98 protein-coding genes and 1 pseudogene (2 of these 99 cut by a window edge) are annotated in these 115,343 nt (G+C 42.9%); 47 read left to right on the forward strand and 52 right to left on the reverse strand.

Translation table 11 applies throughout. The annotated features are described in order from the left end of the window. The 8 genes from JMX82_RS04620 to JMX82_RS04655 all read left to right on the forward strand — a co-directional run. Positions 1 to 218 carry the end of a TonB-dependent receptor domain-containing protein gene (locus tag JMX82_RS04620; RefSeq protein WP_201539658.1) on the forward strand. It extends 1,687 nt beyond the left edge of the window, so only the last 218 of its 1,905 coding nucleotides appear in the window; the start codon falls outside the window, past its left edge; its stop codon occupies positions 216 to 218. A gap of 329 nt (positions 219 to 547) precedes the next feature. Further along, entirely contained in the window at positions 548 to 1,972 is a 1,425-nt protein-coding gene (gene ahcY, locus JMX82_RS04625; protein WP_201539659.1) for an adenosylhomocysteinase, read from the forward strand. A 13-nt stretch (positions 1,973 to 1,985) separates the two neighbouring features. Continuing rightward, a complete protein-coding gene (locus tag JMX82_RS04630) occupies positions 1,986 to 2,831 on the forward strand; it encodes a methylenetetrahydrofolate reductase (protein ID WP_201539660.1) in 846 nt (281 codons plus the stop codon). A gap of 178 nt (positions 2,832 to 3,009) precedes the next feature. Next, the gene (locus tag JMX82_RS04635) at positions 3,010 to 3,900 is read left to right on the forward strand and encodes a 16S rRNA (uracil(1498)-N(3))-methyltransferase (RefSeq protein WP_201539661.1); all 891 of its coding nucleotides are present in this window, start codon (positions 3,010 to 3,012) and stop codon (positions 3,898 to 3,900) included. Between the two features lie 54 nt (positions 3,901 to 3,954). After that, positions 3,955 to 5,667 carry a putative bifunctional diguanylate cyclase/phosphodiesterase gene (locus JMX82_RS04640; RefSeq protein ID WP_201539662.1) on the forward strand — a complete coding sequence of 571 codons (1,713 nt, stop codon included), beginning with the start codon at positions 3,955 to 3,957 and terminating at the stop codon, positions 5,665 to 5,667. Positions 5,668 to 6,060: 393 nt separating this feature from the next. Next, a complete protein-coding gene (locus JMX82_RS04645; RefSeq protein WP_201539663.1) occupies positions 6,061 to 7,854 on the forward strand; it encodes an acyl-CoA dehydrogenase C-terminal domain-containing protein in 1,794 nt (597 codons plus the stop codon). 320 nt (positions 7,855 to 8,174) lie between these two features. After that, complete coding sequence (locus JMX82_RS04650) at positions 8,175 to 9,959, forward strand: acyl-CoA dehydrogenase C-terminal domain-containing protein (RefSeq protein WP_201539664.1); 1,785 nt, start codon at positions 8,175 to 8,177, stop codon at positions 9,957 to 9,959. Positions 9,960 to 10,363: 404 nt separating this feature from the next. Beyond that, positions 10,364 to 12,844 carry a site-specific recombinase gene (locus tag JMX82_RS04655; protein WP_201539665.1) on the forward strand — a complete coding sequence of 827 codons (2,481 nt, stop codon included), beginning with the start codon at positions 10,364 to 10,366 and terminating at the stop codon, positions 12,842 to 12,844. A gap of 103 nt (positions 12,845 to 12,947) precedes the next feature. Here the strand turns inward: JMX82_RS04655 and JMX82_RS04660 are convergent, their stop codons facing one another. Both JMX82_RS04660 and rsmA read right to left on the reverse strand, forming a co-directional pair. Next, on the reverse strand, positions 12,948 to 13,790 hold the full coding sequence (locus tag JMX82_RS04660) for a symmetrical bis(5'-nucleosyl)-tetraphosphatase (RefSeq protein ID WP_201539666.1): 843 nt from the start codon (positions 13,788 to 13,790) through the stop codon (positions 12,948 to 12,950). Between the two features lie 96 nt (positions 13,791 to 13,886). Beyond that, a complete protein-coding gene (gene rsmA / locus JMX82_RS04665; RefSeq protein WP_201539667.1) occupies positions 13,887 to 14,750 on the reverse strand; it encodes a 16S rRNA (adenine(1518)-N(6)/adenine(1519)-N(6))-dimethyltransferase RsmA in 864 nt (287 codons plus the stop codon). 409 nt (positions 14,751 to 15,159) lie between these two features. Between rsmA and JMX82_RS04670 the strand changes: the two genes are divergently transcribed. Beyond that, positions 15,160 to 16,215 carry a DUF4238 domain-containing protein gene (locus JMX82_RS04670; protein WP_227676353.1) on the forward strand — a complete coding sequence of 352 codons (1,056 nt, stop codon included), beginning with the start codon at positions 15,160 to 15,162 and terminating at the stop codon, positions 16,213 to 16,215. Positions 16,216 to 16,410: 195 nt separating this feature from the next. Here the strand turns inward: JMX82_RS04670 and pdxA are convergent, their stop codons facing one another. After that, entirely contained in the window at positions 16,411 to 17,502 is a 1,092-nt protein-coding gene (gene pdxA, locus JMX82_RS04675; RefSeq protein ID WP_201539746.1) for a 4-hydroxythreonine-4-phosphate dehydrogenase PdxA, read from the reverse strand. Between the two features lie 347 nt (positions 17,503 to 17,849). Between pdxA and dnaB the strand changes: the two genes are divergently transcribed. The 3 genes from dnaB (at position 17,850) to argF (ending at position 21,803) form a co-directional block, all read left to right on the forward strand. Next, the gene (gene dnaB, locus JMX82_RS04680; protein ID WP_087815967.1) at positions 17,850 to 19,253 is read left to right on the forward strand and encodes a replicative DNA helicase; all 1,404 of its coding nucleotides are present in this window, start codon (positions 17,850 to 17,852) and stop codon (positions 19,251 to 19,253) included. Positions 19,254 to 19,589: 336 nt separating this feature from the next. Then, on the forward strand, positions 19,590 to 20,696 hold the full coding sequence (gene alr / locus JMX82_RS04685) for an alanine racemase (protein WP_201539669.1): 1,107 nt from the start codon (positions 19,590 to 19,592) through the stop codon (positions 20,694 to 20,696). Positions 20,697 to 20,885: 189 nt separating this feature from the next. After that, positions 20,886 to 21,803, forward strand: coding sequence for an ornithine carbamoyltransferase (argF, locus tag JMX82_RS04690; protein ID WP_055124903.1), 918 nt, complete (start codon positions 20,886 to 20,888; stop codon positions 21,801 to 21,803). Between the two features lie 132 nt (positions 21,804 to 21,935). Here the strand turns inward: argF and rpiA are convergent, their stop codons facing one another. From rpiA to JMX82_RS04715, 5 genes are all read right to left on the reverse strand, one after another. Next, entirely contained in the window at positions 21,936 to 22,595 is a 660-nt protein-coding gene (rpiA, locus tag JMX82_RS04695) for a ribose-5-phosphate isomerase RpiA (RefSeq protein WP_198329851.1), read from the reverse strand. A 139-nt stretch (positions 22,596 to 22,734) separates the two neighbouring features. Beyond that, a complete protein-coding gene (locus JMX82_RS04700; RefSeq protein ID WP_201539670.1) occupies positions 22,735 to 24,045 on the reverse strand; it encodes an arsenic transporter in 1,311 nt (436 codons plus the stop codon). Positions 24,046 to 24,126: 81 nt separating this feature from the next. Next, entirely contained in the window at positions 24,127 to 24,873 is a 747-nt protein-coding gene (gene arsH / locus JMX82_RS04705; RefSeq protein WP_201539671.1) for an arsenical resistance protein ArsH, read from the reverse strand. Further along, on the reverse strand, positions 24,863 to 25,267 hold the full coding sequence (gene arsC, locus JMX82_RS04710; protein WP_201539672.1) for an arsenate reductase (glutaredoxin): 405 nt from the start codon (positions 25,265 to 25,267) through the stop codon (positions 24,863 to 24,865). The genes arsH and arsC overlap by 11 nt, the downstream gene beginning before the upstream one ends. 125 nt (positions 25,268 to 25,392) lie before the next feature. Further along, the gene (locus tag JMX82_RS04715) at positions 25,393 to 25,767 is read right to left on the reverse strand and encodes an ArsR/SmtB family transcription factor (RefSeq protein WP_201539673.1); all 375 of its coding nucleotides are present in this window, start codon (positions 25,765 to 25,767) and stop codon (positions 25,393 to 25,395) included. Between the two features lie 194 nt (positions 25,768 to 25,961). Between JMX82_RS04715 and ilvA the strand changes: the two genes are divergently transcribed. The 9 genes from ilvA (at position 25,962) to JMX82_RS04760 (ending at position 33,547) form a co-directional block, all read left to right on the forward strand. Beyond that, a complete protein-coding gene (ilvA, locus tag JMX82_RS04720; protein ID WP_201539674.1) occupies positions 25,962 to 27,515 on the forward strand; it encodes a threonine ammonia-lyase, biosynthetic in 1,554 nt (517 codons plus the stop codon). Between the two features lie 125 nt (positions 27,516 to 27,640). Further along, entirely contained in the window at positions 27,641 to 28,024 is a 384-nt protein-coding gene (locus tag JMX82_RS04725) for an excalibur calcium-binding domain-containing protein (protein WP_227676324.1), read from the forward strand. Positions 28,025 to 28,053: 29 nt separating this feature from the next. Next, entirely contained in the window at positions 28,054 to 28,740 is a 687-nt protein-coding gene (locus tag JMX82_RS04730; protein WP_201539675.1) for an FMN-binding negative transcriptional regulator, read from the forward strand. A gap of 125 nt (positions 28,741 to 28,865) precedes the next feature. After that, entirely contained in the window at positions 28,866 to 29,306 is a 441-nt protein-coding gene (locus tag JMX82_RS04735) for an RNA-binding S4 domain-containing protein (RefSeq protein WP_201501170.1), read from the forward strand. Between the two features lie 206 nt (positions 29,307 to 29,512). Further along, complete coding sequence (locus tag JMX82_RS04740) at positions 29,513 to 30,010, forward strand: low molecular weight protein-tyrosine-phosphatase (protein ID WP_201539676.1); 498 nt, start codon at positions 29,513 to 29,515, stop codon at positions 30,008 to 30,010. 134 nt (positions 30,011 to 30,144) lie between these two features. Next, on the forward strand, positions 30,145 to 31,251 hold the full coding sequence (gene murB / locus JMX82_RS04745; protein ID WP_201539748.1) for a UDP-N-acetylmuramate dehydrogenase: 1,107 nt from the start codon (positions 30,145 to 30,147) through the stop codon (positions 31,249 to 31,251). Beyond that, positions 31,241 to 32,014, forward strand: a complete 774-nt coding sequence (locus JMX82_RS04750; protein ID WP_201539677.1) for a YdcF family protein — start codon at positions 31,241 to 31,243, stop codon at positions 32,012 to 32,014. Before murB ends, JMX82_RS04750 begins: the two co-directional genes overlap by 11 nt. Before the next feature lie 125 nt (positions 32,015 to 32,139). Beyond that, positions 32,140 to 32,436, forward strand: coding sequence for a cbb3-type cytochrome oxidase assembly protein CcoS (gene ccoS / locus JMX82_RS04755; RefSeq protein ID WP_201539678.1), 297 nt, complete (start codon positions 32,140 to 32,142; stop codon positions 32,434 to 32,436). A 208-nt stretch (positions 32,437 to 32,644) separates the two neighbouring features. Continuing rightward, positions 32,645 to 33,547 (forward strand): sulfite exporter TauE/SafE family protein, encoded by a 903-nt coding sequence (locus JMX82_RS04760; RefSeq protein ID WP_201539679.1) that lies wholly within the window; start codon positions 32,645 to 32,647, stop codon positions 33,545 to 33,547. A 149-nt stretch (positions 33,548 to 33,696) separates the two neighbouring features. Here JMX82_RS04760 and JMX82_RS04765 read toward each other — a convergent pair whose 3' ends face one another. Then, entirely contained in the window at positions 33,697 to 34,851 is a 1,155-nt protein-coding gene (locus tag JMX82_RS04765) for a DEAD/DEAH box helicase (protein WP_201539680.1), read from the reverse strand. 307 nt (positions 34,852 to 35,158) lie between these two features. Next, positions 35,159 to 35,374 carry a cold-shock protein gene (locus JMX82_RS04770; RefSeq protein WP_011513806.1) on the reverse strand — a complete coding sequence of 72 codons (216 nt, stop codon included), beginning with the start codon at positions 35,372 to 35,374 and terminating at the stop codon, positions 35,159 to 35,161. A 477-nt stretch (positions 35,375 to 35,851) separates the two neighbouring features. Between JMX82_RS04770 and aroQ the strand changes: the two genes are divergently transcribed. Continuing rightward, entirely contained in the window at positions 35,852 to 36,388 is a 537-nt protein-coding gene (gene aroQ, locus JMX82_RS04775) for a type II 3-dehydroquinate dehydratase (protein ID WP_201539681.1), read from the forward strand. A 134-nt stretch (positions 36,389 to 36,522) separates the two neighbouring features. Further along, entirely contained in the window at positions 36,523 to 37,824 is a 1,302-nt protein-coding gene (locus JMX82_RS04780) for an ABC1 kinase family protein (protein ID WP_055124918.1), read from the forward strand. A 48-nt stretch (positions 37,825 to 37,872) separates the two neighbouring features. Here JMX82_RS04780 and JMX82_RS04785 read toward each other — a convergent pair whose 3' ends face one another. Further along, positions 37,873 to 38,703, reverse strand: a complete 831-nt coding sequence (locus JMX82_RS04785) for an ion transporter (RefSeq protein ID WP_045446426.1) — start codon at positions 38,701 to 38,703, stop codon at positions 37,873 to 37,875. Between the two features lie 402 nt (positions 38,704 to 39,105). Between JMX82_RS04785 and JMX82_RS04790 the strand changes: the two genes are divergently transcribed. Further along, positions 39,106 to 39,855 carry a YebC/PmpR family DNA-binding transcriptional regulator gene (locus JMX82_RS04790; RefSeq protein WP_060491175.1) on the forward strand — a complete coding sequence of 250 codons (750 nt, stop codon included), beginning with the start codon at positions 39,106 to 39,108 and terminating at the stop codon, positions 39,853 to 39,855. Between the two features lie 101 nt (positions 39,856 to 39,956). Here JMX82_RS04790 and JMX82_RS04795 read toward each other — a convergent pair whose 3' ends face one another. Continuing rightward, positions 39,957 to 40,529, reverse strand: coding sequence for a methylated-DNA--[protein]-cysteine S-methyltransferase (locus tag JMX82_RS04795; protein WP_201539682.1), 573 nt, complete (start codon positions 40,527 to 40,529; stop codon positions 39,957 to 39,959). 65 nt (positions 40,530 to 40,594) lie between these two features. After that, positions 40,595 to 41,506 (reverse strand): signal recognition particle-docking protein FtsY, encoded by a 912-nt coding sequence (gene ftsY / locus JMX82_RS04800; protein ID WP_265089308.1) that lies wholly within the window; start codon positions 41,504 to 41,506, stop codon positions 40,595 to 40,597. 866 nt (positions 41,507 to 42,372) lie between these two features. Here ftsY and JMX82_RS04805 point away from each other — a divergent pair. The 3 genes from JMX82_RS04805 (at position 42,373) to JMX82_RS04815 (ending at position 45,750) form a co-directional block, all read left to right on the forward strand. Next, positions 42,373 to 42,537 carry a hypothetical protein gene (locus tag JMX82_RS04805; protein WP_157908393.1) on the forward strand — a complete coding sequence of 55 codons (165 nt, stop codon included), beginning with the start codon at positions 42,373 to 42,375 and terminating at the stop codon, positions 42,535 to 42,537. 84 nt (positions 42,538 to 42,621) lie between these two features. Then, a complete protein-coding gene (locus JMX82_RS04810) occupies positions 42,622 to 44,133 on the forward strand; it encodes a M16 family metallopeptidase (RefSeq protein ID WP_201539684.1) in 1,512 nt (503 codons plus the stop codon). 69 nt (positions 44,134 to 44,202) lie between these two features. Further along, positions 44,203 to 45,750, forward strand: a complete 1,548-nt coding sequence (locus JMX82_RS04815; protein WP_201539685.1) for a M16 family metallopeptidase — start codon at positions 44,203 to 44,205, stop codon at positions 45,748 to 45,750. Between the two features lie 137 nt (positions 45,751 to 45,887). Here JMX82_RS04815 and JMX82_RS04820 read toward each other — a convergent pair whose 3' ends face one another. Together JMX82_RS04820 and JMX82_RS04825 are read right to left on the reverse strand one after the other, a co-directional pair. Continuing rightward, positions 45,888 to 46,463 carry a hypothetical protein gene (locus JMX82_RS04820; protein ID WP_201539686.1) on the reverse strand — a complete coding sequence of 192 codons (576 nt, stop codon included), beginning with the start codon at positions 46,461 to 46,463 and terminating at the stop codon, positions 45,888 to 45,890. Positions 46,464 to 46,646: 183 nt separating this feature from the next. Next, entirely contained in the window at positions 46,647 to 47,591 is a 945-nt protein-coding gene (locus tag JMX82_RS04825; RefSeq protein ID WP_201539687.1) for a D-Ala-D-Ala carboxypeptidase family metallohydrolase, read from the reverse strand. Between the two features lie 263 nt (positions 47,592 to 47,854). On the opposite strand from JMX82_RS04825, the gene rodA reads away from it, so the two are divergent. After that, positions 47,855 to 48,997: a rod shape-determining protein RodA gene (gene rodA / locus JMX82_RS04830; protein WP_055124925.1), complete on the forward strand. Its 1,143-nt coding sequence runs from the start codon at positions 47,855 to 47,857 to the stop codon at positions 48,995 to 48,997. A gap of 1,192 nt (positions 48,998 to 50,189) precedes the next feature. Beyond that, positions 50,190 to 50,531 (forward strand): annotated as a pseudogene (locus JMX82_RS14450) (septal ring lytic transglycosylase RlpA family protein); the annotation flags it as partial. 183 nt (positions 50,532 to 50,714) lie between these two features. Here JMX82_RS14450 and radA read toward each other — a convergent pair. From radA to JMX82_RS04890, 11 genes are all read right to left on the reverse strand, one after another. Continuing rightward, positions 50,715 to 52,154: a DNA repair protein RadA gene (gene radA / locus JMX82_RS04840; RefSeq protein WP_201539688.1), complete on the reverse strand. Its 1,440-nt coding sequence runs from the start codon at positions 52,152 to 52,154 to the stop codon at positions 50,715 to 50,717. 358 nt (positions 52,155 to 52,512) lie between these two features. Beyond that, complete coding sequence (lptB, locus tag JMX82_RS04845; RefSeq protein ID WP_045452843.1) at positions 52,513 to 53,292, reverse strand: LPS export ABC transporter ATP-binding protein; 780 nt, start codon at positions 53,290 to 53,292, stop codon at positions 52,513 to 52,515. A 79-nt stretch (positions 53,293 to 53,371) separates the two neighbouring features. After that, entirely contained in the window at positions 53,372 to 53,950 is a 579-nt protein-coding gene (lptA, locus tag JMX82_RS04850; protein ID WP_045452840.1) for a lipopolysaccharide transport periplasmic protein LptA, read from the reverse strand. Positions 53,951 to 54,040: 90 nt separating this feature from the next. Next, positions 54,041 to 54,625, reverse strand: a complete 585-nt coding sequence (gene lptC / locus JMX82_RS04855; RefSeq protein WP_201539689.1) for an LPS export ABC transporter periplasmic protein LptC — start codon at positions 54,623 to 54,625, stop codon at positions 54,041 to 54,043. Further along, the gene (locus JMX82_RS04860) at positions 54,622 to 55,188 is read right to left on the reverse strand and encodes a KdsC family phosphatase (RefSeq protein WP_201539749.1); all 567 of its coding nucleotides are present in this window, start codon (positions 55,186 to 55,188) and stop codon (positions 54,622 to 54,624) included. Before JMX82_RS04860 ends, lptC begins: the two co-directional genes overlap by 4 nt. Positions 55,189 to 55,287: 99 nt before the next feature. Further along, positions 55,288 to 56,280: a KpsF/GutQ family sugar-phosphate isomerase gene (locus tag JMX82_RS04865; RefSeq protein WP_055124929.1), complete on the reverse strand. Its 993-nt coding sequence runs from the start codon at positions 56,278 to 56,280 to the stop codon at positions 55,288 to 55,290. A gap of 229 nt (positions 56,281 to 56,509) precedes the next feature. Further along, the gene (hfq, locus tag JMX82_RS04870; protein WP_193008159.1) at positions 56,510 to 57,043 is read right to left on the reverse strand and encodes an RNA chaperone Hfq; all 534 of its coding nucleotides are present in this window, start codon (positions 57,041 to 57,043) and stop codon (positions 56,510 to 56,512) included. Positions 57,044 to 57,608: 565 nt separating this feature from the next. Beyond that, positions 57,609 to 58,757: a tRNA (adenosine(37)-N6)-dimethylallyltransferase MiaA gene (miaA, locus tag JMX82_RS04875; RefSeq protein ID WP_201539690.1), complete on the reverse strand. Its 1,149-nt coding sequence runs from the start codon at positions 58,755 to 58,757 to the stop codon at positions 57,609 to 57,611. An 88-nt stretch (positions 58,758 to 58,845) separates the two neighbouring features. Then, positions 58,846 to 60,690: a DNA mismatch repair endonuclease MutL gene (mutL, locus tag JMX82_RS04880; RefSeq protein ID WP_227676337.1), complete on the reverse strand. Its 1,845-nt coding sequence runs from the start codon at positions 60,688 to 60,690 to the stop codon at positions 58,846 to 58,848. 90 nt (positions 60,691 to 60,780) lie between these two features. After that, entirely contained in the window at positions 60,781 to 61,305 is a 525-nt protein-coding gene (gene tsaE, locus JMX82_RS04885; RefSeq protein ID WP_201539691.1) for a tRNA (adenosine(37)-N6)-threonylcarbamoyltransferase complex ATPase subunit type 1 TsaE, read from the reverse strand. Next, positions 61,298 to 61,921, reverse strand: coding sequence for a 6-pyruvoyl trahydropterin synthase family protein (locus JMX82_RS04890; RefSeq protein WP_055124932.1), 624 nt, complete (start codon positions 61,919 to 61,921; stop codon positions 61,298 to 61,300). Before JMX82_RS04890 ends, tsaE begins: the two co-directional genes overlap by 8 nt. 397 nt (positions 61,922 to 62,318) lie before the next feature. On the opposite strand from JMX82_RS04890, the gene JMX82_RS14345 reads away from it, so the two are divergent. Next, positions 62,319 to 62,441, forward strand: a complete 123-nt coding sequence (locus tag JMX82_RS14345) for a hypothetical protein (RefSeq protein WP_020443648.1) — start codon at positions 62,319 to 62,321, stop codon at positions 62,439 to 62,441. Positions 62,442 to 62,529: 88 nt separating this feature from the next. Here JMX82_RS14345 and JMX82_RS04895 read toward each other — a convergent pair whose 3' ends face one another. The 4 genes from JMX82_RS04895 to JMX82_RS04910 all read right to left on the reverse strand — a co-directional run bounded on the left by JMX82_RS04895 (position 62,530) and on the right by JMX82_RS04910 (position 64,607). Beyond that, entirely contained in the window at positions 62,530 to 62,862 is a 333-nt protein-coding gene (locus tag JMX82_RS04895) for a YnfA family protein (protein WP_201539692.1), read from the reverse strand. A 12-nt stretch (positions 62,863 to 62,874) separates the two neighbouring features. Further along, on the reverse strand, positions 62,875 to 63,681 hold the full coding sequence (locus JMX82_RS04900) for a PhzF family phenazine biosynthesis protein (protein WP_201539693.1): 807 nt from the start codon (positions 63,679 to 63,681) through the stop codon (positions 62,875 to 62,877). A gap of 73 nt (positions 63,682 to 63,754) precedes the next feature. Beyond that, a complete protein-coding gene (locus JMX82_RS04905; RefSeq protein ID WP_201539694.1) occupies positions 63,755 to 64,084 on the reverse strand; it encodes a DHCW motif cupin fold protein in 330 nt (109 codons plus the stop codon). A gap of 61 nt (positions 64,085 to 64,145) precedes the next feature. Then, positions 64,146 to 64,607 (reverse strand): methyltransferase family protein, encoded by a 462-nt coding sequence (locus JMX82_RS04910; protein ID WP_201539695.1) that lies wholly within the window; start codon positions 64,605 to 64,607, stop codon positions 64,146 to 64,148. 325 nt (positions 64,608 to 64,932) lie between these two features. On the opposite strand from JMX82_RS04910, the gene htpX reads away from it, so the two are divergent. Beyond that, entirely contained in the window at positions 64,933 to 65,847 is a 915-nt protein-coding gene (gene htpX, locus JMX82_RS04915) for a protease HtpX (RefSeq protein ID WP_201539696.1), read from the forward strand. Between the two features lie 106 nt (positions 65,848 to 65,953). Here the strand turns inward: htpX and JMX82_RS04920 are convergent, their stop codons facing one another. Next, on the reverse strand, positions 65,954 to 67,228 hold the full coding sequence (locus tag JMX82_RS04920; RefSeq protein WP_201539697.1) for a saccharopine dehydrogenase family protein: 1,275 nt from the start codon (positions 67,226 to 67,228) through the stop codon (positions 65,954 to 65,956). A 285-nt stretch (positions 67,229 to 67,513) separates the two neighbouring features. Further along, positions 67,514 to 68,752 (reverse strand): carboxynorspermidine decarboxylase, encoded by a 1,239-nt coding sequence (locus JMX82_RS04925; RefSeq protein WP_201539698.1) that lies wholly within the window; start codon positions 68,750 to 68,752, stop codon positions 67,514 to 67,516. Positions 68,753 to 68,842: 90 nt separating this feature from the next. Between JMX82_RS04925 and JMX82_RS04930 the strand changes: the two genes are divergently transcribed. Continuing rightward, positions 68,843 to 69,508, forward strand: a complete 666-nt coding sequence (locus tag JMX82_RS04930) for a DUF924 family protein (RefSeq protein WP_201539699.1) — start codon at positions 68,843 to 68,845, stop codon at positions 69,506 to 69,508. 234 nt (positions 69,509 to 69,742) lie between these two features. Here JMX82_RS04930 and JMX82_RS04935 read toward each other — a convergent pair whose 3' ends face one another. The 3 genes from JMX82_RS04935 to lpxB form a co-directional block, all read right to left on the reverse strand. After that, on the reverse strand, positions 69,743 to 70,960 hold the full coding sequence (locus JMX82_RS04935) for a CAP domain-containing protein (protein WP_201539700.1): 1,218 nt from the start codon (positions 70,958 to 70,960) through the stop codon (positions 69,743 to 69,745). 579 nt (positions 70,961 to 71,539) lie between these two features. After that, positions 71,540 to 72,394, reverse strand: a complete 855-nt coding sequence (locus JMX82_RS04940; RefSeq protein ID WP_201539701.1) for a ribonuclease HII — start codon at positions 72,392 to 72,394, stop codon at positions 71,540 to 71,542. A 73-nt stretch (positions 72,395 to 72,467) separates the two neighbouring features. Further along, the gene (lpxB, locus tag JMX82_RS04945) at positions 72,468 to 73,775 is read right to left on the reverse strand and encodes a lipid-A-disaccharide synthase (protein WP_227676339.1); all 1,308 of its coding nucleotides are present in this window, start codon (positions 73,773 to 73,775) and stop codon (positions 72,468 to 72,470) included. Positions 73,776 to 74,202: 427 nt separating this feature from the next. On the opposite strand from lpxB, the gene JMX82_RS04950 reads away from it, so the two are divergent. Beyond that, complete coding sequence (locus JMX82_RS04950; protein WP_060491198.1) at positions 74,203 to 75,285, forward strand: 3-deoxy-7-phosphoheptulonate synthase; 1,083 nt, start codon at positions 74,203 to 74,205, stop codon at positions 75,283 to 75,285. A 159-nt stretch (positions 75,286 to 75,444) separates the two neighbouring features. Here the strand turns inward: JMX82_RS04950 and pepN are convergent, their stop codons facing one another. Continuing rightward, positions 75,445 to 78,045, reverse strand: a complete 2,601-nt coding sequence (gene pepN / locus JMX82_RS04955) for an aminopeptidase N (protein WP_201539752.1) — start codon at positions 78,043 to 78,045, stop codon at positions 75,445 to 75,447. A 370-nt stretch (positions 78,046 to 78,415) separates the two neighbouring features. Between pepN and JMX82_RS04960 the strand changes: the two genes are divergently transcribed. From JMX82_RS04960 to JMX82_RS04970, 3 genes are all read left to right on the forward strand, one after another. Further along, complete coding sequence (locus JMX82_RS04960; protein ID WP_201539702.1) at positions 78,416 to 79,012, forward strand: DUF6231 family protein; 597 nt, start codon at positions 78,416 to 78,418, stop codon at positions 79,010 to 79,012. A gap of 156 nt (positions 79,013 to 79,168) precedes the next feature. Further along, entirely contained in the window at positions 79,169 to 79,687 is a 519-nt protein-coding gene (gene pal, locus JMX82_RS04965) for a peptidoglycan-associated lipoprotein Pal (protein WP_201539703.1), read from the forward strand. A 121-nt stretch (positions 79,688 to 79,808) separates the two neighbouring features. Further along, positions 79,809 to 80,609 (forward strand): 4'-phosphopantetheinyl transferase family protein, encoded by an 801-nt coding sequence (locus tag JMX82_RS04970; protein ID WP_201539704.1) that lies wholly within the window; start codon positions 79,809 to 79,811, stop codon positions 80,607 to 80,609. Between the two features lie 119 nt (positions 80,610 to 80,728). Here the strand turns inward: JMX82_RS04970 and JMX82_RS04975 are convergent, their stop codons facing one another. Next, entirely contained in the window at positions 80,729 to 81,613 is an 885-nt protein-coding gene (locus JMX82_RS04975; protein ID WP_201539705.1) for a hypothetical protein, read from the reverse strand. A 627-nt stretch (positions 81,614 to 82,240) separates the two neighbouring features. Between JMX82_RS04975 and JMX82_RS04980 the strand changes: the two genes are divergently transcribed. Beyond that, entirely contained in the window at positions 82,241 to 82,999 is a 759-nt protein-coding gene (locus JMX82_RS04980; protein WP_045446365.1) for an IclR family transcriptional regulator, read from the forward strand. Between the two features lie 75 nt (positions 83,000 to 83,074). Here JMX82_RS04980 and mmsB read toward each other — a convergent pair whose 3' ends face one another. The 8 genes from mmsB to JMX82_RS05020 form a co-directional block, all read right to left on the reverse strand. Beyond that, on the reverse strand, positions 83,075 to 84,019 hold the full coding sequence (mmsB, locus tag JMX82_RS04985; protein ID WP_201539706.1) for a 3-hydroxyisobutyrate dehydrogenase: 945 nt from the start codon (positions 84,017 to 84,019) through the stop codon (positions 83,075 to 83,077). A gap of 123 nt (positions 84,020 to 84,142) precedes the next feature. Further along, positions 84,143 to 85,372 (reverse strand): enoyl-CoA hydratase/isomerase family protein, encoded by a 1,230-nt coding sequence (locus tag JMX82_RS04990; RefSeq protein WP_201539707.1) that lies wholly within the window; start codon positions 85,370 to 85,372, stop codon positions 84,143 to 84,145. 60 nt (positions 85,373 to 85,432) lie between these two features. Further along, positions 85,433 to 86,215 carry an enoyl-CoA hydratase gene (locus JMX82_RS04995; protein ID WP_201539708.1) on the reverse strand — a complete coding sequence of 261 codons (783 nt, stop codon included), beginning with the start codon at positions 86,213 to 86,215 and terminating at the stop codon, positions 85,433 to 85,435. A gap of 42 nt (positions 86,216 to 86,257) precedes the next feature. Then, complete coding sequence (locus JMX82_RS05000) at positions 86,258 to 87,418, reverse strand: acyl-CoA dehydrogenase family protein (protein WP_201539709.1); 1,161 nt, start codon at positions 87,416 to 87,418, stop codon at positions 86,258 to 86,260. A gap of 63 nt (positions 87,419 to 87,481) precedes the next feature. Further along, on the reverse strand, positions 87,482 to 88,966 hold the full coding sequence (locus JMX82_RS05005; protein ID WP_201539710.1) for a CoA-acylating methylmalonate-semialdehyde dehydrogenase: 1,485 nt from the start codon (positions 88,964 to 88,966) through the stop codon (positions 87,482 to 87,484). Positions 88,967 to 89,326: 360 nt separating this feature from the next. Next, positions 89,327 to 91,381 (reverse strand): propionate--CoA ligase, encoded by a 2,055-nt coding sequence (locus JMX82_RS05010; RefSeq protein WP_201539711.1) that lies wholly within the window; start codon positions 91,379 to 91,381, stop codon positions 89,327 to 89,329. Positions 91,382 to 91,599: 218 nt separating this feature from the next. Then, complete coding sequence (locus JMX82_RS05015; RefSeq protein WP_201539712.1) at positions 91,600 to 93,270, reverse strand: fatty acid--CoA ligase; 1,671 nt, start codon at positions 93,268 to 93,270, stop codon at positions 91,600 to 91,602. Between the two features lie 297 nt (positions 93,271 to 93,567). After that, the gene (locus tag JMX82_RS05020) at positions 93,568 to 94,767 is read right to left on the reverse strand and encodes an MFS transporter (protein ID WP_201539713.1); all 1,200 of its coding nucleotides are present in this window, start codon (positions 94,765 to 94,767) and stop codon (positions 93,568 to 93,570) included. A 416-nt stretch (positions 94,768 to 95,183) separates the two neighbouring features. Here JMX82_RS05020 and JMX82_RS05025 point away from each other — a divergent pair, with 416 nt between their 5' ends. Next, the gene (locus JMX82_RS05025; protein WP_201539714.1) at positions 95,184 to 96,173 is read left to right on the forward strand and encodes a dienelactone hydrolase family protein; all 990 of its coding nucleotides are present in this window, start codon (positions 95,184 to 95,186) and stop codon (positions 96,171 to 96,173) included. Positions 96,174 to 96,324: 151 nt separating this feature from the next. Here JMX82_RS05025 and JMX82_RS05030 read toward each other — a convergent pair whose 3' ends face one another. Continuing rightward, a complete protein-coding gene (locus JMX82_RS05030) occupies positions 96,325 to 97,116 on the reverse strand; it encodes an ankyrin repeat domain-containing protein (protein WP_227676347.1) in 792 nt (263 codons plus the stop codon). Positions 97,117 to 97,417: 301 nt separating this feature from the next. Here JMX82_RS05030 and JMX82_RS05035 point away from each other — a divergent pair, with 301 nt between their 5' ends. Then, positions 97,418 to 98,164: a hypothetical protein gene (locus tag JMX82_RS05035; RefSeq protein ID WP_201539715.1), complete on the forward strand. Its 747-nt coding sequence runs from the start codon at positions 97,418 to 97,420 to the stop codon at positions 98,162 to 98,164. Between the two features lie 94 nt (positions 98,165 to 98,258). Here the strand turns inward: JMX82_RS05035 and JMX82_RS05040 are convergent, their stop codons facing one another. The 3 genes from JMX82_RS05040 to JMX82_RS05050 form a co-directional block, all read right to left on the reverse strand. After that, positions 98,259 to 98,777: an Rrf2 family transcriptional regulator gene (locus tag JMX82_RS05040; RefSeq protein ID WP_201539716.1), complete on the reverse strand. Its 519-nt coding sequence runs from the start codon at positions 98,775 to 98,777 to the stop codon at positions 98,259 to 98,261. Positions 98,778 to 99,061: 284 nt separating this feature from the next. After that, positions 99,062 to 100,303, reverse strand: coding sequence for an NnrS family protein (locus JMX82_RS05045; protein WP_201539717.1), 1,242 nt, complete (start codon positions 100,301 to 100,303; stop codon positions 99,062 to 99,064). A gap of 198 nt (positions 100,304 to 100,501) precedes the next feature. Then, positions 100,502 to 101,905: a DASH family cryptochrome gene (locus JMX82_RS05050; protein WP_201539718.1), complete on the reverse strand. Its 1,404-nt coding sequence runs from the start codon at positions 101,903 to 101,905 to the stop codon at positions 100,502 to 100,504. A gap of 200 nt (positions 101,906 to 102,105) precedes the next feature. Between JMX82_RS05050 and JMX82_RS05055 the strand changes: the two genes are divergently transcribed. Next, positions 102,106 to 102,336, forward strand: a complete 231-nt coding sequence (locus JMX82_RS05055; protein ID WP_045454282.1) for a hypothetical protein — start codon at positions 102,106 to 102,108, stop codon at positions 102,334 to 102,336. A 94-nt stretch (positions 102,337 to 102,430) separates the two neighbouring features. Here the strand turns inward: JMX82_RS05055 and JMX82_RS05060 are convergent, their stop codons facing one another. Next, a complete protein-coding gene (locus tag JMX82_RS05060) occupies positions 102,431 to 103,921 on the reverse strand; it encodes an aldehyde dehydrogenase family protein (protein WP_201539719.1) in 1,491 nt (496 codons plus the stop codon). 406 nt (positions 103,922 to 104,327) lie between these two features. On the opposite strand from JMX82_RS05060, the gene JMX82_RS05065 reads away from it, so the two are divergent. The 7 genes from JMX82_RS05065 (at position 104,328) to JMX82_RS05095 (ending at position 112,676) form a co-directional block, all read left to right on the forward strand. Further along, entirely contained in the window at positions 104,328 to 104,930 is a 603-nt protein-coding gene (locus JMX82_RS05065) for a TetR/AcrR family transcriptional regulator (protein ID WP_055124963.1), read from the forward strand. Between the two features lie 208 nt (positions 104,931 to 105,138). Next, positions 105,139 to 106,359 carry an iron-containing alcohol dehydrogenase gene (locus JMX82_RS05070; RefSeq protein WP_198330427.1) on the forward strand — a complete coding sequence of 407 codons (1,221 nt, stop codon included), beginning with the start codon at positions 105,139 to 105,141 and terminating at the stop codon, positions 106,357 to 106,359. Positions 106,360 to 106,499: 140 nt separating this feature from the next. Continuing rightward, positions 106,500 to 107,549 carry an NADP-dependent oxidoreductase gene (locus JMX82_RS05075; RefSeq protein WP_060491217.1) on the forward strand — a complete coding sequence of 350 codons (1,050 nt, stop codon included), beginning with the start codon at positions 106,500 to 106,502 and terminating at the stop codon, positions 107,547 to 107,549. Between the two features lie 219 nt (positions 107,550 to 107,768). Beyond that, positions 107,769 to 108,446 carry a type 1 glutamine amidotransferase domain-containing protein gene (locus JMX82_RS05080; RefSeq protein ID WP_201539720.1) on the forward strand — a complete coding sequence of 226 codons (678 nt, stop codon included), beginning with the start codon at positions 107,769 to 107,771 and terminating at the stop codon, positions 108,444 to 108,446. 47 nt (positions 108,447 to 108,493) lie between these two features. Continuing rightward, entirely contained in the window at positions 108,494 to 109,123 is a 630-nt protein-coding gene (locus tag JMX82_RS05085) for a glutathione S-transferase family protein (protein ID WP_201539721.1), read from the forward strand. Between the two features lie 533 nt (positions 109,124 to 109,656). Further along, the gene (locus JMX82_RS05090) at positions 109,657 to 111,273 is read left to right on the forward strand and encodes an MFS transporter (protein WP_201539722.1); all 1,617 of its coding nucleotides are present in this window, start codon (positions 109,657 to 109,659) and stop codon (positions 111,271 to 111,273) included. Between the two features lie 107 nt (positions 111,274 to 111,380). After that, on the forward strand, positions 111,381 to 112,676 hold the full coding sequence (locus JMX82_RS05095) for an HlyD family secretion protein (protein ID WP_201539723.1): 1,296 nt from the start codon (positions 111,381 to 111,383) through the stop codon (positions 112,674 to 112,676). A 672-nt stretch (positions 112,677 to 113,348) separates the two neighbouring features. On the opposite strand, the gene pdxH is transcribed toward JMX82_RS05095, so the two are convergent. Together pdxH and glmM are read right to left on the reverse strand one after the other, a co-directional pair. Continuing rightward, positions 113,349 to 113,993 carry a pyridoxamine 5'-phosphate oxidase gene (gene pdxH, locus JMX82_RS05100; RefSeq protein ID WP_201539754.1) on the reverse strand — a complete coding sequence of 215 codons (645 nt, stop codon included), beginning with the start codon at positions 113,991 to 113,993 and terminating at the stop codon, positions 113,349 to 113,351. 43 nt (positions 113,994 to 114,036) lie between these two features. Continuing rightward, positions 114,037 to 115,343, reverse strand: partial view of a phosphoglucosamine mutase gene (gene glmM, locus JMX82_RS05105; protein ID WP_201539724.1) — the 3' portion only. The gene runs 64 nt beyond the window's last position; only the last 1,307 of its 1,371 coding nucleotides appear in the window; its start codon lies off the right edge, out of view; the stop codon is at positions 114,037 to 114,039.

The raw sequence follows: 115,343 nt of genomic DNA on the forward strand, positions 1-115,343 counted from the left end.
AATACGTAGGCGATTATTATGGTGGTGTTGCCAATACTGAGTCAGAATTTGTTGTTAATTATGGCTTATTCAATATCAGTGGTAATTATAAATTGACTAACAATCTATCTATGACAGCGCGATTAAACAATATCACTAACGAGAAATACACCACTATACCGGGCTATAATACGGACGGCACTAACTTTTTCACATCTCTAACCTATAACTGGTTCTAATTTCATTTAGCACTAATTAAAACTTAAATTATAAATAATTAAGGCTATCAATCGATAGCCTTTTTTTATGCTAGTAAATACCATAAGTGATTACTATTTATATCAGCCAATAGGTGACAAATTAACCGCCATCTATTACAATAATCACCCTCCGAGAGGTGTTGCGCCATAATATCTGTATTGCATTTAAGCTTTAAAGCCATGCTAATCAGTCCTTATGTTAGGCTCGGTAACTGTTAACACCCATACTTTGGTCATTAGCAGCGCAAATAACGGCACCTGCGTTTTTATTCTTTTTATCATACCTTAACCACTGATAGGAGCATATTATGGACGCAGTGTCTAACACCCCATCTGCCCATACGATCGATCCCTCTTTCACCGACTATAAAGTCGCCGACATCAGCCTTGCTGATTACGGCCGCCGTGAAATCACCCTTGCCGAAGCTGAAATGCCTGCCCTAATGGGTTTGCGTCGTCGCTACGAAGCCGATCAGCCGCTTAAAGGCGCGAAAATCGCTGGTTGTATCCACATGACCATCCAGACTGCCGTTCTTATCGAGACTCTAGTCGCGTTAGGTGCTGAAGTACGTTGGACCTCATGTAACATCTTCTCAACTCAAGACCATGCTGCTGCGGCGATTGCTGCTGCTGGCATCTCTGTTTATGCTTGGAAAGGCGAAACAGAAGAAGAGTACGAATGGTGCTTACGTCAGCAAATCCACGTTGGCGGCGAAGCATCAGATCAGCTTTGGGATGCCAACTTAATCTTGGATGACGGCGGTGATTTAACTGCATTGATTCATAATGATTATGCCGAGCTTCTTGACAGCATCCATGGTATCTCTGAAGAAACCACCACAGGCGTGCATCGTTTAGTTGAGATGCTCAATAAAGGTACGCTAAAAGTACCAGCTATCAACGTCAATGACGCGGTTACCAAGTCTAAAAATGACAATAAATACGGTTGCCGTCATAGCTTAAATGACGCCATCAAACGTGCAACTGATATGTTCCTTGCTGGTCGTCGTGCCTTAGTTATCGGTTATGGTGATGTTGGTAAAGGCTCTACGCAAAGCTTACGTCAAGAAGGTATGATTGTCCGTGTCTCAGAAGTTGACCCTATCTGTGCGATGCAGGCATGTATGGACGGCTTTGAAGTATTGTCACCGTACATCAATGGCGATAACACTGGCGGCGCTGAGAATATCAACACCCGTCTGCTTGAAGACACCGACATGATTGTCACGACTACTGGTAACTACCATGTTTGTGATCGTCATATGCTAGCCGCATTGAAACCTGGTGCAGTTGTTTGTAACATCGGTCACTTTGATACTGAGATCGACACCCAATTCATGCGTGATAACTGGCGCTGGGTTGAAATTAAGCCACAAGTCCATCAAATCTTCCGCTCGGACGACGAAAATGATTATTTGATTTTGCTTGCTGAAGGTCGCTTGGTTAACCTAGGTAACGCGACTGGTCACCCATCGCGCGTGATGGACGGCTCATTTGCTAACCAAGTATTGGCTCAAATGTACTTGTTTGACGAGAAATTCGCAGAATTGCCAGCTGATAAACGTACTGACAACCTATACGTCAAAGTACTGCCTAAGAAGCTCGATGAAGAAGTCGCTGCGGCGATGGTTGCTGGTTTTAACGGTACTCTAACGAAGCTAACTGAAAAACAAGCAGAGTATTTGGGTGTGCCTGTCGAAGGTCCATTTAAGCCTGACGCTTACAAATACTAAAAGGAGCCAGACTGTGACTAAGCCTGCTTTCTCCTTTGAGTTTTTCCCTGCCAAAACCGAGCTAGGTCATGAAAAACTACTCAGTACTTATGATGAGTTGAATAAGCTATCACCTGCGTATTTTTCAGTGACCTACGGTGCTGGTGGTTCAACCCGAAATCGCACTTTAGATATCGTCCAAGCACTATGCGCACGCGGTGAGACTGACATTGCGCCGCATATATCTTGTATCGGTGATGATAAGGCGGAAATCGCTGAATTGCTCGATTTGTATAAAGGTTTGGGCATCAAGCGCTTAGTTGCCCTGCGTGGTGATTTACCATCAGGTCAAGTCGGTATGGGCGAGCTGCCGTTTGCGTTAGACTTGGTTAAGTTTATCCGTGAATATTCAGGCGATCACTTTCATATCGAGGTCGCAGCCTATCCTGAGATGCATCCACAAGCGCGTAGCTTTGCGTTTGATGTTGACAACTTGGTCAATAAATACCAAGCGGGTGCTAATGCATCGATTACCCAGTTTTTCTATAACGCTGATAGTTACTTATATTTGCGAGATACCTTAGAGAAGCGTGGTATCGATACGGTTGCTCAGCCTTTAATCGCTGGTATCATGCCAATTACTAACTCAAGTAATTTGGTACGCTTTGCCGATAGCTGTGGCGCTGATATTCCGCGTTATGTACGTAAGCAGTTGTCTGACTTTGGCGATGACCGAAAAGCCATTCGTGAATTTGGTTTTGATGTGGTCTATCGTTTATGCGAGCGCCTAATTGCTGAGGGCGTACCTGCCATGCATTTTTATAGCATGAATAAGGTCGAGCCAAACAAGCGCTTGGTTGAAGCACTCGGCTTAGCTTAATTGCTCATCGTATTTATTAAATGTATTTTTTAAAGACTGGCGTTCCTAGGAGCGCCAGTCTTTTTGGTATAAGAATTGCACTAATGCAAATTCTACTAAAGATAATCCCTTTACCCTCTCAAACGATATTCTGCTAAGATATTTGAAAATATTATTCAAACAATAGGACTAAGCAACTGTGCGACGTTTCTTTTATGCCACCAGCGATGATAACAATCCATCAGAGACAAATTACCCTAAACTTAGCACTTTGCCTATCGGTGCTAGTACCGAATTAACAGAGAGTATCGTCCATCATTGGTGCCGTGTATTGCGTGCCAATATTGGCGATCAAGGCATATTATTCGATGGCTTTGGCGGCGAGTATCAGGTGCAGCTACAAGCCATCAGCAAAAAACACGCCACTGTGACATTATTAGCACATGTAAATACTGACCGAAGTGCGGCTGTCTTCACTAAGATCGGTCTAGTGATGAGCCGCGGTGAACGCATGGACTATGCTATTCAAAAATCCACCGAGCTTGGTGTCACTGCCATTCAATTGCTAAGTAGCCATCATGGCGAGGTCAATCTAAAGCCTGCCCAAGTAGAAAAAAAACTGGCACATTGGCAGCAAGTTGCCATTGCCGCGTGTGAACAATGCGGTCTTAATCGTCCACCGCTTATTATTGCGCCTGTGTCCATAAATGACTGGTTACAAAAGTCAGTGACTCACTCTGCCGATGCGCAAATGGACGTTTGCCCTCCTACTACCAGCACTATTGTCACAACCCTTAGCCAAGACCCTTATTATCAAATATTACAACAACCAGCAGATTTGCGTCTGCAACTGAGCGTACCAGCTGCAGGACAACCAGCAATGCCTAGGTCGCTACCAACAGTCTTAACGCAACAATCTCCTTATATTGAGCTGCTAATAGGCCCTGAAGGTGGTCTGAGCGTTGATGAATGCCAGCAAGCAGCCAAAGCTGGTTTTGAACCTTGGCAAATTGGCTCAAGAATCTTACGCACCGAGACCGCACCCGTGGTGGCGTTGGCGACTCTGCATGCTTTGAGCTATTATGGGTAAATATCCTATGCGTAATCCTAATTGCTGTTCCGTTTCGACGTGTTGAGTCCAACTATGACTGCTTTCGCCCCTATTTCCATCGCAGACAAGCAGCAACTGCTGGCCGAGTTATGCGAGCAGCTTGATGATGCCATATTCATCTTGGATGCCAATTTACGCTATCTATCGGTCAATGCCAGTTATGAGATTATCATTGGCTACAGTGAGTCATTTTTGCTTGGCAGACCACTTGGTGTTTATGCGGCAGAGTTTTTATCAGATGAAGAAAGAGCCGTTTTAGCAGATATTACTAACCATCTAGACTGCAATGGTTTTTATGAAAACGACTTTTCGATGCCGAACCGTTATGGACAAATACTTGACTGTCACATGACTTATCGCAAAATCTGTGTCAATCATAAGACTTACTATATCGGTATGGTGCGTGATATGTCCTCGATCGTCAAAGATCAACAGCAAGTGGCGCATTTGCTCAATTATGATCAATTGACTGGGTTACCAAACCGTAAGGTTTTCTTGAGTCAGACCAGCGACCTATTGTTGGACAGCTATCAAGAAGTCGTGATTGTGCGCTTTAATATTGACCGTTATCGCAATCTAGCAAGTTTGCTTGGCCCTGACGGCATCAACGCTTTGGTAAAAAACTTTGTCACACGCCTGAAGAACCTCAAGCTCGATAATTTACAGTGTTTTTCCCATTTTGGCGGCGATGATTTTGCGTTATTATTCGAATTTAATGACGCTAATATAGTACGTCATCAGCTAGACAGCTTAATGCAAATGTGTGAACGCCCCTTCTCCTTAGATGAAAACACTGCGACAGACGCCAAGATTTATTGTCATATTTCCGTCGGGGTCAGTTACTTTCCCACTAACGACGATGAAGTGACAGGATTATTGACCAAGGCTGAAAAAGCGCTGCATTATGTCAAGCAGCAAGGCGGTGATGACATTTGCTGGTATGATACAGCCATTGACGAAGCCACTGCGGGTAGCTTGCAGTTAGAGGCGGAACTTAGAGCCGCTACCACTGAAAATCAGTTTGTTCCTTATTATCAACCAAAGTTTGAGCTGGCTACGGGCATCATTATTGGTTTTGAAGCGCTGGTACGTTGGCAACACCCGACTCGCGGACTGCTAAAGCCGATACATTTTATCAATGCCATTATCACTCATAAACTGTCGTTTGAGCTGTTCTCGCACATGGCGGTTCAAATTGCTAAGCAGTTATCGACTTGGCAACAGCAAGGATTTTGTCAACATATCTGTATCAATGCAGATGCCGCCGAATTTAGCCACCCTGAGTTTTCTGAGATGGTCAGCAGTTTACTGGTGCAACACCGTATTTCTGCGCATCAGCTACATATTGAAGTCACCGAGTCATCCTTAATTCAGCGTCATGCAAATGTCAAAAAACAGCTTACTTTGCTCAAAGAGCTGGGAATTTGTCTGGCGTTGGATGACTTTGGCACCGGTTATGCCTCTTTGAGTTACTTACAAGAATATCCATTTGATTTTATTAAAATTGATAAAAGTTTTATATCCAACATCGACACCGATCGTACCCAATATGCCATTGTAAAAGCTATTTTAGACTTGGCAATGGCACTTGATATGCAGGTAGTCGCCGAAGGCATCGAAACCGAACAACAGCGCGATGTGTTGCTAAAAATGGGCTGTCAACAGGGTCAAGGCTATTGGTTTGGCAAACCAGTGCCAGCAGAGGCTGCGACTGAGATGTTGATTCAGCAGTACGCCGCCAAATAAACCCCATTTAACGGATGTTTATTTATCCAGTATCATGAGTATTTTCATATGGTTATTTGCATCTCCTCTTAACGCCTAACGTCGATTGTATAACCGATGCAAGATAGGTTCATGACTTATCAGTGCTGTCACCAAACTTGTATAATCCCCTCTGAAAGCCTATCTTTTATAGTGAATTTGTTAGAGCTCATTGAGTTTCAAGCTTACTCTGACCATCGCCATTCTTTTCAATACTATTTTATATAGCCGACAACATCGTCAATCTGCATTATTGCCTAGCATTTATTTGGGCTCGTTAGATTAATATGGGCTGGACTTGTGCACTAAGTAACAGTGCAGTCATGTGCCTACCCTTGATGATGATTGGTTATATTCTCAAAAGGACAGGAAGTTATGCAATACAAAGCGCCCTTACGTGACATTCAATTCGTGATGCATGAGTTACTCGACAGCGAAAGCCATTATAAAACCCTGCCAGCATTCCAAGAAGCGGATCGCGAGCTAATGGACAGCCTGTTTGAAATGGCGGCAAGCTTTGCTGAAAATGAGCTATCACCATTGAATCAAAGTGGTGACGCTGAAGGCTGCCAGTTTAACAATGGTCAAGTGACCACGCCAAAGGGCTTTAAAGAAGCATACAAAGCGTATTGTGAGCTTGGCTTCCCAGCGTTGTCTGCTGAAGAAGACTTCGGCGGTCAAAATATGCCGTTCTCATTATCGACCGTCATTAATGAAATGGTTGGTACAGCTAACTGGTCATTCTCTATGTACCCTGGTTTATCGCATGGTGCCATTCAAACCATCGAGCATCACGGTACGGATGAGCAAAAAGACATATATTTAGAAAAAATGATCAGCGGTGAATGGTCAGGTACTATGTGCTTGACTGAAGCACATGCAGGTTCTGATTTAGGTATTATTCGTACCAAAGCTGAGCCTAAAGAAGATGGCAGCTATAGCATCACTGGTCAAAAAATCTTCATTTCAGCGGGTGAGCATGACTTAACCGACAACATTATCCATATCGTTTTGGCTCGTTTACCAGGCGCGCCTGCTGGCACAAAAGGCATCTCACTGTTTATCGTTCCTAAGGTAACGGTCAACGAAGATGGTAGCCTAGGTGAAAACAACAACGTCGTTTGTGGCTCTATCGAACACAAAATGGGTATCAAAGCCTCAGCCACTTGCGTGATGAACTTTGATGGCGCAACGGGTTATCTGATTGGCCCAGAAAACCGTGGTCTACAGTGCATGTTTACCTTTATGAACGTGGCGCGTATTGGTACCGCAGTGCAAGGTTTAACAGCAGCAGAATATGCGTTCCAAGGCTCATTGACTTATGCCAAAGATCGTCTAGCAATGCGTTCATTATCTGGTGTTAAAGCCCCTGAAAAAACAGCTGACCCTATCATTGTACATCCAGCGGTTCGTAACATGCTGTTGACTGAAAAAGCCTTTGCTGAAGGTGGTCGTGCTTTGGTTTATTACCTCTCACATTTTGCCGATACCGTCGCAAAAGGCGAAGGCGATGCGCTTAAATTTGCTGATCAAATGTTGTCACTATTGACACCGATCGCTAAAGCATTCTTGACTGAAACTGGTCTAGAAGCGGCTAACCATGGCGTACAGGTTTATGGTGGTCATGGCTTCATCAGCGAATGGGGCATGGAGCAAAACGTCCGTGATACGCGTATTGCTTGCTTATACGAAGGTACTACTGAAATCCAAGCACTCGATCTACTCGGTCGTAAAGTATTGGGCTCACAAGGCAAACTGCTTGCAAACTTTGTCAAAATCATTCAGACATTCTGTGAAGAAAATAAAGAAAACGACGAGATGGGTCAGTTTATTCGCCCACTTGCCAAACACCTTAAAGAATGGGGTGATTTGACTGCACGCATCGGCATGCAAGCCACTGAAAACCCAGATGCGGTTGGCGGCGCTGCAGTTGATTACATGTATTTCAGCGGTTATGTAACGCTAGCCTACTTATGGGCACGCATGGCATTAGTAGCACAAACTGAACTTGCTAATGGCACTAGCGAACAAGCCTTCTACGACGCGAAAGTAAAAACCGCGCAGTTCTACTTTGCTAAGCTATTGCCACGTACCACCACTCACGTACAGCGTATCAGCACTGGTGTTGAACCATACATGAGCATGGACGTTGATCAGTTCGCTTTTTAATTAGACGTTAAATACTGCTAATACTGTATTTTTATCGGCAACATACTCAGGTGTGTTGCCGATTTTCTTAGCGCTATTAAAATGTATAACGAGTAGAGTCAACACTTTCAAAAAACCTAACCTTTTCTAAAAATCTATCCTTATTTTTAGAAAGGCTATCCTTTATCAATACTTTTGGTGTACGCACAATTCACGAAGAAACACACCCGTGCGCAAGCTTATTTGCTAAACTTTGATTATTAACCGCTAAGGTTAGACCAAAAGAACAATTGATATCTTTAACAACTTTAATTTTATTTATTTGAACCAAAGGAATGTTTATGGCTGTTTATAATGCCCCTCTGAATGACATGCGCTTTATCTTAAATGATGTATTTAACGCGCCTAAATTTTGGCAAAACAACGAAAACTTAGCTCATGTCGATATGGAAACAGTCGATATGATTTTGGAAGAAATGGCAAAACTGTCAAAAAACATTCTTTTGCCAATCAACCGCAGCGGCGATGAAGAAGGCGCAACCTTTGAAGGTAATGGCGTCGTCACGACTCCTACTGGATTTAAAGAAGCGTATAAACAGTATGCTGAATCAGGCTGGGTTGGCTTAAGCGGTAACGCTGAATACGGTGGTCAAGGTTTCCCAAAAATGGTGACTATGCTGACTGAAGAGATGGTATTCACTGCCAACCAATCATTTGCCCTCTACCCTAACCTAACCGTTGGCGCAACACTGTGCCTAAACGCAGCGGCTTCTGAAGAGCAAAAGCAAACCTACCTAGAAAAAATGTACAACGGCGAGTGGGCGGGCACCATGTGCTTGACAGAGCCACATGCTGGTACTGACTTAGGTATCATCAAAACCAAAGCTATCCCTAATGATGACGGTAGCTATGATATCTCTGGTACCAAAATCTTTATCACTGGCGGTGAGCATGACTTAACCGAAAACATCATTCATTTGGTATTGGCAAAAACCCCTAACGCGCCAGAAGGCTCAAAAGGGATTTCACTATTTGTCGTACCAAAATTTTTGGTCAATGCAGATGGCAGCTTAGGCGAGCGTAACACTTTAGCAGTCGGCTCTATTGAGCACAAAATGGGCATAAAAGCCTCAGCCACTTGTGTCATGAACTTTGACAGCGCTAAAGGCTGGATGGTTGGTGCCGAAAACACGGGGCTGTCATCAATGTTCATTATGATGAACTACGAGCGTGTGACTATGGGTCTACAAGGCCTTGGTGGATCTGAGCTTGCTTACCAAAACGCTGCCTTATATGCCAATGACCGTGGTCAAGGTCGTAGTGATACGCAACTACAAAGTCCAGAAAAACCAGCAGATGCGATCATTCATCATGCCGATGTACGCCGTATGCTGTTAAATGCAAAAGCTAATACCGAAGCCTCACGTTGCTTTGCGATGTACGTGGCTAAAAATCTTGATCAGGAGAAGTTTAGTACCGATCCAGAAGCTGCTCAAGCCGCCGCTGCACGCGTTGCTCTATTGACGCCAGTTGCTAAAGCGTTCTTGACTGACAAAGCACTAGAAGCCACTATTGATTGCCAGCAAGTATTTGGCGGTCATGGCTATATCCGCGAATGGGGTATGGAGCAAATCGTTCGTGATACCCGTATTGCCCAGATTTATGAAGGCACCAACGGTATTCAAGCACTTGACTTACTGGGTCGTAAAGTGGCGAAAAATAACGGCAAATACGTCACTCATTTCTTAGGTGAAATTCGTGATTTTGTCAATAACATGCAAGCGGATCATGGTATCAAGCAAGCAACGCTAGATGCTGCTGACACGATTGAAGCATTGACCAACACTGTGCTTAGCAACATTGGCGAGCGTAAAAACGAAGTCAATGGCTGTGCCGTTGACTACATGCATGCCTTTGGTTACCTCGGTTATTCGTACATGTTTGCGTTGATGGTAGAAGCAGCTAACGGTAAAGAAGGTGAGTTCTATACCAATAAAGCCAAGCTCGCCGATTATTTCGTCGGTCGTATCTTGCCACGTATCGATGCTCATGCACAAATGGTTCAAGCTGGTAGTGATCCAATGATGAACTTTGATCTTAGCTACTTTGATGTACCTGCTAGCTAATTGCTTACTTTTATAATAAAGTAAGCCATACCGCACTACGATAAGGGGACAGTCACGCTACTGTCCCTTTTTTTGCCAAAAATATCATCACAGTGATGGTTTCCACAATCGATATAATGAGCGCCACAAAATAACTGCTAACAAAATAATTAACCGCTCAGGCATTGTTACGATTAAAATAACGCAAAGTCACAACATTAAGATTGGTACAAATATCTTTAACGCCGAAACCAATAAGCTCTGAACCAATAACTTCCAAATTAGTGAGCTGTAAATTGAAACCTAACACTCAATAGTGGTAGATATCGCGACATTAATAACTAATATAGTCATTCAAAACACCTATATCTTTGCTCATACTCAATAATAACAATGATTGAAATAACCACCACAAGGGATGCAATGTGTCAGAAATAAAACACATTTTACAACAGATTACAGCCTTAAGTGATGTGCCAGATCCTGCGGTACTCAAGCGCTTAATCGATGAGCTACGAGTGAGTGATAAAGAGCCCACGTTAGCCAATCAAAACATTCAAGAGCTGATTGATATTTTACGTCAACATCCAGAATATGCAGATGGACTGTCAAGTTTCGTCTTAAAACTGATTATTGAATATCGCCAAATTGCTTTATATACCGATACTGGCATCATGTCGGATCAGGGCTTTTTTAATAGTCTACGTCGCCTTATCGGGCACCGTTTTTTACCGCTATTGCCACAAGAAGATTCTGTCGTAGAATTGGTCGGTTATTTATTTGATAAACGCTCTGATGAGCGCTGGCTTGCCAATATTAAAAAAGACAAATGGGATGAACTGGTTGAGCTACTCAAAGTCGATGAGCAGCATTTAAACTTAGTTGCGACAGCAAAAAACAGTATTTTGAACGCGATCATCATTTTGTCATATCGTATCAGCGGTATTGGCTTGCATCCAGATTTGATGGAATTTTATCCGCAAATGCTGAATTATTCAGCGTCATTTGTGGCACAAAATCAAGAGGCGGTCTTATACGTCAATCAGTACCGAGAAGCGCATGAGCTTGATACTTTAACGGATATTACGCCCGAAAAAGCGGTAGATCCTGCGCCGTTATTGGTCATGATTGAACAATGCGAAGATATCGTTGCCACCATACGCAAGCGCATTTATAAAACAGGAATCTCTATTCGCCTGACCAACATGATGCTGCGTTTAGACCAAAGCTTGCAACGTATGCGCATCCTAACTGAACTGGTAGCAGATAATTATGATAAGCGTGATCAGGCGCTCATTGAGTTGATTCAAGCGCTGATTACCACTGCGAGCCGCCGTTATAGTATCGGATACTTAATTGATAATAATACCAAGCTGCTGTCGCGCAAAGTCACTGAAAATGCCAGCCGCGTGGGTGAACATTATATTAGTACCGATAAATCGGGCTACCAAAAAATGTTCAAGAAAGCCTCTATCGGTGGTTTTATTATTGCGTTTATGGCAACGCTTAAGATATTAGCCTATAACCTAGCCCTCGCACCGATGGGACGCGCCTTTGTCAATAGTATGATTTATGGATTGGGTTTTGTTTTTATCCATATCGTTCATGGTACGGTTGCTACCAAACAGCCTGCTATGACGGCGGCGGCAATCGCCTCTACTATCTCGGACGGTTCTGGCAAAAAGTCACACCAGTTAAATAAATTATCAGAATTGGTGGTCGATATTTTACGTACCCAGTTTGTGGCGATTATGGGTAATATTATGCTAGCGATACCAGTCGCTCTGATTATCTCTTTTGCATGGCTACAATATACTGGTGCGCCGATGATCAATACCGACAAGGCTGCACACTTACTGCATGATCTTGACCCCTTTCACTCACTGGCATTGCCCCACGCGGCCATTGCTGGCGTCTATTTATTTTTATCAGGTCTTATTGCTGGTTACTACGATAACTTGGCAGTCTACAACCAAATCGGTGCCCGTATTCAGCGCCACAAACTACTTCAATACCTACTACCAAAAACTTGGTTACAGCGTTTAGGAGGTTTTATAGAAGCCAACCTTGGCGCCATTATGGGCAATTTCTTGTTCGGGGTGTTCTTAGGTAGTACTGCAACAATTGGCTATTTATTTGGCTTACCGATTGATATTCGACACATTGCGTTTGCCTCGGCGAATTTGGCGCATGGACTGTTTAATATATCTGCCAACCAGTGGGATTGGCAGATTGTGTTTATTTCTATTTTAGGCGTTGCCCTTATCGGCATGGTGAACCTCATGGTCAGCTTTTCGCTCGCCTTATTTGTGGCACTGCGCTCTAAAGAAGTCAAATTCATGGAGTGGAGTCGTTTAACCAAGCAGCTTTTCAGCCATATGCTTACCCATCCTTCAGACTTTTTCTGGCCACGTGATAAGCCAATGAAATATGCTCGTATCGACAGTCAAGGACATATGATCTTTGACGATACCAGCGCTCATAAAGGGGGACAAACTATTCCTAATAATTATGTCGTGCGCCGTTTGTCTGATGTAAAAATCCTACCTAAATCCAAGCAAAAAAGCATGCAAAATGAACAGGCTATCACAGACATAGATTACGATAATAACATCTCAAATGCTGACACTGACGCTGCGCTAAAAAGTCGGGAAACACACAGCACCACCAATCATATCAGTACCAAAAAAACCATTGAACTCGATGATGGGCTGATAGATGAGGAGCTCAATAGCGTTCCTTATAGTAGTGATATTCAATATGATAAAGCGCATAACGCCTTTACTGAGGGTAATGAGACGACTGCCCATCTTGAAAACGATAACAGCAACCCTGAAAATAAGGCCACGGGCGATGCTAAAACCTCACTACCTAAACCCAAAAAACCACCAAACCTACCCAGCTAATGGGAAGGTTTTGGTGGTTTAACAAATCGTTTTGATAAGCCAAAATAGTTGCGGCGTGACCTCATTTTAAAAACGGAGATAGAAATGAGCCCATGCCCTAATATTATGTTTCTGGCTGTGAGCAGTGCGCACTTGACCTGATAATTTTTCCAACACTCAAGCGATAAGCCAATAGATCATTACCCCAAACGCAGCCGCCGTCAAGTGCACGCGCATGCGGTAAGTCTACCTCACCTTTCAGCGCTGCCCAGTGCCCAAATAATACCTTGCGATTCCGCGGCACTTGCCATTCAAACCAAGGCAAAAACCCCTCTGGCATAGACGCTTCTAACCCTGCTGCAAAGCTAAATTCTAACGTGCCATCTTGCTTGCACAGCCGCATACGAGTGAAATAATTGGCAATTGCACGCATTTTGGTAAAGCCATTAATATCTGGATACCAGTCATCAGCAGTCTTACTATATAAATTTGGCAATAAACGATCCAGCTGTTTTAAACTACTTTGCAATTGTGACTCTAACTGCTGCGCATACTTTTCGGCATCTTCAATACTCCAATGTGGCGGAATACCAGCATGAACCAAGACCGTCTGCTCATCAGGAAAAGCCAATACTGGCTGATGACGTAGCCATTCAAGCAGTTCATCGCAATCATCGGCAGCAAAAATAGGCGCTGTCTGATCCTTTTTTTTAATCTTTGCCGCACCGCGCCAGACAGCGATCAAATTGAGATCATGATTGCCGAGTACTGTCGCGGCTGCGCCTTGCTCGCAAAGTGCTTTGACATGACGCAAGGTACTTAACGAATCTTCACCACGTGCCACCAAGTCCCCTGCAAACCATAGCTTGTCTTGTGCAGGATCAAAATCCAATATTTCAAGTAAATGAAGGTACGCCGCATAGCAACCTTGCAGGTCACCGATGACATACTGATGGCGAAAGCTCATAAATCCTCAGTGTTTTTACGTGATAGTTTTATGTGAAAATTTTATATCGTCATTTCCATATAAATGTCTTTGACGACGAATCGGCAGTAACTCGATTTAAACCTCTACTTTACGCGCTTGATTACTCAAATTCACAAAATCCTTCACACTTAAGACTTCAGGACGTGCTTGTGGGTCGATGCTACACGCTGCAAAATCTTCTTCGCTCAATGTCGGTAGCAACGTTGATTTTTTAAAGATGGCACGTAGCGTCTTACGACGATGGTTAAAGGTTTCGCGTATCACCAATGCAAAATACTCTTCGTCTTCTGCGACGACTGGCTTAATGATATGCGGCGTCAAACGAAAAACCGCACTGGTTACTTTTGGTGGCGGATTAAAAGCACCACGTGGTACGGTCAGTAGATAATCGGTATGGCAATGATACTGCATAATGACAGATAGGCGACCATAAGTTTTGCTACCTACATCCGCCGTAATACGCTCGACCACTTCTTTTTGCAGCATAAAATGCATGTCTTGAATCACATCGGCATAACTGAGCAAATGAAATAAGATAGGCGTAGAAATATTATACGGCAGATTACCAACCACACGGAGCTTGCCACGCTCATCGCTATACAGCTCGCGATAGTCGACATGCATGGCATTGTCTTTGATGATCGTAAAGTTTGGATGGCTGTTGGCACCGATACGAATACGCAGGCTATCTGCCAAATCACGATCCAGCTCGACCACAGTCATCGCATCTACTTCTGCCAATAATGGCTCAGTCAGTGCGCCCATCCCTGGCCCAATCTCAATCAAATTGTCATCGCGCTCTAAGCGAATGCTCTCAACAATCTCACGGATGACACTGCGATCATGTAAGAAATTTTGACCAAAGCGCTTACGCGGTTGGTGTTTGGCAGCGCGTAGGCTGTTGGTAATAGACTGAGCATCAAACGATGTTTTGGACATAAAAAAGTCTTCATAGATAAAAAAGAGAGGGTCGATAAGGCAATGCCAGCAATGTGCTAGTTTTATAATGATGAATTATAACACAGCTCATAATTGCACTGTATTTTTGAGATATTTTATTATTAAACTACCCATACATTAGCGCAACCGAGGCAGTGTTTTTTTTGTTCTAAAACCATTTGGTATAATGTTGGTTATATATAAGGTTCCCTAGTAAGGACTTGAATCTTTGGCTGTTGTAGTACCAGTATGCTTCTGAGTGTACAAAAGGTCAGCATCTCGAATTCAATATCAAATATTTCAGCTCAGATTTGCGATATCGGTTGCTTATGCAGCATACTTGTTAATAAAGATATGGAACGCTAAATAATTATTTGACTTTAATATGCTAAGGAACAAAACTTTGAAAATGACTACTGATGTTAAGAAGCAGCATACCGTACCCCGATTTTTATTGGATAAGTTTAGTTTTGAGACAAGTGGTAAGAGAAATAGGTTGTTTACTTTTGATAAATTGAATGAAAAAGTTTTTGAACAAACTGTATTTAACGCAACAACCATGAATTCATTTTATAACTTTGTAGATGATCCTGCGTCAATAAGTTTGGAGCCCGTTCTTGGTGTATATGAAGATCAAGCAGCTCCGTTAATTAAAAAAATAGTTGAAGAAAAAAGTATTTCTTGGTTATCTGAAGAGGATAAGTACAAAATCGCTGAATTCATAGCTGTGCAGCAATCAAGGACACATACACGTTTGCAGTTAATAGAGCGTATGGCTAGCGTTCTTGATATACGTCTCACACAAATGCATCCTTCGAGTGAGAAAGTAGAAACTGGGTTTGGACCGGAAGGGTTAAACGATCGTAAAAATATTTTTCTCAATGGAATAGTAAGTCAAGAAGAAGTAATATCAATTTTTTTAGAAAAGTCCTGGATACTTTTTGAGACAACAAAAGAAAACCCATTTTTCATATCTGATAATCCAGTCACACTATACAACAGTATTAATATGGGGGTATATGGCAACTTGGGCATTGCCCTTGAAGGGATAGAGATTTATATTCCACTGTCATCCACTATTACATTGGGTTTAATTTGTCCTTCGGTTGCCAAGTTGAAGACTCAAGAATCAGTAAAGATATTAAATAAACCTAACGTAATAGTGGATCTTTTCAACGCATTGGATGCGTCTCAAAAGAAGTTGGTTCTAGATGATGCGGGGCAAACTGAGACTGAGTTTTTGCAAGCGGTAAAAAATCTAAATTCATGCATAGAAATGGCAGAAAGCTTTGAAGATGGTAGCTCATATCTTATACAAGATGAGAAGCTGAAACATTTAAATAGTTTGCAAGCCGCACAATCTGAAAGATATGTTTTTTCTACAATAGATGATTTCGAAGTAGTACAGAAAATGATTGCTATGAATGAGCAATACAAATATGGACCAAGTGTAAAAATAGGATAATTTTTCGAAATCATTTATTAATGCATACACCAGTGGAACAAGTTAATTCACCTTTTAAACCCATTAACAGACCACTTAAAACAGAATGCCATAATGGAACCACTTATATCAGGTCATGTTTGACGACTTATAAATGGCCATCATTCACACCAAAGTTAGCCAATACTGAGTTAAAAACCTCGCCAAGGCACTGACTTATGCAAGAGGTCTATTAATAAGCGATTTATCCGCCATCTCATTAGCCATCAGTAGTGCTTGGTATAAGCTAGTCGCACTTGCGCCGCCGCGCCCCGCTAAATCAAGCGCAGTCCCATGATCAACCGAAGTACGAATATAAGGCAAACCTAAAGTCAGATTAACCGTATCACCAAAACCATGTGATTTCAGCACTGGCAAACCTTGGTCATGATACATCGCAATCACCGCATCACAGTTGGCTAGATGTCTGGGTGTAAATAAGGTATCCGCTGGCATCGCCTCTGATATATCGACGCCTGCTTTGATAAATTCTTGCAACACTGGATTGATGATTTCAATCTCTTCTATACCTAAATGTCCACCCTCGCCTGCATGTGGATTGAGACCGCAGACTAAAATACGTGGCTGCGTTAAGCCAAATTTTGCTTTCATCTCATCGACGATAATTTGTACGGTTTGGCGTACATTGTCAGACGTGATTGCAGCAGGGATATCTTTCAACGCTAAATGAGTGGTGACAAGCGCGACTTTCATGGCTTGATTGGCGAGCATCATCACGACTTTATCACAGCCACTTTGCTGCATAAAAAACTCTGTATGACCGCTAAACATCGTGCCATCTAATAGTTTAATATCGGCTTCTATCAGTGCAGACTTTTGCAATGGTCCAGTGACGATAGCGGCCACTGTTTTATTGGTTGCCAACTGATGGGCAATGTCTAACTGCTTAGCAACCATTGCTGAATTGTGCGTGTTAATTTGTCCGCAGACAACTGGCTCAGCACAAGATATATTAAGCAGAATAAAAGAACTATCCACGTCCGTATCTGGCTGCGACATCTGCTCTACAACGTTAAGATTAAAGTCATCGGCATCGATATCAATAGTTTGCCAGATGGGAGGGTTTTTCAATACATCAGCTGCAACCAACTCATCTGCGCGCTTTGTCATAGCGGTGCTATCGGCGGTGACCCAAATTGGGCGTTCAAAATCTTGCAATTTACCCTCAGCCGCTAATAGCAGCACGATATCCATCCCAATACCAGCAGGCTCACCAGTTGTGATTAATAATGGCAATTTTTTTTGTATATCTTGCATCGTAACTACGCCTTTATATTTATATTGAGTCGTGAATTTTATTGTATTTTTTATGGGAAAAATAAGTACTGACACTTATATTGTATAGATGATTTTTTACTTATTACAACCGTCATCTAGAATAGATAGTTGTCTATCTGTGCCGAAAAAAGCCTATTATGTGTTAAACTTTCGCTTTTGATTATAGCATTTACCAGTCAACACCGAGCTCAGGTTTTGGTACTTCAATTATAGTGGCATGTGGCGTTTTATTTGCTGTATCAGCACCCAATGAAACCCTGATATCACATACCCATTTATACCCTCTTTTATATCGACTTTTGACACATTAGGCAATCATGGCAGACAACGAAAAAACCGACGACTTACTCAATCAGACACCGCCGCACAATATCGACATTGAAAAGGCATTGCTCGCGTCCTTAATGAGTATCGAAGAGGCGTACGACAAGATTGCTGATATCGTTACCAAAGATGATTTTTATGCAGGGCGGCATCAGTATATTTTTGATGCTATTGCTCATTTAGCGGCAGTCAACGAACCCTATGATACGGTCATGGTACACGACTGGCTAGAAGCACAAAAACTCCTTAAAAGTGCAGGCGGCGATAGCTACTTGGCAGATATTTTGAGTCAAAGCCCTGCGACCTTGTTTAACCTGACCGCCTATGCTCAGCGCGTTCGTGAACTATCTACTCTACGCCAATTGATTACGACTGGCAATGAGATGCTCACGCTCGCCTATAACCCTAAAGACCAGAGCGTCAGCGATATTTTAGACAGTGTTGAGGGTAAGATATTTAGCATCAATGAGCAGCACAACAAACGCGCCGAACAGCGTGGACCTGTGGGCATTACTGCTGTTTTGACCAATGTTATTGATAAGATTCAAGAGCTAAAATCCAATCCCGATGGCATGATTGGTTTACAGACGCCGTTTGCTGAGTTGAATAATAAAACCCAAGGCTTGCAGGCAGGTGACTTAATCATCGTGGCTGCCCGTCCTTCTATGGGTAAAACCACCTTTGCCATGAACTTGGCAGAAGGTATTTTATTTAACGAAGATCTGCCTGTTGTGGTGTTTTCGATGGAGATGCCTGCTGAGTCTATCGTCATGCGTTTGCTATCCTCATGGGGCGCGATTAATCAGACGCATCTGCGTTCTGGGCAAATGAATGAAGATGAATGGGCAAAAATGATGAACGCCATTCAGCACTTACAATCTAAACATCTCTATATTGATGATAGTACTGCTTTGCCACCATCTGAGATGCGTTCACGCTGCCGCCGTATCGCCAAAAATCATGATGGTAAGCTTGGCGCTATCGTCGTCGATTATCTCCAGTTGATGAAAGTGCCAAACCTAGATGGCAACCGTGTTGGGGAAATCTCTGAGATTTCACGTAGTTTAAAAGCCTTAGCACGTGAGCTTGAATGTCCTGTTATCGCTTTGTCGCAGCTTAACCGCAGTCTAGAAAACCGCCCTAACAAGCGCCCTATTATGTCGGATTTGCGGGAATCGGGTGCGATTGAGCAGGATGCCGATTTGATTATGTTCATCTATCGTGATGAGGTTTATAATGAGAATACAGACCACAAAGGCGTGGCTGAAATCATTATTGGTAAGCAGCGTAACGGCCCTATCGGCACCATACGTTTGGGCTTTGAAGGGCAATTTACCCGCTTTATTAACCTAACGCCAGAATACTATCAAAACGTCAGTTTCGAAAACGACGAATGATTAATCTTATAAAACTTAAGCCTAATAAAAATCAGCCTGATAAAGACTGAAGCTTAATCATAAGCGAACAAATAGTTTTTAATAAAATAGCCAGTGCTGCATTAGGGCGTGTCTTCATTTCAAAAATGGTGATAAAAATGAGATAAATTGCCGTCAAACAAGGAAAATAGCGCAGATAATATCGGGATATTAACCAGCTATTTGACGATGTTTGGCAAGATTTAGCCATTTTTAGCCCATTTAGAGGACTATCGAGTGAATTGAAGACACGCCCTAGCCTAATTCATGCAGTACTGGCTTTATAACTTCATAATTCTACTTATAAAGAAGCCAATTATGCGTACTATCACAATCAAACCACAAGCCATTACTCACAACTTAAACCAAGTTAAGAAAATGGCAGCAAACTCTAAAGTTCTCGCCATGGTCAAGTCCAACGCTTACGGACATGGCGTGGCAGCAGTATTGCCTGCATTGCAACAAGCAGATGGTATTGGTGTTGCAACCTTGACTGAGGCGCTAGAAGCTCGGCAGTTAGGCTGGGACAAAACCATTGGTTTGATTGAAGGGGCATTTACCGCTGATGAGTGGCAGCAGGCCATTAATAGTGATATTAGCTGCGTGATTCATCATGCACCGCAATTGCAGTGGGCACTCGACAATATCCCACTAGCCAATAGTGCGACCAGAGTGGTTTGGCTTAAATATAATACTGGTATGAACCGTCTAGGCTTCAACGCTGAAGGTATTATGGCAGCGGCTAAGCGCCTGCATGAAGCGGGATATCAGCTGATACTAGCCACGCATTTTGCTAATGCCGATGACAGCACTCATCCATTAAATGCGATGCAAATTCAGCGTTTTTCGGAGGTATTAGATACCTTACAAGCGACCATTAGCGCTGATATCAAAGGCTCATTATGCAATTCAGCTGGTATCGTTAATTTTCCAGAGCATCATTATGATTGGGTACGTCCCGGCATTATTTTATATGGTAGCGCACCTGTCATTGATAAAAGCGCGCATGAGTTAGGCTTACAGCCAGCGATGGATTTCAGCGCACAAATTATCGCCCTGCAAACAGTTCAGGCAGACAATGCTATTGGCTATGGCAGTCGTTGGACAGCGCAGAAAGACACTAGAACAGCGCTGGTGAGTGTCGGCTACGGCGATGGTTATCCTCGTGTCATCAGCGATGAAGCCTATGTCACTGTTATAGATACTACCAACGATAAAAGCTACCGATGCGCAGTCATTGGACGCGTGGCAATGGATATGATTGTCATTGATGTCAGTACCGCGCCAGAAGACATTGCGTTAGACAGTAAAGTAATACTGTGGGGCGATGCTCCGCACGTCGATGAAGTCGCCGCGCATGCTGGTACGATTAGCTATGAGCTACTATGCCGCCTAAGCATTCGCCCAAATCGCATACAAGTATAATTATGCTGACCTCGTCACTATTCATGTAATGTCTGTTTGACAGACTTATAAATCACGGCAAATTGGACATTTACATTAAGCCTAATTGCGCTATACTAAAAGTTTGTTGTCACCCCAGTATACGCACTGACGCGATGCTATTAAAGACTGATGACGTTTCACTGACTGCGATCGACTGCTAGGATTACTATGAGTTTGCGCCATTTTTTGACCTTATCTGATTTAACCAAACAAGAATTAGAAAACCTTATAAAACGCGCCAGCGAATTGCGCAAGATGCAACACGCAGGCGAGATATATCAGCCGTTTGTTGGTCGTACGCTTGGCATGATATTTGAAAAATCCTCAACCCGTACACGCATCTCATTTGAGACAGGTATGGGTCAGTTTGGTGGTAGTGCTATCTTTTTGTCGCCAAATGATACCCAGCTTGGGCGTGGTGAGCCGCTAGAAGACTCAGCACGTGTGATCTCTAGCATGGTTGATATCATCATGATTCGTACCTTTGGTCACGAAAAAGTTGAGACCTTTGCTGAATACTCAAGCGTGCCTATTATCAATGCTTTAACTGACGAATTTCATCCTTGCCAGCTACTGGCTGATATGCAAACCTATTATGAGCACCGTGGAAGTATCGAAAATAAAATCGTTACTTGGGTTGGTGATGGCAATAATATGTGTGCATCCTATATGCAAGCAGCCCATCAGTTTGGCTTTGAGCTACGCGTCGCTGCGCCTTATGGGTTTGAGCCTGACCCTGAGCTGATGAAACGCTTCTCGCATTGCGTCAGTATTGTCGAAAACGTACAAGAAGCTGCGAAAGATTCAAATTTAATTGTCACCGATGTCTGGGCAAGCATGGGACAAGAGTCTGAACAAAATACTCGTGCGCGCCGTTTTGCCGCTTATCAAGTAACGCCATCGCTATTGGACAAAGCCGATCCTGAAGTGGTATTTATGCACTGTCTGCCCGCGCATCGTGGTGAGGAGATCTCTCACGATATGCTTGATGATCCACGCTCAGTAGTATGGGATGAAGCTGAAAATCGCTTACATGCACAAAAAGCCTTGATGGAATTTTTGTTAAAAGACAAAATAAAACTTTAAACAATGTAGCCATAATCTATTTATGGAAGAGTAAGTACGAAAAAGGCAGACCACATTTAGTGTGATCTGCCTTTTTATTTTATGATGAACGATAAGCCACTGCTTAACCAATTTTTAACGAGTAAGCATTTTTTAACGAATAAGTGTCGTCACACCATTACTACCTGCTTTCAGCAATACATCAGCTTGATTGGCCGCAAAGATACCATTACACACCACACCCACGATATTATTCAGCTCTTTTTCAAGCTCTATTGGATTACTCACATCCAAATCATAAGTATCTAAGATAACATTACCATAATCAGTCACAAAATCTTCGCGGTAAACTGGCTCACCGCCCATACGGGCTAATTGCCGTGCGACATAAGAACGTGCTTGCGGCAGTACCTCAATCGGAACAGGAAACTCGCGACCTAGCACCTCAACGCTTTTGCTCTCATCAACCATACATATAAATTTGTTAGAAGCCGCTGCCACAATTTTTTCACGAGTGAGCGCGCCTCCGCCGCCTTTTATCAATTGCAAATGCTCATTGACCTCATCTGCCCCATCGATATAAATATCAAGCGTACCAGCAAAGTTTAAATCAACTATCTCAATACCAAGGGCACGAAGTTTGTCTTCAGTGACCTGTGAGCTAGCCACCGCGCCAGCAAGCTTTACAGTTGGCAATAATTCAATCAAACAGTTGACCGTACTGCCCGTGCCTACTCCAAGTATCATGTCATCTTCGATATAACTTAGAGCCGCTTTGGCGGCGGCTTGCTTTTGTGCTTGCTGATCACTCATCATAAATCCTTGGCAAAATAAACGTATCGCTTTAAAAAAAGTAAAGGGTAAAAAGGTAAAATGCGCCGCCATTATACCCGATGAGTTTAATGAATGTCTTGCGATTAGCGTGGCTATTACGCTGACATTGATTCAAATTTTAAAATGAAGACAGATAAGGCAACCAAACAACCAAAGCCAGTAGCGTGACCAATAGTACGGGCGGGGTAATGAGCAGTCCAATCTTCATATACTGCCCCCAACTGATTTTATAGTCTTTTTCTGCCAATACATGGAGCCACAATAAAGTCGCAAGGCTACCGATAGGTGTGAATTTCGGCCCCAAATCATTACCAATCACATTGGCATAAATCATGAGCTCTCGAGTGGCAGCAGGTACTTGCGCACTATCAATCGCCAGTGCACCAACCAAAGTGGACGGCATATTATTCATGACAGAGGCTACAATAGCAGAGAGGAATCCAGTTCCTAATGTTGCGATGACCTTACCCTGCTGCCCTAGCCAATTCAAAACTTGAGCACCATAGGCCGTTAACCCTGCATTGCCCAAGCCATAAACAACCAAGTACATACCGATGGAAAATAATACGATTTGCCAAGGCGCTTGACGCAGGATATCAGATACAGGAACAACAGCATCACGCCCTCCTTGCCACCAGCGACCTGCAATTGCCATTAACAGTAACGCCGCCACTCCTGTCACCAAGGAGATAGCAATGCCCAATGACTCAGTCGTAAAGTAGGCAATAAGTAGCAACGCGAGCAACGGAAAGGCCGCTTTAAAGACCAACGGATCTTCAATCGCAGACTCTGGCGCACTCAAATCAGCAATGGAGTAGTGTTTTGGAATATGCCGCGCATAGACCACCCATAATACGGCCAGCGTCGCCAATACAGAGACAATATTGACCGGTATCATCACTGCTGCATAACGACCAAACCCAATGTCAAAATAATTAGCACTAACAATATTGACCAGATTAGAAGTGACTAACGGTAGACTTGCGGTATCAGCAATGAAACCTGTTGCGATAATGAAAGCCAAAGCAGATGGTGGTGAGAATTTAAGACGTAGTAAGATAGCGATAACAATTGGGGTCAATAGCAATGCTGCCCCATCATTGGCAAACAATGCCGAGATAAACGCACCTAAAATCACAATCATAGGAAACAATAATCGTCCTTGCCCATTACCTAGCCTAGCTACATGCAGTGCTGCCCAGCCAAAAAATCCGGCTTTATCTAAGATAAGCGAGATGATGATAAGCGCCACAAAGGTAAAAGTCGCATCCCAAACGATGTCCCACACAATACCAATATCGGAGAGCTGTACCACGCCAAAAGCCAAGGCAATCAACGCACCGCCCATTGCACTCCAGCCAATACCCAGTCCTTTGGGCTGCCATATCACTAAAACCAAAGTCACGATAAATATAATCAATGCGATCATTGAGTAACCTTTTTAGGCTTAATTATTATAAGAATAATTATGTAAGAGCAAGTATTAGAAAATGAATGATGAGAGGATACATTAGAGTGATTTTTGGTTGACGCGATGCGACAGCTCCTCTGCGCTTTCTACTCGTTCAGAGTAACGGTCAGTCAGATAGGCTGAGCGTCCACGAGTCAGCCAAGTGAATTTCACCAACTCCTCACAAACATCCACGAGACGCAAATATAAAGGAGACTTATCCATACGATCATCGTCGTTAAATTCCAAAAAGGCTTTAGGAATAGAGGACTGATTGGGTATGGTAATCATCCGCATCCAACGCCCAAGAATGCGCAATTGGTTAACCGTATTGAAGCTTTGACTGCCACCGCTGACTTGCATCACTGCCAAAGTTTTGCCTTGAGTTGGACGTACACCACCTAATGACAATGGAATCCAGTCAATTTGTGCTTTCATAATACTGGTCATACTGCCATGACGCTCTGGGCTCACCCACAGCATACCTTCTGACCACTGCGCCAACTCTCGCAGCTCTTGTACTTTTGGATGATCGGCATCAGCAGCATCAGGCAATGGTAAACCCGTCGGATCAAAAGTTCGAACCTCACAACCATACCAACGCAATAGACGGCTCGCTTCTTCACTGGCCAGTTTAGAGAATGAGCGCTGGCGTAGAGAGCCATATAGCACCAATATTCTTGACGCATGGCGCGGGTCATGTGTACCAATTAAAGACTCAATATCGATAGGCTGTATACTGTCTGCATCAATGTTGGGCAAATCGCCCAAATCGACTACATCTAAATCTGCTGTTTTATTTGCCATGATAAATCACTTCCCCATCTTCTTTAGTAAAACTACTCACGGGATTCTCTAACAACTCAAATACGCGCTCAGACGGTCGGCATAATGCCGCGCCTTTATTGGTGACCACGATAGGACGATTGATTAAAATGGGATGGGCAATCATCGCATCAATGATTTGATCGTCAGACAGTTCAGAATTGTCTAATCCTAGCTCATCATTGACAGGCTCTTTGCTTCGTAACAGCTCTCTTGGTGAAAGGTTTATCTTTGCCAACAGCTCAACTAAATAATCACGGCTTGGCGGGGTTTTAAGATATTCAATCACTTCTGGATTTTCGCCTGATGCTTTCATGATGGCCAATGTATTGCGAGACGTACCGCATTTTGGATTGTGAAAAATTAGTGATGTCATAGTAATTTTACCTATATTTATGAATATGCTTAGGGTATGTCCTCAATCTTAAAAAAATTGACTAAATGAGCTAAAAATGAGGACACGCCCTAGTAGTAAAGAGATTTGTTAAATCAGTTATTGGCTTACTGATTGTTTGAAAGACTGTCTGCATCAGCAGGTTTAGCACGCTCACATCCGCTCAGACTGTCCATAAGAGACGCACACAATTCTGGATGTCCTGCACAACAATCTTGCAATAGAAACTGAATAACCTCCTCCATATGTGACAGTGAGGCGCGATAAATTATCTGCCGACTGTGCCGTTGAGACACCACCCACCCTGCACGAGCCAGCACCGATAAATGTGCTGACATCGTATTGTGCGGCACAGACAGTTGACGAGCAATTTCACCTGCAGGTAGGCCGACAGGCTCTTGGCTGACCAGCAACCTAAAAGCTTTTAGACGAGTATCTTGAGAGAGCGCAGCAAAGCTTGCGATAGCATTTATTATTTCCATATGTCCAATAATATAGACATATAGAAATAATTCAATATTTTATTTAAAAAATATTGAGATAAAACCACCCTATCTTTCATCAAAAATTGAAATCGCTGCAAAAACTGCAATAGGGTCTTGCAAGACCGTTAAAATCAGCATAGGCTAATCTATTTAATTTTTCTATTCATCCACACTTTTTATTAGGGAACATTATGCTGTCACATTGGGTACGAGCCATCTTGCAAGCCACCGTCTATGACGTGGCAATTCAAACACCACTTGAAGCGGCACCCAAGCTGACCCAACGTTTTGCTAATGACATTCGTTTTAAACGCGAAGACTTGCAACCGGTCAAATCCTTTAAATTGCGTGGTGCCTATAACCGAATTAGTCAGTTAAGTGATGAGCAAAAAGCACGTGGCGTCATTTGTGCATCAGCAGGTAATCACGCACAAGGGGTTGCTTATTCTGCCCGTAAACTTGCCCTAAACAATATCATTGTGATGCCGACCACCACCCCTGACATCAAAGTCGATGCCGTTAAAGCACTGGGCGGTAATGTCGATTTATATGGTGATAGCTTCGATGAAGCCAACCGTTATGCAATCAATCGCGCTGAAACAGAAGGTCTGACCTTTATCCCACCTTACGATGATGAGTTGGTGATTGCCGGACAAGGTACCATTGGTCTTGAGCTAACTCAGCAATGGCGCAATATGGATTATGTGTTCGTCGCGGTTGGCGGTGGTGGTCTCATCTCAGGTGTCGCGGCATTCTTAGGTGAAGTTGCGCCGCATGTCAAAGTGATTGCGGTGGAAGCAGAGCAATCAGCTTCTCTTAAAGCGGCGCTTGAAGCCAATGAGCGCGTTAAGCTTGAGCAAGTTGGGCTGTTCGTCGACGGCGTGGCAGTTGCTCAAATCGGCGAATTGCCATTTGAAATTGTCCGCATGCAAAAGAGTGATAAATCAGGTCCTTTAGTCGAGCCTGAAGTGGTGACTTGTACCAATGACGAAGTATGTGCGGCGGTTAAAGACATCTTTGAAGAAAATCGCAGTATCGTTGAGCCTGCGGGTGCGTTACCCGTTGCTGGTATGAAAAAATATATCGAAGCCCATAATCTACAAGGTAAAAACTGCGTCGGTATTATTTGCGGTGCCAATATGAACTTTGACCGCTTACGCTATATCGCTGAGCGTACTGAGATTGGTGAGAAAAAAGAAGCCATCTTTGGTGTGACGATTCCTGAGCAGACAGGCGCTTTCTTAAATTTCTGCCGTAGCTTACATGGACGCAATATCACTGAATTTAATTATCGCGCCGATAGCAAAAAATCACCTGACTCTATGGAACCTGCATCAATATTTGTCGGTATTGCGCTAAAAGAAGGCGACAAAGAGCGTAAAACCATTCGCACCCAATTGGCAGCTGATGGCTATACAGCTCATGATTTGACCGATGATGATATTGCCAAATCGCATATCCGTCATTTGATTGGTGGTCATGCGCATGTTGCAAACGAGCAATTATTAAGTGTGGTTTTCCCTGAACGTCCAGGGGCATTGCTGAAGTTTTTAGAAAAGCTAGGTGATGACTTTAATATCACTTTGTTTCATTATCGCAATCATGGGGCCGCCGAAGGTCGCGTATTGGTCGGTTTGCAAGCGCCTGAAGGTAACTCTCGTCAATTACAAGACGCGTTACTCGATATCGGCTATGACTGCACCATGCTCAATGACAATATTGGTTATCAATTATTTTTGAAATAAAAATAAACTATCAATCCATCAATGGCTGTTTGTTAATCACCAAAAAGCCGCCATTGATGAATGAATAGTGATTATGCATTGGTAGCTTTCATTAATTCATAGCGACCATGATGAGGTGGTAAACCGTGACTCAAAAGATATTGATCTTTGTATTATTACTGGTTTTAGCACTTTTGGGTTATAAGATGCTGCAACCTGACAACACGACCAGTAACCCTATTGCTAACGTTGCGACTGATACTCCAGTTGACGCTGCTTTTACCTCAACTGATCTGGATGACATACCGCCAACGTACGTCGACTCAGATGCAACGTCAACATCAGTCTCGGCAGTAAAACCAATACTCACGTCGTCAGCATCAGCATCAAGCTTTACCTGTGATGGCAGAAAGCATTGCTCTCAGATGACGTCATGCGCAGAAGCCACTTACTTTGTACAACACTGCCCGAATACCAAAATGGATGGTAATAATGATGGTGTCCCATGTGAGCAGCAGTGGTGTCGCTGATTTTATATCAAATATAAACTGAGAAAAGCATGCATACTCCTGCTATTTTTGCCGAAGAAAACCTAGAAAATATCATTGGATTTATCGCAGCCAATCCCTTAGCGACCTTGGTTGCTCAAACCAAAGATGGCATCGAAGCCTGCCATATACCACTCTTCTGGCATAACGATAACTTTATGCCTGATGCTAGTGTTGGTGTTGGTTCTGATATTCACTCTAATGCTCAGCACGGCTATCTTTACGGTCATTTCGGTCGTAAAAATCCTATTTATCAGAACACCTTACCAGATACTGCGTGGTTAATTATTTTTCAAGATTCTGCACATTATATCAGCCCCAACTGGTATCCTAGCAAAGCGAAAACCCATAAAGAAGTGCCCACTTGGAATTATCAAAGCGTCCATATTCAATCCAAAATTGAGCTGCTTGAAGACGCCGATACGCTGAAATGGATATTAGCAACCATGACTGCACGGCAAGAGGTGCTATCCGACCATCCTTGGTCATTAGATGAGGCACCTGCTACTTATATCGATGCTATGTGCCGAGGGATTATTGGCTTTAAGCTGCCCATCGATTCTATACAAGCCCAATTTAAATTAAGCCAAAATAAAACCGTAGAAAATATCACAGGTGTGATTAATGGTTTAGCGCAGTTAAAGACAAATGATGCGGCTGAAATGGCGATGAAAGTTGTCAATCAGAATAATGGCTAAGACGAGACTTTCGCTCTTCACCATAAAAATCTATTTTTAAACATTTTGATAGCGCAAGGCTCTTTCAATTTGCAAAAAAAGCACCATTAATATTATCTTACTTTATGGATATCGATGAGGTTTTGATGAGTAAACACAACAAAAACCACAATCAGCCTAACCATAGCCAACCTGATGTCGTGCGTATGCGTCTCGATAAGTGGTTGTGGGCAGCACGATTTTATCGTACTCGCAACCTTGCTAAAGAAGCCATCGAAAGCGGACGGGTACATTATGCGGGTAGCCGCGTAAAGACCAGTAAAGAGATTATGATTGGCGATGAACTACAGATTCGTCAAGGCTCAGCCACTGCCATGACTGAAAAGACCGTCGTCGTTGAAGCACTAACGGCGCAACGTGGTAATGCGCTCGCTGCTGAAGTCTTGTATTCAGAGACTGAAGAAAGCGAAGAGCGCCGCGCTTATCATGCTGAGCAGCGCAAACTTGCCAATCTTGCACGGCCCGATAATAAACCCAACAAAAAAGAGCGCCGTGACCTTCAACGCTTTAAGCACAAACAAGAATAAGTTGGTCAAAGTACAACCTTAGATTATAAATAATATCATCGAAAATTCGTGAACAGATGACCGTATTGTTTAGCTTCTACTCTTGCCATTCAAGGCATTAACCGTTACGCTGACAGCCGATTTACTTAATTAATTGCATGCTAATAAAAGCCGCACTAACATGCCGGTCTCTTATAGCATGTTTTTTTGTTATACAAGGTCATATTATGCTGATGAAAACCTGTACTCCGTCTTCTGTATTATTGGTTTGTTTGGGAAATATTTGCCGATCGCCAACGGCTGAAGAAGTCTTTCGTCAGCAAGCAGCGATTGCTGGATTGTCAATCAAAGTAGATTCAGCAGGGACAAGTGACTGGCATATTGGTCATGCGCCTGACACTCGCTCGCAACGCCATGCAAAAGCGCATGGTTATAAAATCAACAAACTGGTCGCCCGCCAAGTCAGTACCGATGACTTTCGTAATTTTGATTTAATTCTAGCGATGGATACACAGAATTTAGCTGATTTACAAGCCATCAAGGACAGCTTGACAGAGACAGAAGACCATTTGGCCAAGTTGGCTTTATTTAGTGAAGAAGATCCTACTTATGGCGGCGACGATGTGCCAGATCCTTATAAAGACGATGGCGATGACTTTGAAGAAGTGATTGAACGTATTGAGTCAAGCGCACAAGCGTGGATTGAAAGCTGGAAAGCTTGCTAACGATAAAGCTAACTTTCTGCCACCTTTGTGTCTTTCATCCTTTATAATAAACACTGTGTAATCCATTATTTATCTGCCACATAGGCTATGTTATGACCTCAGTTTCACGCTTGGATTCTAGTACTCAGTTTGCCATGACCACTGATTTGCCAGCGAGCTTATTGACCCGTGAATTAGTCGATTTGTCACATGGTAATACCATGGCCTTAGCCTGTGTCGCGGATACTGTCGTGACACTGACGGCTGAAGCACAGCTTGACGATTTTATGGCAAATTATAAAAAAGACATAGCGCAACATAAGCCATTATTTGTGTTGTCTGGCGGTAGTAATGTGTTATTGCCAGCGCATCTGAATGCTATCGTATTGCAGCCCCAAATGTGCGGTATCAGCCTAACCGCTCAGACAGATAGCCACGTCGATATCGCAGTAATGGCAGGTGAAAACTGGCATGACTTGGTGGTATATACGGTCAGTCAAGGTTGGTATGGGCTAGAAAATCTGGCACTAATCCCGGGGCTAACTGGCGCTGCACCCGTACAAAATATCGGTGCTTATGGTGTCCAACTAGAAGACTGCTTACAGTATGTACGAGCCTATCACTTACCCACTCAAACTTGGCATCATCTCACAGCTGCCGACTGCGAGTTTGGCTATCGTGACAGCATTTTTAAACGTGCGCCTAATACCTGGCTAATCAGTTGTGTTGGGTTCAGATTACATACCGATGCAACCAAAATCCTAGCCAGCTATGGTGATGTGCAAACCGTTGCACAACGCTATGCCGAGCAAGACGATCGTACGCAGCCAGTGCCTGCGGATATCATGCAAGCGATTATCGATATTCGTCAACAAAAACTCCCTAATCCCAAGCAGCTGCCAAATTGTGGTAGCTTTTTTCAAAACCCCATTATTTCTCAATCGCACTTTACTGCTTTACAATCGACCTACCCTACTATCGTCGGCTACGCTATGCCTGATGCCATGGTAAAGGTTGCGGCAGGCTGGTTGATTGAACAGACAGGCTTAAAAGGTGGTGGTATTGCACCGATTGTCACCCATCAGCAGCAAGCCTTGGTGCTGACCAATCATGCCCCTTATCACGCCACTCAAGATGATGTAGCAGATGCCCAACGACATATCGTCGATACGGTCTATGAAAAATTTGCGATTCAGTTAGCGCGTGAGCCAGTTTGGGTAAATACTGACGGCTCTATTGGGTATGATGAGCATGTGGTCTAAGCGGCTATTATCTAAGCGACTATGGCGTTATTACCTGCGTTCAGCTGAGCGTATGATAAAGCTATTTCGTATTATTAATATTACCTTTTTACTTGGTTCAACGACTGTTATTTTAGTACTCATCAGCCTATTCACGCCGCTGTTCTCCCAAGCGATTGTTTATCTATTTACGCTTTTGCCATTGCCCAGCCTACCCTCTGCTGCCTTGAGTTCACCGCCTACCGCTTATGTGGTGTTAGGCGGCGGACTAACCAATGATCATGACAATCAAATTATTCTTAATAGCTACAGCCTCAACCGCGCCCGTACCGCTGCCAGCGCTTATCACGACTTACCCCTACCTATTGTGCTAAGCGGTGCTGAAGCGCCGTGGCTCGGTCAATGGCTCATTGAGCATGGTATTGATGGGCTGATAAGTGAAAATGCCAGTATGAATACCTGCGAAAATGCACGTTTTACCGCCAAACGTATTCCACTGCGTCATGTGTATCTCATTACTGACAGCTACCATATGGCACGTGCTCGTAGACAGTTTGCCTTAAACGGTATCAATAGCACACCACTTAGCGCCCCTTTACCAGTGAGCCGTGACTGGATGAAACCTGCGCAAAACTTAAGTCATTCTCGACGCGCTGTTTATGAAGTTGCCGCTTATTTACGCGATGTGATACGTCCTCAAATGAATTGTCGTCATGCCAACGACGTGACTTCACAGCAGCTGTTAACCCCTAGAGGGAACGCAGCAAAAAAACCTGACGAATAAAGTTAAATACAAGCAGGTAGCCAGTTCAATATCTTCTGAGAACTAACCCTAATCTCTACCGGTCATCCACTATACTTGTGATGAGTGTATAATAATAAAAGAAAATGCTATTTAAGAGAGTTACCATGCTCAGTATATTTTTGTTAATTCCATTAAGTCTCATGCTGTTTGTGGTTGCCATTTGGGCAGTACGCTATGCGGTCAAATCAAACCAGTTTGAAGATTTGGACAATGCATCACAGCGCATCATATTGGATGATCGCCAAGAGCGACGGCAAACCATACAGGCTCATGATTACTCAGCGCCTATTTCGCAAAATGACGATACAACGGTGACTGATATAGTCGCTGATGATAAGGTGAGCCATCCTGATATAGAGTTAATTGATCATGCTGACCTTGATAAACAGCCAAAAATCTAGCATTGAGCCACCTTATCTATAGTAAAAGCTATTAAAAGTGTGAATATATGGCAACCGAGCGCAAATCGTACGACTTAGTACATTGAACAAGGTGGAAGCCTTAACCACTTATCAAGGCTTGTACTATCTGCGCAACCTACTGTTAAGTGCTAGTTAAACGCCGATTGTATGCGTAGGTTTGCTTTTCATTTTTTAGGAGAATCGCCCCATGACCACCGCTTTACTTATTGCGGCACTACTGATGGGATTTTTTGGTTCACCGCATTGCTTAGGCATGTGTGGCGGTCTGGTGACAGCATTTGGGCTATCGATGAAAGACGTCAGCCCTACCAAGCGCCGTGCTCTTGTGGCAACTTACCATTTAGGTCGTTTGACCAGTTACGCATTTTTGGGTTTGATGGCAGGACTGATTGGCACCAGTGTGCTAGAACCCTTAATGAAAGGTAATATTACGCCACGTATCTTGCTAGGCTTGGTGTTAGTATTCGTCGGCGTAACCATGCTTGGCGCACCATTTTTAAAAAATCTTGAGCGTTTTGGTATGCGATTTTGGCAATATCTCAGCCCACTTCGTCAAAAAGTATTTCCACTCAATACCTTTCCGCGAGCATTAACGGCTGGACTGCTTTGGGGATTTTTGCCTTGTGGATTGGTTTATGGTGCATTATTGATTGCAGTGGTCGCTCACAATCCACTAAGCGGTGCCGCACTCATGTTTGTGTTTGGCTTAGGAACCGTACCGATGCTAGTCGCCACGCACGAAACCGTTGGCTGGTTACGTGACAAGATTGGACGTTTTCGCTTGAGACAGCTTAATGGCGCTGTCATGGTATTATCTGGCTTAGCCGTTGTGTTTGTCCCTATAGCAATGTCTAGCATGCATGGTGGACATGATATGTCCACCATGCAAGGCGATCATATGCAAATGAGCGATTCAGAAATGATGGATATGCCGATGGATACAAATATGGATCACAGCAGCCATCATATGATGCCAACTGATAACAGCACAACCCCCCAAGGTATGGATCATAGTATGCATGATATGAGTGATGGCGCGATCAACATGAACCACGATGAACATTCTGAAATGATGGAACAAGCTCAATAGAATCATCGATAATAGATATTGTTAAAATATAAAATCATTTAACATCAAAATCCATCATATAAAAAAGCCCTTAACATCAATCATGACGTTGAGGGCTTTTATGATTCCGACAGCTATACACTATAGTAGAACTGACGGCTTATAAATCACTACTCTTGCCACTGCTCAAGGGTAAACTTAGTATCTAAATGCTTCTCTAGCGCGGGTATATTAAAAGCATCATCTTCACTCACAAAACTAATGCTGATGCCTGTTTGTCCAGCACGACCCGTACGACCAATACGATGCACGTAATCATCTGGCTGATCAGGCAAGGTATAATTAACCACGTGGCTAACATCATCGACATGGATACCGCGTCCTGCGACATCAGTTGCCACCAAGACAGAAGCATGACCATCTTTAAAACGCTGTAAATACTTTTCGCGTTTTTGTTGAATGACATCGCCTGACAACATCACAATTTTATGTGCTTGACGCAGCTTATGATAGAGACGCTTGACTTGGTCTTTACGATTGGCAAAGACAATCACTTTATCCACTGCCGTATCACTGATAATACGCTGCAACGCTTCTAATTTTTGATCTTCTGTCAGTAAGTAAAAGTGCTGATCGACCAACTCACTGGTTTTATGTTCTGGCTCGATTTCAACAAACTGCGGCTCATGCAACCAGCGATAGGCTAAATTCATCACATCTTGGTTAAAGGTGGCAGAAAACAGTAAGCTTTGACGGTCTGTATTGGCTGGCATCCGACCGACCAAACGCTTGATGTCAGGAATAAAACCCATATCTAACATGCGATCTGCTTCATCTAACACCAGTACTTCCACTCGATCTAAATAGACCATGCCTTTATTGGCAAGATCAATCAAACGACCAGGTGTCGCGACCAAAATATCAACATATTGACGCTCAAGCTCATGCTGCTGAGTCTCATAATTGGTGCCACCCATAATACAAACGCTGTGTAGCGAAGTATATTTGGTCAAAGCTATACAATCATCAAATATTTGCTGAGCAAGCTCGCGAGTGGGTGCCATAACCACTGCGCGTGGCTCACCCAAATAACGCTCTTCATCATTGGTAAAAGGACGTTTAAGCAAGGCTTCCATAATAGTCAATAGAAAGGTTGCCGTCTTACCAGTACCCGTCTGCGCCTGTCCAATAGCATCTTGATTTGCCAGCGTATGCGGTAATATTTTTGCTTGAATGGGCGTCAATGCCGTAAAACCTAGATCGCTTACGGCACGTAAGGTCGGTGCTGAAAGTGGCAAATCAGTAAACGTGGTAAAATTACTCAAAAAAATATCCTTTTAAATTAATCACTTGTTCATTACTAATAATAAGTAGACTCATGATAAATAGGCTCATGATAAATAGGCTTATGATAACCCGTTATATTGCTATCTAAATTAAGCAGCAACAACAATATGAAATCTATATATAGCTGACTGAGATATGGGCATAAAAAAAGCCAAGCCTAACGCCTGATCCCACCAAACATGCTGATTTTGACTCAACATGGGTAAGATAAAACGGGCTTGACTCAGTAGTATATCAGTAGTGTCTACAGACATTATAGCTAAACCGCTCTAATGACTGGATAGATTACTCTTCTACTTTTCTGACTTCTTCAGCTTGAAGACCTTTATCACCCTCTACCACACTGAATTCGACCTTTTCGCCATCTTTTAGAGAACGATAGCCATCACCTTGAATCGCGCGGAAATGGACAAAAATATCTTCTCCGCTGTCACGTTGAATGAAGCCAAAGCCTTTTGAGTCATTAAACCACTTAACGATACCTTGCTCACGAGCTGACATAATATTGCTTCCTAAAAAAGTCCGCTTAGCCCCAAATTCCTTTGCAACATTGCATATAAACGGGATCTAAGATAATGAAATCAAAAACTTAAGAGTACTATCCTCACTACTATCACCTACATACCGCATCTATAGCAAATAATGGTATGTAGCAATACAGTGAGTACTTACAAACATAACGACTGCCTTACTGACTGCTCTACTTCGGCAGTAGCAACAAACTTGCAATAATTATTGCATAAAAAATATCATAGCACGGGTTTTTAGCAACATAAAGACTTTTAACATGATTTTTTGGCTTTAGCTTTATTTTTCATGTAATTTTTTTATAACCTCGTCATCAAGCTGTTATCATAAAGAGAAAGGTTTGATTAAACTGTGCAATTTTACGCTTATGCCATTTCATGCTTATACAGTATCTAAACCTTATAACAAATAATAAATCCTCAACCTCGTTTCATCGTTATAGAGACCATTATGACCTCTCCTTCTCAGTCTATACCAACCGTCACGCCTTCGAAGCAAAATGCCGATAAAACACTCACTCATAAGTTGTTGTTGGTTAATGGGGTCAATTTGAATTTATTGGGTAAGCGCGAACCTGAGATTTATGGTCATACGACACTAGCAGATATCGAGGAACGTCTGATCGCACGCGCAGCTCAGCACGGTATCGAATTGATATGTATACAATCCAATCATGAAGGTAAGCTGATAGATGACATCCAATATCATGGACTTTTAGCGGATACCACGCTGCAAGTAGATGCCATTATCATTAACCCCGCCGCCTTTACTCATACCTCGGTTGCGTTACGTGATGCGCTCTTGGCCACACAAAAACCGTTTATAGAGGTACACTTATCCAATGTACATGCGCGCGAGTCTTTTCGCCATCATTCTTATCTAAGCGATGTCGCCGTCGGTGTTATTTGTGGTTTGGGGCATCTGGGTTATCAAATGGCATTGTCCTACTGGCTTGATAGCCTCTACTCTGTCACAATCAGCGATTAATGCTCAATTCTGATAACCGAAAATCATGAATTGTATAACTATACTTTATCAATAGCACACGAGTTAAACAGCAATTGTTTGACTAAAACACTAAAATTATGACTGAGCAAACAACCCACTATATGGTGATATGAATGGCAAAATCGTCTGGAAAGCGCTTTATGAAATTGGCTGGCATGACAGCAAGCATTGCCGGCAAAGCAGCTAAAAACTCATTTAAGCACCTCTCAAGTGACGAAGAAAAACGTTTGCAAGCACGCTCAGAGCTGATGCAAGATGTGGGCATTCAGATAGCCGAAACATTGGGTGAAATGAAAGGCGCGGTGATGAAGGTCGGGCAAATTGCCTCGCAATATAAAGACGTGTTCCCACCAGAAGTGGCGACAGCATTAGAAAAGCTGCAAAAAGATGCGCCGCCCATGCCCTATGCGCAGATACGTGCACAAATTGAGCGCGAGCTTAAAGCGCCTGTCGCAGAATTATTTAGCGAATTTGATGAAACACCGTTTGCGGCGGCTTCCATCGGTCAAGTGCATAAAGCCGTTTTGCCATCTGGTCAAAAAGTGGTGGTTAAAGTTCAATATCCTGATGTCGATGAAAACTGTGATAGTGACCTCAAACAAGTACGCATGGCACTGAAAATCGCGGGTGTGCTCAATATGAGCAAACAATTGCAAGAGCAACTATTCAACGAGATTCGCCAAAGTTTACATGATGAATTGGACTATATTAAAGAAGCGCATAACTTACGAGTGTTTGGCGCATTTCATGCAGAAGACAAAGGTCTTATTATTCCTAAAGTCATTAGCAGCCACTCTTCTAAACGGATTTTAACCTTAACAGAAGAGATGGGAGAAACCCTAACCGTCGCGGCGACTTGGGACAATGACATCAAACAACACATAGCCAAGCGTCTGTTCCACTTTACCGCAGGACAACTATTTGGCTTATACCGTATGCACTGTGACCCACATCCCGGCAACTTTGCCTTTCGCAAAGACGGCAGTGTGGTGGCTTATGATTTTGGCGGCATCCGTAGCTATAGTGATAGCGAAGTTCAATTGTTCCGCCGTTTTGCCAAGCATGCCATTAAAGGAGATGTGACTGCCCTTGAGCAGGACCTCATCGCTCTTGATATTCGCCGTGATGACGATAAAAATATCCCCGGAGAGTTTTATGAGAAATGGCTATCCATTGGGCTAAAGCCTCTGTCTATTCAACCTTATCAACAAGGCGCTTTTGATTTTGCTCAAAGTCAGGTTCATCACGAAGTCATTGCTCAAATGCGGATGTCGTTGAAGTACTTTGGTCAATTCCAACCTTCTGCAACCACCATGATGCTAGATCGCACAGTGTCAGGACAATACTGGAACTTGGTCAACCTCGGTGTTGAAATTGACTTATCACCGCTCGTTAGTGAATACATTGATGTATAACGATATAAAATATAGAGTGTTAAGAAAGCAGACAACGCACAAACACGGCTAAATATGCAAAGCGTGTCCACAACGATCACAGAATTCTGCTGCAATGGCATGACCGAACTTGCCACAATTAGGACAGGTGACGGGATTGAGTTGCGGACGCATATTACGTGCCAGCTCAGAAGTAAAAATCCCCGTTGGCACTGCAATGATCGAATAACCCGTAATCATGACCATGCTCGCAATCGCTTGACCTAACGGCGTTTTGGGTGACATATCACCGTAACCGACCGTGGTCATGGTGACGACTGCCCAGTAGATAGACAGCGGAATACTGGTAAAGCCATTTTCAGGGCCTTCTACCACGTAAATAATCGAGCCGAAAATCGTGACCAATAATACTAGCGACAAAAAGAATACCGTGATTTTTTGCTGACTGGTTTTAAGCGCCGAGGCCAAAAATCCCGCTTGTTGCATATAAGCTTTGAGCTTGAGTACGCGAAACACACGTAAAATACGCAAAACCCGTATCACTAATAGATACTGTACCCCCACAAACATGAGGCTTAGGTAACTTGGCAGCACAGACAATAAATCGACTACCCCAAAAAAACTAAAGACGTAACGCACGCGGTTTGGTGCTGAAAACAACCTGAGCGCATACTCTATCGTGAATAAAATGGTAAAAAACCATTCAGCATAGAAGAATATAGTGCCATATTGCAGGCGCATGTATAGCACACTGTCAAGCATGACCACAGCCACACTGGTCAAAATCGCAATCAATAATACAATATCAAAAAGTTTACCCAAACGGGTATCTGTGCCTTCAATAATAATATGAATGCGGTTGCGCAGGTGGGTAATGGCTTCAGCCGTCGGTTGCTTCATATAGTCAGTAGTATCGAGTCAGTAGCGATATAAAATTAATGGCTTGATGGCAACCAATGATTTAAAATACGCTGGATAAGGCCAAGTTAGTCAAAATAGATAAAATTGGTTTATAATATTGCTCACAGGTCACATGTGAATACAATCACTAAGTTGCCACAGTGTAGCAAAAAAAGCACTCTCAACAAAATACAAATCGTTAACGTGTCGGTAGCTCTGTTACTTCAAAGAGATAGCGCAAGCTATATCATAGAAACAGGTGGTCTGAGGTGTGTCATCATGCAGATTGAAAAATCTTAAAATGTATAAATACGCTCATTCATGACACACTCATAGTGAAAGATTGTTATTAAACACTTGTTTTAAGCACAATAAATAATACGCAAAACTTAAGGATGTTATATGGCAGGCCATTCAAAATGGGCAAATATTAAACACCGTAAAGCCCGTCAGGATGCGGTAAAAGGTAAAGTATTCACTAAAATTATTCGTGAAATTGTCTCTGCTGCCAAGCAAGGTGATCCTGATCCTAATAAGAATCCGCGCCTACGTGCTGTCATTGAAAAAGCCCTATCTGTCAATATGACGCGAGACACCATCAACCGTGCAGTAGCTCGTGGTACAGGCGGTGATGACAATGACAATATGGACGAAGTAAGCTATGAAGGCTATGGCATCGGCGGCGTTGCAGTACTTGTCGAAACCTTGACTGACAATCTTAACCGAACAGTCAGTGAAGTACGCCACGCCTTTACCAAAAATGAAGGCAATCTGGGTACTACTGGCTCGGTCGCTTATCTATTTAATAAGCGCGGTGAAATCATCTTTAATGATACAAGCCTAGAAGATGAAGTCATGCTAGTGGCATTAGATGCAGGCGCGCTTGATATCGAGAATGATGGTGACAGCTTGCTCGTCATCACTGAATGGGAAAATTTCGGTCATGTTAAAGATGCGCTTAATGCTGCAGGTTTGGTCTCCGACAATGCTGAAGTGACCATGGCACCGTCTACCAGTGCTGAAATAGACAATGTCGATGATGCGCTAAAAGTCATGAAAATGATTGATATGTTAGAAGATATCGATGATGTGCAAGAGGTTTATAGTAATGTGAACTTTTCTGCTGACGTAATGACCCAACTTGAGCAATAGTTTTATCCAGCAACCCTTTATGTCTCACTCATCAAAAAGCCAAACGTTTTAAATGTTTGGCTTTTTTTGTTTAGTAATATCTGACGAACGCTTCGCTCCTACTAGGTTTTGCAAGTGACACCTTCGAGCGCTAGCAAGTATGTTTTCTTATCTAGTCCACCTGTATAACCACCAAGCTTACCATCGCTAGCAATGACACGATGACACGGAACGATAATGCTAAAAGGGTTTTTACTGTTAGCATTAGCAACCGCGCGAAATCCTTTGGGACTATCGACATTTTGTGCCAGTGTCGCATAGCTTATTGTTTCGCCATAGCCAATATCTTGTAACGCTTGCCAAACTCGTTGCTGAAACTTGGTTCCTAAGCTGATATCTAATGGCAAATCGAATGCCTGACGATCACCTTTAAAATACGATTTTAATTGCACTATAGTCTCTATGAGTAGCGCTTGGGCAGGCTCATTTTCGCTTAGGCTATCCTCATTGATAAACGTAAAGCTCTGATCGACAAGCCCATAGTGTTTCTTAAGTTTGGGAATGGATTTTGAGCTATGCCAAGAGTCACCTGCTATCAGCCAGTTGACTTCTACCAGCTTAGGGCTACTATGCTCATTGACACTCGCAATTAACGTTAGCTGGTGTGCCCCAAAAGCGGCTGTGGTGACTATCATGATACTTCCTTTCAAATGATGATATTTTCAAAAATCGTTCATCGACTAAAACAACCTATCGAGCGCTACTCTTTATCATCGGTCTCAAATAATGCGGCGACAAATTGTTTTGGACTAAAGGCACGTAAATCATCGATCGACTCACCGACACCAATATAACGAATAGGCACATCCGTCGTTTCGGCAATATTGAAGACCACGCCACCTTTTGCAGTGCCATCTAGTTTGGTAATGGTAATACCCGTTAATGGCACTACTTTGTTAAAGAGCTCTACTTGATTAATCGCATTTTGACCCGTGCCAGCATCAAGCACAATCATGCCTTCGTGCGGCGCGCTTGGATCAGCTTTACGCATGACGCGTACCACTTTTTCAAGCTCTGCCATCAGGTGGGTTTTATTCTGCAAGCGTCCAGCAGTATCAGCGATTAATACATCGATATTTTTTGCTTTGGCAGACTGCATGGCATCAAAGATAACAGAGGCGCTGTCAGAGCCATGACCTTGGGCGACGACTGGAATGTTATTACGCTCACCCCAGATTTGCAGCTGTTCAGTGGCAGCGGCACGGAACGTATCGCCAGCAGCCAGCATAACGGATTTACCTTCGCCTTGTAAGCGCTTGGCAAGTTTACCAATCGTCGTGGTTTTACCGACACCGTTGACACCCACAACTAAAATCACAAAAGGTTGTTTACTAGTATCAATGACCAATGGCGCAACTTTTGGGGTTAAAATATCAACCAATTCAGTTTGCAACGCTTTATATAATGAATGCGCATAAATCAAATCACCACGATCTGTCTGCTCGGTCAGACTTTTGATAATACGATTGGTCGCGTTGACACCGATATCGGCGACCAATAACTGATCTTCAACTTCTTCCAATAGCTCATCATCAATCTCTTTGCCACCGATCAAAATACTGACCATACCTTCGGCAAGATTTTTACGCGACTTACTTAGCCCCGTTTTCATGCGGTTAAACCAGCTGCCTTTTTTCTTGTTTTCTTGCAGCTCTGTAGATTCGATTTCTGTTTGAGTGGTCGCTTGTACCGCACTACTCGCAGGACTGACATTTGGGCTATCGCCAAGTTGCTCCTGTAATGGCATGGTTGGGGCAGTAGAAATAGTGCTAAGCTTAGTATCAATATTTTTATTATTATCGTTATCAGTTGAGGAAGCGCTTATAAAGCTCTCAGAGGCATTTTTAGACGTGCTTTGCTCTTCTGTCCTCACAATTGGCGCACCCAAAGCAATGTTTTGTGCCGCATCAGCACTTGAGACATCTTTGTTTATCGTGCTGTCTTTTTGCTGATCTTCGATGCTTTGATCATTGGGCGCTTGGATAGAGCCTGCATCTTCTTTCTCATCGATAATAGGCACAGATTGCGAAGGCAGACTGGGTAAGGTAATATCATCGTCATCTAAGTCATCAAGATTGCCATCGAGATTAATGATTACACGACTGCTATTATTGGAGTTATTCATAAGCTTGCCCTAAAAGTTATCACGGTCAGTTATTTGATTATTTTAAATGGGTTGGTATATCGTCATGTTTTTGTCATGGATCATGACCCACGACAGTCAATTTTTAGCCTAGTTTATCATAATTCGAGTTGTGCTCAGACCTTACCATCATAGCCTATCGTCAATTTTTGCAAATCTGGCAAGTCACACCACCCCTTTAGAAAGTTTCGCTTAAGATTTGGCAACAAAAATCTGACCTTACACATGCTAAACTTCGCCTACTCTACCAGAGTTTATTGTAGAACAAGCCTTATTCCAAAACTTACCAATTACTTCACTATCGCTCACTCAATCCTCATTTTTAGGAATTATCTATGCCATCACTATCTAATACTGACAAAACGTACGGTAAAAAAGCAATCAGCATCAGCGCAGCTTTATTAGTAGCAACACTGGTGCTATCTGCGACAGGCTGCAATACCACCCAAGAATTTAAGCCAACAGCCAGTGTGATGGTTGGGGCACATAAATCTTTATAAAACCTGCTATCTATCGCTAGTATTTAGAGTGATCTAACCACTGATCAATTTACAAGTTGCCATTTTATATAAGTAGAATATACCATGCCACTGCCTTTATCACCGTCGCACTTACCTGCCGCATCTCTACGTCTTGCCTGTGCCTTAGCAATAGCAACGACTCTTGCTGCTTGCCAAACCAGCACTATCAACGCCAACACATTGTCGACTGGTCAGAAGCCAGTCATTGAAAATACCTTGGGTAAAGATGAGCTAAACACAGCTAAATCAGGTCAGGACATTCAGCCCTCATCAGCATTGACCATGGATATGTCAGGTCGACACGAATATCAATTAGAAAACGGTCTAAAGGTAGTGGTAAAAGAAGACCATCGCGCACCTGTGGTAATGACTCAAATCTGGTATCGAGTTGGGTCAGCAGATGAGCCACTGGATAAAGGGGGCATCTCGCATTTGCTTGAGCATATGATGTTTAAAGGCACTACCAACGTTTCGAGCGACGACTATGAGCGCTTGATTGCTAAATTTGGCGGCGTCAATAATGCGTTTACCAGCTACGACTATACGGGCTATTACGAGCTATTCCCTGCCAACCGCTTTCCTTTAGCACTAGAGCTAGAAGCGGATCGTATGAAAAACCTACTGTTTAATGAGCAGGAATTTACCAAAGAGCACCAAGTGGTCATGGAGGAGCGCCGCCAACGCACTGATGATAATCCACTTGCCAAGGCTTATGAGTCATTTCGCTTATTGGCGCTCCCGAATAGTCCAAAAGGCGAATCCGTGATTGGTCCGATGGATGAGCTTGAATCCATTACCCTTACAGATTTAAAAGACTGGTATAAAACATGGTACGCACCAAACAATGCAACGTTAGTCGTCGTTGGCGACATTAAACCTCAAGAAGTATTGGCTCAAGTCAAACGTTACTTTGGTGAGCTAATACCAAGCGATCTACCTAAACGTCCTGCCGTCAGTCAAAAGGGCTTCCGTGGCTATCAGAAAGTCGACTCCGAGCAAGCCGTACAAGTGCCAGTATTATTAATGGGTTATAACGTACCCAGTCTCGTCACTGCTGGTGCAGCTAATGAAAAACAAGCTTATGCGCTCTCACTGGCTCAAGATGTATTAGACGGTGGTCTCTCTGCCCGCCTTGAAAGTCGATTGATACGCGAGCAAGGTCTGCTGACCACGGTGGGCACTTCATATGACTTGCTAGATCGTGGCGATGGACTGTTTTTGATACAAGCGACTCCACGTGAAGGTGTCAGCTTAGAGCAAGCACAACAAGCCATTATGGCTGAAATAGAAAAGCTCAAAACCGATCCCATCGCTGCTGATGAAATCGAGCGTGCCAAAACCAATACGGTCACAGGGCTCGTCTATGCGCAAGACAGCATGGAAGGTCAGGCGCAGATGATTGGCTCCTTACAGTCTATCGGTCTTGACGATACGCTGCTTGCTGAATTGCCCAGCAAACTCGATAGCGTGACGATTGCTGACATACAAGCTGCTAGCAAAAAGTATTTGGTAAAGGACAATTTAACAGTGATGCATGTCATACCACCTAAAAGCCAAGCAGCGACAGAGAAATAATCGTGTCGTGTTAGCTCTTTATTCGATACAAGCGCCAATCATAAAGACCTTATTTATAAGAAGAAAACCATGACTCAAAATAGTGATTTGTTGCAAAATAGAAAAAAAGCTTACAGCTCAATACCATCAGCAACCGCCACCATGCAAAAACTGTCGCATCTTAGTGTTGGCATCTTGCTAGGTCTAACAACGTTGACAGCACAAGCAAACACAACAGGTGCTGAAGAATATCGTGGCTCTGCGGCAGTGGATACGAGCGCACCGATTGCCGCATTATCAAAGCTAACCAGCCTTGACGATGATAAAACGTTAACCGTTACCATCCCAACAATTCAGCAGTTCAAAACCAAGGCAGGCGTTCCCGTACGTTTTGTACAAACGACAGCCTTACCGATTGTCGATATCGACTTGCGTTTTAACGCTGGTAGCGCCCGTGATGGCAGTATTAGTAACACAGGCTTTGGTATTGCTAATATGACTGCCACTATGTTGACGCAAGGCTCTAAACGCTTAGACGAAAATGAATTTACTCGCGCTGTCGAAACCTTGGGTATCAATCTAAATAGTAGTGCCTATAAAGACATGTTTATTGTGTCGCTACGTAGCTTATCTGATGATAAGCATCTACTTCCAGCCGTTGATTTAATGACTCAGATGCTCAGCGAACCCGCTTTTGACGACAGCATCCTAGCACGTAATAAAGCACGATTATTGGTTGGCTTGCAGCAGCAAAAACAAGATCCCAACAGCCTTGCTAGCATCGCATTTAGCGAAGCATTGTATGGCGATCATCCTTACGCCCATCCATCAGCGGGTACGCTTGAAAGCGTTCCTACTATCGAAAAGCAACAGCTGATAGATTTCAAAAACCGCTACTTAGTCGCAGCTAATGCCTCCGTTGCCATCACTGGTAATCTAACCTTAGAGCAAGCAAAAAAACTTGCGGAAGATATCACTAGCAAATTACCGAAAGGTCAGCCTGCAACTGAGCTGCCTGAACCCAAACCACTGAGCCAAGCCAAGCACATTCATATCCCCTTTCCAAGTACTCAAACCACCGTACTTATGGGACAATTGGGAGATAAGCGTGCCACCGATCCCCAGTCTCAGCAGAAGCAAACCAACTTTGCGGTTGGTAATGAGGTGCTTGCAGGCGGTGATTTTAATGCGCGACTCATGACTGAGATTAGACAAAACTTGGGCTACACTTATGGCATATCAGGCTCTATGAATCCCATGCTGGCACGAGGACCGTACCAAATCGGTTTTTCAACGCGCAATGATAAGGCGCGCGCGGCCATTGATGCCAGCTTAGCCGTTATCAATGACACTTTAGAAAAAGGTATCACCAGCACTGAGATGCGCTTAACGACGGACAATCTTAAAAATAGCTTTCCGATGGGTTTTGCGAGCAATGCGGGAATTAATGGCTTACTTGGGATGATGAATTTTTATCAACTACCAAACAGCTATCTGACTGATTATGTCAAACGTGTTGATCAAGTAAAGCTATCAGAAGTCAATCAAACCATGCAAGATACCCTTAAGCCTGATGATTTTCTGATTGTCACCGTTGGACAAGAGAATCCTTGGAAAGATAAAAAGACCAATAAATAGCCGCACAAAGAAATGCTTGGCAACACTATTTAGTATTGCCAAGCATTTCTTTATGAGTGGTAATAAATTATGAGTAGCACTGTTTATGAGTGGTAATAAAAATCGATAGTAGGTTGTCCATACAAAAAATAATGCTCTTAACCAGAAATAGTCACTGCCACGTCATACATGAAATTTTCAGGCTTATAAGTTGCACCATTATAGGTCAATCGAATCACGTGCTTGTCATAAGAGTCTACTTGATAGTCACCATTAGCAAAATCATGCAGCGCTGGCACTATCAGTAGCGCTTCAATTTGACTGTCGTTAATGCTAACCGAAATCTGCTGACCACTGCGTGGGTATAAAAAATAATCACAATGATTATTCACCATCACTTCTGCAGTACGCTCAACGACCTGACTGCCTATTTCTTCTTGTATGAGTTTTGGACAGATATCTGAGCGCTTTGAAGCCAGCCGAGCGTAAGAGTTCTTAATATTATCTTCAATATCTTCAACGTCCTGTAAGTTTCTGTCAGGATCAGTAGCAGAATCTTCAGCTGTTAGAGAGCCTTGTTCAGAAAACGTTTCTGGGCTACAAGCACTGACCAATAAAAGAGAGAGCAAGACTGAACCAAACAAAGCCATATATGTGTTATTTGATTGTAAAAACGCTTTTTTTGGCTTATCAGACTTATGTGTTTTCACCATCGTTGAATACCGCTTCTTCATAAATCCTACTTACAATAGACGCTATGTGATTTCATAAACTAAATGATCATTAACCATAGTTTTTTAATGCTAAACTATTTATCATTTAGCGCTGCCTTTCATCAGTATTATTATAGCGCTTTTACTCTAACTTAATTACCTCTGGCTCATATTTATTTGATTTTTTAATAGATCATAGATGACTTAATAACGGCACGAAGATGAGCTACTGGCATGATTAAAGCCCCATTTACGATAACCATCCGTGTCTAGATGTATCGCACCCGTAGCATATAGCCCTAAACCGAAATTATGAGATTGACCCTGATATTGCCAAAACTGGCATAAGCCATCTTGCATCGTACTGAGCCGCCATAAGTTATCTTCATACTCTGGTACCCAGATGTCGATAGCACTGGCATTCATATGCTTGCTACTATCGGCACCACCTGCACAGCCATTAAGGCCAGGACTGCGATATACCGAGCGTATTTCACTACTGATAGGTAGAATTCCTTGATGCTTCAATTCGCCATACAAACGTAATGTCGGGACGATATTTGCCCATAACTCCTGCGGTGGCAACTGATAAGGCTCATAGCCACATTTGCTCCAGCTTCGTGCTGTCGTGAGTAATTGCGACATAGGCGGTACATTGTGTACCCCTACCCGCGAATTTAGGTAGCGTTGAAAATCTGCTACTTGCCTAGCACGGTAGCTATTGCTATTCAACCACGCGTTAAAATCCATACTAATAGAATCAGTATAAGTACTATTGTAAGTATTGTTCGCAGTGCTGTAGCTGTTATTACTGTAAGTTGTATTATAAGCAGGCGCGCGCCGATTGACATTCATGCGCTTATTTTCTTCAATAGACAGACTGTCATCGAAATCAAAATCACGCTGCTTTTGAGCAATCAATCCTTGCATGCTATCGCCACTCAGCATGGTAACGCCAGAATTATAGCTTGTAGTATTCGTCGAAGGTCTGATGTGAGCGTTACTACTACTACCCTGACGTACTTGGATACGGCGCTCACTATTGTCGCTGATAATAGCGGCATGAACAGAGATGCTACTGGCACAGATGAGTAGTGCAAGCATAGGCTTGTGAATCTGCCTATAAGGATATTTTTTTGTATTGGTCATTGCAACAAGCTACCGCTAAAAACGTTTTATCGATACTATCAAATTTTCAGCAAGCAAGCTAAACTATCGCCTCTAATCAGAGGCGTGTTATTGGTAATTAACACTTATCCTTATAATTTTTATAATTATGTGACTTTATTTCTTATGTGTTACTTTATCTACGATATTTTACTTGCATAGATAGAGATATGGTGCGATTACCTTTAAATGTTGATCTGATTTGAAAATTCACTCTTACCTCAATTGCCAGACACACTTTGCCTATGTCTTCTAATCCGCAATACCGTTTTTCACGTCAGAGCCATCATTTAGGCCAAGGCCATGCACCATCGTTATGGCAGCGTATACATATCGATCCATGGTTGACCCTTCTCTTATTGACGGTTTGCTGCATTGGTTTGACAATTTTATATAGTGCTGCCGGTCAAGATGTCGGTATGGTATTACGTCAAATGGTCAGCTATGGTGTGGCCTTTACGGTTATGTTTATCATGGCACAGATACCGCCTAGCCTTTATCGCACTTTTACACCTATCTTTTATGTAATGGGATTAATTTTATTGGTATTGGTCGATATCATCGGTGAAGTACGTATGGGTGCTCAGCGCTGGATTAATTTACCAGGGTTTGGCAGTGTGCAACCCTCAGAATTTATGAAACTTGGGATGCCAATGATGTGTGCTTGGTTTTTATCCAAGCGTGATCTACCGCCCTCTCTATCTAGCATTGTCATTACCTTAGCCTTAATCATCGTCCCTGTATTATTAATTGCAAAAGAGCCTGATCTTGGGACGTCGCTATTGGTGGCAGCCAGTGGCATCTTTGTGCTTTTTTTGGCAGGGTTGTCTTGGCGATTGATTTCAGCTGCCGCCATATTAGCGATACCGCTTATTGCGATTGCTTGGAATTTTCTATTACATGATTATCAGCGTACCCGTGTCTTAACACTGCTCAATCCAGAAGCCGATGTACAAGGGGCTGGGTGGAATATCATTCAGTCAAAAACCGCTATCGGTGCGGGTGGGCTCACTGGTAAGGGCTATTTAGAGGGCACGCAGTCGCATTTACATTTTTTACCAGAAGGTCATACTGATTTTATTATCGCGGCTTTTTCAGAAGAGTTTGGCTTGTTGGGCGTGATTTTATTAATGTTCATTTATTCCTGTTTACTCCTGCGCGCCTTATACATCGCTTTCACCCATCCTGATGTATACAGTAGATTACTAGCGGGTGCAATTGCCATGTCTTTCTTTGTTTATGTATTCGTTAATGTGGGTATGGTTGGTGGTATTTTACCCGTCGTTGGCGTTCCTCTGCCCTTCATTAGCTATGGCGGTACTGCGATCGTCACTTTGATGGCAGGATTTGGACTACTTATGTCCATTCACACTCACAAGCCCAGTTGATGCACAGTTACCAGTGATTCTCTAATGAACATTCTAACTTTATCTTAATGCTATTCATGTTAAAAATCAAAAGACACAGGCTATATAAAAGTCGTAAGGCAAATAAACCAGCCAATTAAAGCCTTTATCTAAATCATTGTCACATGCAAGATGGTTGAAAATAAATGTAAATCAACAACAAATTAAGGGTTTCTAACAAATTTTATTGTTTCATCATTTTATGGCAAGTCCTATAACTTGCCATAAAAATCCTCCTATCTACTTTTAATAATAAATACAAGCCATTGATTTAATTAAAGTAATTAAAAATACCCTCATATTTCCTCTCATTAAAACACTTCGTTGCCAATTGGTACTGATAGATTTTACTCCTTGTTTTTTACAAATAATTGCGTTAACCTCGTTTAACTGTACTTTGATACATAACCCGTACATAGCTACTAATAAACTTTGCATTTAATTATATTTTGGTTGTAGCTCGTACGTATAGTTAGCGAATTGTAGATTCCAAGCTTTCAAATACACTACTTAATTAACGGTTTAATAACAAAGACACACGCAATGCCTTCTAAACCCTTTATTAATTTAGCAATGTTAGAAAGTTTGTAAATAGCACATATAGCGAACTCGGTACTCAACCTTTGTATTCGGATTGGGTGTTCTACTAATATCGTTAGCTGTCATTTGAGCGTTTCATAAGTATCTTTGGTCGTATTATCCTGACCCACTTATGATAATAAAATGAAAAATTACCATACCTTAAAATCTATAAAAGCCATGTTTAGTATCAATAATTATATGAAAAAATATTGATGATGCGGCTTTAGAGTTTGTGACGCTGTTAGATTGGTCTAACATTGCCACGCTCAGTCTAGAACTATTAGAGTTAGATTTTAAAGTATAAGTTATAGAGGTATCTATGAATAAGCGTTTATCTGGTTTACTTACCATGTCAGCAGTATTGTTTGCTGGCTCCGCAGTTGCTACTAATGCAAATGCTGTAGAAGCAAAAACCTCTCTTGCGATGATTTCACAAGATAACGCCTCCCATATCGATCGTGTACTTGGTGAGCTTAGCCGTCAACATGATGGCGCATCAAGTTTGGTGAAGTCAGCACGCCAACCAACTTCATTGGCACTTAGCAGCTCGCTGTTAGCCAGTGACACCTCTCAACTGACCAATGATGAAGATGTATTAGAGCGTCTGACAGCCGTAGCCTCTAACTCGGTCAGTAAATTTAAGCAAACAGGCCTAGCCTCTTGGTATGGTCGTAAATTCCATGGTCGTAAAACAGCCAGTGGTGAAACATTCGATATGAATGGTTTGACAGCGGCGCATCGTTCACTGCCATTGAATTGCTATGTTAAAGTCACGAATAAGACCAACGGTAAAAGCGTCGTGGTAAAAGTGAATGATCGTGGTCCATTCCATGGTAACCGTGTGCTAGATTTGTCTTATGGTGCTGCCAAAAAACTCGGTATTACAGGTAAAGGTGTTGGTAATGTTGCTATTGAGCGCGTTTCAGGACCATAATTCTAAAAAAACAGTCTATTTGCATTAAACCATAAAAAAAACCATAAAAAGCGCCTAACACATTAGTGATTAGGCGCTTTTTTGTGGTTTCAGTTTATTGTATCCATTAAGCTACAGATAAAGCTGTAGCGCTTAGCAATGACTTATAAAACAACCATAATCAAAATGATTAACCCTTACACCTTATAGTTCAAATGCACTCTCAATGGCATCATCGAGACGTTCAACGGCAATCACATTGATGCCTTTAAATTGAGGAGCATCCTTAGCAGGCGCATTGGCTTTTGGAATAATAGCATGCTTAAACCCATGTTTCATCGCTTCCTTTAAACGTTCTTGACCGTTCGGTACAGGGCGAATTTCACCCGACAATCCCACTTCACCAAATACGGCCAATGACGATGGCAAGGCTTTTTCTTTAATACTTGAGGCACAAGCCAACAATACCGCCAAGTCAGACCCCGTCTCTATAACCTTGACACCACCGACGACGTTGACATACACATCTTGTCCGCTAGTATGAATACCGCCGTGACGATGCATGACGGCCAGCAGCATAGACAGACGCTGAAAATCCAATCCTAATGCCATTCGTCTAGGTGATCCTTGCGAATCATCGACTAAAGCTTGTACCTCCACCAACAAGGGTCGTGTGCCTTCGCGGCTGACCATGACGACAGATCCAGCAACAGGTTTGTCATAGCGGCTCAAAAATATCGCTGATGGATTGGCGACCTCTTTCAGTCCCATATCTGTCATACCGAAAATACCTAATTCGTTGACGGCACCGAAGCGGTTTTTGACGGCACGAATCATCCGAAAACGTGAGTCTGATTGACCTTCAAAATATAAGACCGTATCAACCATGTGTTCAAGAACGCGCGGCCCTGCGAGCGTGCCTTCCTTGGTTACATGACCCACTAAAAATAGCGCGGTGCCAGTCTGTTTGGCGTAGCGGGTCAAGATAGCCGCAGACTCTCGAATTTGACTGACGCCGCCAGGTGCAGAATTGATTGCATCCGTATAAATGGTTTGAATAGAGTCAATAATAGCGATGGCGGGCTGCTCTTGAGTCAAGGCGGCACAAATAGTCTCTACATTGGTTTCGGCCAGTACGCGTAATCTATCGGCCGGTAAATCTAAGCGCCTAGCGCGCATAGCAACCTGTGCCAATGATTCTTCACCAGTCACATACAAGGCGCTACCTGCTAACGAGTCTGCACGTGCCATATTAGTCGCAGTTTGCAGCAAAATCGTCGATTTACCGATACCAGGATCACCGCCGATTAAAACGACTGAACCAGCAACCAATCCTCCACCAAGTACACGATCAAACTCACTAATACCAGTTGGTAAGCGTGTGTCTAGCGTTACGCTCACAGCATTAAGCGGCATGACCGCACTATGCGTACCCGAATAATTTCCTGCTGGTGCACCACCTGATTCACGAGAGGCTGATCGATTTGCTGCTGGTTTAGAAACGTTTTTATTGTGATGCGGCATGCTGACATTTGGTGCTTCGACCAAGCTATTCCATTCACCGCAATCGGTACATTGCCCTGCCCACTTGCCAAAATGCGCGCCGCAATGCTGACAGACATAACTGCTCTTATTTTTTGCCATAACGTATGAACCTTATTCAAGTGTCCAATCAAGATTAATTGATAAAATATCGTGACGCTCTGATAAACGTTAATTTGAGAATGATTTTTGAGATAAATTAGCCATCAGTATGATGGACTAGATCTTATAGAAGAGGTGATGCTAAATGTGATGAATAGCTAGATATAGGAAAATTAGCAAGCGCTGTCTTGAGCACTTAATGGAAATTATAAATCTAACAGACAGCGTAAATATTAGTGCGAAAAACACGTTGAGATATTAGGGGTGTATTGAACATTTAAAAATACGCAGAGCTAATCGATGCGCATTTAGCAAAAAAATGTATTCGAGACAAGTACAATGTTCAACACATCCTCATTTATACGTGAAAGTCTTTACCCAAATAAACAGCTTTCACCAATTCATTTTCTAATACTTCACTAGAAGTACCCTCAGCGATAATAGCACCTTCTGAGACGATATAAGCTTTCTCACAAATAGCCAAGGTATCGCGAACGTTATGATCAGTAATCAAAACACCAATACCACGATTTTTAAGGGTCAAAATAACGTCTTTGATATCACCAACAGAGATAGGATCCACGCCTGCAAATGGCTCATCTAATAAAATGAACTTTGGGTCAGCCGCCAATGCACGGGCAATTTCACAGCGACGACGCTCACCACCTGATACGCTCATGCCTAATGATTTTCGTACATGCTCTAGATGAAATTCACCGATTAGTTTTTCCAGCTCTTGCTTTTGCTCGCTTTTATTCAATTCTTTGCGAGTTTCTAAAATAGCTAAGATGTTGTCTTCGATAGACAATTTGCGAAAAATAGATGCTTCTTGTGGTAAGTAACCAATTCCTGCACGCGCACGCTCATGCATGGCATATTTAGACAGATCCATTTTTCCTAAAGTGACACGGCCTTTATCCATATTGACCAACCCTACCACCATATAAAAGCTGGTGGTCTTCCCTGCACCATTTGGACCTAGTAAACCAACGACCTGCCCTTGTTCTACGGAGAAAGAGACATCTTTCACAACCCAGCGCTTACCATAGCGTTTGCCTAGATTTTGCATTGATAGTCGCGTCGCAGGTGCTGCGTTGTTGTTGGTTGCCAAAGGGTTTGTATTCTTATTATCACTCATAACTTACTCATACGGTTGCAGAATTCAAGCACTGATACACTAAGGGGTGTTGATACAGTTACATTAACCATTCAGCTTTTTAGCGGATGCTACTTTGGCTACCATTACTACTGGGCGGGAAGACCAACTCTACGCGCTGATTACCGCCAGCAGTTGCTTCAACATCACCAGCTTTTAGGCTATAACGAATGACATTACCCGCAAAACTTGCGCCATTTTGAACCAACTTAGCATTACCCGTCAAAGTAACAATACCCGTAACCGCATTATAATCAATCTTATTGGCTTGACCTTTTGCCAGCCCTTTCTCTTGTGTGACTACCTGTTGCATGGTTGCAGGGCGTCCGGTCGCTACTGCCGAGTTGATACTGCGACCCTGTGATAGGTTAACCGTAATGTTATCAGCGGTCATTTTAAACGTACCTTGAGTGATAATGACACTACCTGAATAGCTGGTAACGCCTGTACGCTCACTATAGGTCGCTTTATCAGCCAATAGTTTGATTTCTTGATTGGCATCTGATGGCAGCGCATGACTGTAAAGTGGCAGTGCCAACAGCATAACCGTTGGCAGCACATGTAATTGACGCAAGCGGCACGATGTTAGATTGAAGCGTGCTAATGATGAGCGCAAAGTAGGCAAAAATTTAGATGTCATAAAAATCACTCGTTTTATAATGGGTAGTAGGATTTGCAAACTTTATGCTAGCTGCTATTTTTATTACATAGTCAATAAGAGTTACTGCGATCAAAACAGTGCTTTATCTTGGCGTTCAGCTGGAATAAAAGCGACAGCCACTTGACCAAACTCATATTCACCGGTCTCAAGATTGGCGGTCATGCTAGAAGCTTCAAACCGATTCATGCCTTGTTCAATCTTAACAGGCGCGTCACTATATACTTGCCCTGATTTAGTATTGCCTTTAAGGATACTACCTGTCACCTTTATCGGTTCAATATCTGGCGCGTCTTTATTGCCTTCACTGACCAGTGAAAAGCCCCCTGACAAGCTGAGTTCACCCGTCTGCTGACTGATAGCAGCACTACCCGCTTCAATACGATAACGCTGCTCTGCCGATGGCTCCCAATTCATAGTGATGCCTGACATCTCGTCTAAATTGGTCTCTGGATTGTGCGTCAATGTTTTGGCAGTCAGCTCATACTCAGTTTCGCCTTTCTCATTAGTTTGTAACGCTTTGATATCTGTTGCTTCATAATCAACATCGGTCGCTTCCATGCTAACTGGCGGCGCTATCTCTCCTTGCTGTTGAAAAAACCAACCTGCAATACCAGCAATAATCAAAGCAAGAACTATTAAAACACGAGTATTCACGACAAATTATCCTGAGTTTTTGCTGCATCAAGCGTATAGTGCGCGATGAAGTCTTGATAGTGTCCATGACCTTTCAAAATGAGGTCACATACTTCACGTACAGCGCCAGTGCCACCTGCTCGGGTGGTGACCATATCACTGCGATTGATGACTTCAGCATGCGCATTGGGTACTGTTGCAGCAAATCCAGCGGTCTGCATTGCTTTAATGTCTGGTAAATCATCGCCCATATAAGCGCAATCAGCAGCCGTGATATTGAGCGCTGGATCAATTATGGTTAGTAGCTCATTTAAAGCAACCAGCTTATCATCACGACCTTGCACCACATAATTAACGCCCATTTCCGTGGCGCGCTTATCTACCATGGCACTGCTACGACCTGTAATAATAGCCGTCAAAATGCCATAACGTGCTAACGACTTAACGCCTACGCCATCATGGACAGAAAAGGCCTTGGTCTCGATACCATTGGCATCATAGATAATTTGACCATTTGATAAAATACCATCGACATCCATTATCAACAGCTTTACTTGTCCGGCTTTTTTGATTAAGTCTTGCATCATGTCCCTCTTTCTTAAGGCTATTTTTTACATTTTATTGTTATAAATCGATACTGTGCGAATCTATACTGTACAAACTGATATCTTTATTAATTCTATTTATTTTACACCAGCTTGTAGCAAATCATGTACCGTAATAATTGCTTCTAAACGATCTTGGTCGTCAATAATTAGCAACTGGCTAATACCATTTTCATTCATCACACTGAGCGCGTCTGATGCGCGCATGGTCTTGCTAATGCGCCGTGGATTACTAACCATTACTTCACCCATCGGCGTTTGCAAATCGATGCCTTTTTCTAGACCACGGCGTAGGTCACCATCTGTGAATACCCCAACCACCTTATCATTATCATCGGTCACCACCGTCATTCCTAAGCGCCCAGCAGACATAGTAAAAAGCGCTTCTTGCAGTGGCGCTTGCTGATGAATGAGCGGCAAATCTTCTGACTTAGTATGCATTAAATCTTCAACTCGCGTTAGCAGCTGACGACCTAATGCGCCTGCTGGATGCGATAATGCGAAATCTTCTGAGGTAAAGTTGCGCGCATGGACTAAGGCAACGGCCAATGCATCGCCAAGCGCTAAGGTCGCCGTGGTACTGGAAGTAGGAGCAAGATTAAGTGGACAAGCCTCTTGCGATTTACCGAGCGTCAATACAATGTTCGCGGCACGAGGCAACATACCACGCTTATCACGGCTAATACTAATCAGTGGAATATTTAGGTGTTTGACCACTGGCAGCAGCATCTTAATCTCATCGGACTCACCAGAGTTAGAGATAGCAAGCAATACATCACCTTTTACCAACATGCCTAAATCGCCATGCCCAGCTTCACCAGGATGCATAAAAAAGGCTGGCGTGCCAGTAGAGGCAAACGTCGCCGCTATTTTACGCCCAATCAATCCTGACTTACCCATACCAGTGACCACGACTCGACCCTTACAAGCCAAAATAATATCGCATGCTTGTGCAAACCTATCGTCTATCTGCTCTGTTAGTAAAGCCAATGCCGATATCTCAGTGTTAATCGCTTCGATGGCCTTACTAATAAACTGCTCATGGGTTAGATTGATTTGGGTATTACTCATGGATTCGCTCGATTTTATAATGAATCAATACTGTATTTTACTATACTATGCCCAATATTAATAATAATCTACGAAACCAATCGCTAACAACTCGGCACGTCATTTTAGACCATTATTATACGTTTATTTATACAAAAAAAACCCACTATAAAAAGCAGGTTTTGATCGGATAAATCACGTATTAGTAATACACCTTCGATAATGAATCTTGCTCTCTAACCCTTGGTCTCTAACCATTGTTATCATTAGATCCATCATTTGGCTTTTCCTCAAAACCTGTATTTTCTGCTGGGTTTTCGAAGCCACGGTCTTGACCAAAACCGCCACGCTCAAAGCCACGCTCCTGACTCTGACCAAAGCTACCACGCTCAAAACCACGATCTTGGCCTTGGCTAAAGCCGCCACGATTAAAACCACTGCGATTAGACGCAAAGCCGCGCTCTTCAAAGCCACCTGTGCTAGCAGGATTACTACCGCGTTCAAACCCACCACCTTGATAACCTGCTGGAGCAGCGCTTTGCGGTTGAGTGCTCGTACCTGTCGTTGTCGTACTGCTACGTGGATTACGTGCCGGCACGACGGTTGAGATAGCGTGTTTGTATACCATTTGACTGACAGTGTTTTTGAGCAATACCACGTACTGATCAAATGATTCAATCTGACCTTGCAGCTTGATACCATTGACCAAAAAAATAGAGACAGGAATGCGATCTTTGCGCAGCGAGTTCAAAAACGGATCTTGTAAAGTTTGTCCTTTTGACATGAGAGCTCTCCTAAATATTATTAATTATGTTTTAGTGCCAATTATTTTAAGTGTTAATTTAATTATAATGGCTAACGGCAGATACAATAATAAATTTTCTTTATAAAACGTATCTAAATAAACGCTACTTGTTCTTAAGTGATTCCACTTTATCGCGAATACATTATTATTGTAAATAATTAAGTAACTAGTTGTTTCATTAGTTATTTTTATCAACAAACGTCAATTAATATTGATTAAAAACACAGTTAGGCTAATATTACACCTACTATTTTGATGAATTTAAATTATAACAGCTATCTACGATATATTTTGATACTAATTGTCATTACTTTCTAATAGTTGCATAAAGCTTTTTGCAATACTATATTTTTAGTACGCAATACCATATTTATAAGGTATTCACTCGTACCAAATTTTGAAGCGCTGGTAGTTTTGCTATAACTGATGGCTCTAAGGCGTGGCGTGTCCTCATTTCCATCGATTAACCTCTAAATGGGCTAACAATGGCTAAATTTTGTCACCATTTTTAAAATAAGGACACGCCCTAGTATCATTGAGAGATTTAATATAAATAGTCTCTTGCCTGCGCCATGGTGGTGAATGCTTTTACCACCATATTGCGGTCTATAGAATAGCCTTTCTCGCTAGAGGTATCGGCTGCTATCGCCCCATCCATGCAAGTACTAGGCAATTGCATGACTTTGCGTAACCATGTGTACTGACGTTTTGCCAATTGTCTTGTCGCATATAATGCCTTATTTTGCATTTGCTGACAAGCAAGTGCCTCGGTCGCACCATCAGACAAGCTTGATTGAGCTGAAGACTGGAGCACTTCAAAAGCACTGTAAAATTGCGCTTTGTCTAGATTAGGCTGTTCAAATACTGGGTGATCGATGTGTACTAGGTATTCTAGTACTTGTCGATAACCAACGCAGCGCATGGACGGTAGATTTGGTGTTAAAGGATAGCGCTCCAGCAGACCAATGACCTCGGTCACCAACCCGTCATTCCACATGATATCTAAACGTTGCTCGATACGTGTATGCAACCATGGACGATCAGGCATGACTGTCAATGCGTGCCATTGCTGATTGGGATTATTTGCCAATGCCTGCTTGGGCTTGCGCTGCCAGTCACTGATAGGAATATCAGTTTGCAGATAAACTTCAACTGCTCGGGTAATACGCTGAGTATCAGTCGCATTAAGGCGCTCATGGCTGATCGGATCTATCTCACCTAAATAGTCGTAAAGCGCACTAATGCCTTTATCTTGCCGCCACTGCTCCACACGTGCGCGAACACTATCATCACTATCAGGTACTGGAGATAGCCCGTCTAGCAGCGCCATGTAATACATCATAGTACCGCCAACCAACAACGGTATTTTGCCATTCTCGTGACAGCTATCAATCAAACGGGCAACGTCATTCACAAATTCGGCGACGCTATAGCTCTGCATAGGATCGATAATATCAACCAAATGATGTGGATAACGCGCCAACTCAATAGCAGTTGGTTTTGCCGTACCGATATTCATATCACGATAAATCAGCGCTGAATCTACTGAAATTAGCTCATAACGCCCTGTATCATATAATTCATAAGCCAGTGCAGTCTTGCCACTTGCTGTCGGCGCCATCAAACACACCACGCTATTATCTGCTAAATTGGCGTTTAGGCGATAAGATGAGCTGTCAGATGAAAGTTGCATAGGCTTGCCTTTATTAATGATATTAGTAGCAATAAACTTGAGCGTTGTCATTGCTAAAATTTGCTTATTATATTTTTTGTCGTTATAGCTATCTTGACTCAGGCGCTGATAATAACATCAATGTTGCTAATTGATTACCATCTATCGCTTTAATCGCATGCTGAGTCAGTAACGCATCGATATCCGCCAAGAACACCATCAAATCTTGCTTTGACATCTGCATGCTCACGGCGGCAAGTTGCTGATTAATGTCATTTGCACTGTGCAACCATTGATCTTTTTTACCTGCCCTATTACTAAGTAAACTTGACTCAAATAATGAACGCATCTTTGATTGCCAATTCTCTGCACCGATCAATACACATTGGCTTTGATGATAAAATAACAACCAAGGCAGCGCTTTGTCCTCACTATATGTTGTACCAACAGATTCGGTTAATGCCTCATTTAAATGAGTAACAACGTCTAGGCAATAAGGCAAAGATGTCGAATGTATTGCGACATCGTTAGCGATATCTGTGGTGTTTTGACTTATTTTCTCAGAAACACTTGATACGTTTAAGGTTTGAGGCGAATACCTATTTTCTGACAACTGATAGGGTTGTTTGGGCGCTTTTACCTGATGGCTTTTGCTTGAATGAATGGTCGTTGATGTGTTTAGCATTACAGTAGCGAATGCATTATCGATAGACAGATTGCTATCTACTATCTGACTATTACCTAGTATTTGAATAGTATCATTAGCATTGGTAGATCTGATCGTCTCTGTAGTCACTACCGTCTTAAGTTTTGCCCGAATCGCATGGCTTACATGCGCCATAATATTATTGATCGGACTTATTTTAATACGCTGTTTAGATGGATGCACATTGATATTGAGCCACTGAGTGGGCAAATCAAAATAAAGCGCATAGCCAATACCCACCAACTGAGCAGTTTGAGCAAGTTGGCGTAGCTGATTGCTTATCAATGCTTCTTTGACCAGTCTGCCATTCACATAGATTAACTTTGGTAAGGTATCCTGCGAATCAGTGATAGGCCATAACCAACCATTAACGCTTGCTTGATCGCCAAAGCTATTATTAACATACTCTCTAGGTGACTGCATTAAACTGGTGAGGTCTATCGCTATTTCTAACGCCTTTTTGGTTAACGACAACCCAGTCGCTTGCTCAAGACGTGCCAATGGCAAAGGATTGACATTATTATTGCCATTAGCATTTGTAGAAACAGCACTTAAAGACTTTGAATTTGAAAGCCTTGTAGTTGAAGACATCGTACTTAAAGACATCGCACTTGAAGAAAGTGACAACCGTTTTTTATGGTCATGAAAGAGCGTCAGTGCCACATCTGCTCGCGCCAAAGCCACTTCGCGCACAATCGTTTCGATATGACTGAACTCCGTCGCAATAGATTTCAAATTGCCACGGCGTGCTGGTACGTTAAAATATAAATCTTTAACCGTAATGGTCGTACCACGATGATGCACAACTGGCATGAGCTTTGGCGCATCATCTAACACACCCGCGACTTGCAACTGGCGACCGATGCCACTGTCATCATGGCTACTGGTTAAAGTAAGCCGAGATACTGCCGCCGTCGCTGCTAATGCTTCCCCGCGAAAACCCAACGTCGTAATACCGTGTAAGTTAGCGACATCCGCGACTTTGCTAGTCGCATGACGGGTAATTGCCATGACCATATCATCGGGATGAATACCCACGCCATTGTCGACCACTTCAATCATACCCATGCCGCCTTGAGTAATATGTATCTCAATATTGGTCGCACCAGCGTCAATAGCATTTTCTAGCAGCTCTTTGACTACAGCTGCTGGGCGTGTCACTACCTCACCCGCTGCCAATTGATTAATAAGCAGCGGCGATAGTTTTTTGATGCGAGTATAAGAATGATTGTCTGGCATTTGCGGCATTAAGAGGTATCGTTGTTTTACGTGATGATAAATAGTACTGGCAGATATTGATGACTTATATTAAGGTCTGTTGAACATTCAAATATATAATTAAATCTTAATAGAGGATAAATCCAAGCCTTGCGCTTGTCCAGCCTTCGATAGCCGCAGCTCAACTTGACGAGACTCATTATCCTTATCAGTGCTAGTAGCTTGCGTCATATCAATAAACAAGGTGGGCGGCGGTAAATAGCTGTCCGCACGGCTTGCCCATTCGATGACAACCAACGCATTTGGCTCATCCAAATACTCATCAAAACCGATAAAAGACAGCTCTTCTGGGTCTTGCAGACGATACAAATCCGCGTGGTAAACTGGCTTGACTGAGCCGTCTTTTTGCTCGATGCTATAAGGCTCAACCAAAGTATAAGTTGGGCTTTTGACGGCACCTGCATGCCCGAGCGCCTGCAACCAATAGCGAGTCAGAGTCGTTTTACCTGCCCCTAAATCACCTGCCAACCAGACACTACCTGTCAAGGGTAAAGCTGCCAATTGCGCAGCCAAACGTTGAGTATCAGCTTCTGTATACAGTGTCAGCGTTTTAGTGTTTTTGTCCTCTGTTGTACTATTAGGCATCAGGCTTACCTGCCTGCACTTGCGTCTGTACCTGCATAGTCACCGTTGGGTTGATAAAGCTTTCACCGCGGATCAATTTGGCATATAGCTCAGGGTCGTGCCACTCGGCACTGACTTGATCGCTAAACTCAAACGCTTCTAGATGAAGCTTACCCATTTGCTCATTTGCCACATCATCAGCAAAGCACTGCGCGTAACCGGTAGCGGTTTCATGTGCAATCACCGAGTAAACGCTGACATCAGATTCACCGTTTTGCATTTGGGTTTGTTTTAAAATTTCTTGCGCCCAAAAGAATATCACGCGTGAAAATTGCTCTGCCGATGGCGATACTGGCAAGCTTATCCAGCGCGCACTGAATTTTTTACAGGCAGCGACATACTCAGGGTCGTCTTTATTCCAAAAACAAATCGCATGATCAAAGCTATCGATAATGTCCTTGATAGACGATTTTAATAAGCCAAAATCATAGACCATTTGCCCATGATCCAAGCGCTTAGCCTCAAGAATCAGCTCAATCTGATAACTATGACCATGGATAGAGTGTTTGCAGCGCTCAGAGCTACAATTACGCACAATATGTGCATTTTCAAATTTAAAAAGTTTACGGATACGCATAACAATCAACCAAAACAGTAAGCATTTTTATGCTAAATATGAATATATTAAAAGTTTGCCGCGACGACTTATCGGCTTGTCGCTTATTATAGCAAATCATGATGACTCCGTAAGTAAGCACTTATTAATAGCAGTATTGACTAAATAAATCCATGGCATCGAAAATCTACTTATAAAACCCATTTATCAAACAGAGTTTTGAGAAGTAGCATCAAACAAGGGATGAATACAGGATTGACTCGAATCGTAGGTGAATTGTGCTAGCGCTATCTATTGCGATACCTTAAGCATATACTCATTGCAGTACGCACTATTTGCGTCATCGGCATTAATCTAACCTTCAAGCTATTTACACTGGCTTAAAAGGTATTACGGCTTATCTCAAGAGGAAAAAACTATGAGTAAAGGTCAAGACAGTAAAAAGAACGTAAAAAAGAAACCGCTATTAACGGCAAAAGAGAAAAAAGCCGCCAAACAATCTAAGAAAGACGACAACGGCAGTATCTTAGGTAAACATTAATATTTAGTGCATCATTGTGCCATTTAAAAAATGCCAATCGAACCTCACGGTTTGATTGGCATTTTTTATACTAGGTGCGGTCTTTATGCTAAGCACCGCGCGGCGCAAACATAATAATTGCCATGCCTAATAACGCAACCGCAGAACCTACTATATCCCACGTGGTCGGTCTGATACCGTTCACCGCCCACAACCATAAAATAGCCATCGAAATATACACGCCGCCATAAGCCGCGTAGACTCTACCAGCTGCGGCAGGATGTAAAGACAACAGCCAAACGAAAGCGACCAAACTTAGTACGCCAGGGACAAGCAGCCAAATAGACTTACCTTCTCGCAACCATAGATAAGGCAAATAGCAGCCCGCTATCTCTGCTAATGCGGTCAGCGCAAACAGTCCAACGGTTTTTAATTCAGTCAAAACCATCTACTCCTAAACGGTGATAAATCCTGTCATATACTGTACGGCATTGCCAGAAATCATTACTCTGTCACCTGCGACGACACAGTCTAGAACCCCGCCGCGACGTGATGCTTGATAAGCGACCAAGTGATTTTTACCCAAACGCTCCGCCCATAATGGAGCTAAAGCAGTATGAGCTGAACCCGTCACTGGGTCTTCATCGCCACCATTGGCTGGCCAAAAATAACGTGAAATAAAATCATAGTTTTTGTAGCCAGCAGACTTAGCCTGACAAGTCACCACCACATCTAAAGGCGCAAGCTGTTTTAGCTGCTCGTTATCACGCGCTACTGTTAATACGTCGGACTCAGCATTATAAATCACAAAATAGGCTTGAGTATTTTTATAGACTTCAACGGGTGCAATAGATAGTCCTGCAAGCAAGCTATCAGGGATATTGTCAACTTTCTTAGGATTAGTATTAGGAAAATCCATTTGTATTTTGCCAGTTTCTGTCTGTACGATGGTCAATATACCAACCGCTTTGGCGGAAAATTTAATGGTTTCTATACTAGGATTTTTGTTAAATAACACAAAGGCTGACGCCAAGGTTGCATGACCGCAAAAAGCAATCTCAGTCAATGGTGAAAACCAGCGGATATGATAAATGCCTTTATCATCAAGAACCATAAAAGCTGTCTCGGATAAGTTGTTTTCAAAAGCAATAGACTGCATTAAATTATCAGAAAGCCAATCTTCTGTAATAACGACTGCCGCTGAATTGCCTTTGAAAACGGTATCCGTAAAAGCATCGATGACATTTATTTCTAGTTGCATTTTATGTTCTCGCTTTATTTTTATATATCTATGGTTTTATAGCTTTATGAATTTTATGGTGTTACTGGCAATATCAATCAACAATAAATAGCTTAGCGCCTATCTTCGTTGACGAACGATGGGCAATCGTACTGTCCGCCACTTGATAAGTCATGCCCGCTGTTAAGGTGAAAGTACGACCATCTTTTAGTTCGGTGTTCAGCTCGCCCTCAACACAGAATAAAATATGTCCTTTATCGCACCAGTGATCGGCAAGGTAGCCTGCGGAGTATTCAACCATATGCACATTGATATTGTTAAATTCGCAAGTCTTCCAATACCCCGTGCCCGTTTCACCTTTGTTTTCTACCGCTTCTACTGTCGTCCAATCGGTAATAGCAAAAGGTATATTTTTCATTTCCATAACGTCATCTCCCTGATTTTATTGTTCATTTATTTATCATCAAATCTTTACTTATTACACCTTAAATCCAGCGCCGCACTTTATTTAGATAATCTTGATAAGTTTTGCCAAATTTCTGTGCCATCATCCGCTCTTCTGGCTGGATTTGAAAGCGCGTCATGTAAAGTATAAAAATAGGCAATAATACAAACGCCAGAAAGTGAGAAAGATAGAATGCCCAGCCTAATAATATAAGCACCAAACCCACATACATCGGATTGCGGCTATACTGATATACGCCGCTGGTCACTAAACTAGAGACCTTCTCTAACGCTTGCGGATTGGGTGTGGTCTGAGCGATTCTAAATTGAGTCACCCCCATGATACCTAAGCTCAGACCCACCACACCCAAAGCGACTGCCAGTACAGTTGAGCCGTTGAGTGAGAACGTCAAAGCAGGAACCATTTTAGAGACGCCATACATAGCAGCGGCGGTAATAATCACTTGGGCGACTGGAGGGACTTTAAGTGCTAGAGCGTTCATGATTAGACCTCATAGAGCGTTAAATGAAAAACCTTAACAGTGAGTGCTCATTATACCTGCTCACTATTTTCGTTTTAATTTTTACTTTTAGCCCTTTATTATTTAAACTGTCAAAAAATAATTATTCTTACCTTTTAGATGTCGCCATCCTTTATTTTTATTCTTTGCTCTCTAACCATATCACTGTATTTATACGGTTAACTGGGATTGTTATTTATCAAAATAACGCCATTTATGTAAAGTAAAAACATATATAAAAATATAATACCTCATAGAGTATTATGTCTTAAAGTTGTATTTAAATTTAAATGAGGAAACTGGCATCATGATGCGTATCGGATTGTTCTTATTAACCAACTTAGCGGTGATTGTGGTATTTAGCATCGTGTTTGGTATTTTATCCAGATTTTTTGGAATTGGCGGCGTACATGGTGCGGGCGGGTTAAATTACACCAGTCTTGCCATTATGTGCGGCGTATACGGCATGGTTGGTTCGATGGTATCACTATTTATCTCGAAGTGGATGGCCAAAAGATCAACGGGAACGGTGGTTATTGAAACGCCAAGCAATGCCACTGAAAAATGGCTTGTAGATACGGTCGCTAGACAAGCGCGAGCGGTAAATATTGGCATGCCAGAAGTAGGAATTTTTAATAATTCTCAGCCAAATGCGTTTGCCACAGGCTGGAATAAAAACAAAGCGTTGGTCGCTGTTTCATCTGGCTTACTGCAAAGCATGACACCCGATGAAGTAGAAGCGGTATTGGCGCATGAAATTGGTCACGTAGCAAACGGTGATATGCTCACCCTTGCGCTCATTCAAGGCGTAGTAAACGCCTTTGTGATGTTCTTTGCGCGTATCATTGGTAGCTTCGTCGATCGGACGGTGTTTAAAAACACCAGTGATAGCCCAGGTATTGGTTACTTCATCACGAGTATTGTGATGGATATTTTACTTGGATTTTTGGCGTCTGCCATCGTTATGTGGTTCTCGCGTCTACGCGAATTCCGTGCGGATCAGATGGGTGCAAAGCTTGCTAGCCGCGAAAAAATGATTAGTGCGCTTGATGCTTTACGTCCTTCTGAGCAGCGTCCAGATCGAATGCCTGAGAGCATGAAAGCATTTGCTATTTCATCAGGACAGTCTACGGGCTTTAGTATCGCGAACCTCTTCCGCTCACATCCAACGCTTGATGACCGTATTGCGGCGTTGAGAAATTATAATCCTAGTGAGGGGTAATGACAGGATCAACTCCCCTACCTCCTCTTAAAATTAACGTAAAAACTCAGACATAAAAAAAGCCTATCTATAAAAGATAGGCTTTTTTGTTGGATGAAATTACTGATTAAATATCAAACGCTAACGCTCTGTCGCCTTCGCTATCTTTGATACGCGTTGGCAAACCAATCTTATTCAATAGATTGATAAATGGCTTGGCATCCAGCTCTTCGACGTTGACCATCTTGCCAGCATCCCACTCACCTGCTGCGACCAGAATCGCCGCAGCGACGGGTGGCACACCTGCGGTATAAGAAATACCTTGGCTACCGACTTCGTTATAAGCGTCTTTATGATCTGAGATATTGTAAATAAATACCTCGCTATCGACACCATTGATCTTGCCTTTGACTTTGTCACCGATGCAGGTCTTGCCTGTGTAGTTTGGCGCAAGTGAACTTGGGTCTGGTAGAACCGCTTTGACCACTTTTAACGGAATTACTTCTTGCCCTTCAGCAGTCATCACCGGCTGCTCAGAGAGTAGACCCAAACTTTGTAGCACAGTGAATACATTAATATAATGCTCACCAAAGCCCATCCAAAAACGGATATTTGGTACGTCTAAATTGGCGGATAATGAATGCACTTCATCATGACCACTTAAGTAGCTGTTTTGCACGCCAACCACTGGTAAATCGTCAGTACGCTTCACTTCGAACATTTTATTAGACTGCCACTTGCTGTCCTGCCAAGAGTAAACCGTACCGGTAAATTCACGGAAGTTAATCTCAGGATCGAAGTTAGTAGCGAAGTATTTACCGTGGCTGCCAGCATTGATATCAATGATATCGATATCCGTCACCGAACCTGCATCCATCATGTCATAGCCAAGACGCGCATAGGCGTTGACCATACCGGGGTCAAATCCTGCCCCTAAAATCGCCGTGACATTATTGTCCGCACAGCGCTGTTTGCGCTGCCATTCGTAATTGTCATACCATGGCGGCGTCTCACAAATCTTGCGTGGATCTTCGTGAATGGCGGTATCGATATAAGCAACACCTGTCTCGATACAAGCTTCCAATACCGTCATATTGATAAATGCCGAACCGACATTGATGACGATTTGGATACCCGACTCTTGAATCAGCTGTATCAGCGCCTGAGTATCCATAGCATCCACTTGGTGCGTATGCAATACTGCAGGCTGCTTGAAGCTATTCTTATCTTTCACGCTTTGGGCGATGGCATCACATTTATCTTGCGTGCGCGAGGCAATATGAATCTCGCCAAGGATATCGTTATGCATCGCACATTTATGCGCGACCACTTGAGCGACACCGCCGGCTCCGATGATGAGTACGTCTTTTTTGCTAGATTTGGCTTGTTGGTTTGTGTTCAATGACCAATCCTCCTTTGTGTCTCTGTCGATACCATCGATAGTGGCGAGTCAAAACAGAAACGAGTGAATGATATGCGTGAATTAAAAAGGAAGACCGAGGAAAACCCACGCACCCGTCGGGCAAAGCACCATTTGATTGTTGGCTTTTGCCCGTGGCGATTATAACAATTTTTATGAAGTCATCGGTAAAAATAATGTATAAAAAACAGACGAGTTGAAGTCATCTAAAAACGAACTTAAGTCTTTATTTTGTAAAATTTAAATCAATTAATCAACACAACTAAATTAAGATAAGCTGGCTTTGTAATCTTGATAATCAAATTCGCGCTGCAAATCTATACTGCCATCTAGACGACGAATCACAATCGCCGGCATATTAACACCATTGAACCAGTTCTTTTTCACCATGGTATAACCTGCGGCATTACCAAAGGTTACGGTATCACCTATTTTTAGGTTATTTGGCAAGGCATACTCACCAAAAATATCGCCCGCCAAACAAGAACGACCATAAATAATCGTATTATCAGCTGACTTAGCGCTCTCGCTGATGGGTGCGATATTGGTAGGGTCGATATCAAGAGAGGCAATATTCATTAAATCACTATTCACAGCCGCTATCGGCGCTGACTCACGGTAAATTAACAAATCAAGCATGTGCGCTTCAATAGATGAATCTACTACAGCGAGATTTTTTTCATTGTGCATAGTATCTAAGACGGTCGTGACCAATGACCCAGCACCATGGATACTTGCCTCACCTGGTTCAAGATAAACTTGCACAGCATATTTTTCACTAAAGCCTTTTAACCTGTCAGCCAGTTTTTCTAGCGGATAATCAGGCGCGATAAAATGAATGCCACCGCCCAAGCTCACCCACTCAAGCTGCGCCAACACTTCGCCAAATCTATCTTCGATATCGGCTAAGCTTGCGCTAAATGCCTCAAAGCTGTCATTTTCGCAGTTGTTATGAATCATTACCCCAGTAATGTCATCAAGTACCGCTGCAATCTTGTTTTTATCATGTTCACCCAAACGGCTAAAAGGACGCGCAGGATCAGCGATTATAAACGATGAATTACTGGTCTTAGGGTTTAAGCGCAGTCCCACTGGTATATTTTTTGCCGCCGCTTGACCTTTAAAAGCATTTAACTGTGAGATAGAGTTAAAGATAATCTTGTCAGCATAGCTCAATACTTCATCGATCTCATCAGCGCTATAGGCGACGCTGTAAGCATGAGTTTCTTTTTTATTATCACTGTCTCTACCTTTACCAAAAGTCTCGTAGCCCAAACGCACTTCATTGAGTGACGATGACGTTGTGCCGTGCAAATAAGGCTGCATCACATCAAACACGCCCCAAGTGGCAAAGCATTTGAGCGCCAATAATGCTTTAGCGCCTGATAGCTCACACAGCCGCGAGATAATCTGCATATTGGCCACGATTGCCGCTTCATCGAGCAAATAATAAGGCGTGGGCGGTAGAGATGATTGGGTAGTGTTTAGCGAAGTTTTTGCATTCATAAGAGGTTACCTAATAGCTGCTGTTGGCATCATGACAGACATAAATATTTGCGCTATAGTAGACTAAATTCATCATAATTAGAATATCTTATGTCACTATCAACCGATTATTCCACTGCTACTAGCCAAGCTTATTCATCGCAGCTCGACCCAAAAAATATTCATTTAGAACATCTTGATGCTAATGCGCGTACAGTACTGGAGTTTTGGTTCGACAACGACAATGAGCAATATTGGTTTGCGCAAAATGATGCTTTTGATAAGCAAATAAAAGACAAGTTTGCTGATATTTGGCAAGCTGCCAAGCAAGGTGAATGCGTGACATGGCGTAGCGCAAACGCGCCAACCGATAGCAATAGCTCCATCACGGCGTTGGCAGGCAGACTAGCAGAAATTATTGTCTTAGATCAGTTTTCGCGTAATTTATGTCGCGGGCAAGCAGGTGCTTTTGCACAAGATAGTATGGCTATCGCATTGGCACAAGAGGCTATTGGACAACCACACTTTGATACATTACCGACTGAATGGCGCAAGTTTATCATCATGCCATTTATGCATTCTGAATCATTGATGATCCATAAGCGCTACTTACCATTGTTTGAAAAATTACATGATGACAATACGCTGGATTTCGAACATCGTCATAAAGATATCATTGAGCAATTCGGTCGCTATCCGCATCGCAATGACATTTTAGATCGTGAGTCAACGGATGAAGAAGAAGCCTTCTTGCAACAACCGAACTCGTCGTTTTAGCGCTTATATATTTATATGGTTTATTGCAATATGATTTATTCCAATATAGTTACTTCAACTCAAAAGAAGTGTGAAGTACAAGGCAACCAAGTATAGGCATATACACTATTTCAAGCGAGATGAACACTGAACTTTTTTATAGTGCAATGGCTTGATTTTACTTACTCTTTAGATACTTTCGTTCAGATTGGTGTTTCTATTCAGATTAAGAACACATCTTAGTTCACCTAATTATTAGTTCACTATCCCTGTCGTAAAGGTAAAGCTCTCACGCTCTATAGTTTTATTATCCACTAAAATATCAAAGCTGACACGGTAGTCACTGTTGCCATGTAAACCACAGTTTTTGTCTTTTTTACTGGCAATCTGGCAGCTTTTTAAATTATCAGTGATTGGTAATATAAAAGCTTCGTTTGCTGGTAGTGCATTTGCCGTATTTTTATAGGGATCTTGGCGATAGTCTAGCAGCTCAATCGGTACATCGATATTTCGCTGGATATCATGGAATGTCACATTGCTGATATCAATCGTTCGAGCAGATGGCATATTGATATAAATGGGTTGCCCGATAGGATCCACTCGCAAGTCACGCCCTGTATGCTTGACAGGATCTGGCGTCTCATTATATAGCGCGGTTACTGTATCCGTCACGCCTTCACATGGATAAGTAAATACGCCTTTAATCGTATTATCTTTAGTCGCTTGGGTCGCTGCTGCATGGTTGACCAATACATAACCTTGGTTATTCGCCGCCTCTTTATTGTATGGCTTATAGACAACCACGCCAGTACCCGTGACGCTTGCACTAGGCATCATTAATGAACGCAAATGGTAAGGTGCTGCCAGCAGGGACTTTGCCATCGAGCCTGCCACAACATCTGAGCGAATAAGATTGCCTGCTGAACTATAGTAGATAGATTGGGCGATATTCTCAGTCACACCATATCGTACATTTGGGTAATTTGCATTTGATAAGCGATCGGTAAAACTGAGCCCACCAAAAAATGGATTATTGCTACTGGTAACGCCCGAAATATCTGCAATCTTATTTTCGTAATGCGCACTGAATACGGTTGGTGAGCTATTGGCAAAGACGTATTTAATATAATTTGCATGTTTAATGGCAACACCATCAAGCGCGGTATCAACAGATAAACCGCTTAGACCACAGCTGGTACGCGCCAAACTGAACTTATTGTTGGCAATTAATGCAGCCTTTACCTCATTAGTAGCAGTAGTACTATCAGGTTGGTCGTCAACATTATCGCTTGAATTATCATTGGGCTGATCGTTTGGCTCGATAGCAGGTGAGTTCGGGCTTGGCGCATTGGTATTAGAGCTGCTATCAGAGCCACCACCGCCCCCACCACAAGCCGTTATAAATACTGTCAAAAAAAGCACTGCAGCAAGATTTTTCTGTGGCGTACTGATTGGTAGCGTACTGAGCGTCATTTTTTATCCTATAGAATAATAGCGCGTATATAAGTCAATAAATTCCAGCGTTAAGTATGTGGACATAAACTAAGTAGACTTAAGCTGCTAGGGCGTGTTGAACATTCACAAATAGGCACTGCTGATGGTTAAAATTGTTCCAGACAAGGCGCAAGTCGACGATAATGTTAATACCTTAGCTAGAATTGCAACGCCCTGCTTGTAAATAGCTGGGGGCAATTTTAGTATCAGCTCCAATATTAACAGAAGGGGACAGAACTCTTTTTTGCCGCTTCATTGTTAAAAATATACGCTTAGAATGACTAAACTTACTATTTTTAACGTCGAATCGCCTGCAAAATAGTCCCTGTCAGTGCCATAGTCGAATGTTCAACACGCCCTAACATCACAGTATTGAATTTATTTGTAATTGCATTGTAATACAGTCCATAAATTTTTACTTGGTGTTTCTTGAAGACTGATACGTTCATTATAGACTGTCTTATTTTTAGTCATGACTATTTTTGCTTAGGCTATTTTAAAGAAGCACGCTCAGCTTAACGTTTATTTTTAAGTGCTTTATTTTTAAGCGACTTGTTCTTAAGTGGCTTTCTCTAATGACTTTCTGACTGGTGCAAAACTACGTCTATGCGCAGATAATACGCCGTATTTTTCGATCGCCTCCATGTGTGCACGTGTTGGATAGCCTTTATGTTTGGCGATACCGTATTCTGGATGCTTGGCATCAAGCGCATACATGGCTTTGTCACGACTGACTTTAGCCAATATACTGGCGGCAGCAATGCTGGTATGACGCGCATCGCCCTTTACCCATGCTTGGCAATCGACAATCGATTTTTCTATACCCAATTCAGCGAGCATTGACTCATTTAATTCAGGGCAGCGATTACCATCGAATAAAACTTCGACCTGCCTCATAGAGTTTACAAGATGATGAGCAATGGCTTTTAACAACACTTCGGTACATAAGCGCATACCGAGCATCGTCGCTTGCAAGATATTGACTTGATCGATGACCGCTGCTGGGATCTCGGCGACAACATAACCAATAGCATGCTGCTGAACCAATGGATAAAGTCGGTCACGCTTCTTTTCACTCAGCTGCTTGGAGTCGGTCAAGATAGATAATGGCGTGTCCTTTAATGGCTGCATCTCAATCAATCCTGACCAAGTTTTAGGCAATATCGCAGCAGCCACATTGACGCTACCGAGCAACGGCCCACGTCCTGCTTCATCAACGCCCATTTGTAGCGTTGACTGCTGTAAGCCTTGCTCTACCTTGATCGGATACTGAGCAAGTAGCTCATCAATATCTACCTCACCCGATAAACAAATAGGCTCAACCAGCTGTAGATATTGACCTTTGATATCAATTTGCTCAATACTTACTTCGATCGGGGTGACAGAGTTGTGGGTTTGGTACTGGTTACTCATAGGGGCGCGGTATCTTTGTTATTAGGTATCTTTGTAATTAATAGAAGAAGAAATGATCGCAATCAATAATGGCTTAAATCCGATGTTTCTCTTGGATAAACCATTGCTCAATCACGCTATTAGCGGGATCATGATTACTCTGCTGTTGTAATAAGTGCTTGGTGGCGATGAGATCTTTTAATTGCTCAGCATAGGCACGCGGTTGCAATAGCCGCATGACCGTACGACAGATATTGTCACCACTCGCCTGCTCTTGGATCAGCTCAGGAACGATTGCAGTATTAGCCAAAATATTGGGCAGCGCCACATAAGGCACTTTGACCAAGCGTTTGGCAATCTGATAGGTGAGCTTATTTAATTGATAAACCACCACCATCGGTCGCTCTAACAGCATCGCCTCTAGCGTTGCAGTGCCAGATGCTAGCATTACAATATCTGAGGCTGCCATCGCTTGTTGGCTAAAGGCTGGCTGGCTAACATCATAAACCACAACGATGGCAGCACGTAGTTGCTCTGAGCGCTGATCAATAACATCTTGGACGATATATTGGTGATTCTGGTCGACAGTCGGAATGATAAAGCACAGCTTGGGGTCAAGCAATATCAACTTTTGAATACCATCCAGCATCAATGGCAAAATAGCCGTGATTTCACCGCGACGAGAGCCTGGCATTACACAAATAAGCTGGCTAACATCGTCAAATCGTTCAATAAAAAACTGCTGCAAGCCATCGTTGTGCCAAACCAGCTCACTACGGCGCTGATTGATCGGTGTCTCTAATAATGTTTGATCGATCGTACGCAACAGCGGATGACCAACGCATATTGCTGGATGATTATGACGCTCATAAACGGACAGCTCAAAGGGGAACAAACACAACACAAGGTCGGTCGCTGCTTTGATATTATGAATACGTGACTCACGCCATGCCCAAATAGAAGGGCTGACATACTGCACGCAGAATACGCCTTGCGGTTTTAACTTTTTAGCCACTCTAAGATTAAAATCAGGCGCATCAATGCCGATAAACCAATCAATATCAGCGGCTTTAAATGCGCTCAGTAATTCACGGCGCGCTTTAAGCAGGTCAGGCAATTGCGCCATGACTTCTACCAAACCCATTACCGCCAAACGCTCTAACGGAAAAATGCTTTGCAGCCCTTGCGCTTGCATCTTTGTACCACCGACCCCGACCCACACAATATCACCACGTAGATTATTCATCTGCTGCATGAAGTCTGCGCCCAAGCTATCCCCTGACACCTCACCTGCGACGATACCGATGACCAATGGCACAGTCTGTAATTCAGCACTTCGAATTTCAGTCTCTGTTTGGTCTATAAGGTTATGATATTGATCAGGCGTAGCAGAATCTGTCATGACAAGCTCTCGATATTAAAAAATACAATAAATGCATATAAAATAAATGAATGATTATTATAAAATATGACGCATAAAATCTGCGCGAAAGCTCTGTGATACCTAAGCATTCGCCATACTCACTATTTTATCGTCATACCTTTTATGTTGTCATCATACGTGACGATGATACAAATAGCTAAATTAGCTGATAAAAGCTAGAAATGACCACTTAACGGGTTAATTCGTTTTTCTATACGGACAGATAAATTGAGTAACAATCTTGCTTGTTGAAGCGCTCATATACGATTGGCGCTGAACAAGTATAACTAAGTTTTGGTTTCCTCATTCCAGTTATCAGTCAATTAACTGCGCGACTGCCCTTGTCAACCAACACTTTTGTCCGCATAATGAAACTCCCTATAAATCAGCTAGACGATATATAACCATGACAACATCAGTTACCCATAATGCAGATATTGACGACGTGAATATTGAAAAGTTCATTCCTTTGATCACTCCCGCTGAGCTAAAAACTGAGCTACCTTTATCAGATGCAGCCTATAAAACCGTATTAAACGGTCGTAATACCATCCAAAACATCTTGGACGGTAAAGACAAGCGCCTCTTTGTGGTCATCGGCCCCTGCTCTATTCATGATATCAAAGCCGCTCACGAATATGCCGATCGTTTGGCCATATTAGCAAAAGAAATCGAAGATAGCGTGTTTGTGGTGATGCGCGTATATTTTGAAAAGCCGCGTACAACCGTTGGCTGGAAAGGCATGATTAATGACCCTGATATGAATGACAGCTTCGATATCGAAAAAGGTCTGCGTACTGCCCGTAAGCTACTGCTCGATTTGAATGAAAAAGGTCTTCCTTGCGCCACCGAAGCATTAGACCCGAATACCCCGCAGTACATGCAGGATTTGATTAGCTGGTCAGCGATTGGCGCACGTACCACTGAGAGCCAAACGCATCGTGAAATGAGTTCAGGCTTATCGTGCCCAGTAGGCTTCAAGAATGGAACAGACGGCGGCATGACAGTCGCTGTTAACGCAATGCAAGCCGTAAAAGAAGGTCATAGCTTCTTAGGTTTGTCAGCAGATGGCAAAGTCTCAATCATCAAGTCTAAAGGCAACCCTTACGCGCACGTGGTACTTCGCGGTGGTAACGGCAAGCCCAACTATGACGAAACTGCGGTTGCACAAGTGGAAAATGAGCTAGCAAAAGGCAAAACCAATAGCAAGATTATGATTGACTCAAGCCATGCCAACTCAGGTAAAGACCCATATCTACAACCGATGGTTATCCAAAACGTTGCGGAACAAATCCAAAACGGCAATAAATCTATCATCGGTATGATGATTGAGAGTCATCTAAAGGGTGGCAATCAAAAACTGACCGCTGACTTAAGCCAGCTCGAATATGGCAAGTCTATCACTGACGGTTGCTTAGATTGGGAGAGTACGGTCACTGCCCTATATAATCTACGTGATATGGTTAAAGACGTTTTGCCTAACCGTTAATATTGACAGTCCCTCATCACGATAAAGATCACTCTATCTTGATAAGTTGCTCAGCAAAAAGCCCGTCTGACATGATATGTCAGACGGGCTTTTTTGTATGCTTTAACTTATTAGATTATCACGTTTAACTTTTCAACTTAACTGATAAAATATTACGCTTTATACATTTGCCGCACCTAAAACACTGTTTAGACTTTCAAGTACGTGCTTAGAAGAAGCCTGCTTTTGCAACTCAATCAACCGCTCATGCGCCATTTGACGACGTGGCTCAGCCAAGGTATTCCAACGCGCTAGCACTTGCAATAAGCGCGACGCCAAAACAGGATTGGCATCATCCAACTTTTTAATCACACCAATATAAAGCTCTAACCCTTCTGCCGTCCATAAAGCCGTTGGCTGCGAGGTAAAGGCACTGACCACTGAGCGTACACGATTGGGCGTATTCCAATCAAAATCTGCGTGAGCGATCAAGGATTGGATAGTATCAGCGGTCACAGTATCAGCAGACGCCTGCACACTAAACCATAAATCGATGACCAAATCATTATTTTGGAAGCGATTATAAAAGTCCGCCAAATACCCATCAGCATTTAGCAGTTGATGATTGACCATCGCTTTCAACGCACCGAAACGCTCCGTCATACAGCTTGCATCATCATACTGCTGCTGCGCCCATTCATCTGCGCCATCGACATTCGCGGTCAGCGCCATATCGAGCACCACATTACGTAAGGCACGGATGCCACGAGCTTCGGCACTATCTTCATAAGACTGCATTGGTAGCTGCTCATAAAGCTCAGCCCATTGATCTTCTAACGTCTCTGCAAGCTGCTGATACAAGTCGTCGCGCTGCGCTTTCACCAATGCTGGATCGTAATCTTTATGAATAGCAGACGCCAGCTCTTGCGCTGATGGAATATCAAGCAAGCGGGCAGCCAACATCGCATCCTCAGCCGCGAGCACAGGCAATGTCTGCGCTAGTGCTTGCAGATAGATGTCAGGACTGCTCTTCTCGCCTTGACCTTGTAGCAAGATGCGATTGACCAGCATCTGCGTCACTTGCCAGCGGTTAAAACCATTGGTTTCATGTTTGAGCAAAAATGCCAAATCTGCATCTTGATAATCATAATTGAGCTGTACTGGCGCACTAAAATCACGTAGCAAGGATACAACAGGCTCACGCGCTATATTTTTGAAGGTAAAGGTTTGCGTGGCTTGATCGAGTAGCAGCATACGCTCAGCCACAATGTCACCACTGTCTTTATCAAATAGCGCCGTCGCGACCGGAATAGGCAATGGTTTTGGCGCAGCAAAGCCACTGACATGACGGGTTTGCTGATTTAACGTAATCATCAGTGTCTGCGCTGCATGGTCATAATATTGATGACCAGACACCATTGGTGTGCCTGGCTGACGATACCAGTCGATAAAGCTTTCAATCTTGCTATCCGTGATGCTAAGTGCTGATAAAAAGTCCTCAACCGTCACCGCTTGCCCATCATAACGACGGAAATACTCATCCGTGCCTTTACGAAAATTCTCGGCTCCTAACGTATTGGCAATCATGCGTACAATTTCAGCGCCTTTCTCATAAACAGTCGTCGTATAAAAATTATTAATCTCGACAAAACTCTCAGGGCGTACTGGGTGTGCCAGTGGTCCTGCATCCTCCGCAAACTGATGAGCACGCAAGGTCGCCACATCGTCGATACGCTGTACGGCACTCGACTGCTGATCCGCTGAGAATGATTGATCGCGGTAAACAGTAAAGCCTTCTTTTAAGCACAATTGAAACCAATCACGGCAAGTGATGCGATTGCCTGTCCAGTTATGAAAATACTCATGGGCAATGATGGCTTTCACACTAAAGCTACGCGCATCCGTTGTCGTCTCAGGACTGGATAACACACAAGCGGTATTAAAAATATTCAGACCTTTGTTTTCCATCGCGCCCATATTAAACTGACTCACGGCAACAATCATATAGCGATCTAAATCGTAGGCACGACCATAATTGACCTCATCCCATTTCATCGAATCTTTCAACGCTTGCATACCGACATCACATTTATCGATGTCAGCAGACTTTGCGTATATTTCCAGCAACACCTCACGACCTTCGCTGGTGGTATAAGAATCAGTCAATACGTCTAAATCAGCGACAACGCAGGCAAATAGATAGCTTGGCTTATTGGTTGGATCATGCCATATAGCATAATGACGGTCTGGGGCATCTGCCACATTACCCGCTTCGACCAAGTTACCATTGGCTAATAGTGTTGGATAACGCTTAGCCGCCTCAAGACGCGTGGTAAATATCGCTAGCACATCAGGGCGGTCTGGATAAAAGGTGATCTTACGAAAACCTTCAGGCTCGCACTGAGTGACAAACATCGTCTCATCACCACTGCCCGCCATATAGAACCCTTCAAGTGCGGTATTGGTCTGCGGACAGATGCGTACTTGAATCTCTAAAACAACTTCATCAGGTGCATTAGCAATCGTCAACGTGCCTGCTTGTTGTTGATAATCCTCAGCCGTCAATGACTTACCATTCATCGTAATGGCGATCAGCTCCAACTCCTCACCGAATAATACGAGATCTCCTGCTGTTTGACGTACCATCTTCAGAGTGCTGTCTACCTGTGCATGATTTTCGAACAGTTTAATATCTAAATCAACCGTTTCCACATCAAAGCTAGGTTTCTGGTAATCTTTTAAATTAATTTTACTTGGTGCATGCGGTGGCACATCTGGCATATCAGGATTAATGATTTGAGCATCAGTTTCAGCAATAGACATGGGTATTCCTATTATTATTTATGGCAAAAAATATATATGGTAAAAAGCGGGATAATTTAGGTTAAGGCAGGTCATCAATTCGCATAGTTTTAAGACCATTAACATGATAATGGTATCTTGCTACATTGACCTAAACTGCCAAATTTCAAGAGCAGGTCGCAATTTTATTATGTTCATCGTCCATAACACTTATCAAAATTCGATGGCAATGAGAGAGTCGATATATCCAAAGAGCGGCATAATCAGCATCAATCACCCATTGGATAATCGCGATTAAAATGATTTAATAGGGTCACTGATGACCAACAATCGATAAACGGCCTATTATATGATAAAGCAAACTGCCAGTCGCTCAGACATTACGTTACCATTATTGATAGATTACGTTGAGGCTCTTTTGCCCTCACTAACCATACAAGCGAACGCATCCACAAACATTGAATCTACTGATAATGACACTGAGTTGCTGTGGGTCGTCCCAGACCAAAATGCGCGGTTAGCATTAAAGACACTGCTAAAAAATACCCGCTCACCACAAATATCGACACTATTAGAGCTCAATCAACGACAATTACCTGAACGTTATGAGCTCGCCTGTTTTTGGTTGCCCACACTCTCACCAGAGTTGCTGCAGCAGTATATTCCGCTGCTCATGCGCTATCGAGATCTTTATGCGGCACATCTGCTCATCGCTCTTGATGACACCCTAGATCTAAAAGCTTATGGCTTTACCCCATTTGATATCTTGCATGAGCCATCTTTAGAGATGAATACTACTGACCAAACAGAGCAGCCTTCATCTGCAAAGTCATCAGCGTCCGCCAGACTTTGGCAGTTCAATTTATATGATTATAAACAGCTGCCAAATTGGTTAAATGCGGATTATTGGGCCAATCCTGAAAATTGGGGCAAGCACCGCTGGTAGTGGATCTCATATCTATCTGTAAATTCTAGCATTATTTACAGTAATACTACTTACATAAAGTAACATTTAGTATATGATAGATAGCAATTGCCTAAGTTTTATCGTAAGCAGTTCAAAAAAAACAATTTTAATTAATTAAAATTTTAGGAGCTCATTATGTCAACCAGTTTTTCTAAGATCGCAGTCCTCGCTGTATTATCAAGCGCTGTGGCACTAACCACAGGTTGTGCGACCAAACGTGCTACTTCTGAAGTCGTGGTTGCCCCACTAGGTATCCCAGGTGGTCAAGTTGGATACACTGGCGCAGTCATCGTAGATAACTCAAGCGCGGTTATTATGGGCGCTGAAAACCTACAGGCGGTTGTTTACTTTGCTTTTGATAGCAGTGAAATTACTTCACAAGCAGCGAGCATTCTTAATCAACATGCCAGCTTGCTAAACTCGAATCCAGCAGCCAGCGTTGTTATCGCAGGTAATACTGATGATCGCGGTAGCCGTGAATACAACATGGCACTAGGTGAGCGCCGTGCTGCAGCAGCACGTGATTACCTTGCTACTCAAGGCGTCGCAGTAAACAATATCCGCATCATCAGCTATGGTGAAGAGCGCCCTGCTGCCGCTGGTAATACTGAAGAAGCTTATGCACTAAATCGCCGTGCTGAATTGTCTTACTAACACCAGTAAAACCAATCACAGTCGATAAAGCTCAACATATTTTATAATTGAAAGCCCAGCAATAATATATCGCTGGGCTTTTTGCATGTTACTAAGCGAACCAATCCAATAGATGTAATCAATGATGCCAAGCTCTATCTTAAACCTGACCAATGTCCAATATACCCAGCTCGATCCTGCAACGTGGTGCGCCACTGCACAAGTAAGCGAGCGTTCATCCCTCAACCTTAAAAGACTGTGGGATGAATTACTGTGGTCATCCGCTAACAATATATCGCAAGTAGATTTTCAGAAAATTTACGAGCTTCATTGGCATTATTGCCTGTCACCAGTAAGTTTATCAACACGTGAAATGGCGCAGCATCAACGTCAACTACAACGTAAAGGCGTTCGATTATTGCTACAACAATTACTGGATCAGCTAAAGTTGCGCGATACTTTGGATGAGTCAAATTTCCCGTATCGGCTTAGCAGCAGTGAATATTACGTATGCTTTAGTCATACAGGCAGCAAGAATCATGATATTAATCAAAATACTGTTCAGACAATCAATACATCATCAAACAGTAAAGTAACAGTGGTCATTAGTCGTCACCGTCCCATTGGTATTGATATTGAAACCAATCATGTAGCATGGCGAGTGGCACAGCGGTTTTATTCTGAGCATGAAATGGCTGCTTTACAAGCATTATCTCCACTTCAGCGTAAGATTATCGCTAAATTACTATGGCAAATAAAAGAAAGTTTTATCAAAATTTATCAATACAAACTGGCACAAGGGTTAGGAGTAGATTACTCCTACCTGATTGCTGATTTGATTCATGCTATTAGAGAGCCCTCACCTTTAATGGTCATAGCAGACATTAAGTCCGATTACCGTATCGCGGTATTGTCAGCGCAACAAACCATCGTTATTTTCTAGATTATTTATACATATGATTCATTCTAACAACTACCCTTTCAAAAACAAAAAAAACGACCCTAAAAAGGATCGTTTTTTCTTACTCTTCTTCTAATAACAGTACTTAAACTGTGATTAGATTAGAAACGGTAAGTTGCACCAAGCTTAACAATTGGCATCCACTCAAGATAATCTTTATCTTCTAGTTCTTTCTCAGCAAGAGCAGCAACATCCCCAGGAGTTACTCCAGGTACAATCGTGCCACCATCAGTAAAACCATCTTCTACACGTACTGGTCCAGTTTTACTTGCACTTACAGTAGCATTGGTTTTACCCATGTATGCTGCACCGATTTCACCAAACACACCCCAGTTGTTACCGATGTTAGGACGGAATCCGATAGTACCATAAGGTGCTAGTTTGTTACGATGTTCCATGCTGCCCTGTAGAGCACCTACATCGTCTGCAACATATGATACATCATTAATTTTGTATACGCCGCCATCTGGATTAGCAGTCACGTCAAAATCGTTGTCAGGTACGATGATACCAGCACCCATTGTGAACCAGTTACCAGTAGGACGTAATTGCACACCTAGGTATGGGTTGCTGAAATCAGAATCAACGTCATAGTTTACGTCGTTTGCGTCAAAGTCACCGCCGAATAGGTCAGCAACATCGCCACCTGCCCAACCAGCTTGTAGTTCAGTTTTCTCATTTAGTGACCAACCGATGTTAGCACCATAACCTAGTGTACCAACTTCAGCGCTAACAGAAGCTGGGTTGATAGCAGTTTGGAAGAAAGTCTTAGTACCACCAACAACAGCACCAGTAGTGTTGCGAACGATACCAGCGTCAGCATTGTATGCATAAGCAACAGGCTCAGCTTCATATGCAACAGCAACAGGCTCAGCTTCGTAAACAACTGCATCGTTACCATCAACAACGATAACAGGTTCAGCAGCTAGTGCAGCAGTTGACGCTAAAACGGCAGCAGAAATTGCTGTTAATTTAATAAGTCTCATAAATACTCTCCTAAAGTGTGGAATAAGTCGCCCATAAAAAATGACAATTTAGCTTTTTTTAAATCGATCATTTTGTTGAGCAGATTAAAACAATTTTGGCCGGAAAAGTCACCCCTCTAGGAGCGCTTTTTATTTGCCGTTATGTAAAGATTGCATAGATATTGTAATAATTACTACACCAATCCGCAAAACTTCGACTTTCTGTTACACAATGCTCTTAAAGTAACTCAGCAGTGCAAACATGAATATTGGTTAGCTTAATCTTCATGTAAGGATATTACAAAATATGTCATTATAATGACCTACCTCTTTATTCAACTCAATGACAGTTATATAGCTTATTACTACAGTTTGTTGTATTTTGTGAGATGGTGTAGTAATTATTGCTTTTAGAAAACTTTTCAGAAAAAAGTATTGGTATCAGTTTTCAATATTGTATGACTGTGTGACGTTAGTATTGATACATTTAGTATTGGGATATAAAGTAACTAGATCTTGTCTAGGCTTGATATTATGCTAAATTAGAGGTTAGGGAAAATGTGTCGCAAGGCTGCGTATTTACTTTTATCTGTTAATGCCTTGTTGTATTTCCTACTGTATTCTTTTTATTCTTATTGAGCCACTCATATGCCTAAAGTATCGTCGATTACCCGTGTGTTAGAGATTATCGAGGCGGTGTCCTATGCCTCAAAACCGCTCTCACCACTTGAGCTATCGCAAGAGCTTGATATTCCAAAGCCGACCATTCATCGATTGATTCAAAATTTGCTCGATGAAGGGTTTGTGACTGTGGATATTGGCGGCGGTATTATACCGGGCAAGCGGGTACGCAACTTGGGTGTTGAGCTTTGGCAGCAGCGATTGTTCTTTAATGAGCGACAAATGATCTTGCAAAAGCTGGTTGATGAGCTAAAAGAGACCTGCGGGATCGGTGTGCCTTATCAGATGAATATGATCTATACCAACCGTGCAAATACGACCTTGCCAATACAGATCTATTTGCCAGTGGGCGCAAAATCTCCAATGTGGTGTACAGCGACTGGCAAGCTATATTTAAGTCAGTTGCCGCGCACAAGCCGCGACAAAATACTGCAAAACCTGTCATTGGATAAGTTTACCAAAAATACGATCACCGATATCGATGCGCTAAACGCTGAGCTTGATCGTATCGCTGAAACAGGTATTGGTATCGATAATGAAGAGTTTATCTCTGAGATGGTGGCAATTGCCGTACCGATACGGGATAGAAAGTCGCGCTACCTTGCTTCGCTATATCTTCATGCACCGACCATACGAGTGTCTTTAGATGATCTCTTAACCCATGTCCCACGACTGCAAAAAGCAGCGAAAGATATTCAGTCGCTTGTCTATGACCTACCCAGCTAGATGATGCAATATAAGCAAAAAAAAGGTCTGCATTAAGATAATAATGCAGACCTTTTTCATAGGTACTTTGATAATTTAAGTCAATACTGAGCTGTCATGTCGCGCCATAATGCTTGAGAAATCTCTATCACCATTCTCGACAGTATGTGCAGCATAAAGCTCAGTCGCTTTAGCGCCCATCGGCGTCTCTACATGAGTATCTTCAGCGGTCTGCATGGCAAGGTTAAGATCCTTTTGCATGAGCTTACTCATAAATCCGCCTTGGTAGCCATTGCTAGAGGGGACATTCTCCATCACTTGCGGATAAGGGTTGTATACCTCTAGCGTCCAGTTACGACCTGAGCTTTGCAGCATAATATCTGATAGCACTTTAGGGTCCAGACCGTTTTTGACGCCTAAGTTAATCGCCTCTGCCGTTCCTGCCATCAGAATGCCTAACAGCATATTATTACAGATTTTTGCGACTTGTCCGGCACCATGGTCGCCTGCATGAAAGATATTTTTACCCATCACAGCCAGTATCGGCTCAGCTTTGGCAAAGGCATCAGTGCTGCCACCGACTATAAAGGTTAACGTACCAGCGATAGCACCACCCGTACCACCGGAGACTGGCGCATCTAAGAAGTCTATGCCAAGCTTACTTGCTGCCTCTGCGACCTTCCTTGCATCAGCCGCTGCAATGGTACTGCTGTCAATCACCAATGTGCCCTGTGGTAACTCTGCAAGTAGACCGTCAGCGCCATTATCTCCTAAATAGACAGAATGGACGTGCTTGCCAGCAGGCAACATACTGATAACGACCTGTACATGACGTGCAGCATCTTTAGGGCTGTCTGCTACACTGGCACCTGCTTGCTGCAAGCGCTCAGTTGCTTCTGCGGATAAATCATAAACCGAGAGCGGGTAACCTGCTTTTAACAAGTTCTCTGCCATTGGTGCGCCCATATTACCAAGCCCAATAAAAGCAATATTTGGCTTAGTAGTATCGTTATCGGTGGCATTTACATCCTTTGTATTCATCTCATCATTCCTTGATGGTTAGTATTAATCATGCGCGCAGGCGTTGCTACACATATAGCTGTAAACTATTTAATTGAGTGTAATTTTAATTTGATGTCTATATTGAATTGATAAATTCAATTTTTAACGCACAGACTGACTGCCTAAAGCCTCATCACCCAACCAATCGTCTAACGGATGCTCATCTTTAGCATAAGGATTCACAAAGTGCTGCTGTATGTACGCCTGCCCTTCGCTACTCAAGCAGTCTGCTAGTGAGCGTGACCACTGTGGATTACGATCTTTATCAATCAGTAGCGCACGTACGCCTTCTTTAAAGTCAGGATTGGCGGCACAATGTACAGCGACATTGGCTTCTAAATACAGAACTTGCTCTAGCGATAAGTCAGTGACTTTATAATAAAGCGCATAAGTTAAAGCAGCAGTCACTGGACAGCCATGGCGATAAGTATCTACTGCTCGCTGCGTCCAGCTATCATTGGCAAACTCTGTATCTATTTTTGCGAGTGCCGCATCACTTTGTAATAAAGCATCGATATCACCCAGTCCGCCGCTGTTCATCAACTGCTGAATAGATTGCCAATGGATTGCCAATTTACTAGCAGGCAACTCAGCAATTGGTTGCGCTGCAAGCACACGGCTAACGATACTATGAGCACTATTGTTATCGCATTTATCCGTACGACTAGCGGCAACCTGCCAATCACTCTGTTTTAAACCTTGTATGACGCCATCATAGTCACTACTGGCGACGGCATACTCTGCAAGATTGGCTAATAGCGCATCATTGCCATTACACATCGCGCCCGTTAACCCTAAAAACAAGCCCGTCTTAGCAGGCATACGCCGTAAGAACCAACTGCCAGAGGCATCAGGAAATAAGCCAATAGTAATCTCAGGCATGGCAAAGCGAGTGCGCTCTGTGACCAAGCGGTGACTACAACCTGCCATCAAGCCCATGCCGCCACCCATAATAATGCCGTCACCCCAGAGTATTAGTGGTTTGGAATAAAAGTGCATCTGCCGATAAAGACGATATTCATGACCAAAAAATTCTGTCGCATAAGGATTCGGTAGCGGTGCATCACTAGACATACTGTCATAAAGCTTACGAATATCACCGCCAGCACAAAACGCTTTGTCGCCTGCGCCTTTTAATAGCAATGCCACCACTTGCTCATCACCTTGCCACTGCTCTAGTTGTTGCGATAACAATTGACACATCTCAACGCTCAAAGCATTAAGAGATTTGGGCATATTTAACGTCATTATTCCAATCAGGTGACCACAATCTGTCGGCTCGGTGCTGAATAGTACCAGCGCGTCTGATGCGCCTTCTATAGCTACTGTCATAAAGGTGACCTACAAATATTAAAAGAAAAAATAGTATCATTAAGTTTGATTTTATGGCGTTTATTTATTTTTCCAAACGGGCTTACGCTTCTCTAAAAATGCTTGCACACCTTCGCGCTGATCTTCGGTATCAAATAGCTTAACAAAGGCTTCACGCTCATGGATAAGGTTTTGTGCAGGCGGTGTGTGTCTTGCTGCTTGAATAAGTGTTTTGGAATAACTGACCGCAACTGGTGATTGTTTAGCGACTTTTTGTGCCAAGGCTTGTGCTGTTTGTAATCCTTCACCTTTTGCAGTGACTTCTTCGACTAAGCCAATGCGTAGTGCAATCTGGGCATCGACGCGCTCGCCGCACAATATCATGCGCTTTGCCCAACCCTCGCCTACCAAAGCCGTTAGATTTTGCGTACCACCAGCACACGGCAATAAGCCCACACCAGTCTCAGGCAATGCCATTTGCGCATGCGCTTCTGCGATACGGATATCACAAGCGAGTGCGCACTCAAGACCACCACCCATCGCATAACCATTTATAACCGCGATACTAACGCCGCGATAGGCTGACAGTGCCTCAAATGCTTCACCAAAGGCGATCGCCATACTGATCGCGCGGCCTTTATCACCATCGGCAAAATTATTTAAATCAGCGCCTGCTGAAAAGAACTTCTCTCCATCACCATGAACGATTAGTGCATATACCTCGTCGTTGGCATTGAGGTCAGTAACCAGTTGCTTAAGCGCCTGTAGACTTTCCATCGTCCACGTATGAGCAGGTGGGTTATTTAGGGTTAGCGTCGCAATATGACCATTAATTGATAGTTTTAAGTTGGTATAATCCGTCATGAAATATCCTTGTTATAAAATCATTTTATTCATATAAATAGGTTAGCGCAGTTGGCTCAATGCATCATCTTGCATAAGCTGACGCGAGACAATCACGCGCATGATCTCATTGGTACCTTCCAAAATCTGATGTACGCGCAAATCTCGCACATGACGCTCAAGCGGATACTCATTGAGATAACCGTAGCCACCATGCAGCTGCAAGGCTTCGTTAGCAACATCAAAACAAAGATCGGTCGATAAACGCTTTGCCATTGCACAGTAAGTAGAGGCTTGAACATCGTTATTATCGACTTTGCTCGCCGCTAAATAGAGCATTTGCCTTGCGGTAATGGTTTGGGTCAGCATATCAGCAAGCTTAAACTGTACCGACTGTAAGCTAGCAATCGGGCTGCCAAACTGACTGCGCTCTTGTACATAATTGGTCGCTGTCTCAAGCGCCGCTTGCGCAGTACCGACTGCACAGATACCAATATTAATCCGCCCGCCATCTAGCCCTTTCATGGCAATACGAAAACCTTGACCTTCCTCGCCGATGAGATTTTCTACTGGCACTTTGACATCTTTAAAGCTAATCGTCCGTGTCGGCTGTGCTTTCCAGCCCATTTTATGCTCGTTTTTGCCGTATTCGATACCAGCACTGTCTGCATCAACGACGAATGCTGAAATCCCCTTTGGACCTGTAGCGCCCGTACGTGCCATAACGACCAACACATCGGTGGAGCCTGCGCCTGAGATAAAGGTTTTTTCGCCGTTAAGAATATAATGCTCGCCTTGCTTATCAGCTTTGGTACGCAGTGATGCGGCATCAGAACCGGCATTAGGTTCCGTTAGACAATAGCTGCCCAGCCATTCACCACTAACCATATTTGGCAAATATTTTTTGCACAATGCATCACTGCCAAACTCACCAATCATCCAGCCTGCCATATTATGAATACTCATATAAGCAGCGACCGCGGTATCACCCCATGCTAACTCCTCAAACACCATGGCAGAATCTAAACGCGGCAATCCCAAGCCATCATATTCAGGGTTGGTATATAACCCTAAAAATCCAAGCTCGCCTGATTTTTTAATGACATCAATCGGAAAATGCGAAGTGCGATCCCATTCAGCGGCATTGGGCTTTAGCTCTTTTTGTGCAAACTGTCTAGCAGTTTGGCGAAAGGCAATTTGGTCATCGGTCAATGAAAAATCCATGAGGTCATCCTTGTGCTGAATAGAGTGTATTAAAGCGTCAATGCAAATATAGGTGATTCAGCGTTAAATTGAAATAGTCGTATTAACACCGCGACTTGCTTCATCATCAAACCAGCGAGCCGTAACCGTCTTGGTTTGGGTATAAAATTGTACCGCCTGCTTACCATAAGGACCCAAATCACCAAGCTTACTAGCGCGTGAGCCTGAAAACGAGAACATTGGTAGTGGCACAGGAATCGGCAAGTTAATACCAATTTGACCGACTTGGATATCTTGTTGGAATTTATGCGCGGCAGCTCCTGACTGAGTAAAGATAGCCGTGCCGTTACCATGCGGATTGGCATTGAGCATCTCAATTGCTTCATCTAAGCTGTTGGCACGCATGATACACAGTACAGGTCCAAAAATTTCTTCTTTATAAATTTGCATATCGCTTGTGACATTATCAAAAATAGTCGGTCCTACGAAGTTACCCTTTTCATAACCCTCAACGGCAATACCACGACCATCCAGTATCAAACTCGCCCCTTCCTCTACGCCTGTGCCAATCAAATGCTCAACACGCGCTTTTGCGGCAGGAGAAATAAGGGGACCCAAATCTTTATCATGTTTACCAGCTGAGACGATTAAACCCTCAGCTTTGGCTTTGATATCATCAATCCACTCACCGGCAGCACCGACAAGGACAACCACAGATAACGCCATACAGCGTTGACCAGCAGCACCAAATGCCGCGCCTGCTAGTTGATTCAGCGTTTGCTCTTTATTAGCATCCGGCAAGATAACACCATGGTTTTTCGCGCCCATCATACACTGTGCGCGTTTGCCTGATTGACTGGCACGCTCATAAACGTGTTTGCCGACGTTGGTCGAACCCACAAAAGAGACTGCTTTAATATCAGGATGATCACAAATCGCATCAACGGTAGCTTTGCCGCCATGCACCACGTTTAGCACCCCTTCAGGTACGCCCGCTTCAACAGCAAGCTCTACCAAACGCATAGTCACCATCGGATCTTGTTCAGATGGTTTTAGGATAAAAGTGTTGCCCGTGGCAATCGCCATTGGGAACATCCACAGTGGAATCATCGCTGGGAAGTTAAACGGCGTAATGCCTGCACAGACACCCAGTGGCTGCCAAATACTATATGTATCCACGCCTGATGCAACGTTTTCAACGAAGTCACCTATTTGCAAATTGGCAATGCCTGCCGCATGTTCAACCACTTCTAAACCACGAAATACATCACCGCGTGCATCAGCAATCGTCTTACCCTGCTCTGCCGTCAGTATTTCTGCCAGCTCGTCCATGTGGTCGCGAATCAATGCCTGATATTTTAGAAAGATACGGGCACGTGTGGTAATCGGTGTTTTGCGCCACGTTTGAAACGCTGCTTGAGCAGCAGCGACCGCTTGATTGATTTCATCATCAGTAGTTTGCGGTACTTTAGCAATGACTTCTTGCGTGGCAGGATCGGTGATATCAATCCATTCACTGGTATTAGAATCAACAAATTGACCATTGATGAGCTGCTTGACGTGGTGCATAAGATATCCTTATCTTGTTTGCGAGACTACCCTTTAGCGGTGTCTTAATATTCAAAAAGAGAGAAAAAATGATGAGCTTTTATCGATCAAACGTATTTTATAAAATGATTTATTTCGTATCGTTATTGACTATACCAATAAACCATTTTTAGGGTCAAGCGCTTTGTCAAAATTTTATCTGAGTTTATGTTAACGAGAAAAACTTTATGTAAGGTATATTTTCAGTTTGAGCGAAAGCGACTAAGTGGTGATAAAAATGAGGAGGCACCTTAAATTGAAAACAAAAAAGCCCATGATTGTGCATGAGCTTTTTTTCAATATTAACGTTAGATGGCTTTTTTCAATTAATACGCCATCGTATTAGTAGTCTTTCATAGACTGCTTAATCGCCTCAATCGCTGTTGGATTATCAAGCGTTGACATATCTCCTGTTTCGTTACCTTCTGCTAAAGCACGAATGGCTCGACGTAAGATTTTGCCAGAGCGCGTTTTTGGTAGCGCTTGCGGAAAATAAATTGCCGCTGGCCTTGCGATACCACCGAGGGATTTGACCACAGCACCGATGACCTGCTGCTCAATACGGAAACGATTTTCGGTGGTCGTGACTTGTTCATGATCTCTCAGCACACAAAAGGCTATCGGCAACTCTCCTTTCAATTCATCATGAATACCCACAACCGCACATTCTGCCATTTCTGGATGCGTGCTAATCGCCTCTTCAATTTCTTGCGTGCCAATACGATGACCGGCAACGTTAATCACATCGTCAGTTCGTCCTAAAATATAAAAATACCCCTCCTCATCAGTCACGGCATAGTCTGAGGTTGAGTATTGCTTGCCATCAAACAGACCAAAATAACTGCTAATAAAGCGTTCGTCATTTCGCCATACCGTGGTCAGACAACCGGGCGGCAATGGTGCACGAATCGCGAGCAGTCCTTTTTCGCCAGCTTTACAAGGTTCGCCAGTTTCTTCATTAATGACATGCGCATCATAACCATACATGGGATAACCAGGCGAACCTTGCTTGTGTGGCTTATGATTGAACTTGGGCGTGTTACTTAAAATGGGCCAGCCAGACTCTGTTTGCCAATAATGGTCTAAAATTGGCACACCTAAATGCTTAGTCAGCCAATTGGCTGTCGATTCATCCAGTGGTTCACCTGCCAAAAAGAAGGATTTTACGCTGGAGACATCATAGCGCGTCATCCATGTCTCATCTTGTTTTTTCAGCATACGGACACCCGTCGGTGCCGTGAATAAAATATTGACCTTGTTTGCTTCGACAATTCGCCACCAAATACCGGGGTTTGGGCGATGCGGCAGACCTTCATACATCACACTCGTCATGCCAGCCAGCAATGGTGCGTAAATAGTGTAAGAATGCCCGACCGCCCAGCCGATATCTGATATCGCCCAAAATGTCTCGCCCGCCTTGCCATCGTAGATATAGTCCATCGACGTCGTTAGCGCAACCGCGTGACCACCGGTATCCCGTTGTACACCTTTTGGCGTGCCAGTGGTGCCTGAAGTATACAGAAGATACGACGGCGTATTTGACTCAAGCCAAACTGGCTCGACAATCGCATTGGCTTCACAGCTGATACGGCGCTGGGTTGCATAATCAACATCAATATTTTTTGGCTCAAATGGTAAAATGCCACGATTGATGACCAATACATGTTCGGGCTTAACTGTTGCTTGCTCGACCCCTTGATTGACAAGATTTTTATAATTAATAACTTTACCACCGCGCAAACCTGCATCCACCGTGATGACCATTTTTGCTTCGGCATCATCCATACGAATGGCTAAGTTATGGGCAGCAAAACCACCAAATACCACAGAATGTACCGCACCGATACGAGCGCAAGCCAACATGGCATAAGCGGCTTCTAGAATCATCGGCATGTAAATGACAACGCGATCGCCCTTGCCAATACCATGACGCTGTAGCACATCGGCAAAATAATTGACTTCTTTATATAGGTCATTATAGGTCAGACGACGTTTGGTATAGTCCGTATAAAGCTCAACGTTATTACCCAAGTCTTTAAACGCATCGACGACTGCAGGAAAGGTTTCGATTAACTCTTGGTTAATCTCAGAGGATAACCAGATAAAAGCATCCTGCTCTGCGCGTTCTGCAAGGTGACGATCGACACAGTTATAGCAAAGATTGGTCTCGCCACCGACATACCACTGCGCAAATGGCAGATTACTGTCATCAAGAATTTGTTCAGGCTCTTTATGCCAATAGATACGCTTTGCTTGCTCTGCCCAAAACTGCTCTTTATTTTCAATAGAAGAGTGATAAATTTCAGCAAAAGTTTGAGTGGTATTAGATAACGCTTGAGAAGTCTGAGCTTGCTCTGACGATTGGTTGGTCACTGAAGTGGCGGTTTGCTCGCTCATAATAGCTGTCCTTAGCATAAATGATGGGTAATACGATGTAATATTGTCTAACAATGTCATAGTAAAGATTGGCTATCCCTGCCAGCTATCTCTAATAGAACAAAAAACCGATACACTACGTATCGATTTAGTAGGTATCGGTTTAAAATGTAGCAGAGCTAACAATAAAGGTCAACTATTAAGCCAGTTATCTGCTCAATAGTTAAGCCACTTTGAACCTATACCTCAGTTTGATCAGCATACATCTCACGCATCACCTTTTTGTCATGCTTACCAACAGAAGTCTTTGGCAACTCATTGACGAACTTAAACTGACTTGGCACACCATATTTCGGAATAATACCCCGCTCTACGGCTTTCTCGGCAATGGCTTTGATATCATCAACGCTCGTGTCTTGAGCATTAGGTTTTAACACAATCAAGGCCAATGGACGCTCACCCCACTGTTTGTCACGTACCCCAATCACAGATACGTCAGCGACCGCTGGATGTAACGACAAAATCGTCTCAATCTCTAATGACGATATCCACTCGCCGCCTGACTTGATGACATCTTTTAAGCGATCAGTAATCCTAATATAACCATCAGGACGTATATAAGCAATGTCTTGGGTGTGCATATAGCCGTTTTCCCACAGCTCTTTGCCCGCATCGTCATTTTTTAGATAGCTTTGCGTTAGCCAAGGTGCGCGTAATACCAGCTCGCCAGTATTGTCTTGACCGGTACCAACCGACTCATTATTGCTACTCCATATCTGAGCATCCACCATCAGTACGGGCTTACCAGTCATACAACGGCGAGCGATATCTTCATCTTCACTCATTTTAGGCTCGTCGAGACTAAATTCTGTCAAGCTAATAAGGGGCGCTGTCTCTGACATACCATAACCAGTATATACTTCGATGCCTTGTTCCATGGCGGTTTTTGCCAAGCCTTCTGTCAATCGCGAGCCACCGATAATCATTTTTAAACCATTAAAGCTAGCACCGCGATCTTGCGCTTCTTTGAGCACCATTTGCAAAATCGTTGGGACACAATGGGTAATACTAACTTTTTCATTAGTAATCAAATCCATTAACACATCTGGTGCATAGCGTCCCGGATACACTTGCTTCAGACCAGCCATGGTCGCGGTAAATGGAAAGCCCCATGCATGCACGTGAAACATTGGCGTCATCGGCATATAGACATCACCGTAACTGACGCCTTGCTTGTCGGGCAGCATACCTAGTGTCGCCGCTTCGGTGAGGGTATGCAATACTAACTGGCGGTGGCTAAAGAACACACCTTTTGGATCGCCCGTCGTGCCTGAGGTATAAAACGTCGTGGCAATGGTATTTTCATCAAAATCTGGGAAGTCAAACTCACTATCGGCAGCTTGTAATAATTCTTCATACTCACCCACTACGCGGTTTTGATTACCACCGAAGACTCCTTCTGATGTCACGCCATCATCATCTAGCCAAATAATGTGCTCAATACTAGAGTTTTCAAACTGATAGCTTTTGACCAATGGCGCAAACTCAGAATTAAGCAGCAGCACTTTTGGCTTAGCGTGATTGATGGTATAAAGAATTTTTTCTGGCGATAGGCGGATATTAACGGTTTGTAAAATATACTCTGACATCGGTACAGCGAAATACGACTCAAGATAACGATGGCTATCCCAATCCATCACCGCCACTATATCACCTGCATCTAGATTTAAACCTGCTAAAACATTGGCCAAGCGATTGATACGATTGAATAAATCTTTATAGGTAAGGCGTTTTTTGTCAGCATAAACGATTTCTTGCTCTAGCGACACCGTTTTGGCACGGTTCAATAGTTGCTTAACTAATAAGGGATAATCGTAAGCAGAAGGGGCGCTGTGGTAAATATTTGACATAGATGTGACGTCCTTGTTGGTCATGCGGATAAGTTATTATGCGGGTGAATCATAGATAATTGATGGCACGCAGTCCTAGTTATTTTAGCTTTTATTTATAAAAAATTGCTGTTTAACCAGTGGCTATTTAAAAATTGGCTGTTTAAAAATTGATAGTGGCTAACAGTATTAATAGAATTATTAGGGTGTATTGAACAGGCTATATCGATAGTAAGAAAAAGTAGATGCTATGTAAAGCAACCTTACGTAAACATCCTAAGAGGCAATAGCTTAATGAAAATTGCTCAAAAATAGCCATCAAGCCGTGCGTGATTTTGTTTTGATCATACCAAAACTGGCAACCAGTAATGCCAAAATCTGTACAAATAAGAGCAGCCATACTGTGAGCGACCACTGCCCGCGCGCATAAGCCATACCGCATAACCACGCACCCATCGTACCGCCAGCATAATACCCCATGTAATATAAACCAGACGCCAATGAGCGCCCTTTTTTAACATTGACGGCGATATAACTGATGGTGGCAGCTTGGGTGATAAAGACACCTGAGGACATAATAGCAAGACCAATAATAATGCCCCATAACGGCGTTACTAGCGTTAACAGCACCCCAATCATAGAAACGAGAACAGCCACGCGTACTGTGCGCGCTGAACCAAAGCGACGTAGCAAGGTTGTCGACAATGGCGTGATGACAACGCCTATCAAATAAACGGCAAAAATATTGGCAAGCGCACCCGTACTCAACTCATATGGCGTCTTAGCAAGATGTAGATTGATAAAGGTAAAACAGCCCACGAGTGAGAATAAAACACACGCTCCTAGCAGACAAGCCGTCACCACATAACGATTGGTTAAATGCTCACCGAGCGTCTGCATCGCGGAACGAAAATTCGGATTGGCCACAAACTGCTGTGAAGATGGTAGCATCTTGCCGACCCACAGCGCACCGATAAGGGTCATCGCTGCCATCACATAATAGCCTGCACGCCAGCCTATAAGCTCGTGCAAATGCCCAAGCAAAAATCGCCCCATAAAGCCGCCAAGTACCGAGCCTGAGACATAGAACGACATCAGTTCCGTGACAGCGCGTCCCTCAAACTCTTCACCGATATAAGCAATCGTCACCACTGTAATGCCCGGTACAGACAACCCTTGCATAAACCGCCACATGCCCATCCAACCAATACTCGGACTTTGGGCAATTAAAGCAGTTGGTATTGCTAAAAATAATAATGCGCCAACGATAAAGGATTTACGCCCCACAGCGTCAGACAGCATGCCCAAGAATGGCGACATAATAGCAATCGCCATCACCGTTGCACCGACGATCATGCCAGCTTGCACCTCAGTTGCGGACAGGTCTACCATTAATACGGGCAAAATGGCCTGAATAGAATACACTTGCAAAAAAGCAAACATCCCAATCAAGCCGATAGTAAGTTTTAAGACCCACGATGTTGCATTATTGATTGGTGTAGATAGAGGTTCTGGCATATTATTCTGGGGTTTACTGATGGTATTTTTCACAGGGATACAGGCTATGTTGGACGCGGATGATCTGGCGTGAGTAATAGAAATAGGACGATAATAGCTGAAATAATGACAAAAACAATGATGACAATAATGGCTGATGCTAGGGATAGCCGTCAGGTATGATTTTAGCACACCAAATACCAGACTCTGGTTTCGGTGTGTTATCGGTATTGCTTTATTTATGCTTAGGGTCTGTTGAACACTACAAGCTGCTGCTTTATATATATACTGGGTAGGTGACGTATATTTTTGACAGCAAGCTGATTACTGTCTACTATTATTTTGATCTATTATATATAAATGCGATTCACAAAAACTTATATCCACAAAATATAACCTGCGACAAAATCCAACTCACCTATAACAGACTCTCTATCATGCCCAAATACCCTTTTTATTCGCAATGGATTGTCGCTATAGGTGCACTGATTTTTTCTATAAATGCGTCGGCAGTTACGTTAGACGAAGTAGCCGCAACGAACAAGCTCACAATTAAAGAGCAATCGACCAAAATAGTATCAACCCCAATAGCGTCAGCAGTTGCAATAACATCGCCTGTATCAACACCAGCCGTGCCGTCAAACTGTATCGCCGACAGTATTATTACAGCGGCTAATCTGTCAGATACGCGTGATAAGGGGCCTTTTTCGGTGGCTAAAAAACCCGTTCCTCGTCAGTTAGCCAATGGCTTTGGCGGCGGAACCATTTATTATCCAACCAACGCAGGCGGCTGTGGTCTGTTAGGCGGAATCGCGGTAGTACCCGGTTATGTGTCCTACGAATCTTCTATTAAATGGTGGGGGCCGCGTTTGGCATCTTGGGGATTTGTGGTTATTACCATCGATACCAACTCCATTTATGATGACCCAGAGAGCCGTGCGGCGCAGTTAAGTGCCGCGCTTGATCATATGCTTCGTGACAATACGGTAGGCGCTCAGATAGATAGTACGCGCTTGGGTGCTATTGGCTGGTCAATGGGCGGCGGCGGCGCTCTCCAGCTAGCGACAAAACGTCAGACGGTTCGAGCGATTATTCCGCAAACGCCCTATCATGATAAAAACTATGGCGAAATGAACACGCCTGCTTTATTCATTACTTGCCAAAATGACCGTATTGCCTCAAATAAAAAATACAGCAGCCCTTTTTATGATAAGGCTACAGGCGCAAAAATGAAGATTGAGATAAAGAACGGTAGCCATTTTTGTCCAAGTTATCGTTTTAATGAGATATTACTCAGCAAGCCGGGTATTGCTTGGATGCATCGCTATATTAATGGCGATACCCGCTTCGATCAGTTTTTATGTCGTAACGACAATTATGGCAAAAATCCTCGTATATCCGCTTACGACTATAAAAACTGCTCATAAACAAAGCACTCATGAGAAAAGCACTTATAAACTAGGTACTGATAAACTAGACACTTATAAACGATCCGTTGGTCAACGTCTGACTTAGGAGCGCTGAGCATAAAAAAAGGCTACCGAAATGGCAGACTTTTTTATAAAGTCATTAACGCAATTATTCACAGCTCGCTTTGCCAGTGCGATGATTCACAGCACCATTGGCGGCTAATAGCTTTTGCATATCAACCAAATCTCGCGAACACGCATATGAATAGGCACCTTGATTATACGAGCCCATTTTTTTGTCTTTGGTCGTTGCCACTAGATTTGGATTAGCGCCTTGCGCCAATAAATATTTGACAGTTTCAAGGCGATTATTACTAGCTGCAACCATAATCAAGGTTTCACCATCACTTTCTACCGTCTGATCATTTAAGTCCACAGGTGCTTTTTCATTCAATAACGTATGTACTTTTTTGACAATATTGGTATTTTTTCCCAGTACAGCAGATTTCATGACGTTATAAACATCACCGTCATCTTTAGCATAGATATCAGCACCTTTGCTGACTAAGTAATCGACCACATCTTCATAGCCGATAAAAGCAGCCCAGCCTAACGCCGTTTGGTTAAGGCTACCTGTATCTTTAACTTCTAAGTCTTGACCATTGTTAACCATGTATTTGACCGTGGCTAGATCACCATGTTTTACGGCGTCAAACCAAGTAGCATCTGCACCTGTGGAGGGTTTGTCATAAAACACACGCCAAGAAAGTTTGTTTTGATTGGCAAGATCAAAATTCTCAGTAGTGCTGAAACGAAACCCCACTTGTGGGACTGGTGCGGTTTGAGCAGCTTGGATAGTGTCAATTTTAGTGACGCTGTTATCATTGTTTAGGCTTGAGCAACCTGCTAATAACATCGTTGCCATGACCGCTGATGCGCTCATTTTTCCAAAAAATCTCATAACTCAACCTTCAAATACAAATTAAATAGTGAGAGATATTATACAGATTCATTAAATAATAATCTATAAATTATAAGCTATGAATGACAATGACCCTCAGTTAATATAGGCTTATATCCGACTTTAACGTTATACACTGAACCTAACAATCAACATCTTTTTTATAACAGACTTTAGGTACATGATTCACCATAATAAGAGGTTATTTATAATAAGTTGTCATCTATTGACGAGAAATATTCATTATTAAAATTACTAAGACATTCAAAAACTCGAATAAAAACACTAAGGAATAATTTCAATGACCGATAAAATTCATGATTTAGGGGCAGGATTTTGGAATATACGCGGATCTTTTCGCATTGGCGGTGTTCTAAACATTGGTACTCAATCCTCACTTATACAGTTAAACTCAGGAAAGTTTATATTTTTGGATAGCTATTCATTGACTGGTGATGTACGCGATGAGGTGATGGCATTAACCAATAATGGTCAAGACGTCGAAGCAGTACTGAACGTCCACCCATTCCATACGGTGCACTGTGCACAAATGGCAAAAGACTTCCCGCAGGCGACCTTTTATGGCAGTAGCCGCCACCATAAAAAAGTACCTGAAGTACAATGGGCAGATAACTTGGTTGAAAGCGATGCGGTGGCCAAGCGTTACCCTGAGCTTAAGTTCTCAATATCACAAGGCATCCACTATATCTCACCCAATGAGATGATTCATGCAGGCTCACTATTAGCCTATCATCCTGCCAGTCAAAGCTTGCACGTCGATGATACCTTTATGAGTCCACCGATGAAGTTATTAGAGGCGATATTACCTGAACTGATACTACACCCAACGACCAAAAAAGCGCTAAAAAATGGGCCCAATGCAGGCAAGCAATATTGCGATTGGGCAAGCAATTTGGCACATGAATGGCGCGATGTGCGTAATTTCTGCGCCGCACATTCCTATTTAGTGACATTTAATGACGGTGAGTTTGAAGTGGCGCTATTAAAAGCCATTGATAAAGCCCGTCCAAAATTAGAAAAAGCTTAATTGACCGTATAATCTCACATTCGAAGCATAACAAAGGGAGTGACCAAGATGGTCACTCCCTTTTTTGCAATGACGCCATCAACATCAAAAATCACTAACGAAACAATAAAGACGCTAGCTCATCTTGGTTATTGATAATATCTGCCAAGGTATAGCTCTCAAGGACGTTAATAAATGCCGTCAATGCTTCAAAGAACACACTTTTTAGTTGGCATGCTGGGCTAATGACACAGCCTCTAGCGTTATTTGTCGTTTCATCAATAAGCGTAATAGGCAAACCTGTTGAACCAGTCTGTCGACCATCACTACTCTTATCATTCGCGGGGGTCGCAAAACACTCGACCAAATCGAAATCCGGCTCTATTTGTTTAATTAATATACCCAAATTGATGTCTTTTGGCGCACGAGCCAAACGTATACCACCATTTTTACCACGCACACTTTCTATATAACCAAGCTGACCCAACTGATGAATAATCTTGGTCAAATGACTTTTAGAAATGCCATAACTGTTAGCAATATCACTGATATTTGCAAGTAATGGCGGCTCTGGTCTCACCGCCAAGTAAATCAATGAGCGCAGCGCATAATCGCTATAATTGGTCAATCGCATTTATTTGCGCTCCTATTTTATATAAATCTTTCAAATATGTATCAGCTTAAATTTTAGCAATGTAACTCTATAAGTTTGAAAATGAGGGTCTTGAAGAATCAGTGTCCCAGACAAACGGTATTTCGGATAAACGGTATTTTAAACAAACAGTGTCTGGAAAACAAAGGTCTTAAAACCTTATAACATTTGCAAAATAATCTACTTAAAAATATCAACAATCAGTCGATAGACTTGGATAAATCCCCTATTATTTTGGCGATAGCATTATAACGGCTCTACAGGCTCTAACCAAACAAACCATCAGGTCTAGGACGTGCCAGCATCGGCAAATAACTGATGCAAAATAGCACGAAGCAAGCAATCCACGCCCCTTGGGCAATCATGATCCATAATAGATAGTGACTCATATCGGCAAGCGGCAACAGCACGCGACTGACAAATACCAATACCATCAGACCATACATAATATTCACCGTCTTGGGCGGCTGATGAATGCTGCGTCCCGTATGACCAAGCGATACCCGCGTCATCATCGCTACGGTCATCATACCAACGCCTGCAATGGCAAGCCCATGCATCGCAATACTATGAGTATAGCCCAACCATGGTTGCAGCGCATACAGCAGAAAACTCAAACACATGCCCAAAAATGCAACATATAATGACCAAAGCAATGGCTTTTGCCAGATACCGCGATGATACCAGCCTACCAGACGGACGATATTAACCACTGCTACGCCAAGTGCCGTAATAGTCAGCAGATACTTATTAGGATAAAACAAGTCACTGATAAAAAACGTTAAGAAAAACAATAAACTCGCAATATCCTGTACTTTACTATTGCGCAACTTGATGACTTCCGTCGTTCCAACACTCAGACCACGTTCAATAAAGAATGGCACCACGCGGCGACCAATGGTCAGCACCAAACCGATAATCAAATAAAATCCTAGATAAATACCTATTTTAGTCATACTCATATCGGCATTGATAATACCCCAGTAGCAGATTCCATTGCCAACGGTCAATAAGGCCAATTTCGCTAAGATGCCCATTTGCTTATACTGCTTGACCTGCAATACCGCTCGACATATCACAAATGCCATCGAGGCGATAAACAATAAGTCAAATACTGCGGCGACATATAACAACGATATACTGCTACCCGCAACCGTCATACCAAGCCCAAAACCTGCCCAGCTCAAACGTGCCAGCAGCCAACAGCCAAATATAGCCAGCAGCTTATAACCATGCGGCATCATTACCCCTGTCCACGTCTTCACTGCCGTGAGGAGAAATCCTGCAATGACCGCCAAGGCATAACCATAGACCATCTCATGACCGTGCCAGTACAACGGATTCAGTGCTTGTGCGTCAATATCTGTATGACCAGTAAATACAAAAGACCATAGCAGCATCGTTATCACGGCAAATAGCGCGGCAGCACTAAAAAATATCCGAAAGCTCAAATTCAGAATGGGATGCGGAGAGCTGGGCGGCTTGCTGGGTAAGTTGATCGATTGCATGGCAGTCTTCTTAGAAGCATATGAATAGAGTTTAACTTAAAGATTCATTTTAAATGAATGTTACAAGTTATACAATAGTGATAATTTTATAGCTCATTATAACGGTTTGCTATTAGTATAAAAAACCACCACTGATAAGACTATTAGCGGTTTAGCACGTGCTATTTAGTATTTATGGTCAAAAATCCATAAACTGCTTTAACTTACATGACCGCCTTGCCATTTATCAATGAACTCACCATTGGGATCGTATTGCTGGGTTTGCTTGCTAAGATTAAATTGCCGACATCCTCTTGGATCAGCGCCTACGCCCGCTAGATATTGCCAATTACCCCAATTAATCGCGACATCATAATCGATAAGATGTTGCTCAAAATAGGTTGCACCGTAACGCCAGTCTAAACCCAACTCATGAATCAAGCAGCTAGCAACGATTTGTCTGCCACGATTGGACATATACCCTGTTTGCTTTAGCTGATTCATGCAGGCATTGACGATAGGATATGGTGTACTGCCATTCTGCCATTGCTGCAAACGCTGATCGTCAAAATGAGTAGCTGGTAATTGATGACCAATGCCCTTAAACAAAAATAGATTGCTACCATGTTCAATCGCATACCAATAAAAATACTCGCGCCACAGCAGCTCAAACCATATCCAATACGTTGACTCATTGGCGATAATCTCACGCTCATAATGACGTAAGTGATTCAATAGTATTTTCACAGACAAGCAACCATTTGCCAGCCAAGGCGAGAATTTAGTGGAATGCGTCCAGTCATCCAGTGCATTACGTGTGGTTTTATAAGTGTGCGGCGCAGCAGAATCAAAATAGTGAGTTAAATGAAGCATTGCATTTGTTTCACCACCTTTAAAACTAAGCGCTTGCTCATCAGATGGTTGTGTTTGAAAAAGGTATTTACTATGACCTATCAACGCATCAGGCATTGGCGGTAGCGACTTTGGCGTAGGAGAAACAGCCACTTCGTCGTCAGCATTCAATAAATCATGACTTGCTTCAACCTTTTTTCGAAACTGGGTAAAGCTTTTAGGCAGGCCTTGTGTCGGTAAATCAGCAAATAGCGTATGGGTTGATTGCCTGTGCCATATTATCTGCGGATATTTGCTCTGCAAGGCAGCATAACCTTTATTTTGATTATAATCTGCCGTATGGCTGACACAGATATCGGTGACTTGTTGCTGCTCAATGAGCTGGCATAACTGAGTAAAGGCGTTTAAGGCAGACTTTACCTTATCTGGTGACAAATGACTCTTTGATGAATAGCTTGGCGACAGATACAGCAATCGATTACCAAGGCGCTGAAGCAATCGATCCAAATCAGCCAAGCTCTCAGACAAGAACTGCCGACGAGCAGCGCCCATCTCATTAAAATGGTAAGCTTGACGGTTCTCTTTCGGTTCAATGCAATCAGCCAAAAAATCAGCATAGATGAGCATCAGGTTGCCTTGATTACTTTTAGCCAATGTCGCCGCTTTGACTAACGTTTCATTGTCCTCTATGCGCAAATCGTTATGAAATAAGACCAATACCGCTTTTTTGACTGACTTATTTGATGCGTTGTCTGATTGGTGATTTGACATACTCTCGATTCCCAAGTAGTTAAACGCGCTCACTTGAAGCTGAGTCTAAACTATAATATTTTAGAATGTGACACACAGTATAGAGCGTGTTACCCGTTCAACTTAAGTCGCTATCCTCGTTGTTATCTGCGTTATACTAGCCATAAGCATTGACTATCACTGAGCTGACTGCTTAGATGGTTTATAATTAGGAGAATGTCATGACTCAAGAACACGCTTCCCATGAAAAGCGCAAAATCATCGATAAGTTTTTGATGAAACTCACCAAAGAGGAGCCGCAAATGTATTATGCTAGCACCTCTGAGGTCGCTCGTAGTATCCATACTATGATAAAAGAACACACCAATCGCCTGTCGGTAGAAGATCAGGCGCTCGTTAGACATATGACCGTCGAGGAGATACAAGACTTGCTAGGCTTTCACCTTAAATAATCACACTTTCAACGTTCCCATAAAAAAAGCCCGCTTATTTGCAGGCTTTTTTATTATTAAAACTTTAATTTAGAGCATTGAAAATATACATCGCTTAAAACGGATACTCGCGTGGCTCATGTTGCATAGATATCCAGTGCGTTCTAGTGAACTCTTCTAGCACCCACTCACCGTTAAAACGACCAATACCTGAGTTTTTCTCGCCACCGAATGGCAAGTTACTTTCATCATTGACTGAAATATCATTAATATGGGTCATGCCTGCTCTGATACCGCGAGCAAAGCGCATGCCTTTTGCCATATCTTTTGTAAATACCGCACTCGACAGACCAAACATTGAGTCATTGGCGATCGATAACGCATCATCTTCATCTTTGGCACGGATGATACCGACCAATGGTCCAAATACCTCATTACGTGACAAATCCATCTCACGCGTCACTTCAGTAAAGATGTGCGGCGGTACAACTTGTCCTTTAATCTCACCACTTAGTATCATTTTTGCGCCTTCTTGCTGCGCATTAGCGATTTTCTCTTTCAACGATTCGACTTGTTTTTTATTAATAATCGGACCAACCGCCGTGTCTTGTTTGCTCGGATCGCCGACGTTTAACGTTTTAACATGCGCCAAGAAACGCTCAACAAAGTCATCATAAATCTCGTCTTCAACGATAATACGATTGATAGCAATACAGATTTGACCTTGATGTAAGAACTTCCCAAAGGCGGCTGCTTTGACCGCTTGCTCAATATCAGCGTCTTTTAGTACCACAAATGGACTGTTACCACCCAACTCAAGCGCTACTTGTTTAATGCACTCGCCGCCATTAGCCAACTCGCCAATGCGCTTACCGACTGAAGTAGAGCCAGTAAATGATACAAAGCTTGGGGTTTTGTGTTCAACGATCGCATCTCCTATCTCTTTGCCTGAGCCAACAACCACGTTGAGCAAGCCTTTTGGCAAACCTGCTTCTTCAAATACTTTTGCTAGCAGCAAACCACCAGTCACTGGGGTATCACTCGCAGGTTTGAGTACCACAGCGTTACCAAGTGCTAAGGCTGGTGCAATAGAACGTTGGGTCAAATGTAATGGAAAGTTCCACGGACTAATGACAGCAACGACACCAATGGGCTCACGGTAAACAAAGTTTTCTTTGCCAGGGGTGTTAGATGGACGAATCTCGCCATGTACACGACTTGGGAAAGTCGCAGCCTCAAGGGTAATGGCGCGGGTAGCAGCAAACTCAACCATGGCTTTAACACGGGTACTGCCCGACTCTTTAATGAGCCAATCGACGATTTCATCTTGGCGCTGATCTAAAATCTCAACCACTTTATATAGTACACCTGCTCGTGTCGCTGGCGTTTGCTGTGCCCACTCTTTTTGTGCCGCACTTGCTGCTTGATACGCTTCATTAAGCTGCGCTTCTGTCGCCTGCTGAATCTTTACAAGTGTATCGCCATTGTAGGGGTTGGTATTGGTATTGACGCTATCGTCTTGACCGCTTTGCCATTCCCCTGCAATGTACTGGAGGTGGAAATCATTATAGGCATTGGCTTTGGTATTATCGGTATCAGTTGACATAATTCTTCTCATTTATTTTATGGATGTTATGTTGGTTGTCAATAAAACAGTATGACTAGCAAATTGAGGCAGATAAAAAATAACCCTTAACACAGTTATTTATATTAAATAGCCTGCGCTCGCAACATTTGATTAAACACATCAAAACGAAACTTGCTAGACGACTGGTCTAATGCTACCATAGACCTCATACAAATAAGCGTATTTTGTCAGCAAGTATTGTTGAAAAAACGTAACGTGACCATATCAACCTTTACAATAAGCACTAATTATAAGCAACAATAAAAATCTGCATCGACCCATAGAAAGTATCATGAATAATTGTTAATAGCGCGCTAAGTAGCATTATTCGCTATACCTTATCTCTGAAATACATTCATAAAAAATATAGGAGGACATTACTATTATGTCTGCGGCCTCAACCACAATCCCACCAGATACCAAAACGCATCTGTTAGAAACAGGCTATCAACTGATTTCCAAAAAAGGTTTTACTGCCGTCGGTATCAAACAAATACTAGACACAGCCGGTATTCCTAAAGGCTCTTTTTACCATTATTTTGCCTCAAAAGAAGCATTTGGTGAAGCTATCATCAGTCATTATTTCACTGACTATAAGATACGCTTAGACACCATTGGTCGTCAAAAAGTTAATGCTCAGCAAAAGATTTATGATTATTTTCAAAGCTGGTATGACACCCAGCAAAATGGCTGTGATCATGAAAAGTGCTTGGTGGTGAAGCTCAGCGCTGAGGTTGCAGATCTGTCTGAACCTATGCGCATCGCACTGAATGCTGGTTATCAGCAGACCATCAGTTGGCTTGCCGAACAAATCAAAGCAGGCTGGGCGGATGACTCTGTACCACAACCTGACAATATCGCGGCCGAGAGCATGGCCAAACGTTGGTATTTTGCTTGGCTTGGTGCCAGTTTAATCGCCAAGATTAGCCAAACCAATACACCGCTTGCAGAAGTATGGCAGATGACTACTTCTCAATTGGGACGCTAATTTCGTGCGTTAAACGCTTTTTAGCCATTTATACTTCCCTATATCTAAAGCAAAAAATTGAGTTATAAGAGAGTTTTGTAAAAGTTACTAGACGACTGGTCTATTTAATGTACAATGCCCACAGTTGTAAAAACGAATGGCTAATTTGTCACTGAGATTTTTGCACCCCATACGCCCAACACAAATATTTAATAATTTTAGGAATACTATGAATAACTTCCAATATTACAATCCAGTACGTATCGTCTTTGGTGAAGGTCAAATCAAACAACTATCGGAATTGGTTCCGACCGATGCCCGTGTGCTTATCACTTATGGTGGCGGTTCGGCACAGCGCACAGGTACGCTAGACGAAGTAAAGGAAGCCTTGGCTGCGAGCGGTACACGTACCGTATTCGAATTTGGTGGTATTGAAGCCAATCCAGAATTCACGACTCTTTTAAAAGCAGCAGATATGGTCAATGAGCACAATATTGACTTTTTGCTAGCGGTCGGGGGCGGCTCAGTCATTGATGGTAGCAAATTTGTTGCATTGGTATCGTCCCTCACTGAAGAAGATGGCACGACTGTCTCACGCGAACAAGCATGGAACGCACTAACCAGCTATTGCAGAGACATTGATTCTGCCATCGATTTGGGTGCTGTTTTGACCATTCCAGCCACTGGCTCTGAGATGAACTCAGGCGGCGTCATCAATTATAGTGAACGTCAAGCTAAGCTACCATTTGGCAACGCACTTGCCTTCCCTAAGTTCTCAATATTAGATCCAATCAAAACACTGACATTACCTGAGCGTCAAGTGATGAATGGTGTGGCTGATGCCTTTGTCCATGTCATGGAACAGTACCTAACGTATCCAGTCAATGCAAAAGTGCAAGATGCCTTTGCTGAGAGCTTGCTGAAAATCCTCATTGATGAAGGTCGTATCGTTAAACAAGATCCAGAAAACTTAGAAACTCGTAAGAATATTATGTGGACAGCAACCATGGCACTCAATGGTCTAATCGGTGCAGGCGTACCGCAAGACTGGACGACACATATGATCGGTCATGAGCTAACCTCGTTGCACAGCATCGATCATGCACGTACATTAACTATCTTATTGCCATCAGTAATGCGCGAGTTGAAAGACAGCAAAAAAGAGAAATTACTTCAATATGCGCATAATGTCTGGAATATTACGCTCGATGATACTCATCAAGACGAAGATGCTGTCATTGAAGCGGCTATTGTCCGTACCGAAAACTTCTTCCGTGACCTTGGCTTGCCCGTCAGTTTAGAAGATGCAGAACTTGATGAATCAGCTATTGACCCGATTATCAAGCAGCTTGAAGCGCATAACATGGTTCAGTTAGGCGAGCACAGCAACAATGATTTAGAAGTGTCACGCCGTATTCTACAACGTGCTATTAGTAGCAAAGCTGCTTAATAAAAACACCACCGTAATAAGAAACACATATTGTTATGCTATTTATAGTAGTTGCTCAGCACTGAGTAACTACTCCATTCACCATTAAATATTAAAATCAATAGAATCTTAAAATCAATAAATAGAAAAGGAATCTGATAATGAGCTTTGATAAACAACAAAATCAAAAAACAAACCGTCAAATTAAATTGGCAAGCCGTCCAACAGGTGAGCCAAAAGCTGAAAACTTTGATATGGTAACCAGCGATATCCCATCGCCAAATAACAATGAAATGCTGCTGCGTACCGTTTACTTATCCTTAGATCCATACATGCGTGGACGTATGAGCGATGCGAAAAGCTATGCTGATCCGCTAGAAGTGGGTGATGTCATGATGGGTGGCACGGTTGCCCAAGTCGTTGAATCCAATATCGACAAATTTGCTGTGGGTGACTTAGTGGTCTCAAACTCAGGCTGGCAAGACTATAGCGTCAGTGATGGCGAAGGCGTCTTAAAGCTTGACAAAAACATGTCAAATCCCTCTTATGGTTTAGGCGTACTAGGTATGCCAGGCTTTACCGGTTACATGGGTTTGACCGACATCGGTAAGCCGCAAAAAGGGGAAACTTTGGTCGTCGCTGCTGCAACGGGTCCCGTTGGTGCAACGGTAGGTCAAGTTGGCAACCAATATGGCTTACGTACCGTTGGTGTGGCTGGTGGCAAAGAAAAATGTGACTTTGCTGTCAATGAGCTAGGCTTTGATGTCTGTATTGACCATAAAGCGGATGACTTTGCCGAGCAATTAAAAGCGGCGTGCCCAGATGGCATCGATATCTATTACGAAAACGTCGGTGGCAAAGTATTTGATGCCGTTATGCCATTATTAAATGCGCATGCACGTATCCCAGTCTGTGGTCTGGTCTCGCAATACAACGCCACCGAGCTGCCTGATGGTAAAGATCGTCTAGGCGTATTAATGGGCAACATTCTAAGCCGTCGTCTCACCATTAAAGGTTTTATTATTTTTGAAGAATATGGCGATCACTTCCCAGAATTCTTAAAAACCATGAGTAAATGGGTCGAGTCAGGCGATGTTAAAACCAAAGAATATATCGCTGAAGGCTTAGACGATGCACCAAATGCCTTCGTGCGCATGCTAAACGGCGATAACTTTGGTAAAACAGTGGTTAAAGTTTCTGAGGTTGAATAACAGAACCAATGGTTATCAGTTGGTTGAATCGCAAATAACGACTTAACAACATAACTTGCTAAGACAACCACTGAAAATGACCTCTCAACCATGAATACTGTTCTATGAATACCGCTAGCAGTCATTGCAAATACTCATATTGATTACAGATGACCAATTAAGCATGACTGCTAACAACCCATGATTTAAAAACAACATCAATAATAAATAAGGACGACTATGAATATTTTAATGGTACTAACCTCACATGATAAGTTGGGCGATACTGGCAAAAAAACGGGCTTTTGGCTAGAAGAGTTTGCCGCGCCGTACTATGCTTTTATCGATGCAGGCGTCAACGTAACACTAGCCTCTCCTGCTGGTGGCCAGCCGCCGCTTGATCCTAGCAGCGATACTGAAGACACGCAAACCAAAGATACCAAGCGTTTTAAAGAAGATAGCGATGCTCAAAAGCAGCTTGCCAATACTAAAAAACTCGCTGATATGAAAGCCGAAGACTTTGATTCAGTCTTTTATCCGGGCGGTCACGGTCCACTATGGGACTTGGCAGTTGATAAAAATTCGATCAATTTGATTGAGACGTTTGTCAAACAAGACAAACCTGTCGCCTTTGTTTGTCATTCTCCAGCCGCTCTTAAAAACGTCAAAATTGATGGTGAGTATTTAGTCAAAGGCAAAACAGTGACTGGCTTTACCAATTCAGAAGAAGACGCCGTTGGTCTCACAGATGTCGTGCCATTCTTAGTAGAAGATGCACTAAAAGCCAATGGTGGTAACTATGAAAAAGCCGCTGATTGGGAATCATTTGTGGTCGAAGATGGCTTGCTGATTACGGGGCAAAACCCAGCGTCATCAGAGGAAGCTGCCAAGCGCTTAATCACTAAGCTGAAAGGTTAATATCTTTTTAACGTTAATATAATAGACCATGCAAAAAGGCCACTATCATGATTCGCTTACATCATCTCAACCAGTCTCGCTCATTACGTATTTTATGGCTTTTAGAAGAGCTGGGCGTGCCTTATGAGATCATTAGTCATCAACGCGATCCTAATACTCATTTGGCACCAGACAGTTTAAAGGCGGTACATCCACTCGGTAAATCTCCGGTTATCGAGATGGATGGTCAACTTTATGCCGAGTCGGGTGCAATCATTGAGTTATTGATTGAGCGATTTGCGCCAGAGCGCTTACGTCCTACGACTGATAGCGCAGACTATGGCCATTATCTGCAATGGATTAACTTTGCTGAAAGCTCGCTCATGTTGCCGTTATTACTGGAGCTATTTACCAAAAAAGCCGGTATCGTCGATAACGAGTTTTTAGATGGTTATATCAGTCAAGAAAAACACAGACTGTTGAGCTATCTAAACGAGGAAGTTGCAGATAAGCCATTTATCGTTGGTCATAAGCTAAGCGGCGCTGACTTTATGCTGTCTTTTGACTTAATCATGCTGGCTAAGCGTGAAGCGTTAGATGATTATCCGCATATCAAGCAGTATGCTTTACAGCTTGCCAGTCTTGATAGCTATCAGCGCAGCATGCGTTTAGAGGCGAATTATGATCACTCTATTTAGTACCATGGTCTAACTGTTTATCGACTATTTAATGTATAAAAAAACAGCTCTTTATAGAGCTGTTTTTTATGGGTAAAAATGACCTGAGTCGTAGCTATGTGACATATAGTCAAGGAATTTTAGAATCGCTACAAGGCGACCGACCGCAGATAGTACACCGAGTACATCTAGGGCGGGTAACACCGTAGCGGTTTAAAAGTGCTCTGACTATAGCACTGTGTTTCTTATCGTCTATCATTGACAGACAGCTGCATCTATCTTTTAACTTGATTTTCAATGTGTTAGTTATGCGTGATAAATGCTCAACAAAAATTATGATAAAATATTCAAAACAGGGTTTAGAATACTTTTTTGGTTTTATCAGTCTACTAAATGACTTTCTGTTAAATGGCTTTTTATTGAATGGCTTTTTATTGAATGGCTTTTTATTAAATGACTTTAAATGTCTTGAGTTTCATGACTATCCGACGAGCGCGATGCTTGTTTAACAACGGCTATACACCATTTTATCCCTCTACGCAGATTATCCATCCATGAGTACTGAATACCAGTTTAAGCCCCATGAACGACCATTCATGCTTGGCTCGCCTGCCACCCCTGATCACCCTGTGCGCCGTAAAATATTTTATTTACTGATTGGTATTTTTATTGGCTTAACTGCCAGCTTTCAGAACGGTCTATTGGTCGCGAATCTCACTCAAATCCAAGGTGAAATGGGCTTAACACCAGTAGAAGGTGGCTGGATATCAGTCGCTTACAATATGACCAATGCTTGTGTCACGGTGCTGCTGTACAAAATTCGCCAGCAATTTGGCATGTCGTTATTTAGCAAAATCACTTTGTTCTTTTTATTGGCAGCCACCAGTATGCAGTGGTTGGTCAGTAGCAATCTACTCAGTACGACGATTGGGATTAGCATTGAGCCTTATTATTTAGAACTGCTCGCCCGTGGCTTTAGTGGTGTGGTGGCTAGTGCGATGACGGTATTGTCTATTTTTTATTGTCTACAAGGCATGCCAACTGCTCGGCGTATCAGCGGACTGATATTAGGGTTCGGCTTGGTGCAGTTTGGCATTCCACTGTCACGGATTATCTCGCCTTATTTAGCCGTTGATGGTCAGCTTGAAGGTTTATTTTTATTTCAAGTGGGATTATCGCTGATTTGCTTTGGGCTTATTAATATTCTTGAGCTACCACCGGGCAACACGGAAAAGGTCTTTGAAAAACTTGATTTGGTGAGTTTTGGCTTTTTTGCCAGTGGTCTTGCCGCCCTATCGGTATTTTTAGTACAAGGTAGAATTCAATGGTGGACGATGCCTTGGCTTAGCTATCCATTGATCATTGCCATCGTGACTATCTCGATTGCTTTATGGATTGAGACCCATCGCAAAAACCCAATGCTACAAGTGCGCTGGATGCGTAGTCGCACCATTATTGCCTTTATGATTACTGGTGCCGTTATGCGTATTTTGCTGTCTGAGCAAAGTGTGGGTGCCGCAGGATTATTAGCAAACCTTGGTTATGGTAATGACCAGCTGATTGTTTTTTATGCCATCATCTTGGTGGCTAGCATACTGGCATTAGTGATTAGCATTTTTACCACCAAAGCGACGGATCTGCGCCGACCCGTGATTTTTGCGGTTGCATTGATTGCGATTGGTGCATGGATAGATACGGGTGTGTCACTAAACTCTGCCCCTTATATGTTCTATTTCAGTCAGTTTATAATCGCTTTTGCTGCCGTTTACTTCATGGGACCAATGGTATTTGAAGGTATGTTTCGCGCCATTGCTAACGGACCTGCCTATATTATTAGCTTCTCGGTGATTTTTGGTATCTCACAAACTGTCGGCGGTTTGGCAGGCGCGGCAGGTATTCAAGCATTTACCACCATTCGTACTCAGATGCATTATGCCGATATGGTCAGTTCAATGAATACCACTGATCCTGCTACGATGACCCAAATGCTACAGGGTATGCAACGTCAAGCAACGGTCGCCGCTTATGACGATTTATTCTTTTTGATGGCCGTGGGCGCCACTATCACCGCGCTATATTTATTGATGGTTTATTTTTATTACCTTTATCATAAACGCAATCCACTTGGTAAAGAACTTGCCGCATTGGCAGAAATGATGGGCAAAAAATAACAGGTGATAATCATATCGATTTGTTGCTGTTACCTTTTCTTCTTATGCTAATTACTATATTTTAAAAAGTTATCCACTATGTTTACTAATCTCATTAGGAGCGCATCATGAGCGAAGACAAATTAAATGATCTTGATGGCCATAATCAAGACACCGCTCAAGATGCCACCCAAAATACTGCTAAAAAAAATCAGACATCATCCAAGGCAGCAGCAATAGAGACGCCTCTAAACCAATCGAAAAATGATGATACTGCGTCCGTAGCGAAAAAAGAGGACTCGATAATAACGTCAGTTGCTGATGCTGATGAAACACCAATGCCGCCAAAAGAGCCTATTCCTGACGCTACAGGTTGGTCGCCTAAAAAGAAATCTTACTTTAACCTAGGCTTATTGATTGCACTAATCATTATTGGCGTCCTTTTGATTCTTTATGCGTGGAAGCTACCGCCCTTTACGCCTACGGTTCAGCAGACTAATAATGCCTTTGTAAAAGGTCAAACAACGATTATCAGCCCGCAAGTTTCTGGCTATGTCACAGAAGTGGCAGTGCAAGATTTTGAAAATGTACAAGCAGGTGATTTATTGGTCAAGATAGACGACCGTGCCTTTTTGCAGCAGCTCGAACAAGCACAAGCCAATATCGAAGTCGCTATGACCGACCGCTCAAGCAATGCGCAAGACACGGGCACCAGTCAGGCACAAATCGAAGCACGTAAAGCGGACTTATATAGTGCCAAAGTCAGCGTTGATAGTGCACGCGAAGATGTAAAGCGCTATCAAGGGCTTGATGCGATTGGCGCAGTATCCAAAGCAGAAGTTGCTCATGCCCAAGCTCAGCTCGCTCAAGCACAAGCTGGCGTGCAGCAAGCAGAAGCCAATTTACAAGTCGCCCTTGAGGCCAGCAAAAAAACCAGTGGTAGCCGCTCATCACTCGATGCCAATATTAAAAATGCAGAAGCAGTTGCTAAGCAAGCACAGATTAATTTAGACAATACGATTATTACTGCCCCTGAATCAGGACAACTGAGTCAAGTCAGCGTCAAAGCGGGACAATATGTCAGCGCGGGCACACAGCTCATGTATGTGGTGCCAAAAGGCGTGTGGATTATCGCCAACTTTAAAGAAACCCAAGTGGCAAATATGACTGTCGGTGAGCCTGCAACTATTCATGTGGATGCGCTAGGCGGCATTAAGTTTCGAGGTCATGTCAGCAATATCTCACCAGCGACTGGCAGTGAATTTAGCGCGGGCGCGGCAAACCCTGCAACTGGCAACTATATTAAAATCGCTCAGCGTATTCCGGTACGGATAGACTTAGAACAAGGTCAACCTGAGCTTGCTCAGTTGCGCCCCGGTATGTCAGTTTCAGTCGATGTCGATACTAAAAAAAATAAAAAATAAAGGGATATCTGCAACTCGGCCTTTCTCTTATTTAAATGGTAAGACTAGAGCAAGAAAATCTTGATACTATCAATCAATTGTTATGCTGCTTACACCTACAGTCAATTTATGATGAATTTACTATATGAAAGGAACGATAATGCGGCATAAAATAATAGGGTTAAGCACTTTACTAATTTTATCAGGGTGCATAAAAAATTATAAGAACACGGAAGTTCAATTGGTCGAATTTAAACGGACATCATCATATTATGAAATAACTTTCCTATCAGAAGCTAATTTTTCAATACGTGAATCAACTAGAAATACAGGGAGTTATATACATTGTATCAACGATAAACGAATCTATGGTGATAAATACATTCCTGACTACTCTTCGAATAATTATTTGAGCAGCAATATTCCTAAAAACACCAAACCTACTGCTGACACACTTTCAGATCAATACATCTATAGCATTAAACTTGATTCTTCAACATACTTAGAGAACGACAAAACCTTATACTGCCGTATATTTACAGGAAACTTCCCAGGAAAGCTAAAAAAGTCGCAAGTACTCGAGGTTATACCATAAAGCTTTTAATAAAATTAGGTGCTGTTGCTGCTCTAAACAGCAACAGCACCTAAGAAATCACTCTCTGCTTATATCTAAATAATAAATAGCAAATATGTTTAAGGCAAAAGGCGCTTGGTAGTCCAGCTTTCACCATTGTCTTTAGTATAGACAATACGGTCATGCATACGATTGGCACGACCTTGCCAAAACTCAATCTCATGAATGCTAATCTCGTAGCCACCCCAAAATTCTGGTGTTGGCACTTGGCTACCTTCTGGATACTGATTTTGCAGCTCATCAAACTTGGCTTGCATCACCTCACGGTCAGCAACTTCGCCACTTTGCGGTTGACTGACCCACGCACCCACTTGACTGTCGTGAGGGCGCTTTTGAAAGTAAGCAGCTGACTTATCAGCATCGATTTTAGCAATACTGCCACTAATACGTACTTGACGCTCCAGCTCTTGCCAAAAGAATAGCGCTTCGGCATTCGGGTTTTCGGCAATATCTTGACCTTTAGCGCTTTCATAGTTGGTATAAAACACCACACCATTTTCGGTAATCTCACGCATAAGTACGATGCGCACGCTAGGTTTATTATCAGCACCGCACGTCGCCAGACTCATCGCATAAGGCTCTTGCACCTTTTGTGCTATTGCCTCATTCATCCATTCTTTTAGTAGCTCAAATGGAGAGTCTGGGACGGACTGTTGATCAAGCTCACCTTTTTCGTATGACAAACGCTGATCGGTAAAATCCATGCTCATAAAATCTTCCTTATTTTAATATAACTATATTATGACGTTAACCCAATACTGCTTTGATATGGTCAGCTAAATCATTTGCCAATACATCACATTCTATTTCATCATCCGACTCAACCATCACACGTATCATAGGTTCTGTACCTGATTGGCGAATGAGCAGACGACCGCGACCCTCTAAAGTGGCCTGTGCTTTTGCAAAAGCAGCAACCAGCTCTTCATGCTCAAACGGATCTTGCATTTTACTTAAGCGCACATTGACCAGTTTTTGTGGCAATTTTTCAAAGCCTTCGGTCAAATCACTGAGCGCTTTACCACGTGCTTCCATCACCGCAAGCACTTGCAAGCCGGCGATAATGGCATCACCCGTACGACTCTTATCTAAACATAGAATATGACCCGATGGTTCGCCGCCCAGTATCCAGCCATTCGCTTCAAGCTCATGCATCACATAACGATCGCCTACTTTTGCACGCGTAAATTTAATGTCTGCCGCTTTGAGTGCCAACTCTAAGCCCATGTTACTCATGAGCGTACCAACCACACCTTTCGCCTTAGTCTGACCTTGGGCAGCAAGTACGTATAAAATGCCATCGCCGTCAACCAGATTACCAGCCTCATCAACCATCACAATACGATCACCATCACCGTCTAGTGCGATACCAACATCTGCCTCGTGCTCAATCACTGCTTTCTGTAAGCCTTCAGGATGGGTAGAGCCGCAGTCGGCATTGATATTGATGCCATCAGGCGTATTGTTAATAGCAATCACATTGGCACCCAACTCACGCATGACTCTTGGTGCCACGCTATAGCCTGCACCATTGGCACAATCTACGACGACAGTCAGATGACTCAAGTCATACTGATAAGGAAAACTGCCTTTACAGAATTCGATATAGCGACCTTTGGCATCATTGATTCGATTATTTTTCCCCAATTGTGCTGGATCAAGAATAGGCATAATCACGTTATTGTCCGCCTCAGAGGCACTCATAATCGCTTTTAGCTTATCATTAATGGAGTTTTGCATCTCATCAGTCAGTTTTTTGCCATCACCTGAAAACAGCTTGATACCGTTATCATAGTAAGGGTTGTGCGACGCTGAAATAACTACCCCAGCATCTGCATTAAAACTACGGGTCAAATGCGCAATCGCTGGTGTGGGTAATGGTCCAAGCATATGCACATCAACACCAGCGGCATTAAACCCCGCTTGCAATGCGCCTTCAATCACATAACCTGACAGCCGCGTATCCTTACCGATGACCACGCTTGGCTTGCGCGCAGGATTGTCATTATTCTCTATCAGCACACGTCCCGTCACATAGCCCAATTTTAAAATAA

The sequence above is a fragment of the Psychrobacter sp. 1044 genome, assembly GCF_904846525.1.
Lineage (GTDB): Bacteria > Pseudomonadota > Gammaproteobacteria > Pseudomonadales > Moraxellaceae > Psychrobacter.

Excerpts from the sequence above, each read along its gene's own strand:
- JMX82_RS04660 (WP_201539666.1), bottom strand. The coding sequence starts at position 13,790 with ATGAGCTTTCGCCATCAGTATGTCATCGGTGACCTGCAAGGTTGCTAT.
- JMX82_RS04810 (WP_201539684.1), top strand. The coding sequence starts at position 42,622 with ATGCCACTGCCTTTATCACCGTCGCACTTACCTGCCGCATCTCTACGT.
- JMX82_RS04970 (WP_201539704.1), top strand. The coding sequence starts at position 79,809 with ATGATGCCAAGCTCTATCTTAAACCTGACCAATGTCCAATATACCCAG.
- dnaB (WP_087815967.1), top strand. The coding sequence starts at position 17,850 with ATGGCAGACAACGAAAAAACCGACGACTTACTCAATCAGACACCGCCG.
- JMX82_RS05075 (WP_060491217.1), top strand. The coding sequence starts at position 106,500 with ATGAGCTTTGATAAACAACAAAATCAAAAAACAAACCGTCAAATTAAA.
- JMX82_RS04715 (WP_201539673.1), bottom strand. The coding sequence starts at position 25,767 with ATGGAAATAATAAATGCTATCGCAAGCTTTGCTGCGCTCTCTCAAGAT.
- JMX82_RS04740 (WP_201539676.1), top strand. The coding sequence starts at position 29,513 with ATGCTGATGAAAACCTGTACTCCGTCTTCTGTATTATTGGTTTGTTTG.
- JMX82_RS04865 (WP_055124929.1), bottom strand. The coding sequence starts at position 56,280 with ATGAGTAATACCCAAATCAATCTAACCCATGAGCAGTTTATTAGTAAG.
- murB (WP_201539748.1), top strand. The coding sequence starts at position 30,145 with ATGACCACTGATTTGCCAGCGAGCTTATTGACCCGTGAATTAGTCGAT.
- ftsY (WP_265089308.1), bottom strand. The coding sequence starts at position 41,506 with ATGAAAACGGGGCTAAGTAAGTCGCGTAAAAATCTTGCCGAAGGTATG.
- JMX82_RS04935 (WP_201539700.1), bottom strand. The coding sequence starts at position 70,960 with ATGACGCTCAGTACGCTACCAATCAGTACGCCACAGAAAAATCTTGCT.
- JMX82_RS04790 (WP_060491175.1), top strand. The coding sequence starts at position 39,106 with ATGGCAGGCCATTCAAAATGGGCAAATATTAAACACCGTAAAGCCCGT.
- JMX82_RS05010 (WP_201539711.1), bottom strand. The coding sequence starts at position 91,381 with ATGAGCGAGCAAACCGCCACTTCAGTGACCAACCAATCGTCAGAGCAA.
- miaA (WP_201539690.1), bottom strand. The coding sequence starts at position 58,757 with ATGCAACTTTCATCTGACAGCTCATCTTATCGCCTAAACGCCAATTTA.
- JMX82_RS05050 (WP_201539718.1), bottom strand. The coding sequence starts at position 101,905 with ATGTCAAATCACCAATCAGACAACGCATCAAATAAGTCAGTCAAAAAA.
- JMX82_RS05095 (WP_201539723.1), top strand. The coding sequence starts at position 111,381 with ATGAGCGAAGACAAATTAAATGATCTTGATGGCCATAATCAAGACACC.
- JMX82_RS04905 (WP_201539694.1), bottom strand. The coding sequence starts at position 64,084 with ATGGAAATGAAAAATATACCTTTTGCTATTACCGATTGGACGACAGTA.
- JMX82_RS04980 (WP_045446365.1), top strand. The coding sequence starts at position 82,241 with ATGCCTAAAGTATCGTCGATTACCCGTGTGTTAGAGATTATCGAGGCG.
- ilvA (WP_201539674.1), top strand. The coding sequence starts at position 25,962 with ATGCTGTCACATTGGGTACGAGCCATCTTGCAAGCCACCGTCTATGAC.
- pdxH (WP_201539754.1), bottom strand. The coding sequence starts at position 113,993 with ATGGATTTTACCGATCAGCGTTTGTCATACGAAAAAGGTGAGCTTGAT.
- JMX82_RS04640 (WP_201539662.1), top strand. The coding sequence starts at position 3,955 with ATGACTGCTTTCGCCCCTATTTCCATCGCAGACAAGCAGCAACTGCTG.
- JMX82_RS04735 (WP_201501170.1), top strand. The coding sequence starts at position 28,866 with ATGAGTAAACACAACAAAAACCACAATCAGCCTAACCATAGCCAACCT.
- JMX82_RS05035 (WP_201539715.1), top strand. The coding sequence starts at position 97,418 with ATGACCGATAAAATTCATGATTTAGGGGCAGGATTTTGGAATATACGC.
- ahcY (WP_201539659.1), top strand. The coding sequence starts at position 548 with ATGGACGCAGTGTCTAACACCCCATCTGCCCATACGATCGATCCCTCT.
- mmsB (WP_201539706.1), bottom strand. The coding sequence starts at position 84,019 with ATGAATACAAAGGATGTAAATGCCACCGATAACGATACTACTAAGCCA.
- JMX82_RS04760 (WP_201539679.1), top strand. The coding sequence starts at position 32,645 with ATGACCACCGCTTTACTTATTGCGGCACTACTGATGGGATTTTTTGGT.
- JMX82_RS04820 (WP_201539686.1), bottom strand. The coding sequence starts at position 46,463 with ATGAAGAAGCGGTATTCAACGATGGTGAAAACACATAAGTCTGATAAG.
- lptB (WP_045452843.1), bottom strand. The coding sequence starts at position 53,292 with ATGAGTGATAATAAGAATACAAACCCTTTGGCAACCAACAACAACGCA.
- pepN (WP_201539752.1), bottom strand. The coding sequence starts at position 78,045 with ATGCCAGATGTGCCACCGCATGCACCAAGTAAAATTAATTTAAAAGAT.
- JMX82_RS04750 (WP_201539677.1), top strand. The coding sequence starts at position 31,241 with ATGTGGTCTAAGCGGCTATTATCTAAGCGACTATGGCGTTATTACCTG.
- tsaE (WP_201539691.1), bottom strand. The coding sequence starts at position 61,305 with ATGCCTAATAGTACAACAGAGGACAAAAACACTAAAACGCTGACACTG.
- JMX82_RS04805 (WP_157908393.1), top strand. The coding sequence starts at position 42,373 with ATGCCATCACTATCTAATACTGACAAAACGTACGGTAAAAAAGCAATC.
- JMX82_RS04990 (WP_201539707.1), bottom strand. The coding sequence starts at position 85,372 with ATGACAGTAGCTATAGAAGGCGCATCAGACGCGCTGGTACTATTCAGC.
- JMX82_RS04700 (WP_201539670.1), bottom strand. The coding sequence starts at position 24,045 with ATGATCGCATTGATTATATTTATCGTGACTTTGGTTTTAGTGATATGG.
- JMX82_RS05070 (WP_198330427.1), top strand. The coding sequence starts at position 105,139 with ATGAATAACTTCCAATATTACAATCCAGTACGTATCGTCTTTGGTGAA.
- JMX82_RS04860 (WP_201539749.1), bottom strand. The coding sequence starts at position 55,188 with ATGCAAGACTTAATCAAAAAAGCCGGACAAGTAAAGCTGTTGATAATG.
- radA (WP_201539688.1), bottom strand. The coding sequence starts at position 52,154 with ATGGCAAAAAATAAGAGCAGTTATGTCTGTCAGCATTGCGGCGCGCAT.
- JMX82_RS05015 (WP_201539712.1), bottom strand. The coding sequence starts at position 93,270 with ATGTCAAATATTTACCACAGCGCCCCTTCTGCTTACGATTATCCCTTA.
- argF (WP_055124903.1), top strand. The coding sequence starts at position 20,886 with ATGAGTTTGCGCCATTTTTTGACCTTATCTGATTTAACCAAACAAGAA.
- pal (WP_201539703.1), top strand. The coding sequence starts at position 79,169 with ATGTCAACCAGTTTTTCTAAGATCGCAGTCCTCGCTGTATTATCAAGC.
- JMX82_RS14345 (WP_020443648.1), top strand. The coding sequence starts at position 62,319 with ATGAGTAAAGGTCAAGACAGTAAAAAGAACGTAAAAAAGAAACCGCTA.
- JMX82_RS05080 (WP_201539720.1), top strand. The coding sequence starts at position 107,769 with ATGAATATTTTAATGGTACTAACCTCACATGATAAGTTGGGCGATACT.
- JMX82_RS04910 (WP_201539695.1), bottom strand. The coding sequence starts at position 64,607 with ATGAACGCTCTAGCACTTAAAGTCCCTCCAGTCGCCCAAGTGATTATT.
- JMX82_RS04670 (WP_227676353.1), top strand. The coding sequence starts at position 15,160 with ATGACTACTGATGTTAAGAAGCAGCATACCGTACCCCGATTTTTATTG.
- JMX82_RS04930 (WP_201539699.1), top strand. The coding sequence starts at position 68,843 with ATGTCACTATCAACCGATTATTCCACTGCTACTAGCCAAGCTTATTCA.
- JMX82_RS04950 (WP_060491198.1), top strand. The coding sequence starts at position 74,203 with ATGACAACATCAGTTACCCATAATGCAGATATTGACGACGTGAATATT.
- JMX82_RS04645 (WP_201539663.1), top strand. The coding sequence starts at position 6,061 with ATGCAATACAAAGCGCCCTTACGTGACATTCAATTCGTGATGCATGAG.
- JMX82_RS04890 (WP_055124932.1), bottom strand. The coding sequence starts at position 61,921 with ATGCGTATCCGTAAACTTTTTAAATTTGAAAATGCACATATTGTGCGT.
- mutL (WP_227676337.1), bottom strand. The coding sequence starts at position 60,690 with ATGCCGCAAATGCCAGACAATCATTCTTATACTCGCATCAAAAAACTA.
- JMX82_RS04995 (WP_201539708.1), bottom strand. The coding sequence starts at position 86,215 with ATGACGGATTATACCAACTTAAAACTATCAATTAATGGTCATATTGCG.
- JMX82_RS04940 (WP_201539701.1), bottom strand. The coding sequence starts at position 72,394 with ATGAGTAACCAGTACCAAACCCACAACTCTGTCACCCCGATCGAAGTA.
- JMX82_RS05085 (WP_201539721.1), top strand. The coding sequence starts at position 108,494 with ATGATTCGCTTACATCATCTCAACCAGTCTCGCTCATTACGTATTTTA.
- JMX82_RS04900 (WP_201539693.1), bottom strand. The coding sequence starts at position 63,681 with ATGCAACTAGAAATAAATGTCATCGATGCTTTTACGGATACCGTTTTC.
- JMX82_RS04650 (WP_201539664.1), top strand. The coding sequence starts at position 8,175 with ATGGCTGTTTATAATGCCCCTCTGAATGACATGCGCTTTATCTTAAAT.
- JMX82_RS05020 (WP_201539713.1), bottom strand. The coding sequence starts at position 94,767 with ATGCCAGAACCTCTATCTACACCAATCAATAATGCAACATCGTGGGTC.
- JMX82_RS05005 (WP_201539710.1), bottom strand. The coding sequence starts at position 88,966 with ATGCACCACGTCAAGCAGCTCATCAATGGTCAATTTGTTGATTCTAAT.
- JMX82_RS04960 (WP_201539702.1), top strand. The coding sequence starts at position 78,416 with ATGATAAAGCAAACTGCCAGTCGCTCAGACATTACGTTACCATTATTG.
- JMX82_RS04975 (WP_201539705.1), bottom strand. The coding sequence starts at position 81,613 with ATGAGACTTATTAAATTAACAGCAATTTCTGCTGCCGTTTTAGCGTCA.
- JMX82_RS05060 (WP_201539719.1), bottom strand. The coding sequence starts at position 103,921 with ATGTCAACTGATACCGATAATACCAAAGCCAATGCCTATAATGATTTC.
- JMX82_RS04780 (WP_055124918.1), top strand. The coding sequence starts at position 36,523 with ATGGCAAAATCGTCTGGAAAGCGCTTTATGAAATTGGCTGGCATGACA.
- aroQ (WP_201539681.1), top strand. The coding sequence starts at position 35,852 with ATGACCTCTCCTTCTCAGTCTATACCAACCGTCACGCCTTCGAAGCAA.
- lpxB (WP_227676339.1), bottom strand. The coding sequence starts at position 73,775 with ATGACAGATTCTGCTACGCCTGATCAATATCATAACCTTATAGACCAA.
- JMX82_RS05045 (WP_201539717.1), bottom strand. The coding sequence starts at position 100,303 with ATGCAATCGATCAACTTACCCAGCAAGCCGCCCAGCTCTCCGCATCCC.
- JMX82_RS05025 (WP_201539714.1), top strand. The coding sequence starts at position 95,184 with ATGCCCAAATACCCTTTTTATTCGCAATGGATTGTCGCTATAGGTGCA.
- htpX (WP_201539696.1), top strand. The coding sequence starts at position 64,933 with ATGATGCGTATCGGATTGTTCTTATTAACCAACTTAGCGGTGATTGTG.
- JMX82_RS05090 (WP_201539722.1), top strand. The coding sequence starts at position 109,657 with ATGAGTACTGAATACCAGTTTAAGCCCCATGAACGACCATTCATGCTT.
- ccoS (WP_201539678.1), top strand. The coding sequence starts at position 32,140 with ATGCTCAGTATATTTTTGTTAATTCCATTAAGTCTCATGCTGTTTGTG.
- JMX82_RS04925 (WP_201539698.1), bottom strand. The coding sequence starts at position 68,752 with ATGAATGCAAAAACTTCGCTAAACACTACCCAATCATCTCTACCGCCC.
- rpiA (WP_198329851.1), bottom strand. The coding sequence starts at position 22,595 with ATGAGTGATCAGCAAGCACAAAAGCAAGCCGCCGCCAAAGCGGCTCTA.
- JMX82_RS04825 (WP_201539687.1), bottom strand. The coding sequence starts at position 47,591 with ATGACCAATACAAAAAAATATCCTTATAGGCAGATTCACAAGCCTATG.
- hfq (WP_193008159.1), bottom strand. The coding sequence starts at position 57,043 with ATGTCAAAAGGACAAACTTTACAAGATCCGTTTTTGAACTCGCTGCGC.
- JMX82_RS04785 (WP_045446426.1), bottom strand. The coding sequence starts at position 38,703 with ATGAAGCAACCGACGGCTGAAGCCATTACCCACCTGCGCAACCGCATT.
- alr (WP_201539669.1), top strand. The coding sequence starts at position 19,590 with ATGCGTACTATCACAATCAAACCACAAGCCATTACTCACAACTTAAAC.
- arsC (WP_201539672.1), bottom strand. The coding sequence starts at position 25,267 with ATGACATCACTAATTTTTCACAATCCAAAATGCGGTACGTCTCGCAAT.
- JMX82_RS05000 (WP_201539709.1), bottom strand. The coding sequence starts at position 87,418 with ATGGATTTTTCATTGACCGATGACCAAATTGCCTTTCGCCAAACTGCT.
- rsmA (WP_201539667.1), bottom strand. The coding sequence starts at position 14,750 with ATGTCCAAAACATCGTTTGATGCTCAGTCTATTACCAACAGCCTACGC.
- JMX82_RS04770 (WP_011513806.1), bottom strand. The coding sequence starts at position 35,374 with ATGTCAGCTCGTGAGCAAGGTATCGTTAAGTGGTTTAATGACTCAAAA.
- JMX82_RS04795 (WP_201539682.1), bottom strand. The coding sequence starts at position 40,529 with ATGATAGTCACCACAGCCGCTTTTGGGGCACACCAGCTAACGTTAATT.
- JMX82_RS04730 (WP_201539675.1), top strand. The coding sequence starts at position 28,054 with ATGCATACTCCTGCTATTTTTGCCGAAGAAAACCTAGAAAATATCATT.
- JMX82_RS05040 (WP_201539716.1), bottom strand. The coding sequence starts at position 98,777 with ATGCGATTGACCAATTATAGCGATTATGCGCTGCGCTCATTGATTTAC.
- JMX82_RS05065 (WP_055124963.1), top strand. The coding sequence starts at position 104,328 with ATGTCTGCGGCCTCAACCACAATCCCACCAGATACCAAAACGCATCTG.
- arsH (WP_201539671.1), bottom strand. The coding sequence starts at position 24,873 with ATGGCAAATAAAACAGCAGATTTAGATGTAGTCGATTTGGGCGATTTG.
- lptA (WP_045452840.1), bottom strand. The coding sequence starts at position 53,950 with ATGACATCTAAATTTTTGCCTACTTTGCGCTCATCATTAGCACGCTTC.
- JMX82_RS05055 (WP_045454282.1), top strand. The coding sequence starts at position 102,106 with ATGACTCAAGAACACGCTTCCCATGAAAAGCGCAAAATCATCGATAAG.
- JMX82_RS04815 (WP_201539685.1), top strand. The coding sequence starts at position 44,203 with ATGACTCAAAATAGTGATTTGTTGCAAAATAGAAAAAAAGCTTACAGC.
- JMX82_RS05030 (WP_227676347.1), bottom strand. The coding sequence starts at position 97,116 with ATGAGATTTTTTGGAAAAATGAGCGCATCAGCGGTCATGGCAACGATG.
- rodA (WP_055124925.1), top strand. The coding sequence starts at position 47,855 with ATGTCTTCTAATCCGCAATACCGTTTTTCACGTCAGAGCCATCATTTA.